This is a genomic window from Rickettsia aeschlimannii (genome assembly GCF_047973405.1).
GTDB classification, from domain to species: Bacteria; Pseudomonadota; Alphaproteobacteria; order Rickettsiales; family Rickettsiaceae; genus Rickettsia; species Rickettsia rickettsii.
Genome location: NZ_JBFQGO010000004.1, coordinates 1 through 115,343, shown reverse-complemented (window position 1 = coordinate 115,343; position 115,343 = coordinate 1). Strand labels below are relative to the sequence as shown.

Genomic DNA, 115,343 nt, shown 5'->3' with positions numbered 1-115,343 from the left:
TATATTTAAATCTCTAAAAATATTTTTAAGTAAAGCGGCTGAAGTAGCACCGTCTACATCATAATCAGCAAAGATACATATTTTTTGGTTATTTAAAATAGCTGTAACGGTTCTATCTACAGCCTTTTCCATATCAAGTAGATGAAAAGGATCAGGTAATAAATTTTTGATTTTCGGTATCAAAAAATTTTCTACTTCCTCTAGATTATTTACTCTTAATGATACTATCCTAGCAAGTAAATCACTAATTTTAAAACTACGACATAACTCGGTGACTATATCTTCGTTAATCAGTTTCTGCTGCCAGATTTTACCGTTTATAGATGCTTGTGGTTTCATTTGTTTATTAGGCTGTATTTTTGCTGTATATCCCCAAAAGTTTTTTAGCTTCATCATCTGCAATTAAAGCTTCAACAAACTCATCTAATTGTCCGTTTTTAACTACTTCATCTATCTTATAAAGTGTTAAGTTTATTCTATGGTCAGATATTCTTCCTTGTGGGAAATTATAAGTACGTATCCGCTCCGAACGATCTCCCGAACCTACCTGCCCTCTTCTGCTATCGGCTCTTTTTTGTTCCTTTTTACATCGTTCTTCTTCATAAATTCTAGCACGTAGAATTTTTAACGCCTTTGCTTTATTTTTATGCTGTGACTTCTCATCTTGCAAGGCTACGGTAATACCGGTAGGGATATGAGTTATACGTACGGCAGAATCGGTAGTATTAACGTGCTGTCCACCAGCCCCTGAAGCTCTATAAGTATCGATTCTTAAGTCTTTATCTTCAATTTGAATATCAACCTCTTCAGCCTCAGGAAGTACTGCAACCGTTGCTGCCGAAGTATGAATACGTCCTTGTGATTCCGTTTCCGGTACTCTCTGTACTCTATGAACGCCTGACTCAAATTTGAGCTTAGAGAATACACCTTTGCCTTTTATTGACGCCGATGCTTCTTTATAACCGCCTATTCCCGTATTGGAAATTGCTAATATCTCAAAACGCCATCCTTTTAACTCAGCATATCTTTGATACATGTTAAAAAGTACGGCAGCAAAAAGTGCAGCTTCTTCTCCGCCGCTTCCTGCTCTAACTTCAATAATAGCACTTTTACTATCCGCATCATCTTTCGGTAATAAAGCAATTTTTAGGGCTCTTTCAAGTTTTGGTAACGAATTTTCAAGAGTGTGTATTTCGTCTTCAATCATTTTTAAAGTGGCATTATCAAGTCCCACTTCTAGCTTTAAATTATTTGCTTCTTCAAGCTCAGATTTAGCCTTATTATATTCTTTAATTTTTGCTACAACATCTTCAAGTTCTGCATATTCTTTAGATGCCTTAACAAACTCGTCTCCCATAATGCCGGAAGATAGTTTGTTGCCTAAATTTTCGTATTTATCTAAAACTTTTGCTAAATTATCTGAAAAACTCATGTTATTTTATTGTAATTTGTTTATGGGTGAGATTTCAACGTTATTATGAGAAGAAACTGAAAGTTTCGACGAAGCAATCTTAGGATATTTGACGAGATTGCCATGCGGCCTATGGCTGCTCGCAATGACGATTTATATCAACATCAAAACCGGACTCTCTATAAACTTTTTAAATGCTGTCAAGAACTCAGCACCGACTGCTCCGTCTACTACTCGGTGATCGGCAGAAAGAGTTATGTCCATAATTGTTGCTATAGTTATTTGATCATTCTTGACTATAGCACGTTTTGCACTAGCTCCGACGCCCATTATACAACTTTGCGGTGGGTTAATTATAGCATTGAAATTCTTAATACCATACATACCGAGGTTAGAAATGGTAAACCCTCCGCCCTGAAATTCTTCAGGGGTTAATTTATTATCTTTTGCTTTCTTTATTAATTCTTTCATTTCACGAGATAGTTCTAGAATGTTTTTTTGATTGGCATTTTTAACTATCGGCGTAACAAGCCCGTTCTCAATCGCTACCGCTACTGAAATATCGACATTATTGTAATATTTAATTGCACCTTCTCCCCAGCTAGCATTGGCATTTGGCACTTCTTGTAAAGCTTTGGCTACTGCTAAAATAATAAAATCATTAACCGATATCCTTGTTGATTTATCTTCAGAAGAAGATTTATTAATGTCTTCTCTTATATCTAACAATTTATCGACATTACATTCTATAGATAAATAAAAATGTGGAACTGTTTGTTTAGATTCAAGCAGACGCTTGGCTATAATCTTGCGGATATTATTATTTGGTACTAAACGATATTCTTCAGGATTTCTGCTAACTATTTTATTATGAGCAGTGCTAGGAGTATATGATAAGATATCCTGTTTGACTATTCTACCGTGTGGACCGCTACCTTGCACGCTCTCAAATCTAATATTTCCCATTTTTGCAAGTCTTTTTGCAAGCGGTGAGGCGAATATTTTACTAGCATCATGTTTTATAACTGTTACCTGTTCTTCTATATTAGCTATGTTTTCATTGGGTTTCGGAAGATTAGCATCTGTTTTCGGTGACGGTGATACACTATTATTTTTTTCAATAAACGCATCAATGTCCGTTTTTTCTTCTCCCTCTTCACTTAACACGGCAATTAAAGAGTTAACAGGTACATTTTGACTATTTTGTGGGATAACTATTTTGGCAAGTATACCTTCGTCTACTGCTTCTACTTCCATCGTTGCTTTATCGGTTTCAATTTCAGCAATTACTTCTCCAGGATTAACTTTGTCCCCTTCTTTTTTTAACCACCTAGCTAGATTTCCTTCCGTCATAGTTGGAGATAAAGCAGGCATTAAAATTTTAATCGGCATAACTTATTTAGATTTGATTTTTTATTGTTGTTATTACACGTCATTGCGAGGAGAGGCAAAGCCTCGACTACAATTCTTGAGATTGCCACACTCTCTACGTTCGCGCGCAATGATGATTTGAGTAGCTATTGCACCTTAATATCAGGGCTAACGATCATTATCATCTGCTTACCTTCCATTTTAGCATGCTGATCGATTTTAACGAGTCCTTCGAGTCCTACTTCTATACGTTTAAATAGTGCTTGACCGACCTCTTTATGAAGAATCTCTCGTCCCTTAAACCATAAAGAAATTTTTACTTTATCTCCGTCTTTTAAAAATTCTTTTATTTTTCTTAGCTTAGTTTCAAAATCACCTATACTAATATTAGGTTTAAATTTCATTTCTTTAAGTACGATGATTTTTTGCTTTTTGCGTGCTTCATGCAAACGTTTTTTGCTTTCGTACTTAAACTTACCAAAATCTAGAATTTTACAGACAGGGGGTACGGCATTTGGTGATATCTCGACTAAGTCAAGATCGGCTCTTTCCGCCATATCTAATGCTTCTCTAATATTTACGACGCCGTGCATTTCGCCGTTTTCGCCTACTAAACGAACTTCTCTAGCTCTGATTTCTCTATTAGCCTTAGGAAAATTATTTTTAGAAATAAAATTTCTCCGTATTGTGTTTATAAATAAATATATATTGCATTTAACTTATTTTATTTAAAATTACAAGTAAATAAAATATTTTATCTTTAATTTTATTTAGAAAGTTTTAAAAAAATTGAAACTATAAGGCAAATTCCAAATATTAATAAACAGATTCGTGTTAATTTAGTGACTCTTGCCTGTATTTTTAAGTTTTTTAGGTCTATAGCATGCTTATGAGCTTGTTCTTTTTGTGCCATATGCATTAATTCCTGTAAAGTACCGGGATAAATACTCTCATACTCACTGATTAAATCAATTGGCGGTAATATATGTTCAAATTTTTTACGGTAAAAATTATTATCAGGTTCGTTTACACTAAAAGTCTTAGCATAACCTTTATTTAATCTATTATTTTTGTTAAAAAAACGTTTAGTCTCTTTCATATTCCTTTTTTATTTTTTGAAATGTATATAATATATTACTTTCAACTATTTTAAAATAATCAATTAATTGCATTTCTTTTTTTTGTTGTTTGGAGCTTTTCATATTTATTATATTCTTTAGCTCTGCATATATTAGTTTTATAAAACTTTGTTTCATTGATTATACTAAATTTATAAAATCTGTTTTTGGTATTAACGGTTCGCCCCTAAAATTTATAGCATTATTAAATTTATTGCAACAGGTTATAAAATTTTTATCACATTCGGCAGTAATTTTTACTTCCTCGGCATCTTTAACATAATCCGGTATAATATCCTCTAATATAATCAAATCACCGAAATTGCTTAGAACTTTACTGTTAAAACGATTTTCGCTGAATATGATTTGACCACCGTTATAATAGTCGTTTTCTTTATCTAAATCTAGTATTCTTAAACTTTCCTTGAGCATTTCTTTAACCTTATATATGCCACTATATAAAGCTTTATCTATTTTACATTGACTATCTCCGAAAACTGCTCTACATGTTTTGCTATATCGATTAATTATAGTCTGATTATATTTTACCGCTTCAGGTTTTAAATGTATTTTAAAGTTTAAATCGTATTTTGTATATAAAGTGCAATAATATGTAACGAAATGCTCAAAAACCTTGTCAGTATATATTATTATTTTAACAATAGCATTATTAAAATCCATTGTCGTCGTAATGCCGTTTTCTTCAAAAATAGCTTCAATGATTATATGGTTTTGTGGGGAATCGTTAAATTCCGCTTCTTTTAAATCTAAACCGGCATTCGGTAAAAAAACTCTCTCTTCACTTTTTATAGCATGATCACTATTTGTTAAGTTTAATTCCTCACCGCTAGGCTAGCTCGCTTAATTTGAAAACAATAAACAAAATTCGTAAGCTTTGTAAAATTACCTCTTCAATCGCAATACTCATATAATCACCTCCACTAACTCTATGTTGGATAACGCTATAGAACCGTCATTACAATAAGAATATTCAAAACTATCTATATATACTAAATCTAACTGCTACGTCAAAAGTAAAATCAGCAGTTAAAATTACATCTTGACCTAAGGGACTTGGTAAGGTCACTATACCATCGTTGTAATCTGCAATGCCCATAGTTCTTACATTATTAATATATAGAATTACACTATTATTAATCGGTTTAGTGATAACTTGTTCGTAAGGAGCAATAGGATTGCTATATATCTTCCTTAGCTGAAATTTATTTAAATTACCGTCCCCTTTAGCAATAACTTCGTTAATTCCTCTATAATCTGCATAATTCCTAAATCTCAAAGCAAAATTACTTCCACGTCTTGCTTTAAAAAAGCTATTAAATTGCTCAAATTCCGTACTGCTTAACCTTGCATTTTTGATTAAATATTTCTGACAGCCATAGTTGTGATCTAAATGTCTTGCTTCTCTACCAGATTTAGTTATAGCGTGAGAAGTAGAAAATTCCGGCTTCCTAACCACAAAACTTTCAATAAATTCCGGCATGCGTATATCGTGAAAATTCATAAGATACCTGAGCTGTTAATTAAAAAGCATAAGATAATTTTTAATTAAAGAGCGAAAATCTTCATTCATATCTATATTCCATCTTTTTATATCTATATGTATTGATATATTAGATTCGTCTAGTGCCTCCCTAATTTCAAGCAAAACTTCATAATTAATATCATCCATAATACAAAGATCAAGATCGGAGAATTTTTTTGCATTACCTTTAATCCTTGAATCGTAGGCATAAAATTTATAAGTATATTTCCCAAGTATAGAACGTAATATTAACAAATCTTGCTTTTCAATCTGAATCACTATATTTCTCCAAATTATTTATAAGCTCATTTAAAGCATCAGAAAAATCATCAAAAATACTAATTACTAGTTCTAAATTTTTTTCATTATAAGTATGAACCGTAATGTTACGAATCTCTATAAATTTAAACCATATTCTAGGGTCAGAAATCAACCAGCTAACCGCTGCTTCCCGAAATACATCCTTTAAAATATAAGGTGTTTTGCCGGATTTTTCACAAAAGCGTTTCATTGTTTTCCAAGCTAGTTCATAACAAAATTCAAAAGATTGGATACTGCCGGCTTTATTCTGCTCAGTTGTTTACGAAACTCTTCGAATTTCTTCCTTGATTTTAATAGACTACTTATATCTAGCCCTGCGATTAAATGCATTTTATACTCCTATTTTTTGCTTTAATAATGCCTGATAATTCATTATCAGTTTTGTACTGACTAAGTCTTTGCTAGTGTGAAACCCTATTTTATCGCTTATTTTACTAGCAAGGCTTAGAGCAAATATTGTGGTTTTTATCATTAGTAAAAATACATATTTCAAATTCCAGCTGCATTATATTTTGTACATTAGTAGATATATTATTAATATTCAATATATTAACAAGTAAGAACGGACATTTTGCATCCTGAACAACAGAAAAATATATTTTATTAATTTTAGTTTTGATTTCATTATCGTTTATAAGTAATTTATACAAACTTAGCTGCAAATTGTAGATAAAATCATGATACATATATTTCCAACGCTATTATATTTAAAAATTTACCCTTTTCTTCAACGTTAATAATTCGTTTAATTTCAAATTCCCGTTCTTTAAATAAAATACGCATTTTAGTAGTGATATTTTTAATAAATCTTATTTTAAATAAAAAATATCCTTCTGTTATTATATGTCCGAAGCTTATATTTTCTAGAGCAAGGAATTTACTATCGCATAGTGGTTTAATTTCGGCATAGCTTGTTAATTTCTCTACCCATCTATCCTCTTCCATTTCTTCTCCTGCAATATTTTTTAAAAATTTAATTTAATGCTGAAAATTTTTCACGACCGTTTTTGTTATTTTATTACCTTTTAAATTAAGTAAGATGTCATCCTAGCCCACTTGTAGTTGTAGGCGTTGCCTGCATGGATTGTTTATGTCATTCCCGCCTTCGCGGGAATGACATATAAGCATATCTAATTAAATACCCCACTCTTAATAGCTTCTTGGTTCACCACATCACCCCCTACTCTCTTTACGGCATAAAACTTTATAAAAGGCTTTTCAGTGTAAGGATCACGTATAATATTAATACCACTTCTATCTACTATTTTATAACCTGCTTTAAAGTCACCTATCGCTATAGCATTTCCCTTTTTATCTATAGGAGGCATAGCGGAGCTACAAACTACCAGTGCTCCAAATATAGTTTGCTTAAAGGAATCGGATAGTGAAGACTGCTAAATAAAACGTCCTTGGTGATCTTTAAGCTTCTGAATTTCTGATAAAGTAATACGATTCATGAGCAAAGTTGCATTCACTAAATATTCTTCTTTAAGGGAGTTTATAAAATCAAGCAGCCCATCGACGGTAATTTTATTACCCATCTTAATCTTCTCGATTTTATTATGGTCAGGTGATAAAATATCTCTAGGTTTTTTTATACCGTTACCATTGATAAACGCATTATTTTCCATTTTAACGAAACTATCACGCAATCTTTCGCCGAACCAATTTTCAACCCTAAGTTGTATCCTCAAGTAATGCCTGGCTAGCTTTAGACTGTGCATATAGTTTATGAACAAAAATACGCTGCTGCTTTAACTTCGCTGCCGGAGCCTCTTCTCGAGCTTCTACTTCCCCAATCCAGCCACTGCTAAATTTGCCGTCCTTGCTTATTATATCAAGTGCATTCGTAGAAATTGTTTCAATCGAAGCTAACTGCCTCATTGGTGATCTAGCATTTATTTCAGTGATGATACTGTTATATAAAGTCTGTAATATTAAAATGCCCACTGTTTCCGTACTACTATTTAGAGATGACTTTTGCATAAGCCCATTATCTTCGCCTTTACGTACGTAATTAATAAACGAGTTTTTTGTTCCTGATTTTCTATATTAATACTATTTGGTATTTCTAAAATATTTTGCATATTATATAGCTTTTCCTCCAACTCATTGATTTTATCTTGATATTCTACATCTTGACTTTTGGTAATATATAAAATTTTAGCATTTTGATTATCTGGAAAAGTAACAATGCTTATCTCTAAAAGCTCTGCTTTAGTAATTACTCTTTGCCTTGCATCATTATAAACCGAGCTTTTTATATAAAAACCTATAGATGATCGGTCTATTGCTCTTTGCTTTATTAGCTCTATCGCCACCATTCCTGCCTTGACCTTATTATTTATCACCGCTTCCATTTTTAAACCTTGATTATTTTCAGCCAAATAAGTAATAATCCCGATAGATTTTTTACTGTCGTGTTGCCAAAGAAATTTTACGTTATGATTAGAAGCATTTGCAAAAGCCCCCTTCACAAGTGTATCATTATGATGATCGATAAGATTATAAACACTCGCATAGCCAATAATTACTACCTCTTTATCAGTTATGGATTTTATTTCCATATTGTCGAAAGTTTGATTGCTGTAGATTATTTTTTTTCATATATTTATTACCTATTTTCTGTTGTCACCTCGTGACTTGATCACAGGACCTATTAAGATAATATAACTGAAAAAATGCTAACACTAAGAGGTGGGTGTTGTATGGATCGAAAAATACGGTGTCATCCCGTGGCTTGACCGGCTTTGTTGCATAGCTCGAAAAACCTACTCAATGTCATTCCCGCTTACGTGGGAATGACATAAACCTATCCACGCAACAAGGCTAACTTGACCACAGGATCCATAAAAAAATTTAAAAAGACTGGATCTATCTCACAAGTTGCTGGATGACAGGAGTAACATTTAAGATCTCAAATATTTATTATCATCAGTAGATTTTGTACCTATCAAAGGTACTTCTTTCAAGTTTTTCGGCTTCTTCTTCCGGCATTTCAAAAGATAATAATGTTGAATAGGAATATTCAAATTTACAAAAATGCCATGCTTTATCAAATTGCTCATTGCAATCTCTAATAATTTTTTTTAACATCATTACTTATGCATTTAAAATTACGATAATAAAATAACATATTAGAAGTATATAGTAATAGCGAGACTATCTAGCTACTTTTCTAAACACTTAGTATTAGTAATCATTCTTAAAGGAATATTTTGGCATGATTTATATCCAAGTTTTTGACCTATTAAAATAATATAATCACCAAAAACTAAATCCGGTAAAATATTGTAAATAGTACCGCTACAATAAAGCTGCGATAGAGGCAATATTGCCTCTTCTTCACCAAGTAGCATAGCACAGGTCAAATTTTCTACTGCCGACTCAAACAATAGATTAACTGCTTTTTTAGTATAAGAAGGCCATTTATCGTGAAAAACAAAAAACATTTCTTGTTGTCTTAAACCTGCCTTAAGCAACTGATTTACCGGTGATAGATAAAAGATTTTATTGGTTTTTATAGAATTAAACATTTTTTAACGAAGCAATTATTATTTTTTTCTGTATCTTCGCCTAACCCAAGAATCTCTATTTGTTGTGCGATATTTAATTCTGTCTGCTGTAAGGGAACAGGTGGTGGAGGTTCTTTATTATCAGCATTATTATATTTTGTCGGTTCATTTACTTTAGAAAGCAGCATTAACATGCTTAAACTGTCATTTTTTTAGGCTTATCTAATGGTCCACTTAATTCTAACGATGTTATCAGGTTATGTTAATAGCTCCGGAGTATTAGATATATTGTGTGACGTGTTATCGATAATACTGAATATGTCTTTTATTTCAGTATCTTTTATAAATTCAATAATAGCAGATTCAGCTTCCTTTTTTATTGCATTGGTTATTTCTAATTGGTTATTTCTGATTTATATTTTGACTTGGAGCTTATAATAACTCTAGTACATTTTACAGCCAAAACTTTAAGCCCTTCAGATAAAGGATCATCATTTTTATAATCCAAAACCATACAATTTTGATCACCGCATTTTTTCCCTATTAAAAGAATAAAATCTCCCTTAATAATATCTTTTTTAACTGATCAGCTGTTATAATAAAATTGAGATAAATAGTAAGCTGTCTCCCCTTGCCCGCAAAAGAATGTTTCTTTTAATTTTTTGATGTAATTCACATATAATGTTTTCGTTCTTTTAGTTTCTGATCTAATAAGTAGCCGGTTGATGTCTGTTATATATTGATCTCGTGCTGCTGTAAACATTGCATCAGAAGTTAATTTTTTATCTTGGTTATTTATCATTATTTTTATCCCTTTATTTTTTTAAGATATGGTGCAGTGTGTTGCGCCTGTTAGCCCGTAATCATCATTCTTAACATACTCTCTATATTCTTCTATTGGTTTTGAAGTTATAGATTGAGATTGGGCGTTAGTAGGCTTTATTATTGTTTCTGTTTCTTGAGGTTTTTGAATTATAGGTTTATGCTTATCTTTATTGCTACCCAATACGGTAAATTCGTTTATTGCTTCTTTACACTCAAAAACACTTTCATCGGTAATTAGATGGTACTCAGTGGGTAAAGTGCTATTAAAATCTGTTACAATTGATTTTAAATTAGAAAGAATTAAGTATTCAGGAACGGGAATTTTACACCATTCTCTCTGTACTGCATTCATATATCCATTTTCTATTATAGCTAGCTCTTTAAGTTCAGAGTAATCAGATATCCCAAAATCTTTTAAACATACAGAATTTGTTAACTTGCTATGATGTAAAAATTTTCCTATATTAATTACAATTTTTATTAAATTACTTAGTTGTTCCTTATTAATTCCAAGGTGATTTCCATTTTTATAAAATTCTGATAAATATGCACAAGCATCATTACTTCCTAAAAACATAGCACCTTGAAAATATAATATGGTATAAATTTTTCTTGTTGCTTAGAAATCTCTTCTTCCAGTAAAGCATCTTGATAAGATTTTTTACCTTTTTCATATAAATATTCAGGAGTTAGTTGTATAAATTTTTGAGCTGAAATAGGAGTTGCTTTCATAATCCATATTCCTATAATATATTACATAAATTATATTCTGAGGTTATTATTTTATTTCATCTTCGTCTATAGTTATTGAGGATACAAGCCCTGAATAGTCTATTGTTACAAATATACGGAGGCTATCAAGAGTGAGATTAAAATTTTCAATAATTTCATCCTCGTTAATTGCGAAAGGATCTTCACTATTTTGCTGTTGACATATTTCAATAGTTTTTACATGAGTAACAACACTTGGTTTGAGAAATTTTTCATTAATATTTACTGGCAATAAGGAGGTATTTATATATTTTTCATGCTTAAGTTCTCTTGACTAAGACCATAATATCTCTAAATTGTGTTATATTTATATTTTGAAGTTCATAATTAGGCATTTTTTTTTATTACTTCGTCATATAATTCTGCTAAACCTTCACATGCGTTATTATTACCCGTAAATAATGTACATTTAAAGCTTTTTCAATTTTATAAAAATCTTGCATTAATGTACGATGTTATTAGAAGAGAGTTTTTTAAATTCGTTTAATTGCTCATCATATGCATTTGTTAAAAACACTTGAGACAGATAACTTGGGTTGTTATTCTCTTGGGGCATATATTTATTACCTTGTTAAATTGGAGCTTAAGTAGAAGTTAACAAAAATTAAATCTAAAATTTAAATTTAGTAATATTTTTGCTAAAAAAAAGTTCAGCAGTGGAAAAAGAGATTATTTTTTTGGAAGGTAGTTGCAATATTATTCTGCCGGTATTATCGATATCTTTAAAAAGACCGTTTACTATATCATTTTGATATTTAATGCTAATATTTTCATATAACTTATAAGCATGTTCTAACCATTTTTTTCTAATAAAAGGAAAACCGTTATTATGCCAAATTTGATAATATTCTTCAAAATTTTCTATTAATATCTCAAGTAAAGCTTGCGGTTCTATGGGTGGTAGATTTTCGCTTATTAAGCTAGTAGTAGGCTGGTCGATATTATCAGGGTGATAGGTAATATTAATGCCGATACCGATAATAAGGTAATAATTATTTTCTACTTTAACAGATTCAAGAAGTATACCGGCAATTTTCCGACCGTTAATTAATACATCATTGGGCCATTTTAGTTGTATAATGTTATTTTCGTTCTCTATGTCATTCCCGCGAAAGCTGGAATGACATAGAGAACTATGGGAGTGACATAAAGAGGTTATACTATCATAAACGCTAAGTGCCATAACAAAAGATAATTGCGGCAATAATTCTAGCTCTTTATCAGGCTTTATTAGTAAACTTACATGTAAGTTACCTGACCTAGACTGCCAGTTTTTGCCGTTTCTACCACGTCCGTTAGTTTGAGATTTGGCAAGTACTGCATAGTTTGAATCAACTTTAGCATTCTGAGCCATTCTCATAGCCTCAGAGTTTGTACTGTCTAGCTTGTCAAAAACAATTAGTTTAAATTTACCGATATTCATTTTTTTAGTAGCCGTCATTGCAGGGAAAGGCAAGCTTTGTTGCATGGCTCGAAAAGCCCGCTCTATGTCATTCCCGCGAAAGCGGGAATGACATAAAAACACCTAACTCACCCTCTACTGACATGACTTGTAGCTACACTATGTTTGCTTTGAATTTTTGGTGCTTCGCTTTTACTCTTAGTTATAAAGCTTTCTAAATCTTGTTTAGTAAATTTAAACTTAGCAATATTTTCATCAAAGGTTTTAGTTTTATCAAATCTTACATCTTTATTTTTATCTATTCCAAGTACCTCAATGAAACTATCTTTTATTTTACTTGAAGCAGCAGTATCGTTTAAGGTATACAACAAAGCGTTCAATGAGTTTGTATCGGCTTTTAGTGTATTATTACGACTAGTTGCAGCAATAATTACATATTCTTTAAGCTTTTCATTTAATTCTTTTTCGTTTAATGCTCCGGTTTTACAAAATGATAATAACATCTTTGCTTTATCATCATGATTTTCAATAACTCCTTCTTGCCATTTAGAAGTATTATTTTCTTTTGACGGAATAAACATTTCTAACAATTTAGTGCCAAATGTTTTATGTAGATTTTTATTATCATAAACTTCATAAACATTTAGTAGAAATTTTTGATGGTCAAATATTTTATCTGCTTCTTTGCCAAGGTCATGATTATTCAAATGTTCTCTAGTTTGACAATATCCTTTAATATGCAAATAATCAGAATATTTTTGTGCATCTTTGAAATCCAAAGTATCTATTCCGGCAGTATCTAAAACAACAGTGTTTAAAGCATTTTCACGTAACTGCTCATTAGTTGCTCTTAGAGTTTCAGTATATTTAAATTTTCCTCCTACTTTTGCAAGCATCTTAAATAATATATCAGCTAAAAACTTTACGATATCACTTGGGCTTTCAAATTTTTTTGCACTATATATAGCAATATTTGCATTAGCTTCCATACCCGTACCAAAAGCCATAGCTAGAGTTCTACCTTGCTTTTTAGCTAAGGTAATCTCCTCCATATTATCAGTTACTGCTTTTGTATCAAATTCCGGTTCATTGCCTTTAAAATATTTTGTCGGTATATTATCTCTATATCCACCGTCGATATATTTTTTACCGTCAATTTCTACCGGCTTAAAAACAAGCGGTATAGAAGCAGAAGCACGGCAAGCTAAAGCAATTTCAACATTTGGCGTATCAAAGCTATTGAAAATAGTTAGTTTACTTGTCTCTTGCTGAGTTGCCGTAATTACTAAATCCTTATACTGCACTGGATCGTATTTTCGCAGTAACGCTATATCCTTAAAATATATTTTACCGTCTTTTTGGTTGTGTCTTTCTCTTAATTCATCAAGAGCTTTATCATCCTTAACATTTACTATATCTGATCTCTGTAAAAAATTTCCTATATTTTCTTTAATAACAAGTTCTAATAGAGCATATAAAGGTTTACCGTCTTTATTTAACTGTACTATACCCACAGAAAATCCTTTTTTTTCCAAGTAAAGTTTGCAGATTTGTATTTTTAGAAATTTCTTCAAATCGCTCAGGCGGTGTCCCAAGAGCTACCACTGTGGCAGTTATAGCACCAGCGGAAGAACCTGCTACTGCCTTGACATTATCTAAAATACCAGCTTTTTTTGCTGCTTCATAAGCTCCGGAATATATTGCTCCCTTAGCTCCTCCTCCACTAAAAGCTATATATTCGAGCTTTCTGTGCTTGCTCTAATTCCTGCAATGTTTTTGTTTGATTGCTAGAAGATTGTTGAGTTTTTTGTAGGTCTTTTAACTCCTCTAATATATCAGATTGCTCATTAACTATAGGAGTTTTTGACTCTTGCTTCAGATTATTAGTAATAGGATGTTTTCTTACCTTTATATCAGCCATAGTTTTATTTTATTAAGTTATCTTCTACAAACTTCCAGTTAATCATATGCTTAATAAATATGTCAATATAATCAGGTCGTTTGTTACGATAATCAATATAATAAGCATGTTCCCATACATCACATGCAAGAAGCGGCTTCATACCGTTTGCTATAGGTGTACCGGCATTAGCGGTTTTTATAATTTGTAACCTATTATCGTGATATACAAGCCATGCCCAGCCGCTACCGAACTGCCCTACTGCCTCTTGCTTAAACTGTTTGCAAAACTCTTCAAAACTACCGAAATCTTTATTAATTTGTTCTAATATTTTACCGTTTGGCTTACCTCCGCCCTGCGGCTTTATTGAATGCCAAAAAAAGGTATGATTCCATATTTGGGCTGCGTTATTAAAAATAGCCGCATTTGAGTTTTGTGATGACCATTCGATTATTTCTTCCAAATCTTTTTTTTGTAATTCTTCTTTATCTTTGAGTAAATTGTTTAGATTTTGTACATAAGCATTATGATGCTTACCATGATGATAATCAAAAGTCTCGAGAGTAAAATGTGGTTTAAAACTTTCTTTCTCATAAGGCAAACCAGGTAAGATAAAAGGATATGAGGTTTGATTAGATTTGTTGCAATAGGTCATGTTATTTTCTCCTATGTTGGTTTTTATATATTTATAGCGAGAATCAATACGTCATTGCAAGGAAAAATTGAAAATTTTGACGAAGTAATCCCAGGAACCCTACTTTATGAGATTGCCACGTTCCTTGCAGTTGCTCGCAATGACGATTTAGTATCCACGCAGAAATGACATCAAAGTAACTTATGAAAATCGGAAGCTAAATAAAGCGATCCGGTTATTATAATATTTGCTTTATTATCGCCGTTTATCTTCTTTATATCACTAATCGCTTCTTCTAGTGAGTCGCTTTTGCTAAAATCAATACCACTCTTTCTGCCTTCCAAATTTATTGTTTCTGCACTATGGCTTAGCGGTTCGGATAAAACTTTAACGCCGTAACCTTTAATTGTTAAACCCTTAAAGTAAGAGCAAAATTCCTCGATATTCCTATTTTTAGTCATACCGAGTATTAAATATATCGATGATTTTAAATTATCACGCATCCAATTTGTTAAAACTTGAGCTCCGCTATTATTGTGAGCTGCGTCTATCCAAATTTGAACATTATCACCTATTAATTTAGAATATTTTTTTGGTTCTATTTTTTCGATTCTAGCAGGCCAAATAGTATTTTGTAATCCTTTAGCAATAACCTCATTATTAATATTAAATTGTTTGTTAATAAGGCTTATTAAGGCAATAACGCTTGCAGCATTTATTAATTGATGATCACCAAGTAGCGAAGGAGTCGGAAACTCATAGGTAAAATTTCGTGATAAATAAATAAATCCGTTGCCCGTCTTTTTAATACTGAAATCATATTCATAACAGAAACTCGGGACTTCTAACTCTTCAGCCTTTGCAAATAATGTTTCATAAACTTCCAAAGCTTGCATACTTATAACGCAAGGAACGCAAGGCTTCATAATACCAGCTTTCTCAACTGCTATTAGGGGTAATGTATTACCCAGCATATGCATATGATCATGTGAAATAGGTGTAATTAAAGTAATTAACGGTCGTTCTACTATATTTGTTGCGTCTAACCGACCGCCTAGTCCCGTCTCTAAAATTAATATATCGGCTTTTGTTTTCTCAAATGCTAGAAACGCTGCTGCCGTAGTACCTTCAAAGAAGCTAGGTTCAATATTAAATTTTTCGCTTGCTACCCTCACCTGCTCACAAACCTGCCATAATTCATTATCCGAGATTTTCTCACCTGCTACTACGATTCGTTCATTAAATTCTAATAAATGAGGAGATGTATAGCAATGTACCTTATAACCGGCAAGCGTAAAGATGCTTTTAAGCATAGCACTGCTTGAACCTTTACCGTTTGTACCTGCTATATGTATGACGGGAGGAAGCCTTAAATGAGAGTTACCTAAGGCTCTTAAAAGTCTTGCTATATTTTCAAGATCATATTTAATGTTATTTTTCCAGGTCGGCACCGGAAAATGCGGCATTAGCATTGTTATTGATTTTTTTCATGAATGATAAAGTTATACCATATTTATTGTTAACTTAAAGGTCGATGCCATTCCTGCAAAGGTGGTGTTTTTGCATGGCTCGAAAAACCTATTCGATGTTATTTCCGCTTACGCGGGAATAACATCGAAACTTTAGATCAACTGTTTTTAGGCAATACTGAAGTTCATCGAGTTTTTGGTTTTACTGCATTGGTAAGTCCAATTAATAATACTGATTTAATTATTCCCGGTATTATAAAAGGTAATACGCCGCCGTAAAATGCACCGCTTGCTCCTAAGAGTGTAGAGAGCCACATCCAGCCTAAACTCATAATAATTATATTACCGATCAAACATAAAGATATCTGATTTAACCATTTATTAGAAGTAAAAATTTTATCTTTTAAGCTAGCCATAACATATACGGCAATTACAAAACCTGCTAAATATCCTCCGGTAGGACCAAATAATATTCGTAAACCGCTTGAAAATTCTCCGAACACAGGGATTCCCATTGCTCCAAGAGTTATGAAAGATAATATTGTTAAAGGTGCGGTAGTCTTATTATATGTAAGTCCGATGAATATCACTGCAACGGTTTGCAATGAAATAAATATAGGCTTTATAGGTATTACTATTTGTGAACAAATAGTAAGTAATGCCACTCCTAAAACTATTTCTATTGCTTGCCTTGTGGTTAACGGTAGTGAGATTGAATTAAGTTGCATAAAATTACCGTATGATTTATTTTTAAGTAATTACACTAAATAGAATTATATAATGTCCTTGTCAAGAATATAAAAATGAAAATAAAAATTTATAATGATCTAGGAGTTTCAAAAGAAAGTATTAAGCATTGCGTGCATACCTTAAGACTTTATGCTCCAAAGTATAACGTAGATTATATTACTGCACAAGAAATTATAGACGAAAAGTGGATTCAAAACACCTTATTATTTATTTTACTCGGTGGAAGAGATTTATACTATGTACAAAAATTGCAAGGCAAAGGAAATGCTAATATAAAGAATTATATTAAAAACGGTGGTAATTTTCTTGGGATATGTGCAGGTAGTTACTACAGCGGTAACTATGTAGAATTCGCTAAAGGAACAAATATAGAGGTTATAAGTAAAAGAGAATTAAAGATTTTCAATGGAACGGTTAGAGGACCATTGCTTGCTCCTTATTATTACAATTCACATAAAGGAGCAAGAGCCGCTTATCTAAAAATAAATCCAACACTTAATTTAAATATTAAGGATTGTTATGCTTTTTATAATGGCGGTGGATATTTTATTGATGTAGAAAATACCAAAGATACTGAAATAATAGCAAGTTATGAGGATTCTCAGGCTGCAATAATAAAATGTGCTTACGGCGACGGGACAGCTATTTTAAGTGGAGTTCATCTTGAATATGAGCCTGCACTTATAAAAAATCAATCTCTTAATAATATTCGTAAAATACTAAAAGCTCATGATACGGAAAGAATCAAATTATTAAATTATATATTAGACTTCTTCGGAAACTCGCGTATAGAGAGGAATTTGTAGGAAACATGCAGTACAGCACCGCAGCGTACATAGAAGTACGTAAAGGATGCGAGCAGCGAATTGACACACAAATTACCTCTAGAAGTAGAGTTTCTGAAGAAGTCTATTCAAAAATCTAAATCTGTATAATAGTTTGGAGGGGTAAAGCCAGGGATTCTATCTTGTAGTAATAACCTAAAAGCCGGTCTTGATTTAATTAGTGAATACCAATGTTTGATAAGCGTCCATTTATCCCAATAAATCTCACCGAAATAATCGAGTACCGATAAGTGACAACTTGCGGCAATATCAGCAATAGTTAGTGAATCCGATACAAGATAACTTCTTTTTTCTAGTAAAGAAGTTATATATTCTAAGTGATAATTTAAATTATTTTTTGCAGCACGTAAAAACTCGGTTCGTGGGCTGCTCATTTTAGCAATTGATCTTATAACTTTTTCATCGATAATAATCTTAGTAACTTCACGATAAAATTTATCGTTAAACCAAAAGAATAATCGTCTAATTTCACAACAAATATCAATATCTTCATCTAAAAAATTAAAATTCGGATATTTGCTATTAAGATATTCAACAAAAGGATAAATACCTACCACAAATAAGCCGTATGATTCTGCTAAAATAGGTAAAGTTCCGGCGGGATTTATTTTTAAGAAATCTTTATTGAATTGCCAATAATCTTCTTTAGTCGTAGTAAACTCTATATCTAATTCTTTTAAGAAGACACGGGCTTGTCTTGAAAGAGGACAAATAGGATTATGATATAACTTTTTCATTAAATTGTGTTACAGTCCTAGTCATCCCGCGACTTGATCGCGGGAGCTTAGAAAACAGCTTAATCAAATATTAAATATTGATAGATCCTGCGATCAAGTCGCGGGATGACAATAAGGTCTATAAGCCGGATTCTGTATGAATATAAATTCATTGCAGTTATTTATCTAGGATAAACGTTACCGTTTACCTCAAGCGATCTACCCGCATTACAAGCCGGCTAGAGATAACCCGGGAACTTGATAAGTTCTGTAACGCCTATTTGATCTTGCTCTTGGTGGGGTTTACCATGCGTAATTTGTTACCAACTTACCGGTACGCTCTTACCGTACCTTTTCACCCTTACCAAAAATACTCGATCAACTTCAAAAATTGGCTGCGTCATTCCACAAGTACTACGGTACTCACGTACTCCGTTCCTCATCTTGTGAACTCCTAGCTCTTTTTGAAGTTGATCTTCGTATTCATACTTGGCGGTGTATTTTCTGTGGTACTGTCCCTAAAGTAATAATACTCTGCCGGAGGTTAACCGGCACCATACCTCTATAGAGTCCGGACTTTCCTCGTGATCTATAACTTTGCTATATCATCACGCAACTGCACGACCATTTAGAATTATGGTCAATTTTCTTAAATTAGTCAATAACATTTAGAATAAGTTCAATTAACTTATTAGGTTCTGTGAAGGTTTCTAATTGATTTGCTATTTTGAGATATTTTTTAGCGAAAATTAATAAGATTTTTTTGAAAATTTGACTTTTGTACACAGAATATAATTAAATTAATAAGTATAATAACAAATTTAAAATTTCAACTATTTTATTAAAGATATTCTTAATTTAACGTTGCTACTATTTTTTTCATACTGTATAAATATGTATTTAATGCTCCTAAACACATAAATTGTTAGCAAATTTTGATATATGATATGAAAAAATTAATTTATTATTTTGGCAGTAATGGTAGTGATGGAAACGCTAGCATGAAAAATATACTTGGTAACAAAGGTGCCGGTCTTGCCGAAATGTCCAACCTAAAACTACCTATTCCTGATGGTTTTACAATAACTACAGAGCTATGTAATTACTTTTATACCCACAATAATAACTTTCCTAAAAACTTTCAAAGCGACTTAAAAAAAGCTATCACCGAACTTGAAATAACTACCGGTAAAATTTTCGGCAGTACAAGCAATCCTTTGTTATTATCGGTGCGTTCGGGCTCTACGATTTCAATGCCTGGAATGATGGATACTATCCTTAATCTTGGAATGAATAACGAAGTGTGTAATGCTCTTGCGGATTCCTGCGGTGATAAACGATTTGCTCTTGATAGCTACAAAAGATTTTTAGAAATGTACGGTTCAACGGTATTATCTATACCTAGTGATCTATTTGAACAAATTTACGAAAAGCACAAGATGCAAGCCGATACTTATAAAGATAGCGATATTACCGTAGAATTATTAGAAAAAATTATTGATGATTTCAAACGGTTGCATATTAAGTATACTAAGCAACTAATTAATGATCCTTATGAACAGTTAGAATCGGCAATTAAAGCGGTGCTACATTCTTGGATGAGTAATAGAGCTGTTATATATAGAAAAATCAATAATATTTCGGAGGATTTCGGTACGGCTATTAATATTCAAGCAATGGTTTTCGGTAATTTAGGTAAAACTTCAGCTACAGGAGTTGCTTTTACTAGGTCACCTTCTACAGGAGAAAAAAAGCTCTTTGGAGAGTTTTTAATAAATGCCCAAGGTGAAGACATAGTATCGGGAACTAGAACACCTATGCCTATTATTGCAAATGATTCAAATTCTATGCAAGCAATGATGCCGGAAGTGTTTAAGGAGTTAGCACAAATTGCGCAAAAGCTTGAAGAACATTACTTAGATATGCAGGATATAGAATTCACTATAGAAAATAATAAGCTATATATTTTGCAAACACGTACTGCAAAAAGAACAGCCATCGCTGCTATTAATATTGCTGTACAAATGGTAGAAGAAAAGCTTATTTCTAAAGAACAAGCCTTAATGCGAATCGATCCGGAATCATTAAATCAATTATTACATACAAGAATTGATTATAGTAAGGGGCTTACTTCTATTGCTGAGGGGCTACCTGCTTCTCCTGGGGCTACAACAGGTATTGCAGTATTCTCACCTTATGATGCCGAAAAATTATCTCATCATCATAAAGTAATTTTAGTACGCCATGATACTAGTCCTGAGGATATTAACGGAATGCATGTTTCTTCAGGTATTTTAACTATTAGAGGGGGAATGACTTCACATGCCGCAGTTGTAGCAAGAGGTATGGGGAAGCCTTGTGTTTGCGGTACAAGTAATTTATCTATAGATGAGAAAAAGCAAATATTAACAGCAGGCGACATAGTTATTAAACAAGGTGATATTATAACGATTGACGGAGGTAGCGGTAAAATCTTCTTAGGTGAAATGCCGTTAATTCAACCTACTTTCAGTGAGGAATCAAAATTAATTTTAGATTGGGCAGACGAGATTAGTAGCTTAAAAGTTCGTGCAAATGCTGAAACAGTTAACGATGCTTTAGTATCTATAAAGTTTGGAGCTCAAGGTATAGGTTTGTGTCGTAGCGAACATATGTTTTTTGATAAAAATAAAATTCCTTTAGTAAGAGAAATGATTATTGCTCCTGATATAGAACGGAGAAAGCTTGCCGTGCAGAAATTATTACCTCTGCAAACTGAGGATTTTAAAGCTTTATTCAGAGTAATGAAAGATAAACCGGTAAATATTAGATTACTTGATCCGCCGTTACATGAGTTTTTACCTACCACCGAAGAAGATAAAAAGAATTTGGCCAATAGCTTAAATCTACCTTTATCCATGATTAATCAACGTCTTCATGCTATGCATGAAGTAAATCCTATGCTCGGTCACCGTGGATGTAGACTTGGTATATGTTCGCCGGAAATTTACCAAATGCAAATTGAAGCAATTTTTACAGCTATTTTTGAGCTACATAAAAAAGAACATATAGAATGTAACTTAGAATTAATGATTCCTTTAATTAGCAATGTAGGTGAAATAAAAAAGCTTAAAATGGATATTTATGCGGTAATAGAAGAATTAGAGCAACGTTATAGATATAAGTTTTCCTTTACGCTCGGTACTATGATAGAACTACCCAGGGCAGCACTCGGCAGTAAGAAAATAGCTAAGGAAGTTGACTATTTTAGTTTTGGTACTAATGATTTAACTCAGACTACATATGGAATTTCTAGAGATGATATTGCCTCTTTTCTTCCATCTTATTTAGAAGAAAAGATTTTTGAATCCGATCCATTTACTACTCTCGATGAAGAAGGAGTAGGAGAATTAATTGAAATTGCTATAAAACGCGGAAAAAGCAGTAATGCTAATTTGAAACTCGGAGCTTGCGGAGAACATGCAGGGAGCCCTGCCTCTATAGAATTTTTTCATAGAATGAATTTAAACTATGTTTCTTGTTCTCCATACCGTATCCCTATAGCAAGAATCGCCGCAGCACAAGCTAAAATTAAACACGGGTGATAAAGGCGTTGTTGTGAGCCGGTATTGATACCTATAGTACCGGACATTTTTCGTTCTATATTTCACCTGTGTCACCCCGTGGTTTGACCACGGGGTCCAAAAAACAATAAAAAATACTAATAATTTTAGTATTTATAAACTGGATCCCGTGATCAAGCCACGGGGTGACACAGGTGGGTTTTACCGGTCCATGCAATGACCAAAAAATTATTTACAAATTAATATGATCATAATACCGATATTAAGCATTTTTGGGTTTTCATCTTTTTTTGCCAAATATTTCAAAACAAAATTGACTTTCTCTATTTCCGTAACAATCAGCATATTAGTAACGATTTTATATTGTTTTGCTATGTTAAAGCTATTACAGGCTGCAACATATATATGTTATTTCATTGGTATATTTTTAGCTTTCATGTCATTCCTGCATTTCATAGGCATTGTTGTAGAGGGTGCCTCCGTTCCTGTCATCCGGCGACTTGATCGCCGGATCCAGTTAAAAATGTTTAGTATTTTTAAGTTATATTTTTGGATGCCGTGGTCAAGCCACGGTATGACACCGCACGCATTTCTTGATCTACGCAATAATACCTCCTTCATGTCATTTCTGTGGAAGCAGGAATCTAGAAAAAATATAATTGAAATCATTGTATTTACTTTATTGATTCTTTTGTTTTTTCTTTATACCAGAGATGCATCGCTGCATGCTTATGATGATTTCTCACATTGGGGAATATTTACTAAAGAATTGTTATATTTCGGTGTTTTTGAAAATCAGTCTTCGTTAACTTCCATTATTACTACTCATGCCCATTATCCAAGAGGAGCTGCCGTTTATCATTATTTTATGCTGCTACTTTCAGGTTATTCGGACGGTAACGTATTATTTGCTCATTTCTTATTACATTTAGCATTTCTAGCTTCTTTAGCCGCAAATAAGAAATTGTGGCAAACCGGAATGTTGTTTTCACTTTTACTTTGCGGTGTAGTATTATATACGACCGGAATTCGTTCAATATATAACGATAGTACTATTGGCTTAATGTTCGGAGCTATTTTTGCAATTTATATCCTTGCGGAAGACAGGAAAAAAGCATTATTGCTTATTTTACCTATTATGATATTACTTGCCTCTTTCCGAGAAATTGGAACATGGCTTGCTAGTTTTGCTTCGATAATTCTTATAGCTCATTATACAATTTTTTATAAAAAGCCTAAAAAATCAAGTGATTATATTACGTATCTGATTTTACTTACTTTACCTATTTTGTGTAATTTTATTTGGATGAGTTATTTTAAAAATACCCATGATTTTTTTGACAGATGCGAACATAGTTTTAGTAATTTAGTATATATTGCTGAAAATTTTAATGAACAGCATAGATCATTATTACTAAATTACGGTAAATTTCTCTTGTTATTCTTATTAAAAGAAGGAAGTTTAGTTGTATATACTATTTGTATAGCTGCATGGTACGGAATTTGTAAATATAAACCGGATTTGCTGAAAGAATATAAATTTTTCCTGATAAGTACGTTTGCGTGTTTTATAATTTTTGCTTTGTGGCGGTTATATTTATATTTCTTTAACTTTAGTTATGAAGAGGCAATTAGAGGAGCATCGTTACTTAGATATCTTGGATGTTATGTTATAGCTATCGGAATGATTGCAGCTTCATATGTTAAAAATAGTATTTTCTTACACAAGCAAAGTAATAAAGAGTTATTTATATTCCTTCTGCTTCTTGCTGTTTCTACGTTTTCCGTAGTAAAAAATATACTAAGAATCAAACACTTAAACTTAGAACAAAAGAATTTTATCCAGCAAACAACAGAAGTTAAAAAGCTATTAGAGCAAGGCAATAAAATTGAATTTAACTTTAGCGGTAAGAAAGATAATTTACAATGTTATATATTAAATTATAATCTAGCACCGTATTTAGGTAGGCAATCCTTACAAGAATGCATAAAAGCTCCTAAAGAAGCGATTATAGAAACAAAGGAAGAAGCGGTATACGCTCCTTTTAAATAGCGTTGAGGATTTGTTGCACAGCTCCTATGTCATTCCTGTGTGGCCTTGTTGTGTAGATATTACCGAATCATTGCGAGTAGTCGTAGTACTTGCATGGCAATCTCATAAAATAATAACAGACTTCTGAGATTGCTTCGTCAATTGCTATGCAATTTCCGTAGTTCAGACGGGAAAGCTGATTCACGCAACAACATCACGCGAGAATAACATAAAACCAATATAGATTTTAACAATTATGGATATAAAATATAATTTAGCTGCTGCTTACCGAATAATGGCGTATTTATCGCTGGATGATCATACTTATACGCATCTATCCGCAAGACCTAAAAATGCCGATTTTTACTATATTTATCCTTTTGGACTAAGATTTGAAGAAGTAACTACAGAGAATCTTTTAAAAGTTAGTTTAGACGGACAAATTTTAGAATGGGAAGAATATCAATATAATAAAACTGGTTACTGTATTCATGGTAGTATTTATAAAACACGCCCTGATATTTCTGCCATTTTTCATTATCATACTCCTGCAGTTATTGCCGTTTCTGCTTTAAAATGCGGGCTTTTAGCGATCAGTCAATGAGCATTACATTTTTACGACAGAATATCATATCATAATTATAATTCTCTAGTACTAGATACCGACAAACAGAATAGTAGACTTGTTACTGACCTTAAACAGAATTATGTGATGTTATTTCGTAATCACGGTGCTATTACCTGCGGCAAAACTATTCATGAAGCTATGTTTTATACTTACCATTTAGAACAAGCTTGTAAAGAGCTTATAATCCCTTCCGTAGAAATATGTAAGCAGACGGTAAAAGACTTATTATCGTTTGAAGAAGATTTAGGCAAACGTGACTGGGCAGCTTGGCTACGACTTGTGAAGATGTGATCACAATACTACGACCCCAGCAGCTTTACTTGCTTGTTTTAAGGATTTATCAAGTGTTGCTATTGGTAACCCACAGCGTAATGCTAGCTTTAAATAACTAGCATCATAAAGTGTTAATCCATATTGTACGGCTAAATCCATTGTCTCAAACCATATATGTTCCAGTGTTATTTGATCAATTTTGATGTAAAGATCCTTTAAAGTATAAATTGTTTGGTGACGTTGATTTGCAGTAAGACGTTTTACACGCTCTGCACATAATGATACATTTCCAATCTCAAGTTTCCAAATAGCAGGGACAATTACTCCTTCTGTTATGGTTTTATCTAGTATATCCAAGCTTGCTACTTCATCAGGCATAAGCCATGATAAAGCGATTGAAGAATCTAAAACGAAAGAGACCATTTTTTACTTCTTACCCTCATTTTTGTAATTTAGCCATACTTCTAAATCCGATGGTTGTAAATTAATTTCTTTTGCAAGTTTTCAAAGTCTAAGAGCTGCAGCAATCTTTGCTATTTCAATATTATTATAAGAATCAATAGGAATAATTTTTGCAGCAGCTTTTCCTCTTTTAGTAATTAAAATTTCTTCACCTTTACTAGCTTGGTCTAATAATTTAGAAAAATGGGTTTTAGCATCAAAGGCTGTAATTGTGTTTTTCATATAATTAACTAGTCAGTTATAACATATTGTCAAAAACTTTAATATACATCTTTCCAAACGCTTATAGAGAGGAATTTAAAGGAGACACGGAAGTACTTGTCACCGCAGCGTACACACTAGTACGTGAGGATACGAGTCTAGGCTCGATGTATAAATTACCTCTAGAAGCGAAGTTTGAGAAAATGTCTAATGCCTACAACCGCTACCGTGAATATGTGGAGGATGGAGTTTTATATGCTTTAGCATCTTTTTAAGTAGTGTATCACGCTTAAGTTTTGATAAATAATCTAAGAAAATTTTGCCGTTTAAATAATCTATTTTATGCTGAATTACAATTGCTAAAAAGCCTTCTGCTGCTAGTTCTTGCTTATTACCGTTATAATCAAGATATTTTACCTTGATTGCTTTTGATCGTGTAATAGATGCTTCAATGCCTGGAAACGATAAAGAACCCTCAATAAAAGTTTGTTTTTCTTCCGAAAAATAAGTTATGTCCGGATTAATAAAAACTATTTAGCACCCAAACCCACTGCCATTTCTATATGTAAATTCTGAAGCATTTTATCGACAATAGTACGAATATTATCATCAACAATGTCTATATATTCTGCTTATTTTTTAAAAATATCGTTTGGTGCATAAACTATTTGACTATTTGATAGTAAGGTTTATCTTGATTCATTAATATACTCCGATAAATGAAGAGTTATTTTTGCATTGCTAAATAAAGATAGATATAGTTATTGCGAGCGAGCATTGTTGCGTAGACCGGTTTTTCCGTCATTGCAAGGAAATTACAAAGTAATTGACGAAGCAACCCAGTAAAAAATTCTAATTTACAGAATTTTTTTAATTATTTTCTAGATTGCCACGCAGCCCATGGCTGCTCACAATGATGACTCAGTGTCCATGCAACAACGCCTCCTTGCAATGGTGTAGCTTTTTCAAACCATCAATATTTATTTAGCAATGCCATTATTTCATTACGATAGCTGATAATATATTCTGATTATAAGATTCTTGCAAATGATATGAGCGTCTTTTACTTGGATATTTTAACGGATTTGTGTAAGTATCTTCAGCAATATTTTTTATATCTTTGACGCCTGCTTCTTTAAGTTTTAACTCTACAAAAGCCGGTAAATCAAACATATAATGATTTTCTTTTATAGAGTTTATAAAAAACTGTTTATTGTTAATATCCTTACTTAAGAAAGCTTTATAATATTCATCATCAACTTCATATGAACTTTGAGCTATAGCAGGACCTATCACTGCTATTAAATTCTTTGCTCCTTTTTCTGTTATTTTAGTAACTATATTACTAATAATGTTATTTATACTTCCTTTCCAACCTGCATGTGCTGCTCCAATTATTTTACCGTCGCCGCTTGCAAGTAATACCGGTACACAATCTGCCGATTGTACCGCTAATACTAAATTTTTCTTAGTTGTAATGCTGCCATCTGCTTTAGGTAGGGCAATTATGGGCTCATCAGCATTAACAATTTGATTGCCATGTGCTTGGTTTAAAATTAAAATATCTTGTGCTTTAAAATAAGTAATAATAGATTTTTTGTTTTCAACTATTTCTGTTTCATTTATAGAGTTATTTTTTTTTATATATCTATGACTAGAATTATTGAATGTTTTATCAAAAATTTTATAATAAACTGATCCGTTTATTAATCCTTCCATGAAAATACCCCATATTAATTATAATAGTTTTATTAATACTTTATCCGGTCGTTTACAAAAAAATAAACAGCTAGAAAAAATAATAGCACAATTTCATCAAGACTATAACCTAATCCCTATTATCGGCGTAGAAATAGAGTTTTATTTAAGTCACAATATTGATATAGCTAAATTTGAAATACTTTCAAGAAAATACTTAGCTAGATTTAAAATTGCTAAAATAAAAAAAGAAAAAGGCAATAACCAATTTGAAATAGATCTTCCCCCTTCTGTAAACTTAATACAATATATAAAAAATATATTAGAGGTTAAAACTATTTTAAAAAAAATGGCACAGCAGTTAAACGGTTATATAGATTTTTCGCCTAAGCCGTTTTTGGATGATTATGGTAATAGTATGCATTTTCATATTAATTTTAATTCCGAGCTCAATGATTATTATATAATTTTAGCAGCACAAGGGCTATGTCACTATATGTTAGACACCCTACTCGCTTTTATGCCTACTACTCTAGATTATTCACGGATAAATAAAAAATTTATGGCTCCTACGCATATATCGTACGGTGGAAATAATAGAAGCGTAGCCGTACGAACCCCAAATGCTTTTCCCAAACGTTTAGAACATCGCTTATCTTCCCCCGAAACCGATCCATATATAGCAATTTTTACTATTTTAAAGTCAATATTGTTGGCTTTAAAATCTCCAAGTTCGCTCCAAACAATAGAAAAAATTTATGGGAATGCTTTCGATCCACAATATAATTTAACTCCATTACCGACATCATCTCAGGAGAGCCTTATGTTATTTAAACCGGATTTTTTTAAATAATTTGTATTTTGTTTACAAAACCTAAAAACTAAACAATAATTGTTTTTTACAACTAAAATAAAGATTGATATAAAATATTAAATATAAAACTGCCGAAATTGTTTCAATTAATTATTTTATTTTTGTAAAACTAAATACTGATTAAGTGCTTTAAGCTGCACTTCACTCTATATTTTCATAATTTTTCATTAGATAATTAAATTCCGCACCATAGATAAATATCATATTTATAATATAGAAGAATATTAATGTAACTATTATACTACCAAGGGAACCATACATTAGATTTAATTGATTATAGTAGACTATATAAGTTGAAAGCAAATAGCCGCTTATTATCCATAATATCACAGTTAATAAAGCCCCTGGAAATACATCAATAAAATTTAGTTTTACATTAGGTAATATATAATACAAAGACGAGGCACCTAAAAATAATAAAATTAAAATTAAAGAATATCTTATAAAATTTAAAATGATCTTATATTTTTCAATGGTCTCTAATATTATCGGAATTTTTGTAAATAATATTGGAATCACCACTAAAAGAAACATAGTAAAGGTAATCAAGGCACTAATTATAAGAAACTGTATAATACTAAGTAATCTTCTTCTTATATAAGGGGGGGGAGATTTTATTTGATATACACGATTTAAAATAGTCCTTAAACATTCTACAAAAGAAGAGGCAGTCCAAATACTGCCTACTATGGCAAGATTCATTAAACTTTGAGGAGGAGCACTTAGTAATTCTCGTATTCTTTTTTCTATTGATTCCGTTGCTTGTTCCGGAAGACTCTCTAGAAAAATTTGTATAAAATTTTGACCAAGTTCTGAAGCTCCTAAAAAGCTTGTTAAAGCTAATAAGAATACTAGGAAAGGGAAAATAGATAAAAGTATCATGAATGACATATATCCCGAATGTTCAACGCCATCATCTTCTATTATTCTAAATAAGGCTACGTAAAGACAATTAAAAATTTTTCTCATTATAAAAGCTAAGTTGTTATTATTAATTTTATATTTAATCTTAAATAAGTTCGCTGTAAATAATTAATTTATAATTAAAATGAAACTATACTTTATCCTTGATTTGAAATATTAATATAGAAATGAAATTCTTCCTTGCATTAATTTTATATTTTTCTATAACACACCAAAATTTTATTTTTTTATAAATTGTAATTTATGCTTCAGTAAATAAGTTTTTAAAACATAAAGTATTCATATTTTAAAGATAATTTTAAAGTTCTTATGATATTTTTATTTGATAAGAAATAATTTTGCACGATTCTTTAATAATTATTTACCAAATGATTACAAAAAACTTAAAAAATGTTATTTTATAGTTGCTTATAATATTAATTTATGGTATCACTTCTACTTATACTTGGATAAGTTTATATGGTATAAAATTATTAATAACCACATGTTTTATAATAATATAGGATAATATAATATCATTTTTGTTCAAAGAAAATTTTTAAATATAGATATAATTAGTAACCAAGGAGAGGATGATGGGTAGAAAAAACGATATTATACAAAAAATTGATAGTTTTATCGGCAAGAAAATTTATTCTTTAAGACTCGCTAAGGGGTTGTCTCGTCAACAACTTGCTGAAGTAATTGATGTTACGCATCAACAATTACAAAAATACGAAAAAGCAATTAATAGAATTTCTGTAGGAAGGCTAGTACTAATCGCAGAAGCTTTAGATAGGAATATTGATTATTTCTTTGAAGGTTTAGAAGAAGCTAATAAACCGCAGCCCGTACATACTCAACATCAACGTATGTGCATTGAAGTTTCAAGAAATTTTATGAAAATTAATAGCACGGAAGAACAACAAGCCGTTAATAATTTAGTAAAATGTTTAGCTGGAAAAGAAAAACTAAAAACTAATGCATAAAGGCAAGCTGCCATCCTGATTATGTTGTGATATCATTTATACAATCCCCGCAGAAGCGGTAACTTTAATACAGAAGTTACATATTTGATAAAACAAACATATAAGAAACTTATTTTTATATGTTTTACTAGATTCCTGCTTTTAGCTAGGAATAACATTGCTTGCCTTGATAATATACAGAATACAAATCTTGATCAGCGTTGTGGAGAGGAAGACTCTCTTTTAATAGGTATTGATTTATTTAAATTTTCCGACTGAATGCTATCTCTTGCATTCATTAATGCTCCCATAATTTTTATATTTTCTTTGATGTTAACTCTATCTCTTCCTACTACCATTTTAGCTTTTTCAATATCCGGCTTATCTTTACTTATAGGTTTTAATTCAGACTTTCCTGATACTACCCTTACATCTTCCGTTTTAACACTAGGGTTTTCAATTGCTTCTGCTTGTTTTTGTACTTGTTCTTGTAATAACTTATCTATAGTTTGTAAACGTACCTCTTTAGATAAAGTTTTATCATCAACTAAATTAGCTTTAATGAAACTTTGCTGTTCTTCAGTAGAAGATTTAGTACCAAATGCCTTTACCAACTCATCTACTTTTTTTATTGATTCCTCTTTTTTTTCTTCAAGAGTTTTAAGGTTACCATTTGAAGAAAGCATAGCACGAAAATTATTGACTTTCTCAACTGCAAGCTTAGAGATATTATTTAATATACTAGAAGTTTCTTGTACAATTCTTTCTTCTGCTGACACTACCGGTTCTTTGGATTTTTCTAATACTTCTATAACAGGATTAACAGCGTTAATTACTTCCTGAGCCTTGTTATATATATCATCGCGAGGCTTGTGTTCTTCTATATTCTGTCCTTTTAACCCTTCAGTTAAATTTTGAGTTTCTATATCTAAAGCTGCCTCACTCGCTGCACCTTTAGCTTTTTTAAGTGCCTCTTTCTCAGAGTCATTAATATTACTATTATCGATTCCACTAGAAACTGCCTTAGTTATTTCAGGACCTCTTTTGCCTTCATAAATACCGTCTACTAACCATTTAGTCATTAGCTCTCTATCAGGTAAATTGGTCTTACTTTCTGCAATACCTTTTTCCGCTGATGCCATAATAAGTGCTTTATTAGGTAAGGATAAAGAGGTATCACTATGAGTAGCTATAGTCTCGCCTACCCCTTTAACAATTTCTGCTTTGTCTTGAGCTTCAAGCGAGCTTCCTGCAACTGTGTTAGTAATTTCTTGAATTATTCCGCCTTTGACTTCTGCTGTAGCCGGACCATCTAAAACATTAGACGTAATGGCTTGTATGTTTGTTGTTTTTAATTCAGTATTACTTAGAGGATCAAACAAAATATCATTTACTTTTTTTATTGTATCTTTTTTAGTTTGTTCCGCCGTAATCTTATCTAAATTCTGCTGCATCAATTGTTGTTGTGCCGGACTGAGAACTTGGGCTTCTACACCTTTCTTTAATACAGAACCTAATAATTTTTGTTTTTCCGCATTGCTTAATTCAGAGACATTAACCTTATCACCTACTGCTATAAGCATTGTTCCTTTATCTTCAGTAGAAAGGTTACTTTTTATTACAGCATCCGTAATATCGTCAATTGCTGCAGCTCTACTTGCATCATCTTTAAGACTTAAACCGACATCTAATGCTTTTTCTAACATCTGCTGTTTTTGCTTCGGCTCAAGATTCTCTGAATTTAAAGTGATAGCTACTGTAGCTTCAAGCATTTTTGATTTTTCTAGGTCTGGGGTATTCTGATCATTTTTTATGGTTTTTAATACTGCATTGACTCCAGCTACTTTTGCGTCCGGTGTGAGGTTTTGATTATTGACCGTATTTTCAGTTAAAGCAATGATATTAGTCTGCTTTTCAGCAATATCACTTTTCTCATTATTAAGAATTGCCGTGGCTGCTTCTTTAATTAAATCAATTTGTTTATTGCTATCAATTTCTTTTGTTAAACCTGCATTTACATAATTTAATAAATCTTGCATGCTGCCTGATAAAGTCGTAGCTGCATTAAGAAGGTTTGGATTCACTTGTTGCGATTGTGACATTTGTGAAGTCTCAGGTTGCAGTGGTTGGTTAGTAGGAGTAATTGGCGGTACTTGTTGTTTATACTGAGGTAGTTCAACCGATGAACTTGCTGTTTGCTGTGGAGTTATTAGCGGTTGTTCCTTACTTTGTCCTTGTCCTATTATAATATCTTCAGCTTGCGATAAATCAACGCTCTGCCCTTGGTTTAGTTCTACCTCTTTCATCATTTCTTTATATTTACCGCGTGTTACCGCAAGTGTATAAATTTCTCCACCCTGCTCTATATAAGCTATTGCGTTATCTCCGGTTCCGGCAAATTTTAAAGGTTTTGGTGAGCTTATTTCTTTAAGTTGAGGTTTACCGTTTGGTCCTTCTTCGTAGTGGGCAGTGAAATATACGGCTTTATCTTTGGAGGGCTTTGTGCCATCAGCTTTTAATGCTACCATCGATAAATGCATTGACCCATCGGCTTTATCAAGTTTTATAGGAAAATCTATTTCCCTATATGAGCTGATCTGAACCTGAGTACCGTCTTGTTTAGCTACAGTAAAAGGCCTAGTTTTAACAGTTGTTTCATTTAAGGTACAGAGTTCATCACCTGCATCATTTTTAACTACTGTTGCTCTAAGATCGCTTGCACTTACTTGATTTTCCCACTGTACCGGTTTAAATCCACCAGGGTATCCACTAGCGACACTAAATGTATTATGAACATTTTTATAGCCGGCTATTTCTATTGATTCTAATTTCTTTTTAAGCTCAGAATTTTCTAAAGCCTTATCAATAAATTCTCTATTAGCCGGATTGCCGAAAAAAGTACTTAATGTTTTATCTTTTTCTTCTTCTATTTCTTTTCTTTTTTGTTCAGCTAAATCACGGTCTGTAAGGGCTGCTAGATCTTTTAATATTTGTTCTATTAAATTATCTTTTTGCGGTTGTATAATTGTTTCTCTTACAGCCTTGGTTATTGGGTCCGATGTCTGACTGTCAGGAGAGATATTGCCCGATAAAGCACTAATTGAAGGGGTAGATTGAGTAGAAGATGCAGAAGTAACGATAAAACCATCGTCAGCTTCTAGTTCTGGGGTTGTAGTTTGAGATAACAATTCTTTTTGCTCTTGTTCTTCTGTATATTCCTTATTTGCTAAAGGATCAAATTCACTTGTATTTAGGTTGCCGTCTTTACTCATAAAACCTCTCATTTAACCAAAAATTAATTAGCACAAACTGTCAGTGATGCGTAGTCAAGCCGATGTTGTTACGTTGATCTTTACCCTCTATGTCATGCCCGCATAGGCGGGCATACAGTCACTAAAAAGTCTAAGCACACTAGATTCTTAAATTAAAGGCTCGATTTATTTCGCTTTTTTCTGGATTCCCGCCTACGCGGGAAAATGATATAACATATCCTTTTTTCACAGTTTGTGTTATACTGTCAGAGATAGTATATAGAAATTTTAGTAATATCAAGAAAAAACTAATATTATTTATTGAGAAAATTTAATAGAATTTTTATATTCTTTATTGAGTGCTTTAGTTGCCCAAAGCCAGGTTAAGCAAGTAATTATAAATATAATCATTAAACAGATGGAAATAGATTGATAACTAGCGGAAGGTAATATTATAAATATCAATGATTGTAAAAATGCACTACCAGATTTACCGAGTTTTGTACCTATCATGTCGGCAGCAGCTTTCCCTTTTATTTTTATTTCCGGATCTAAAGGAACATAGGCCATTTCTTTTGTTGAATCAAATAAGGTATATTTGCTTGATTTACTAAGCACATTTTGAATAGCACCTATTGTTATAGCAATTAAAGCAGGATCGGTTAGAATAAAATTTGCTATTATTAAGCCGGCAAATCTTTCAAAATTATTAACGGCAAAAAATAATATACCGGTAATAAAAACTATTAAAGGAGTAATAACAGCCGCCATAAACCAGCCAAGTCTTCTAACTATATTTGAACCAAGTACGACAAATAAAATAGTAAATACTCCGGTATAGCGCAAATAACTTCCTATAAAAGCTGCATATTCGGTTGGAGTTTTATAAATTTTAGTAGCTGCTGCTTTCCAAGGACCTTCTACTAAATTAATGGCAATGCCATAGCAGATAAGCAAAGTTGCAATTAATCTAATATGTCTTGACGATAGAAGCATCTGAAAACTTTCGGCAATAGTCATAGATTTTTTCTTTGCTTTAAACCTGAGTAACGCCATATGCTCTTTATCTAGTACTTTATGATTAAGCAACCAAAAAGTTTTAATAGCTATTATTCCTAAAATTAATACTATAGTTAGTATAATTTGTATAGAAAGTGTATGAAAAGACGATTGTAATGCAAATTTATTAGTTACGTAATCATTAATATTACTTAGATTTTCTAAAAACTGCCCTGCTAAATAAATACCTGTTTGACTAAGTAAACCGAATAACGGATAAAATCTTTTAGATTCTTCCACTGTAGTAATATTATTAACAAACTGCCAAAAAAGTAATGCGAAAACTACGTTTGGCCATAATTCGGCTATTATATAAAATAACGAAAAACCCCATTTTGATAAAAGCAATATAAACCATTTTAAATTAGGTAAACTTGCCGTTAAATTTTGAACGGTTACAGGGCTTAAATGCAGCATTTCATGATTTGGAAAAATAACGTAAGCAAAAAGAGCAAAGAATGTTAAAAATATTGATATAATAAGATAAAATATATTTTCTGCTTTCATCTTATTAACAAGCTTTACATATATAGCAGTCATTAAAAAAGCTGACGGCATCACTCCCCAAAACTTCAAAAACGAGATAGTCTCGGCACCGATCATAGTAGTAACAATACTATCTTTTAAAGCTCTGATTAGATTTTGGATAAATAAAATACAGAACATTAATAAAGCGATGAATAAAAATTTAGAAACTTCATGGCGTTTTATAGGCCAGATATAATCGGTAAGTTTGGAAAAACAGCTATTGATTTTAGAGGAGGAATTTTCTATATTACTGGGGTTAATCGTCATTATTTGGTCTAACCTATCTTGCTATTGGTTAGAGTTATATATTAAAGATTTTCTAAATTTAAGTCAAGTTAAAATCAAATTAAAATGAGTAATTATTGGTTAAATATTTATAAACCAAGAGGTATAAGTTCTGCTCAACTTGTTAGCATAGTAAAAAAAATACTCGGTAAAACCAAGATAGGACATGCCGGTACTTTAGACGTAGAAGCAGAAGGAATATTACCGCTTGCCGTAGGTGAAGCTACAAAGCTGATACATCTGCTAATTGATGCTAGAAAAACCTATATTTTTACTATAAAATTCGGAACGCAAACCAATAGCGGCGATTATGCCGGTAAAGTAATAGCAACGAAAGATTGTATCCCTTCTCAAGAAGAAGCTTATACCGTATGTTCTAAATTTATCGGTAACGTAACACAAATACCGCCGGCTTTTTCAGCTCTTAAAGTTAACGGTGTAAGAGCTTATAAATTGGCTAGAGAGGGAAAAACAGTAGAATTAAAGCCACGAAATATAACTATTTATGATCTAAAATGTTTAAATTTTGATGAGAAAAATGCTACCGCTACATACTATACGGAATGCTCAAAAGGTACTTATATAAGGACTTTAGCAGAAGATTTGGCATTGTCCTTGCAAAGTTTAGGATTTGTGATAGAATTACGCCGTACTCAGATTGGAATATTTAAAGAAGAAAATGCTATCCGAATTAAATCACCTGACGAAGTTACCCAAAATTCCCTAGAGGAAAAAAGTATAAAGATAGAAGCAATACTGGACGACATCCCGGTTCTTGATGCAACTGACAGCCAAGCACAGCAAATTAAATATGGACAGAAATGTTTATTTAATTATGAAAAAGACTTTAGACATCTTGCCAAATTTGCTTATAGAGAGGAATTTGAAGGAAACACGGAATGCAGCACCACAGCGTACGCTTTAGTACGTGAGGATTCGAGTACCCGATTGACGTACAAATTACCTCTAGAAGTAGAGTTCGGCAAGATGTCTGTTGATCTTTTATGGGTTCGCTATAAAGGCGCTTTGCTTGCAATAGGTAGCTTAAACAAGAGTTGCTTTAATTCTTTACGAGTATTTAATTTAACACAAGACTTCTTTTAAAACTGGAAGTCTATAATATTTAAGGAGAGATTATCGATGTCGATTACTACAGAACGTAAACAACAATTAATTAAAGAATATGCTATAACGGAAAATGATACCGGTTCAAGTGCAGTGCAATGTGCTATCTTAACTGAAAGAATCAATAATTTAACTGAGCATTTTAAATCTAACTATAAAGATCATACTTCAAGACGCGGATTATTAATTTTAGTTGGGCGTCGCCGTAGATTACTTAACTATATTAAAAAGAATAATGTTAGCAAATATTTAGATTTAATAAGTAAGCTAGGAATTAGAAAGATTAAGTAGTTGGATAATCGTCATTGCGAGCAGCCGTAGGCTGCGGTGGCAGCAACCTCGTCAAATATCCTGAGATTACTTCGTAATTTTCCTCGCAATGACGTGGTAGAATACAATAAAATATAAATTATGAAATGAGATAAATAGATGTTTAACGAAATAACTAAGAGTGTTACATGGAACGGGAAAGTTCTTGAGCTTAGTACAGGTAAAATAGCAAGGCAAGCTGATGGGGCAGTTACGGTAAAAATGGGTAATTCCGTTTTATTATGTACGGTAGTAGTAGCTAACAAAGCAAAAGAGGGCATAGTTTTTTTTCCTTTAACAATTAATTATAGAGAAATGGCATATGCTGCCGGTAAGATACCAGGGGGATTTTTTAAACGTGAGGGAAAAGCATCAGATAGAGAAGTTTTAATATCTCGTTTAATAGATAGACCGATTAGACCATTATTTCATCCGGCTTTTGTAAATGAAACGCATGTAACTTGCAGTGTTCTTTCATATGATCCTGAAACTCCGGTAGATATACTTGCAATTATCGGTGCATCGGCTGCACTTAGCCTATCCCCTGCTCCTTATCTAGAAATAGTTGCAGCAAGTAAAGTAGGTTTAATCAATGGTGAATTTGTTTTAAATCCGACACTTGAATTATTAAAAACAAGTCAGCTTGATTTAGTAGTTGCAGGAACATCAGATTCAGTAATGATGGTTGAATCGGAAGCTCATTTACTTTCTGAAGAACAAATGTTAGAAGCAGTAAAATTTGGATTTGAAAGCTTTCAGCCGGTAATAAAGATAATTAAAGAACTAGCAGAAGAAGCTAAAAAACCAAAACTTGAAATGCAAGATTTATATCCTGCTTCATTAAAGAAAGAAATTGAGAAGTTATTTGTAAAAGAAATTGAACAAGCTTTTGCAATTAAATCTAAACAAGAACGTAGCACTAATTTAGATTTAATACCTGAAAAAGTTCTTACACATTTTGTAAGCGACATAGAAAATAAAAAATATAGTAATTATCAAATCGAATCAGCTTTAAAAGCTATTGAATCAGATATATTACGTAACGAGATTTTAGAAAAAAATAGACGTATCGATGGAAGAAGTACCACCGATATAAGACAAATTGCTTGTGAAATAGGTTTACTACCTTCCGCACATGGTTCAGCTTTATTTACTAGAGGTGAAACGCAAAGCTTAGTTAGTACTACATTCGGTACTAGTTTAGATGAGCAGATAGTTGACAGTTTAGAGGGTGAGTATAAAGAGCGTTTTATGCTCAATTATATCTTTCCGCCATACTCTGTAAATGAAGCGATGCCGATGAAAGTACCTAGTCGTCGTGAAGTCGGACATGGTAAACTCGCATGGCGTGCTATTAATCCAATATTACCTAATAAAGTACAATTTCCTTATTCTATTAGAGTAGTTGCCGAAACTACGGAGTCTAACGGTTCTTCTTCAATGGCAACTGTTTGTGGTAGTTCTCTTGCTTTAATGTATGCCGGCGTACCGATAAAAGCACCGGTTGCTGGTATTGCTATGGGACTTGTTAAGGAAGGCAAAAAATTTGCCGTATTATCGGATATTCTCGGCGATGAAGATTATTTCGGTGATATGGACTTTAAGGTTGCAGGAACTAGCGAAGGGATTACTGCATTACAAATGGATATCAAAATATCCGGAGTAGATTTTAAAATAATGAAAGTAGCTTTGGAGCAAGCACGACTCGGTCGTTTGCATATACTGGAGCAAATGAATAAAGTTATCAGTAAACCAAATAACGAACTAAGTAAAAATGCTCCTTCTACTACTACTATAAAAATAGATAAGGATAAAATTAGAGATATTATAGGACCGGGTGGTAAAGTAATAAAGGAAATTTGTGAAACTAGCGGTGCTAAAATAGATATAAGCGATGACGGTACGGTGTTTGTTTATGCTTCAGATAGAGATAAGCTAAAAGTTGCCTTAGATAAAATTAAAGCTATTGCCGTTGAACCTGAAATCGGTGAAATATTTAACGGTACGGTAATGAAAGTCTTAGATTCCGGTGCTTTTATTAATTATTTAGGTAATAAAGACGGCTTTGTTCATATTAGTGAAATTTCAGAAGAAAGAATAGAAACGGTTAGCAGTGTTTTAAAACAAGGCGATATGGTAAAAGTTAAGCTAATAGGCTTTGATAATAAAGGCAAAGCAAAATTAACTATTAAAAATGCCGATAAAGATAAATCTTCAAATAATATAAAGCCAAAAACTAATGTTAATAATGCTAAGGACAATTCAGAACCTGAGCAGCGACGTGATTCTAGTAAAAAACGAGTTTGGAATGAAGATAATAATGCTGAAACTGCTGAAGTAATTACAGAACGTAAGTATTTTAATTGATATGACGTCATTGCGAGGAAATTACGAAGTAATTGACGAAGCAATCTCAAGAGTTTGTTATTATTTCATGAGATTGCCGTGCAGCCCCTATGGCTGCTCGCAATGAAGGTTCGGGTATCCACAAAAATAGCTCATTATACTAATAATTTACTGGATACCGTGGATAAGCTACGGTATGAACAATGAGTAAATAAATGACCGACACAAATAATTACCGAATCATCGCAAATAGGGTTATTTCTAATGAAGCAAGTGCTTTAGAAAAATTATCCGAAAATATCCCTGAAGACTTTAACAGAATTATAGAATTTTTACTATCTTTCAAAGGACGGATAATCCTAACTGGCATAGGTAAAAGCGGTTATATTGCAAGAAAAATAGCTGCTAGCTTTTCTTCAACCGGTATGCCTGCTTTTTATTTACATCCGGCAGAAGCAAGTCACGGCGATTTAGGTATGGTGACAAGAAATGATCTAGTAATTATGTTATCTAATTCCGGTGAAACTAAAGAACTATTTAATATAATTGAATATTGCAAGAACTCTTCCATAAAAATTGCTGCAATGACAATGAATAAAAATTCTACTTTAGCTAAAAGAAGCGATTTTTTATTAATAGTACCTGAATACCCGGAAGCTTCTGTAATTGGAGCTCCTACTGTATCATCTTTAATCATGCTATCACTCGGTGATGCTTTAATGACTGTTATACATGAAAAACGAGGCTTTACTAAAGATGATTTTAAAATTTATCATCCGGGAGGTATAATCGGTGCTAATTTAACAAAAATTAAAAACCTAATGCGTAGCGGTGATGAAATACCTTTAGTATATGAAGATACTTCCTTTGCCGAAACTATAATTATTATGAATAAAAAACGCTTAGGTTGTACGCTTGTAACAGATAAAAACCAAAATTTGGTGGGAATTATAACCGATGGGGATTTACGTCGTCATATTAACAATCAAATCCACTTAAAAACAGCATCAAGCATTATGACCAAAAACCCTATTTATATCTCATCGGAAATATTTGCAAAAGAGGCTTTAAATTTAATGAAAGCCAAGAATATCACTAATATACCAATTGTTGATGATAATATTATTATAGGCATTATTCATATTCATGATTTACTATGCATAGGGGTTAGCTAAAATCTATGCCCTCTTCTTATAAACGGCGAAAAAAAATTTGGAAATCTGTATATCTTTTAATAACAGTTGGAATTTTGTATATAGGATATATATTAATTAAAAGCGGTTATATTAATGAAGAAAACGATATTAACGTTACAAAAAAAAGTTTAAAAGATAATAAGAATTTTGACTTAAAGTATAATATTATATTGAAAGATTCAATTTTTGAAGGAGTAAGTAAAAATTTAAATGCGTATAAGATTAAAACTGAACGAGCTATAAAAGAGTCGGATAATAAATATAAACTAGATATAATAAATGCTGTTTATAACGTAAATCAAGACCAAACTCTTATTATCAATGCGAAAGAAGGCTTTTTAGATGAAGAATCAAGCATATTAGATTTAAAAAACGATGTAAAACTTTTTTTTGATGAGATCATATTTAACGCTAACGATGTAAGGATTGATTTAGTAAATAAGAATATAACCGGTCATTCCCCTGCTAAGTTACTTTACAAAAACTCTTCAATTACTTCGGATAGTTTTAATACGAAAGATGAAAGTAATATTATAATTTTTAAAGGCAATGTCTCTACAATCATCGATTTATCGGATTAGACATCTTTCCAAACCAGCTTATAGAGAGGAAGTTAAAGGAGACATGGAACGCAGCACCACAGCGTACAAAGAAGTACGTGAGGATACGAGTACCGATTCGACGTCTAAATTACCTCTAGAAGCGAAGTTTGGAAAGATGTCTATTATTAAACTTGTTTTACTTCTTATAATTAGTACCATAATATATGCTAATGATAAAAATATTTCAAATTTACATATCACATCTGATAGTTTAATTATTGATAGAACCAAACAAAAAGCAGCATATCTTGGAAATGTTATTGTTTACTTCGATAATGCGATACTTAGAACGAAAGAATTATATATTTTTTATAAAACAATAGATGAAAAGCAAACTATTGATCATATAGTTGTCCCTACTAAATTGACTGTAGAAAGAAAAATAAATAATGAATTATTACTTGCAGATAGTGCTAAATATTTTTTCGATAATAAACAACTTATTCTACTTGGTAATATAATATTACAGCGTGACGATAATGTTTTAAAAACTAATAAACTAATCTATTATGTAGATATTATTAAGAAATAGAGCTATTTACCGTTGGTACGTCATTGCAAGCGATTGCAAGAAGTGTGACAATCCGGAAAATAATTAAAAAAAATGCTAAAGATTAGTATTTTTAACTGGATTGCTTCGTCAATTGCTATGCAATTTCCTCGCAATGACGTTGAAAATTAATCCACGCAACAAAATCTTAACAAATAAAAAAGATGGACAGCTTACACGTTAAAAATATATCAAAATCCTACAAAAAAAGGAATATATTAACTGATATATCTCTGAATATAAAACAAGGAAAAATAGTTGGTTTATTTGGTCCGAATGGAGCCGGTAAAACAACTTGCTTTAACATTATTATCGGTTTAATGAAACCGGACTCAGGGCAATTACTTTTAAATGATATAAATATTACCAACTTGCCTATTTATTTACGAGCAAGGCTTGGAATCGGCTATCTTCTTCAAGAACCTTCTATATTTCGGGGATTGTCGGTTGAAGATAATATTAAGGCTGTAGTTGAGATATCTGAAAATGATAAAGAAGTAATTGAACAAAAAACCTATAATTTGTTAGAGAAGTTTTCGATAGCTCATTTAAAAGATTTATCCGCTGCTAGCTTATCAGGCGGTGAAAGGCGTAGGCTTGAGATTGCACGTGCACTTGCAATAGAGCCTAAATTTATCATGCTTGATGAACCGCTTGCCGGTATTGACCCACTTGCTATTTCCGATATCAAAAATCTAATTACTTATTTACGTGAATTTAATATAGGTATATTAATTACCGACCATAATGTACGTGATACTCTAGATATAGTCGATCGTGCTTATGTTATTTTTGAAGGTAAAGTATTATTAGAAGGAAGTGCTAAGGAAATAGCAAATAGCAAGAAAGTTAAGGAAGTGTATTTAGGTGAGAGCTTTAGTTTCTAGACTATGCAAATTCGTCATTGCAAGCGACTTGCAGGTGTTGTTGTATGGATTGTTTTATGTCATTCACGCGTAGGCGGGAATGACATCGAGTAGGTTTCCCAAGCCATGCAACAAGGCTCTTTTGCAGGAATGACATAAGAGCCATGTAATAATATTCAAAACAGTTTTCTATGCAAATTAACAAAGAAATTTTTAGGGCTTATGATATAAGAGGCAATAGTCTTAAAGATTTAACGAAAGAAGTAGCTTATAAAATCGGCTTTGGTTTTGCTGAGATGACTATAACGAAAGATAACGATAAAATCTGTATCGGTTTAGACGGTCGGCTTAGCTCCCCTACCCTTTGTAAAGCTTTAGAACTAGGATTAACTAATGCAGGGGCTGAAATCATAAATATTGGCGTAGTTCCAACGCCGGTTTTATATTTTGCCGATAAACACTTTACGCCTGCCGGTAGTATTATGGTTACGGGATCACACAATCCTCGTGACGATAACGGCTTTAAAATACTACAAAACGGTAAACCTTTTTTCGGTGATCAAATACAGGAGTTATTGACTAAGATTTTGGATAACTACTCCAATACCACACCAGCATCCCCTTATGTCATTCCTGCGAAAGCAGGAATCCATAATATACAATCTAAATACCTAAAACGTGTTTTAGATGGAATAAACATTAATCCAAAATTAAAAGTAGCTTGGGATTGTGGCAATGGAGCAACCGGCGATATTGTTGAAGAACTTAAAAAGCATCTCTCAAACAAGAATATAATCATACATAGTAAGATTGACGGGAATTTTCCAAGCCATCATCCTGATCCTACAAATCCTGCTAATTTGCAGGAGCTAATAAAAGTGGTTAAAGAACAAAATTGTGACCTTGGTATAGCTTTTGACGGTGACGGTGATAGAATCGGCATTATAAGCTCAAGCGGTAAAATATTATTCGGTGATCAAATTTTATGCATTTTTGCTGAGGATATTTTAAAGGAAAATCCAAACGCAACTATAATAGTTGATGTAAAAGTCAGCCAATTTATAGTTGCTAAAATAAAATCATATGGAGGACATCCTATAATATGGCGAACAGGTCATCCTTTTATTAAAAGCAAAATGCTTGAGACAAAGGCTTTACTCGCTGGCGAAATGAGTGGGCATATATTCTTTGCCGATAAATATTTTGGTTTTGACGATGCAATTTATGCAGCTCTTAGATTTTTAGATTTACTTAGTAGATCAAGTAAAACTCTAGATGAGATAATAGAAGATATACCGAAAGGCTATAGTACACCGGAAATTAAAATTTTTGTTCCTTCAGAGTTAAAATTACAAATTATTAAAGAGATTAAAGAAAAATCATTAGAAGAGAAAATAGAGTTTAATGATATAGACGGTGTACGGGTAAATACTGTACATGGTTGGTGGCTCTTGCGTAGCTCTAATACCGAATCTATTATAGTTGCAAGGGCTGAATCAGATAGTAAGAATGGTTTAGAGGAAATAATCACTATAATTAATAAATATCTTGAAAAATACGGGTTATTAATTAATTATTAAAATATTATTTTATATATTTTTCTTACATTTAATTAATATAAAGAAAAATAATATGTTAAAAATCTTAGATATCAATCACTCATTTGTTGATACTAAATTAGTTACAATAATACCAATAGGTGCAAATAAATACATTAAATATTAACATTGAGGCACCATTAGTAATAAAACATAAAGACCTTGAGCCTACTGATAATCCTCTCATTTTTAAACTTAACAGTGACGTAGCCGCATCTAACCGTTTAAATAGTCTGACCATTGACTACAGTGATGCAGGCTTATTTAGTGGTCCAATTATTAGTTATGACAACAAACTTGGTACAATAACATTTAGTAGATCGACAGATAGTAATGCTAATACTGAGACTTTAGGAAATACTATTAATACTGATGAAACCGTTTAAGGGTATGAGGTCATTCCTGCTAGGTGTTGTTACATGGATAGGTTTTTCCGTTATTGCGAGGAGTTGCGTTAGCAACGACGCGGCAATCTCATAAGATAATATAAAAAAACTCCTGAGATTGCTACGCCAGCATAAATGCTGGCTCGCAATGACGATATAAGTTCGTATTTATTAGTTAAACAAGTGACAAAGAAAGAAATATACTCAAATGATTTGGAGAATGGGAATGTAAAACGAGGAGTGAGTACGCACAGCCTATATTTAATAGGTGATCCGAAGTTTTGCAGAAACAATTCTTCAAAGCAGAAGAGTATAATTATATTATGTGGTCCGACTGCTAGCGGGAAGTCTTATTTAGGTCATGAACTAGCTAAAGCTTATAACGGCGAAATCATTAATATCGACTCAATGCAGGTTTATAAGGAAATTCCTATTATTACCGCCTCTCCTCCGAAAAGCTACAAAACTGAAATCTTGTATCACTTGTATAACTTCTTATCAATGACAGAAGATTTCTCGGTAATAAAATATCTAAAACTTGCGATAGAAAAAATAAAAGAAATAACCGACAGGGGTAAGCTACCTATATTAATAGGTGGAACGGGTTTATATATCAATTCTTTAGTTTTTGGCTATAATAATATTCCTGATATATCAGAAGATTTACGAGAACAGGTAAGAAACTTACATGTTAAAATAGGCAATATAGAATTATGGGGTAAATTAGAGAAGCTTGACCCGCTTGCTGCTTCTAAAATAAACCAAAATGATACTCAGCGTTTAATTCGAGCTTATGAAGTATTCATGCAAACCGGTAAATCTATTTTTTCTTTTCAAACTTTGCCAAAAGAACAAATCTTATCTGATTTTAATTTCAAAATTATTTTCTTAAATCCTGAGCGAAAATTTTTATATAAAATATGTGATGAGCGTTTAGATAAGATATTTAAAGAAGGGGCAATTGACGAAATAGCTTTAATAAAAAAGCAATTTGCTCCTAAAGATTATACGAATTTGAAAGCTGTAGGGATAAAAGAAATTTTAGCTTATTTAAACGGCAATCTCACTTTAGATGAGGCTTTAAATGCAGCTCAAATACGAACCCGTCAGTATGCTAAAAGACAAGTTACTTGGTTTAAAAATCAGATACAAGATAAAATCACATTGGAATATGCTAACCAAGAAGAATTTACTCAAACTTTAAAAAACCCTTTTAAAACTATATAGCTTATCTACGTATTTCTTCTTTCTTTTTATTATTGGAAATAGGAGTAATGGAAAGTGTATTTGTCTTAGGTCCTACAATATTAATCTTACTATTTAAATTTGAGATGATACTTTGTGCTTCTTTTAAATACATCAGCCGGAACTTTATTTTCTAATTCTGGTTTCTTATCAGATTTTTGATTAAAATAACCAACTCCCGCTTTAACAACATTTAGTATTTGTTTAATAATATTCAGTGCTTGCCCTTCTTTCCAAATTAAACTACCTATATTAGTAGCAATATTATAATATATTTTTTATTTTCAATATTTTCTAAGATTTGAATCAGCTTATCCGGTTGATTGAGCGTAGGTGTGAGTATACTATATAATTCTTTCTTATCGAGCTTATTTATACCGGGTACATCTTTTAAAGTTTTATCTAAAATACCTGTAAATATTTCCTTATTATCGTTTAAATATTTTTTGATCTCTGGATTATCTTTAGTTAACATTACCAATTCTTTAGCTATTCCCGTATAATCATATAATCACCTTTAACAAATCCATTACCTTTTTTAATGATTCAGGATTATCAAGTAATATGGGCATTACATTCGTAAGTTTTGTAGTATCTTTTGTTTCTAGTCCATAATTTTCAAGCTGCTGTTTTATAGTTTGGCTATTTTTTTCATCTTGCTCTAAAATGCCTTTAATTAAATTATCGAATAAACCCTCTTTACTTTGCTCTACTAATATATTTTAACTTAAATGAAAGTTCGTTAAAAGCAGTAATTACACGGCTTGTTACGATCATATCATCGCCTTTATTTATATCTGTAATAATAGCATGTGCAATTTCCAGTTTTGACATAACTTCACCTACTATACTAAGCATTTGTTTATCGAAATTATATTCTTTCGTCATGCTTTGTATATTCGGGGTATTTTCAATAATAGCTGAGGCAATATCTGGTAAGACTGTTTTATTATCAGCAAAAAAACTTTTTAATTTATCGTCACCCGCTACCATTTCTAAAGATTTCTCAAGAGCCGCCATTACTCCTTGATTTGCATTCAGAGTATCAAAAATCTCTGTTGTTTCAGGCATTTTATTTAATAAAGTAGGAATAGTATCTACAGTACTCGGATCAACTTTATAGCTTTCAAAATATTCTTTTAAGAAAGGTTTAGCTTGTTCTTTAGTTTCTATTAAGAAACCTTCTATAATTATTTATTTTTCAGGAGATAATTTATTAAACCTTTTTAGAGCATTAGGATTGTTTATATTTTCAGCCAGCTCTTGTTTAAACTCAGGATATTCATTTTTTCATTAAAAAATTTTAAGCAATTTTTATCCGTGGATAACATTTCTAATGTTTTAGAAGTTACTTTATTATAGTCCGGTACTTCTTGCTTTATCTCAAGTGAAATTTCTTGAAGGCTTTTAAGTACAACATCATTTTTAAAACATTCTTTTAATGTTGTAAGACCCTTGTGATCTAGAAAACTACCTTCTTGAAATTCTCTAAAACCTGCTTTTGCTAAGATTTGTCCTATTTTTGGTAAATCATCGGCATGCTTTTTTAGAAAATCCTATATTTCGGATTTTTCAAGAACAGATTTTTGAAACTTTGAATCAAGATATATATCAGAGGAGCTTGCAAGTTTAACAAGATTATAACTATTTACGGGATTAGTTAAGGCAAACTTCGCACCTTTTAATAATGCTCCTATACTAATTGGTAATATTTTTTTCTTTGGAGATGCAAGGTCATAAATAAAGCTTGTCAATGCCTTGTCTGCATCAGGAGAAGATAATGTCCTTTTAACAGTTTTATTAAAATTCTTTAATTTAATATCTTTAATGGAATTTGTCACTGCTATAAAAATAATGAAATATATTTAATTACATAAACATTAAATTATCTTAAAATTGATTCAAAGAAATAAATTAAGCACTACTTAAATATTTTAATTTATATTACATAATATGGTAATTAAATCAATTTGATCTAAGATTTATGGGGTTATCTGTGTATTTTTTTACTTTTTGTAGGTAATGATGCGTAAGTATGTGATTTATCGTGATTATCTACTATATGTACTTTACTATCTAAATTTGAAACTATATTTTTTGCTTCTTTTAAAACATTTAATTTATTAATATTTTCAAACTCATTTTTAAAGTTATCTTTTAACTTTTCATTGAAGATTTCTTTTGGTAAATAAATTCCACCGGTAATAGTGCCTACCACAGTATATTTAGATTTAGAATTTAAAATAGCAGCGATATTACTTGCTAACTTTTCTAGATTTTTTGGCTCTAAAAAATTATTTATATTATCAGGATTTTCTTTAGAATATTCAGAAACGATAGATTTTAGCATCTGATTTATCATGTAAAAATCTTCACCTCTATTATCACCTTTATCAAAAAGTTTTTGTGATATTTTCTCGCTTAAAATATTTGCCAATAAATTACTCTTAATATTTTGTTTATTTGCAATATTTTCATATAAAGGGTTCAATATTTGTAATGGAGAATTTACATGATTTGTAATATGTTTATATTGATTTGTTTTAGGAGTAGCTAGGTTAGTAACCATATTCATAGGTAATGAATTTAGTTTTTCTATAATATAGTCTTTAATCGTTTGATTTTCTTCATATAATCTTTTTACTTGTTGAGCAATTTTTTGTTTACTAAGTACATTTCTTTTTCCTTCAGCTTGTATTTGTAAAAATACTTTATCAATTGCCTTATCAATTAATTTTGCCTGTTGTTCTTTAATTAGTTTAGGTACTAAAGGAGGGATAGTCTTATCAAGATTGTAAGTATCAGTAAGTAGCATTAAATTATCAGGTAATTTAGCCTCTGCTAAATTAATATTTTTAAAATTACAATCTTTTAAAGAAGTTACTTTAGTTAAATCTGCATTTTTTAATGATACGCCTGAAAAGTCGATATTAGATAAATTACCTACTAATATAGCTCCCTCTAAGCTGAATTTTCCATTTTGTATTTTATGTAAATTATTTCTAAGAGTAATTTCATCTATAGTTTTATCTTTAAAATCTTGTGATGGACTAAATACGTCTTTTACTTTTTCAGTAGCATAGCTAAAACCTGCTTTTATAATATTCGGTAATTGCCCTTCCAAATAATTTGTTTTTTGAGCTAGATTATATATAGCACTAGCAGCCCCACGATAATTACTTTTTTCAACCTCTTCTATAACTTTAACTAATTCATTAGGATGGTTTAATATTGATGGAAGTACATTATATAATTCTTGCTTATCAAGGTTATTTATACCTGGTATGTCTACTAAAGTTTTATCTAAAATACTTGCAAATATTTCTCTATTATTGTTTAAATATTTTTTAATTTCAGGATTGTCTTTAGTTAAAGCTATTAACTCTTTTGCCATTCCCGTATAATCACCTTTAATAAAATCTCGAAAAACCTTTTTTAATGATTCAGATTTATCAAGTAATATAGGCATTATGCTAGTTAGCTTTGTAACATCACTCGCTTCCAGACCATAATTTATAAGTTGTTGTTTTATAGTTTGGCTATTTTTTGCATCTTGTTCTAAAACTCCTGCAATTAAATTATCAAATAGACCTTCTTTACTTTGCTCTACTAATATATCTTTTAATTTAAATGAAGGATCATTAAGGGTGGAGATTATATTACCGGTTAAACTCATATAATCGCCTTTATTTAAGTCTGCAATAATCTCATGAGCAATTCCCGGTTTTGACATAACTTCGCCTACAATACTAAGCATTTGTTTATCAAAATTATATTCTTTTGTTATGCTTTGTACGCTAGGAGTATTTTCAATAATACCTAAAGCAATATTTGGTAAGATTGTTTTATTATTCGCAAAAAAACTTTTTAATTTATCATCACCAACTACCATTTCTAAGGATTTCTCAAGAGATATCATTACACCTTGATTTGGAGCATTAAGAGTATCAAAAATCTCTTTTGTCTCAGGCATTTTATTTAATAAAGTAGGAATAATATCTAAAATTTTAAGATCAATTTTGTAGGTTTCAAAATGTTCTTTTAAGAAAGGTTTAGCTTGTTCTTTTGCTTCTTCTAAGAAATTTTCAATAATTATTTGTTTTTCAGGAGATAACTTATTAAATCTTTTTAGAGTATTAGGATTGTTTATATTTTTAGCCAGTTCTTGCTTAAAATCAGGATGTTCATTAAATATTTTTAATAAATTTTTCTTTTCGGGTTTTTGTAATATATCATCAAAAGTTTTTATATAATCGCTTGGAAGTATTTCAGTTGCTCCTGTACGTATGTATTTCGTAATATCTTCACTCTTTTCGTTAAAGAATTTTTGGAAGTTTTTATCGGTAACCAGCATATCTAAAGTTCTAGAAGTCACTTTATTCCAGTCCGGTAGCTCTTGCTTTACTTCAACTGCAATTTCTTGAAGTTTTTTAAGTACTTGTTCATTTTTAAAACATTCTTTTAGTATTTCGAGTCCCTTTTTATCTAAAGCACTCTTATCTTGAAATTCTCTAAAGCCCGCATTTGCCAGGATTTGACCTATTTTAGGCAAATCATCCGAATATTTTTTTAAAAATTCCCATATTGGAGATTTTTCAAGAAGTGATTTTTGAAATTCCGGATCAAGATATATCTTAGAAGAGTTAGCAAGCTTAACAAGATTATAAGTATTTACAGGATTAGTTAAAATAAATCTTGCTCCGAGTAACATCGTTCTTAAGCTTACACTCTTTGAAGATGATAAGTCCTTAATTACACTCTTTAGTACTTTATTAGCTTTAGAAGAAGATAAAACTTTTTCTACAACTTTTTGATAGTTTTTATTATTTATAACAGCCATAAAATTACTCGAAATTTTTAAATATTCTATATTTTAAAAAATTTTTAAAAATAAAGATCAGGTATTTTAAATTTTTTGTTATTGTTGTTGTTAATATGTATACTTTGACACAACATGTTCAGCATCCGAGGAGTTACAAAGACATGGCTGCCAATTTTTCAAGTTCTATCTGAGTATATTATTTAGCCTCCGCTTTTGGCGTCCATCTCAGTGAATACTTCTTCCCATGAACCGGTAGTCGCTGCTTTTGAATATTCAGTCGCTCTATTTTCAAAAAAGTTCGTATGTTCGACTCCGTTTAGCATTTCATCAAGCCAAGGAAGGGGGTTGTGATTTACCAAATATACATCTTTGAGTCCTAACTGCATTAAACGACGGTCGGCAATATAACGAATATATTGTCTTACTTCATATGCCGTTAATCCCTCAATACCGCCAACTTCAAAAGCAAGTTCAATAAAGGCATCTTCAAAATGCACAATAGTCGTACAAGCTTCATAAATACGTTTACGTAAAGTTTCCGTCCAAACTTCAGGGTTTTCTCTTACAAAAGTTTTAAACAGAGTAATAATTGAGTTAGTATGAAGTGTTTCATCACGCACTGACCAAGCAATAATCTGTCCCATACCTTTCATTTTATTAAAACGAGGGAAATTAAGCATGATCGCAAAAGAAGCAAATAGCTGTAATCCTTCAGTAAAAGCTCCAAATACTGCGAGTGTAGTTGCTATATCTTCTTTAGCATCCACTCTGAATTGCTGCATATAATCATACTTGTCTTTCATTTCCTTATATTTAAGAAATGCTGAATATTCTACTTCCGGCATACCTACCGTATCAAGTAAATGTGAATATGCTGCGATATGTACCGTTTCCATATTAGAAAATGCCGATAACATCATTAATATTTCAGTCGGTTTAAATACTCGTGAATAATGCTTCATATAGCAATTATTCACTTCAATATCTGCCTGTGTAAAAAAACGAAATATTTGCGTTAATAGATGTTTTTCCCCTGGAGTTAAGTTATATTTCCAATCTTTAACATCGTCGGCAAGCGGTACTTCTTCCGGTAGCCAATGAATTTTTTGTTGAGTGTGCCAAGCTTCATATGCCCATGGATATGAAAACGGTTTATAAATTGGACTTGCATCAAGTAGTGACATAATTTTTCTATTTCTTCTTTTGAAAGCTTAGTATATTTAATTATTTTCTCTATCGGCTCATTATCCGCTAACATTTCTTTTGCTATTTCTATATTTCTTCTAGTTTCTCCAATTTCAATACCCTCAGCTTTCCCATCATTATATTTACTTTTTTGATTTAACTCTTCCGTTTGAGCAGCAAGCATCGCTTTAATATAATTATCATATTCTGCTTCGCTCCAGTTAAATTATTCAATAGTTTTATAGGCTGATAATACTATTTCATCTTTTGTATGTTGCGGGTGTTCTTTTGCTCTATCGAATTTAGCCATCATATATAATAACCAATCATCTTCTAAGCTTTCTAACCCATCTGCTTCTTTGGTAAATTTGTCTAATTCAACAAATACGTAAAACAAGCATTTAAGTTGATGCTTACCGTTGCGGACATTAATAGTTTAATGATAGCTAATACATTCTTTTCCCTTGGACAATGCCTGAAATCCAGAAGTAATTAATACCATTACTACAGGAGCTAGATCAGCATATTCTTTTCCTCCTTTTAATTGCGAAGAAAATGCTATACAACTGTAAAATTGTACTCTTGCTAAAAAAGCATCGGCATAGCCCATGCCGGAATTATCTCTAACTTTTACGTCTACTATACTCCTTTTATTCTGCCCTAAATCCGGTACTTGTTCGTTTAAAATATATTCAAGGTCGATAATCCAACTCTTCAGGTAACCTCATAATATTATTGAGAAAGCTTAGTAACCTTGTTTTATCCGCAAACAATTTTTTAAATGCTACATCATTTGTTGGGTCTAAGTATCTTTGCATAGTTATATTATACTTACTGACAAGCTAAGCATTCTTCGTAGTTACCGGCTTCTGCTAACTTATCGTTTTGTTCCTCTAAATCTTTAAAATCGGCCTTTAATACGTCATGCGAGACCTTATCGGCTCGCTGTATTGATGTCGATCTACAGTAATATAAACTTTTTACTCCTTTTTTCCAGGCTTTAAAATGAATATTATTTAAATATTTCTTACTAACATTCCCCGGTAAAAAGATGTTTAAAGATTGTGCTTGCGTAATGTAAGGAGTACGACCGCTTGCCAGTTCAATTAGCCAATTCTGATCAATTTCGTAAGCGGTTTTGAAAACCTGTTTTTCTTCTTCTGATAAAAATGTTAAGTGTTGTACTGATCCTTCATGTGTTGCGATCGAAGACCAAACTTGATCATTATTAAATCCTTTCTCCTCTAATAACTTTTCTAAATGTTTGTTACGCACGTTAAAAGAACCGGTCAAAGTCTTTTGTACAAAGCTATTAGCAGCAAACGGCTCTATTCCGGGTGAGGCATTACCTGCTATTACTGAAATTGAGGCGGTAGGTGCTATTGCAGTTTTATTGCTAAATCGCTCATTACTTCCTGCATCTAGAGCATCAGGACATGCTCCTTTTTCTGTACCGATTTCTATTGAGGCTTTATCAGCTTCAGCAGATATATATTCAAATATTTTTTTATTCCAAACTTTTGCCATAACCGATTCTATCGGTACTTTTTTCATTTGCAAAAATGAGTGGAAGCCCATTACGCCAAGTCCAACGCTTCGCTCACGTAAAGCCGAATATTTAGCTCTTGCCATAGTATCCGGTGCTTTATTAATAAAGTCTTCTAAAACATTATCAAGAAACAACATAATAGAATGGATAAATCCTTTATCATCTTTCCACTTTTCATAATACTCTAAATTTAAAGAGGAAAGGCAGCAAACAGCAGTTCTTGACTTTCCTAGATGGTCAATTCCCGTCGGCAATGTAATTTCGCTACAAAGATTAGACATTTTAACTTGAAGCCCTAATTTTTTATGATGCTCAGGGATAGATTTATTAACACTATCGATAAATAACAAGTAAGGCTCACCTGTTTCTATTCTAGTAGTTAATAACTTAACCCATAAATCTCTTGCTCTAACTTTATTTACGACTTTTTTGGTAGCAGGACTAACAAGGTCAAAATCCGTATTGTTTTCAACTGCTTTCATAAATTCATCGGTTATAGCTATACCGTGATGAATATTAAGAGCTTTACGGTTAACATCACCACCTGTCGGACGTCTTATATCGATAAATTCTTCAATTTCAGGGTGATTAATAGGCAAATATACAGCTGATGAACCTCGTCTAATAGAACCTTGCGAAATAGCAAGAGTCATAGAATCCATTACTTTAATAAACGGTATAATACCGGATGAATGACCTTTATCACGAATCCCTTCATTAATAGCACGAACATTACCCCAATAACTGCCAATCCCGCCACCACGTGCAGCAAGCCAAACATTTTCTGTCCATAAATTTACTATATCGTCTAAGCTATCATCGGTCTCATTCAAGAAGCATGAAATAGGAAGTCCCCTATCCGTTCCGCCGTTACTTAAGATTGGTGTTGCTGGCATAAACCACATTTTACTCATATATTCATATAACTTCTGAGCATGCTGTTTATTTTCAGCATAATAACTAGAAACTCTTGCAAATAAATCTTGAAAATCCTCACCTTCCATAAGATATCGATCTTGCAGAATAGCTTTACCGAAAGGAGTAAGTAAATTGTTATGGTTGTTGTTTATAGTTATTTGAAATTTATTTTTTTTAAGCGTGTTCATTATAGGTACTAATGGGGTTGTAGGCGGTATTTATAATGCTTATTTTGAAAAAATGACACCATATTCAGTGCATAGAATCTTCACCTAAGTAGACACGATAATAATAATTTATTCAATATAAATATTTATTTTTTTTTAGATTTTTGACTTGACACAAATCACTCTTGATTACTACGTAGAATAGTTTTTACAAATATTATGCTTTATAATATCCTGGCTCTCTATCTGAAAAAGCTACTTCAATCATTTTAGAAGGAGCTAATGTATGATCACAGTAAAGAAATTTATCAGAAAGTTCACTATAAATTTCTTCTAAATCATCGTGTTTCAGTCTATTTTCAAAGGTAAACTCTGCCTTTGTCATTTGCACTATATAACCGCGAGTTTTATGTGACGCAGTATAATCCCATTCTATTGTAAGTTTTTTCTCACCCTCTAATGGTATAGCACAGTTTATCCAGTTAAACGTTGGATCTTTTAATTCCGCTCTTATTTCTTCATTAGTAGCATTTACCCAATCTGTATCATCTGTACGCCCACCATTAAGAATATGCCCATCTAGTGGTAGGGGTTCCACTGCGACATCATTTCCAAAACGCTCATCACTCCCTTTCCCTGTTTCAAATTCGTTAAGTTCCTACTCTTCATCTATTAGCTTCTTATCTATACAAACTTTTCCTATTATGTAAAGCGGGAATATTATTCAACCATGTTTTGGAGTTGGTTGATTGTATTGTTCTTCATTTTTCATAAATTGTTTTTGATATTATAATAAAAATACAGCTTCATAATACCGGATAGCCTAGGCTGAAGAATTTTGATTTTAAAGATTTTTTATTATATAGCTATGGCTGGGGTTACGGTAATAGAAAGGTGCCGGCATCAGCAAGAGGTTGTGACGGCAGGTGTACATATACGGTATAGTTTTTTGTGACCGGTTCAAGACCTAGTGTATAGCTATCGGTAAATGTTACAGTACTACTAGTACCGTTACCGAGGATTTGAGTAAAACCGGCATCTTTATACAAATTATAATCCAGCTTACGTACCCCATTAATCATATTTCTTGGGTTATAAATATTAGCAGCTCCCGTACTCAAAGTTACGGTATAGCTAACAAGTAGTGATAATAAAGCACTACAAGTAACTGAAGTAGTAACGGCGGTTGTTCTAACGGCACCGACATTAAAACTACCGAAATTTATGGTTGGAACTGACGGATTACATGTTGCAAGTAATGTAATCATGTTGATTAATAATATTATTATTGATTTCTTGACATTGCTTAAAAAGAATTTATCATACTGTGGTCAAGACACGGTATGACAACGGAGTGTTTAGTCCACACAGGAGTAACAATAAAGTCTTCATTTGCATATTGCTTCGCCTAAATCAATTACAGGGTCATTTAAATCTCTATTAACCGGTACGCTAAAATGACAGCATTTATTATTCTCATCACAAATAGAACCGTTCAATACTTCAAGATCTTTAATATCATTAATATATATCTTACCGTCATAACCTACAAATATTTCTTCATCTAAACCTTCAATACTCACTGTACTATCAAATGGAATAAAATGTTTATTACTATCAAATACTGTCATTTTAATGCTTTTAATTATTTTAATATTAAAGTCTAATAATACCGCTGATTTTGTTTTTGGAGCAACTTTCAAAGCAATTTCTTCAAACTCTGTATTAAGAGGTAGATTTTCATCGTCCTAGTCTTATTTCGGAAGGAACATACGGTGTTAAGTTAGGTACAAGCATTTTACCTTTATCATCGGTATCACCTGTTAATAGATTATTATTATAAACTCCGACATTCTTTAATAAACTATTTAATCAAAGCAAGACCTCCGTTAATCGGTCTTGTCGCATAATAGCTTTTATCAATAGAGAAAATTCCTCCTTTGATATTAAACTGTTTTATTATTTCGGCATCATTTTTCTGCAAATAAACTCCAATATCATTATTTTTACCGTTACGGTGGTTAACTTGTACATTGTAATTTGTAGCTTTAGCTTTGATCAGGTTAGCATTATATCCCCATCCCATATTTAAAGTAATCGGCAAGGAAACACCAAGTTGCTTCGTATGATATTTATTTTGATATAAATCGGTCAATGAAATGCTTTTATTGGAATCTAAATTTAAGTTAAATGGTATATAGGCAAAATTATTTTTACGTTTGCTGTTTAAATCTGTACCTATAGTAAAACTTAAGAAACCTTTTTTAGTAATATTTCTTTGATAAGTTGATGATAATATATTTGAGTGTTTACCTTTTTGTATTGTGTTATTTACGACAAAAGACAAAAAATTAACACTTATATTGCCAAAATCGTTATACCGCAGCTAGCTGAAATCTGATAATTTAAACTTGAGAAAATTTTATCGAGATAGTTATATACCTCCTGATAATTACTATTATTCCAATCTAAATTACTATTAATATCAAAATATTCCGATTCATAAGTATAGCTGCAATTAATTCTTTGAGAGCGACCGAAATTTTTGATATTATTTGCAGCTGAAATGCCTATAATGCCAAAATTTCCGATTTTTAAATTATTAGTTACCCCTACTGCTCCATTATTTTTTAAAAATTCAAAATGTCTGCCACTTGTTAAATAATCATTCACACCAAGCATATAATTAGTATTTAGAACTAAATATTTATAAGCATTGCTATATAGTAAAATCTTGTCTTTGAAAACCTGCTTCGTAAGAGAAATTTGAAAGCCCGGGACGTAATAAACTCGGCGATGCGTAATAAGGAATAGTAATTGTCTGAACTTTACCGGTTATATCTTGCGTTTTAACTATTAAATCACCTCTACCGGTGATAACCGGAATATTGGCTATATCAAAATCCCCCATATGAGCTTTAGCATTATATATATGTATACTATTTGAAAATATCTCTATACTGCTTGGAAGTGCTGATTTCCCTTTAAAATCCCGTAACGGATAGGTAATTAAATTTGGTCTAACTGCAAAATTAGTAGCATACTGAAATCTAGTTGAATTAGACCAAGAAGACGCTTTAGTTATGCTATCCCCTACCCGCCAATTGGTCATCTTATCCACATTCTCATATGTCCAATTTGTGTCTAAACGTGTAAATTTATTTTGGTTTTTTGTGGTATTTGTGATTTTAGAAAAATTTGATTTAACGGCTTCAGTTTGAAATAAGAAACTATAACTATATACACCGTTTTCAGTGAAATAATTGAGTCCCTCTATTCCGGCTAAATAATTAATATCATCATTTGGACTAAGAGTCACATCATAGTTTAAATATACCCCACTAATAAGTTTAGTATCGACGTTCTTCATAGGAGCACCCAAAGCATCAAATGATTGAGGTTGCATTTTTTCTGCTGGAAAAGTAAGATTTAAATCTAAATTCTCAAAGTTTAAATCATATTTAGTACCCTCAAGCAAATCTAAATTAATATATGCAGTATCATGATAATTCACTAAACCCTGCTTAAGATAATCTTCTTGAACATCAAAATGTTCTATATCTTCAAGAGGAATTAAATAATGACCTTGAGCGTTTTGCACTATAGTCGACAATATATCGGCTTCGGTATAATTAACTTTTAACGAAACAATCAATTCACTCTCACCCGCAATTTTACTAGCGCTATTCTCAAATTCTACTGCTAGAGGTAATTGGGGTAATAACCCTAACTCTTTATCCTTATGTACGTTTGTATCTGCTGCGATTCAAGGCGAAGTATCACCAAGAGATTCAGAGATAACTCCATCTGCAAAACTCACCGGTATAAAAAAATAATACCTATAAAAACCGATATTATTGTATTTAAAAAGTACATTACTTCAATTTATTTAGTTTTAAAGATTTTTAACCTGATATTGTTATAGGTATACTATGCTGAACAACAAGATCTACGGTAGAGGTAATACTATTCTCTAACTTCACTCTACGAGGTAATTCTTTTATGAAAATTCTATAGTCTTTTGCCTTAGTAGAATAATTCTGTGTGTTTTTTAAAGCTACCCGTATCAATTGTATTTTACCGTCATGTAAGGTAAATGTTACCGGAGTTGCCACTAAATCTGTAGTTTCTTTATATTCTTCTACACCATCTCTATATGTACGCTTTAAAAGAATTAATTGAAACTTTTTAGGTGTATAATCATTATTTTGCACCGTCATAGTTGCTATTTTATTACCTTTGTTTATCTCTATATTGACAGGTACGATAGTGGCACTGGCAAAAGAATTAAAAGTCAAAAATATAGGATAGGATAGGTAGAAATCTTAAAAAATATTTCATAATATCAATATGCCACAGTTACTGTAATTGTATCATTTTATAGGTATCAGAAGGAACATTTGCTCCTTGAGGTATTTTGCCGTATATTGTGAGCGTTTGATCTAGTCCTGTTCCAATTACTCCAGTCACTTGATTGTGATTCCCCCAATTCTGCATTCTTCCTGCATTGGAGTAAAGATTATAAGGTAAATAATTAGTAGTGTTAACAAGACCAGTCATTTTACTGGTACTAGTTGTAGCAGCAGGTGCATGTACCGGCATTTAATGAAACAGTATAATTAGTACCTAAAGTACACTTTATTATAATTGTATTTGTTTGCAGAGCATCGACAGTTGAAACATACGTACCGAAAGCTAAAGGAGTAGCCGTAACTATACAAGACGGGAAACCGTCGCACTAACAAGGAAAAAAGCATTAGCGGAGGATGCAAAACTATTGCCCATACTTATAGTTAAGATAATAAAACCGATAATATTTCGTAGAATCTTAATTTTCATAATTTATAATAAAAATAATTAATTTCTATTATTAATCTTTTGCAAAGTTTAACGATTTTACAAGGCTAGTTTAAGAAATGGTTATATTTAAATATGAATTGATGATATCCCACAGAATTTGTTTTGGTTTTTCTTTAAATTTTGTTTTTTACATTAAAATTAAAATATAATGAATATAACCCCAATTAGCTATAAATAGAAATATAATTGACCACTTTATTTGACTATTATAGTATAATACTTTTATTTTTTGCAGGTTATAAAATGACTATTAAAATAGCAATCAGTCAATTTAAATCTCATTGCCTTGCAATAATAGAAAAATTACAAACAGATAAAGAATCTATTATGATTACCAAAAGAGATAAGGAAGTAGCACAAATATTACCTAATAAATACTAAAAAATCTCATTATTCGGTATGCTAAAAAACAAGGCTGAGATAAAAAGCGGATATATTAACTAGTAGAAGAAAAGTGGAATGCAGCACACCCTTTAAATGCATCTCGTCTAGTATAATATCCGACAATTTTTAAAAATCCCCCTGCGAAAGTGTTGGATTTCTATAAATATACTCACATAACCATTGATTATTTCCTCAATATCCAATAAAATCCTTTTTAAAATTTAAATATAAAAAGTATGTATAATACTGATGTTGTAATAATAGGTGCCGGTCCAGTTGGATTATTTGCAGTTTTTCAAGCAGGAATGCTTGGCATGAAATGTCATGTTATTGATGCACAAGAAGTTATCGGTGGTCAGTGTATTACCCTATATCCTGAAAAACCTATTTACGATATACCAGCATATCCTAAAATTGCAGCAGAAGAGCTAATAAAACAGTTAGAACTTCAAGCAGCTCCTTTTAACCCTATATATCATTTAAATCAGCAAGCTATAGAGCTAAATAAACAAGATGATTTTTTTGAAATTAAAACCTCAAAAAACACTCTTATTAAAAGCAAAGTTATTATTATTGCAGCAGGAGCAGGTTCATTCGGTCCAAACAAACCGCCCCTTGCGAATATTGAAGATTTTGAAAGCAAGTCGGTTTTTTATTTCATCAATGATAAAAGCAAATTTGCGGGTAAAAATATAGTTATAGCAGGCGGTGGGGATTCGGCTGTTGACTGGGCTATTTTTCTTTCAGATATTGCAAATAAAATATATTTAGTACATAGGCGGGATAAATTTACGGCAGCTCCTGAAAGCGTAAGGCAATTAAGGCATATTGCAGAAACCGATAAAATCGAGTTAGTAACCGGTTATCAATTAAATGCTTTAGATGGTAATAATGGTGAACTTCAATCGGTTATAGTTAAAGATTTACAAAATAATACTCGCAAATTGGATGCCAATATATTACTACCTTTTTTTGGTTTAAAACAAGATTTAGGCAGCTTAGCAAATTGGGGTTTAAGTGTTAAGCTTCACCATATTGAAGTAGACTCTTCCTATTATCAAACTAATATAGAAGGTATTTACGCCATTGGCGATATTGCTCATTATGGAGGTAAGCTTAAGCTGATTCTTACGGGTTTTGCTGAAGCGGCAAGCAGTCTTCATCATGCTTATAGTAGAGTATTTGACGGCAAGGCTCTACATTTTGAGTATTCTACTACCAAATACGGGGAAAAGAAGTAAGAGTGTTACTAAATAAAGAGATCGTCATTGCGAGCAACCGTAGAGAGCGTGACAATCTCATGAAACAATAACAAACTCCTGAGATTGCTTCGTCAATTACTTACGTAATTTCCTCGCAATGACGTTAAAACTGAATGGAGACAAAAATAAGAGTGAATAATATAATTGACGGTAAAGCATTAGCCAATGAGATACTAGCAGACTTAAAGCTAGAAATTCAAGAACTTATAAGCCAAACCAACGCTTCACCGAAGCTTGCTATAGTCCTAGTAGGCGATAATCCGGCAAGCATTATTTATGTAAGAAACAAAATAAAAAATGCACATGAAATAGGAATTTATACTTTATTAGTAAATCTATCTACTATTATTCATACTAATGATTTAATATCAAAAATCAATGAGTTAAACCTTGATAACGAGATTTCAGGAATTATAGTTCAGCTTCCTTTGCCAAGCTCCATAGATAAAAATAAAATTTTATCGGCAGTATCACCTTCTAAAGATATCGATGGTTTCCACCCTTTAAATGTCGGTTACTTACATAGCGGGATTAGTCAAGGCTTTATTCCCTGCACTGCTCTTGGTTGTCTTGCAGTTATAAAAAAATATGAACCTAATTTAACTGGTAAAAACGTTGTAATTATTGGACGCTCAAATATAGTAGGAAAACCTTTAAGTGCTTTACTGTTAAAAGAAAATTGCAGCGTTACTATTTGTCATTCTAAGACACACAATTTAAGCTCTATTACTTCTAAAGCCGATATTGTCGTTGCTGCAATAGGCTCACCTTTAAAATTAACTGCAGAATATTTTAATCCTAAATCTATAGTAATTGATGTGGGCATTAATAGAATTAGCGGCAATAAAATTATCGGTGATGTTGATTTTGAAAATGTTCAGTCTAAAGTAAAATATATTACTCCTGTCCCAGGCGGCATCGGACCGATGACTATTGCGTTTTTACTTAAAAATACGGTTAAGGCATTTAAGGATTCCTTATATACTCTTGATAAGTGAAAAGTAGATAAACGAGTATCTTATAAACATTTGCAAGTTCTACATAATTTCTTACATTATCTTGCATATATTCTAAATCTTGATCTGTTAAATATCTAACAAATTTTGCAGGGGATCCCATCCATAATTCTTGAGATTTAATTATCTTCTTTGGCGGGATAAGACTTCCTGCAGCAATAAAAGCATATTCTTCTATTACTGCATAATCCATTATCATAGCACTCATACCGATAAAAGTATTATTATGTATAGTACAGGCATGAATAAGAGAGAAATGACCGATAGTTATATTATCGCCTATTTCTACCGGTCCGTTAAATCTTGAAGTATGAATTACCGTCTTGTACGTTAGTATTATTTCCTATATTAAACCAAATGCCTGAATTACTACCTATTTCAACATCTCCTATTTAAGGAGCTGCTTTCGGCAATATATGCACTTTTATCGATTCTTGGCGTAACTCCTTTGTAAGGGATAATGAGCATTAATTATAATCTACCCAAGAAATATTACCATCTTTACGATAATAAACTATATTGATACGATCATTATTTATATTTTTAAATACTACTGCAGGTAAATCTTCTAAATCCATTTTCATTACCGCTTCTTTTACTGATAATTTTAATATTTCTACAGGCTTTTCAGCGATAATTGCCGGATTATCATTATCTTCGGCGTTAGAGGTTTCACTATCAGATTGCGGATTAATAATATATTTGGTACCTTCGTAAGCAATTTCTGATATTTTTACTTTACCCGCATGATGATTTTTGAATTTTGATTTATATTTTCTAAGCTGTTTTTCTAGTTTTGACATAGCTTTATCAAAAGCTACATATATATCGCTACAACTATCATTACTTTTGACTATATTATGTTTACCTGAACCATATTTTACTATAATATCACATTTAAAGTTAATTCCCTCTTTTGAAAAATGTATATCTATATTTATTATATCGGTAAAATATTTTTTAACGACTTGCGTAGCCCTTTCTTTTGAATATTCTTGTAAATTATTACCGATAGAAATATGTTGACCTGAAACTGAAATAATCATAAATAACCTTTATAATCTGAAATAATTAATATATAGGCGTTACTAAGTAACACACCTATACAATTAATTTATATTTAGAGTAATTTCAAGTTTTATTACAAATTAATTTATTTAAACTTTAGCTGTAGAGTTTAGGACGCTTATCCTTATTTTGTTGCGATTTAATTAGTTTTTTAGCAGTCTTTCTTACATAATTAGGCTCAATGCCAATTTCTAAGCAGGTAGCATTAAAATTTTCATTATTTTCAAAAAGCCATTTTTTAGCGTCATATTCTGCTTTTGTTGCCTCTTTCTTGATAGAAGTATTAGTTGCATCTATTATTGCCTGCATAATAATAGCACTTCTAAGAGCAATATCGGTATAGATTTAACCAATAGGTTTTTCTTTTTTAACAAAGTCCTTAAAAAGGATAATAATTTTCAAGGCTTCAACTAGTAATAACTAATTTGTATTAATAGAGATATCTAGTAATTATAATATTAGGAATAAGCTATAAAATCTAAACGTTAGGTTCTGTATATTTTTTGATAAAATACGATATTTTACTCTTGCAGAAATAGAAGAATTGTTATATACATTGTTATCTTTTATGATACTCATAATGATTTCAAGAATTGAATTTTATTTTGAGAGGTGAGCACCAGCAGCCTATACTTAATAGATGAGGATGCGAATCCTTGATAAAATGAAAGAGCAATTCTTAAAAGCAGAAGAGTATATAAGGGGGTGTAGCTCAGTTGGTTAGAGCATCTGCTTGTCACGCAGAAGGTCGCGGGTTCGAGTCCCGTCACTCTCGCCAAGCCCTTTCAGGGTTTCGGGATTTCCCGTCGTTTTCTAAAAAATCCATATGCTCCTTTTATTCGCCTTTTGTTTTAATTGTTATATTAAACTCTTTTAAATTCTGAATTTTAAATATTATAAAAAACTAACTTTGTATATTCCTTAAAGCAACCTCAACTCATTTATTTACACTTTTAGTTAAATTTCTATTATATTCTTAAAACTTATTATTATCTATAAGCTCATTTTTAACAAAATATCAAGAATTAATAAGAACTATACAGAAAGAAAATACCGCAAAAGCACAAAAATTAATTGCCACAATGGAGATATTACTGAATTAAGTAAAGGATATTTATATTGGCATGGCTATTTGCAGCATCCGTACCTATATTTTGAGTTACATTACCGTCACCTATAAAATTCAATGTACCGCCTACACCGCCGGTGCTAAGTACTGCTCCATTTGCTCCTACGCTACCTGTTACCGTTCCATCACCTGCAAATATTAACTTACCGCTTCCGTCTCCGGCAGTAGTTGTTACTGCTCCGGTTAGCGTAACCCCATCTGCTAAAGCTAAGATAGAGCCATTCTTATTTAAAGCTACGGGAGCAAATACATTAGCTGAGAACGTAATGGGGTTTGCTCCGATATTTACGAGTTTTAAGCTGCTGCCGTTAGCTCCAATCGTACCGTTAACATTACCGCTTTGTATTGTCAGTGTTCCTTGGTTATTTGCTATAGTTAGGTATTTTGTGATTGCTCCTATTCTCACTATTCCATATTCATCATTGCCAGATTTGTTTTAATTATTATATAAGGTAAATTGCCTATCATTTATGTTACTAGTATTCACTAAATCTAATTCTGAATTTGGTCCTTCAAATATTATCTTAGCACCGTTATTTAGCAAATTTACATTCCCATTTGCTGCATCTATTGTATATGTCATATTATCCGCTATTCTAATATCACCTATATCTCCGGCACTTGGGTCATTGATTGTTAAATTAGCATTTATTTGTATTTTTGCTTTTATAGCGTTTAATAATGCAACATTGATTGTATTTAAATTATTTATATTTCCGTTAAGTGTAGCATTCCCTATAAAATTTAATGTATCGTTTACTCCGTTAGCACCGTTTAGTTTATATTACCCGTAACCGTTATATCGTCATCTAAATTAAGTACGGACGTATTACTTTGTAAATTAATATTAGTAGCTTTTAATATTGTAGAATTAAGTGTTGTCGCCCCAAGTAAAACATTTACTGCGGCTAATGAGCCTATATTACCTATATCGCCTGTTATTATGTTACTACTACCAAGATCATGAGCTAGATTTAGTATCCCTTGACCGTCAACGTCGGTAGTATTATTTATATTACACGTTAACGTTGTTATATTACCGTCAAAAAGAGTAAATATAGAGTTATTGTTAGTAAGATTTATATTTGCAGCATTAATTGTAATATTACCTACTCCTGGCATATAAATCTGTACTTCCCCGTTTCCTACATTTATTCCGGAAAGAGAGTGAGTTAGACCTATGTAATTTGATATAGTACCCGTACCTGTAAATGTTATTGTACCGTTATTGCCAGCTACTGTATTATCTATCTGAGTTGTAATATTTAAACCGTTATTAATTTGTAAAGTAGAATTTTTACCGGCAAAATCTATATTACTAAATGTTTGATTACGACTCCGGTAATTATTGACATAACATTATTATTAATAAATTTAAGAGGACTGAAATTAGGAGTAAGACCTACTGTTGCACTAAGAGCGCCTATTGATGCATTTTGACTTACCTCAAACCCACCAAAAGCAGACAGTGCTATTAATGTATTTATCCCGTCAATAACAGTATTTGTTTTATCTTCTGATATTTTAATTCCAAGCCCTCCAACTGCTATTTGAATAATATTGCCGTTATTAAATACTCCTCCTACAAGACCGGCACCGGTACTCAAGCTTACGCCTTTCTGAACGACGCTGTACCAAAAAAATATTGTTACTTGGTAGTGTAGAAATTTAATTATGTATTTAGAATTAAGTTAAAGGAATTTCTCAATGAAAGTTGGAAAGCAGAAAGATAAACTAAGCTGTTTTGTCTTTTATTGTAGGCATGGATTTTACTACCTCGGATAAGCCGCTTTGAGTAGCTGCCCCAGTAGTAGCAGCATTACTGTGTCACCCTATGGGATCCATAAAAACAATAAAAATACTAAAATTATTAGTATTTTTAACTAGATCCTGTGACGACAGAGGTGAAATTGATCCACGCAACAATATAGTCAATTCAGCCCAATTTAGTGACAGGCGTAAGGAAGAAAGCCTATAAATAATAGGCGAGTTCAAGATAGTCAGGAATTAAGCAAGAAAAATCGCATTTTGATTGAAAAGTCAAAAAGAATTACTTTACTATAGCTTGCATTAATTTAATATATGATATTTTGACTATTAACAAATCTCTATTTATTTATCGGTGTTTCTACCAAAGCATGCTTAAGTACTTGATCAATATTTGATACAGATATAATTTCTAGGCTTTCTTTTATATTCGACGGCATATCTTTCAAATCTTTGACATTCTCTTCAGGAATCAACACGGTTTTAATACCTCCCCTACTTGCAGCAAGTAACTTCTCTTTAAGACCACCTATAGGTAAAACATTCCCTCTTAAAGTAATTTCACCGGTCATTGCTACAGTACGATGTACGGGTATTTTAGTCATCAACGAAACAATAGTCGTAAACAAAGCACAACCGGCAGACGGTCCATCTTTTGGAATAGCTCCGGCCGGTACGTGAATGTGAATATCAAAATCTTTATAATTGTCGTACCTTAATCCCAAATTTGTTGCTCTGCTTCTAAAACAACTATAGGCAGCCATTGCCGATTCTTTCATAACATCACCGAGCTTTCCGGTAGTCTTTATTTCACCTTTCCCTGGAAATGCTAAAGCCTCTATAGTTAAAAGCTCTCCGCCTACTTCAGTGTAAGCAAGTCCCGTGGTACTTCCTATTTGATCTTCTTTCTCGGCAAGCCCGAAATTATATTTCTTAACTCCTAAAAATTCTTCAAGATTATTACTATCTATGGTGATATGCTTAACACTTTTATCTGCTAAAATCTGCTTTAATGCTTTTCTAGTTAATGCCCCTATTTCACGCTCTAAAGCTCTTACACCTGATTCCTTGGTATAATATCTAATTAAATCCAAAATTGCCGTCTCGGATATAGTAATTTCATCTTTTTTGATTTTATGCATTTTAAATTGTTTTGGAACTAAATAATTTCTGGCAATTTGGAGCTTTGCTTCCTCTACATAACCGGAAATATATATTTTTTCCATTCTATCACTTAAAGCTCTAGGTACATCATAAGAGTTAGCAGTAGCAATAAATATTACATTTGATAGATCATATTCTACTTCTAGATAATGATCTACAAAGTGACTATTCTGCTCAGGGTCTAATACCTCAAGCAAAGCAGACGCCGGATCACCTCTAAAATCAGAACTCATTTTATCGATTTCATCAAGCAGCATTACAGGATTACTAGTCTTAACTTTCTTAAGTTGACCTAAAATTTTACCGGGCATTGATCCAAGGTAAGTTTTTCTATGCCCTCTGATTTCTGCTTCGTCTCTAACACCACCAAGCGCAAGTTTAGTATATTTTCTGCCCATTCCTTCGGCAATAGATTTTACAAGTGAAGTTTTACCGACCCCTGGCGGACCTATTAAACATAATATAGGTCCTCTAATTTTACTTGAACGCTGTAATACCGCTAAATATTCTATAATTCGTTCTTTAACTTTTTCAAGTCCAAAATGGTCACGATTTAAAATTTTCTCTGCTTGGTTAATATCTATTTTGCTATTATCATACTTACCCCAAGGCATGCTAAGCAATGTCTCAAGATAGTTACGCGTTACTCCCGACTCCGCTGACATCTGGTTCATGGTACGGAGTTTCTTAAGTTCAGCCTCAGCTTTTTCTTTTGCTTCTTTTGATAATTTTAAACTTTTAATTTTTTTCTCAATATCGGCAAGTTCTGATTTATCTTCATCAAGCTCTTTTTGAATAGCTTTCATTTGTTCGTGTAGATAATAATCACGCTGCGTTTTTTCGATTTGCTTTCTTACTCTTTGCTGCAATGCCTGCTCGGTTTCTGAATTTACTATATTGGAAGTAAGCGTACTAATAACCGTAGTGATACGCTTAAACGGACTAGTTTCTTCTAATAAATGCTGCTTTGCCTCAAGTGAAGTTATCAAATGTGAGGCTAATATATTTATAATATTTATGAAATTAGTGTTATTACTTATTGCTTTATTGATAGTTTCAATAATTTCTGCATTAACTTTCTTATCATTAATCGCATATTTACCAAATAGTTGTACTGCATTATCAACGAGTGAACGCATGTTATTAACGTCAAATATTTCTTCATCCGGAATAATTTCGTAATTTGCTTCAAAAGCTTCCTCGCCTTTGATATTGCTTAGCTTTACTCTTGCTACTGCTTCTATTAAGATTTTTGCCGTATTATTAGGCAGCTTCACTACTTGGATAATCTTGGCAAGTATAGCTGTGTTATAAAGTTCGTGTGTACTAGGGTTTTCTTGATCAAATTTTTTCTGTAAAGTTACTAAAATATATTTACTATTATCTTCCTCAGAAATGGTAGTATTAGAGAGTGCTTGCAGCGATTTTTGTCTACCCACAAAAATAGGAGCAATTACTCCCGGGAATACTACCATATCTCTCAGTGCCATTAACGGAAGGGATCTTTTATTCATCAATTAAACCTTTTAAAATTTCTAATTATTAACTATATAATATAGTATCAACCTGATTTCAAGCTACCATTAATTAATTATATTTATGAATTTATTATTACAACCTCCTCAAAATGTAGCAGCCGCACATCATAGAATAAAACAATATCTACATTTAACTCCGATCGTTCACTCTGAAAGCTTAAATGAGATGCTCGGTGGTCATGAGGTTTTTTTTAAGGTTGAATCATTACAAAAAACCGGTGCATTTAAAGTTAGAGGCGTATTAAATCATTTATTAGAATTAAAAGAGCAAGGAAAATTACCTGATAAAATAGTCGGTTATAGTACGGGTAACCACGGAATCGGTATTGCTTATGCGAGTAAATTATTCGGTATTAAAACAAGGATTTATTTACCGTTAAATACTTCAAAAGTAAAACAGCAAGCAGCTCTTTATTACGGCGGTGAAGTTATATATACATATACTCGACAAGAAGCGGAAGAAAAAGCAAAAGAAGATGAAAAGCAAGGATTTTACTATATGCATCCTTCTGATAGTGATTCTACAATAGCAGGAGCAGGCACGTTATGCTATGAAGCATTACAGCAGCTAGGTTTTAGTCCTGATGCTATTTTTGCCTCTTGCGGCGGCGGCGGCTTAATTTCCGGCGCATATCTTGCCAAGGAATTAATATCACCGACAAGCTTGTTAATAGGTTCAGAACCTTTAAATGCCAATGATGCTTATTTATCTGTTAAAGATAATAAAACATATAGATTTAACTATGCTCCGAATACTATTGCAGACGGTCTTAAAACCTTGAGTGTATCAGCTCGTACATTTGAATATCTGAAAAAACTTGATGATTTTTATTTAGCAGAAGAATATGAAATATATTACTGGACGGTGTGGCTTACTCATTTACTTAAAGTAATATGCGAACCGTCAAGTAGTATAAATATGGTTTCAGTGGTAAATTTTTTAAAAACACAATCCAAACCTCAAAAATTACTAGTACTAATCTCAGGCGGTAATATCGATCCTATTCTTTATAATGAATTATGGAAAGAGGAGTATTTAAGCATCTCACCTAAATCTTTATGTTCTGATGTCATTTCTGCGAAAGCAGCAATCTAGTAACCTTTAATGTCATACCGCAACTTGATCGCGGTATCTTAGGACTCAGCTGGTGATACAAGACCCCGTGGTCACGCCACGGGGTGACAATAAAAAATCTAGATTCCCGCTTTCGCGGGAATGACATAGAAGCAATGTAACAAAGCCTCCTCACAATGATGAAGTTATATTAAAATTTAACCATTTCTTCTTACTACTTCTTGATTTTTAGTAGAAGTATTAGGAGTGATTTGCGGAGGTTTTATATTAGAACTTCTTAGTTTTATTGAATCTTCAAATATGGTTTTATCAAATGCTATTGGATTGATTTTTCTGAGTTCCGCTAAATTAAAATTATTAACTTGTTGCGGTTGAACTATAATAGGCTCACCCGTAACAGGAATTAAATTTTTAAATTCAGGATTAGTTGCTACTTTATCTTTATTTTCATTTAAAAATTTTGTTAGACCTGCAGTAATTTCAGGATTTGTTAAAGCGTTTGAAAAGATTCTATCATTAATTGTCTTCACTACATATCCATCACTCAGAGTAATATATTTATCTACAACTTTTCCTAATCTTTCTTCCAAATAGTTTCTACCTGTAAATATCTGCTTAAATTTTTCCCATAAAGAAGTACCTCTATCATTAATATCTTTTAATTCAGTGGCTATTTTAGTACTATTCTCAGTTAGATAAGTAGGATCTAACTTATTTAATTCTCTTATTATTTCAGGATTCTTTATGCCTGATGAGTTAGTAAGTATAATAGTTTGTTCTAATTGCTTACTAATTTTATGATTTTTTTCTAATCTATTACTAATCTTCTGCACCGTATAAGTGGCTGCCTTTTGTAATTCCTTAAATTCCACTTGAGATAATTGATTTACTCTTTGGATAAACTGCTTACTATCTTCATTAAATGTCTGGTTTTTATCTCCTTGAATAATAAATTTTTCATATTTCTCAAGTTTATCTGGCGTGTTTTTAGGATCTTGTCTTAAGATTTCTATAGCGTGATCTTTTACAGCCTGTGCATATTGCTCTTTAGGTATAGACTTTCCGCTTACGGCTATTAATGCTTCTTTAGTTGCTCTTATAGGATTGGCAAAGATTTCTTCTTCATCTTCTATACCCATCAATGATAATTCATCAAAAGGTCCTCCTTTATTTAGAGGAAGTACAAAACCCTTAAGTGCTGCTTCAGCCCTTGCGACATCAAACTTTAGCTTATCTGCTGCACTAGGTATTAGTTTTGTATCTTGTCCTAAATTGATATGCAAGTTATCTACTAATTTTTGTATATCTTTATTTTCTACAACTTCACTAATAATTTTACTGGCAAGTACTTCAAGCGTACTAGTGATATATTCTTCAGATTGTAAATATTGTTGAATAGGATCAGAAGTAACAATATTTTTATTCAAAGTATCTAATCTACTATCTACGTTTTTTATATCAACTATTTTATCTTTTACTACGGCTAATATCTCAGTCACTTCATCGTTTTTTTTAATAGTATCACCTATATTAGTTATAATCTCTGCCATATAATACTCATTATTAAGTTATTTGATATAATGAACCAAAATTATCAAACTTTTTAAAAATTCGCAACTATATTATCATAAATCACTACTTACTATGCCCTGACTGTTGCCCACTCTCTCTACTTTTATTAAGGTTTTCAACATGAGATATAGGGGTTGTGATATAGAAGACTTATAGCCTTGGGTATTGTTTTATTTTGCTTTACAATATTTGGTGCTTGTTTTTCTCTTTGTAGTTCTTCCGACAAATTTTTCGTTTCTATATGTAGACTAACTATTACTTTTTTCAAATTTAGCAAATGCTTTATCTATATTTTTTTGAGCATAATCTGTACCAGTAAAAACTGTTACTATTCTTTGTTATAGCTTAGGTTTGGTTACTCTTTGTAATTCTAATGCTATACTTTCTCCCCATCCGTGTTCCGTTAAATATCCAGGATTTAACTCTGCTAATACTCTTTTTTAGTACCATTAACAAGTGCAGGATTGCTGCTCTCAAGTAATGGGGCAAAATTCTTGATAATTTCTTTACCTTGCGCTATCATTTTTTCAGGCGGTAGTTTACTTATCGCTGGTAATAAAGTTTTAATTATATTAGGCTCATTTACTCCTAACTTATTAATAGACGATAAAGCTTTTGCTTCTTTTTCATTTGTTTGAAAAGTAATTTTAAAAAATTCAGCTATCTTTAATGCTACTTGTGTTAATGCTGCTACTTGTTTTTAATCATTAATTTGCTCTTGTTTATCAAGTTTAGGGGTAGTATTTTTAGTAAGAAATTTTCTGTAGTTACCTAATGTTGTTTCTGAAACATTTTCTTTAAGGTTATCTAATGTTTTATCTATTAATTTCTCTCTATATTGTCCTTTAGATATTTTTTGGTTAGCTAATTCTAACATAGCTTTTTCTAATAGTTTTTAATACCCATCACTTCATCTTCGCTTAAGCCATTACGTTTTTCGTTGTTCATCTGCTCTACTTGAGACTTACTTAAATCTATGGCAAAACCTTTTAAAGCAGCTACATTTTTAGCATTTGCAACACTATATTTTCCTTTTTCCTCTTCCGACGAAATTAATTTAGTTACTTCATCATGAGTGTTATATATAGTGTCAGTTAAAGATTGAACTACATCATTTGGTAAATAATTAGTACTAAAAGGAGCAAACTGCGATTCTATTGCAGTAAAAATATTTTGTCTAGTAGCGGCAACATAGTTAAGAGGAGCAGAAGTATCTTTAAAAAATTTAATTTGAGTATTAAATTTACTATCAATACTACTTAATATTGTCTAAAAATTTATTATATAATTCTTCTGTACTTATGGGGCCTGACGATTTCCTTCAGGTTTATTAGCATCTTTAGCCATATCACTTCCTCTATTAATTATTATTAATTAAATTAAAGAATGCAAACCAATTTAAAATTTATGAATGAAAATTAATTAAAACTTATAAAAAGAATTGTATTTTTTCATAGAAGAGGTCCTGATCGTAATTTCATCAGGAATTTCGGTTATGAACCTTGAAGGGTAAGAACGGACTATTTCATAAAATATTTTTCTGCTTTCAGCATGAGTAATGTAGAGGTCTTTTTTGGCTCTCGTAATGCCGACATAAGCAATGCGGCGCTCTTCTTCTAAGCCTTTTTCGCCATCTTCGTCTAGAGATCTTTGAGACGGAAATACACCCTCTTCCCAGCCCGGTAAAAATACCACGTCAAACTCAAGCCCTTTAGCTGCGTGTAGGGTCATTATAGTAACAGAGCCACCGTAATTGGTCTCAAGCACTTCATTTTCCATAACTAAGCTTGAATGTTCGATAAAATCATGAACATCGTTAAATTCAGCAATAGCTCTAAGCATTTCATTAATATTTTCGATTCTACCGAATGCTTCTTCGGTTTTTTCTTCTTGAAGCATTTCAAGATAACCGGAATCATCAAGTATTGCTTTAACTACGTTTATTGGAACATCTATACTAAATCTTTCGTACCAATTATCGATTTTAGTAACCAAATCTTTTAGAGTTTCATATGATTTTGCTTTAATCTCACCTATTTCTAGCATTTCTTTAATGGCTGCAAAATTAGAAATATTTCGCTCAAGTGCATAGACTCTAATTTTATTTAAGCTAGCTGCACCTATTGCCCTTTTCGGCACATTTATAATACGCTCAAGTGCTAGATTGTCATTTTGATTCAAAGATATACGGATATAAGCAAGCACGTCTCTTATTTCCATACGTTCATAGAACCGCAAACCGCCTATAATTTTATAAGGCATAGCACTATTTATAAACGCTTCCTCAAAACTTCTTGTTTGAAATCCGGCTCGTACTAATATTGCAATATTGCCGGCATTATACTGATCTTCTCGCACTAACTTATCTATTTCACCGGCTATATATCTTGCTTCTTCTTTATCACTCCAACAAGAGATAATTTTTATCTTTTCACCGCTTTCCCTATCCGTCCATAACGTTTTACCGTGACGGTTTTTATTATTATTGATAACATTGGAAGCAGCAGCAAGTATTGGCAAAGTTGATCTATAATTCTGCTCTAATTTAATAATTGTTGCACCTGCAAAATCTTTTTCAAAACGTAATATATTCCCGACTTCTGCTCCTCGCCAACCATAAATAGATTGATCATCATCCCCTACACAGCAAATATTTTTATATAAACTTGCGAGCATTCTTGCCCATAAATACTGGACAACGTTAGTGTCTTGATATTCATCGATTAAAATATATCGATATTTTTCTTGGTAATATCTTAGTATTTGAGGGTTTTTAATAAAAAGCTCATTATTATAAAGTAGCAAATCTCCAAAATCTAAAACATTAGAAATAAGTAAATTTTTCTGATATTCTTCGTATACAAGTTTTGCAACCCTCTGCAGCGGTAAATTAGTATCTGATACTGATAGTTTAGTTGGTAATAATCCTTGATCTTTCCATCTAGAAATTATGATATGTATTAATTTAGGAGCATATTTTTTAGTATCAATATCTTTTAGCTTTACTATATCTTTCACTAGTTTTAATTGATCATCATGACTAATAATAGTAAATCTATTATTTAAACCAAGATTTAAATGCTCAATCTGGTCACGTAATATCCTAGCTGCCATTGAGTGGAAAGTGCCTATATTAAGACCATAGCAATTAATTAGACTATTAACTCTTTCAGCCATTTCTTTAGCAGCTTTATTAGTAAAAGTAACGGCTAGAATATTTTGAGGTGAGGCTAAATTCTGGTGAATAATATTAGCTATTCTTGAGGTAAGTACCTTTGTTTTACCTGTCCCTGCACCTGCAAGCAATAAAAGCGGTCCTTCAGTGTGAAGAACTGCTTTTTGTTGCTCTGGATTTAATGTATGTATGAAATCTTGATTTTGCATTTGTTTTAAGGATGTTGTGCTATGGCTCTACTATGTCATTCCCGCGAAGGCGGGAATCCAGTAAAGCATATAAAAACAAGTTTTTATATGCTTATTTTGTCAATAATATGTATTTTGTATAAATATTAAAGTTATTTTTTCTAGATTCCCGCCTTCGCGGGAATGACATTAAAGCATTAAAATATCACCTTATTCTTCTTAGATTTTTAATAATATACGAAATAGTAATTATCGGACTACAAACAATTATTTTAAATAACCTAAAATAAGAGCTTAAATTTCTATCTTCAATAAACCAATTATATAAATCATTTATAGGTTTAATCTCAGCAGGAATAATATATTGATCTTTAAATAATTCTTTTAAAACTCTTTTTGCCTGTTTTGCTTCTACTTTACGCTCTATTGTTAAGCTTTGATCATGTACTCGGTAGAAATATAAAGATTCCGGTATATGAGCAAATTTCGTAACAAGCCCAAACCTTAGCCAATATTCATAATCATCCACTAACTGCATATTTTCATTATATCCACCTACTTGCCTTGCTAAATCAGCTCTATATAAGAAACATGCACCGACACAATCTCTAATCGGTAAAAACTCAGGAGGTTCTTGATAAAGTCTTATTCCTACTTTACCGTGGTCATCGATCAAAGTATAATCAGTATATACAAGCCCTATCTCAGGTGAATTATCAAGTATCTTAACCATTTTTTCTAAAGCATTTTCATGGAAAAGATTATCATCTGAAGTCCAAGTAAAATACTCCCCCTGGGCCTCTTTAAAAGCAATATTAAGACTTGCCGGTAATCTTTTATTGGTCTCATTTACTATTACCTTAATACGTGAATCCTGCTCTGCATATGTCCTAGCTACTATAACGCTATTATCTTTTGAGCAATCATCAATAATAATAAGCTCAAAGTCTTTAAAGCTTTGATTAAGGCAACTCTCAATAGCAAAAGGTAATAGCTTCTTTCTATTATAAACTGGTAAAACTATTGAGATTTTTGGAAGATTACTATGCATGTCCTCCTAACATATCAAGAGTATTTAAACTATTAATTATATTTTCTATTAGTTCTGATTCTTCAGATTTACATCCATCTTCAAGGATTAATAATATATTGCTTAAAGCATTATTAAGTATTTTGGGTATTATAGTATTTTGCTCTTCAAACCTTTTAATTATAGTTGCATCAAAGGATCAACATATTCAATTGTTAACGATTCTTTATATTGATCTAATAGCTTGGCAAGACAATCAGATACTGCCCATAACAAAAGATCGGCTCATTCATTATCTATTAAATCAAATACTTCATAAATTTTTTCAATTTGTACTTCAATATTATCTACAAGCACTGGCATAATTTTTACTATTTATTACTTAGATTATTATATTTTCTATGTCATTCGCGGGAAAGCGGGAATCCAGAAAAAATAATCTTAATACTGCTACAAAGAATTATATTTTTTATAAAATAAGCATATAAAATAATTTTTTATATTCTCTACTAGATTCTTGCTTTCGCAGGAATGACATAAAAGGAACCATGCAGGCATTCTTAATTCTGTAAATTTATATATTTCGTATTTAAATATTCAAATATCCCTTCAAATGAGCCTTCAACTCCAAAACCTGAAGCTTTACGTCCTGCAAAAGGTGCTTTTGCATTTGCAGGTAACGGGTCGTTAATCGATACCATACCAAAATCAAGCTTAGACGCTATCATTTGTACCACGGATATATTATTTGAATATACATGTCCTTGCAAGCCGTATTCGGTATTATTTGCACGTTCTATTACTTCATCCAAATCTTTAAATTTATAACAAGCAACTACCGGACCGAATATTTCTGTTCTAAGGATATCCATATTATCCAAACAGTCAATAATAATAGTAGGCTCAATAAAATTATCAACAGCTTTACCGCCGCAAATTAATTTAGCTCCTTTACTTTGTGCATCAGCGAGTAACTTTTGTATTTTTTCTATGGCAGCAGAATTAATTAACGGACCTACATCCGATTCCTTATCAAATCCGTCACCGGCTTTAAGCTTAGTAAATTTAGCCTTTAGAATTTTTATAAATTTTTCATATATAGATTCTTCTATAAATATTCTGTTAGGTGAAGTACAAGACTGTCCACTATTTCTAGTTTTAGCGATTACTAAATCACTTACTACTTTCTCTAAATTATTATCTACCGTTATAATGAAAGGAGCATTACCGCCAAGTTCCAAAGATAAACGTTTTAGAGTATTTGCGGCATTTTGATATAGAATTTTACCGACATTTATAGAGCCGGTAAATGATAATTTCCGAAGCCTAAAATCTTCACAAAAAGCCTTGCCTATAATATCTGAACTACCTGTAATTACATTAAATACTCCGGCAGGCAAACCGGCATCGCTTACAAATTTTGCAAGTACTAAAGCTGATAGAGGCGTAAGACTTGACGATTTTAATATAACACTGCAACCCGCAGCGCAGGTACTACCTTGCGAGTAATCATTGCATTTGGAAAATTCCAAGGAGTTATGGCAGCAGACGGTCCTACAGGTTCATATTGCGTAACAATTTTATGAGTTTTACTATTACCGGGTTTGATAGTCGAATGAATATTATGTATAGCATATGTATACCAATCAATAAAAGAGGCTCCATATAAAATTTCTTTTTTTGATTCAGCAAGTACTTTACCCTGCTCTAGGGTTAATATATGACTTAACTCCTCAATATTTTCGATTACTAAATTATACCATCTTCTAAGAATCGCTATTCTCGCTTCAAATGAGCTTTGTGAACATGAAGAAAAACTAGTCACCGTATTATTAATCGCTGAATTAATCTCAGATAATCCCAAATTCGGAACTGTAGCAATTTCTTTTAAAGTCGCAGGATTAATAACGGATATTTGTTTCCCGAACTCTATAAATTCACCGTTTATATAATTCTTTCCCGTAACGTTTTTAAGTAAGTTCATATATTTCTCATTACCTGCGTGGATACTAAAATCGTCATTGCGAGCAAACATTGGCGTTGTTGCATGGCTCATTTTATGTCATTCCTGCTTTCGCAGGAATGACACCGAACACTTTTCTCGAACCATGCAACAAGGCCACAATTCCCGTAACTCAGACGAAAAAAATGATATCTTCAGGAACTATTGCGTTTAATATAAGATTCAATATTTCTTGAGGAAATTTATATCCAATGTCAGATAATATAGCAGAGTTTTCAGTTATATTATAATAAAGTAATACACCTGCCTTGTTTAAGTCTTCTAGAATATTTTCTCACAATAAATTTGATACTTTACCTACCTTTATAGCCTCAGCTTATTTTAACCCATAACTCAGAGGGACTTATTTCTTCTTTGCCAAAAGCTATTAAATTCTTGAATGGCTCTAAATAATTACCTTTAACTCCTTTAATATTTCCCCATGCATACTCAATAACCTCAGATGAAATATCAGAGTAATATTTTTTCTTAGGATTTATTAATTGTAACTCTAAAGAGATCACAGCTGAGAGAAATACTTTTTCTAAGTTATTAAATAACCGCCTTTATTAAGATTTATATTTGCTAACAGCCAACTATCATCTCCATTAAAAATCCAATTCTGATGTAACATTGAGTCAAAAGTAAAATTTTTAAATATTTTAAATATATTAGTAGTTGTAGGCTTATCGGTAGCTAACCTAATATCAGGAGCCTTTATCACTTGATCATATCTAACTCTGGTTATTTCTAGCTCTGTAAATTTTTCATTTTGGCTATTTGGATAAAAATAATTTAAGTAAAATTTTATTGCAGAATATATTAAAAATTTTTGTGAAAATGCAGCTTCTTCTAGCTCTATTTCTAAATTAGCATTTTTCAATACTTCTAAATTTTGTATGTTAAAACTACCTCGTCTAACTAACAATTTCACAAGTAATGGATATATATCAATATTTTGTTTTTGTGGTGGTATATTTTTGTGGTGGTATATTTATTATGTTCCAAATCATTATATCTGTACCTAATTAAATTAATACACAATGACTATAATAAGTGTCTTACTGAATGCAACAATTTTTTATTAATTTTTATTAACTTATATGTTAATTTACAGCTAAAAAATCTAAATTATTTATTTAGAAATTTTTCAGCCTCAAGAGCCGCCATACAGCCTGTTCCTACAGCAGTTACTGCTTGTCTATAAATTTTATCCTGAACGTCACCAGCAGCAAAAACACCTTCTACACTAGTTCTAGTAGTGCCTGACTTCGTGATGATATAATTATCGTCATCCATTACAATTTGTCCGGTAAATAGTCCCGTATTCGGTGCATGTCCAATAGCTATAAATACACCACTACAATTCAATAAACTAATCTCTTTGGTGTGAACATTTTGAATTTTAACTCCGGTAACGGATTTCGGTTTATTGCTACCTACAATCTCATCTACTACATGATCCCAAATTACTGATATTTTAGGATTTTTAAATAATCGATCCTGCAATATTTTCTCAGCTCTAAAACTATCTCTTCTATGCACTATAGTGACTTTGCTAGCATGATTGGTTAAGTATAAAGCTTCTTCTACTGCACTATTTCCTCCCCCTACTACAACTATTTCTTGATTCTTAAAAAAGAAACCATCGCAAGTAGCACATGCCGAAACACCAAAACCACGAAATTTCTGCTCTGAAGCTATACCAAGCCATTTTGCTTCCGCACCGGTACAAATTATTATGCTCTCCGCGTCATATTCATTTCCTGCTCCTGTAAATACTTTAAAAGGTCTTTTTGATAAATCCACCTTTTCTACGTAATCACTAACAATTTCCGTACCAACATTTTTAGCCTGCATAGACATCTGCTCCATAAGCCAAGGTCCTTGCACCGTTTCCGCAAATCCTGGATAGTTCTCAACATCGGTGGTAATTGTAAGCTGCCCGCCTGGCTGCATACCATTTATTAATATTGGTTTTAAAGCAGCTCTAGCTGTATAAATAGCGGCACTTAAGCCCGCAGGTCCTGAACCTATTATTAGTACTTTAGTAGTAATTTTCATAATTATTATTTATTAATTTAAATGATGCCTATATCATTCATGCGAAAGCAGGAATCCAAAAAAACATATAAAAAACAGTTTTTTTATATGTTTATTTTATTAAATATGTAATTTTGTACCAAGATTAAGGTTATTTTTCTAGATTCCCGCTTCCGCATGAATGACATCCTGAATGTTTGTACAACACAAGGTCACACAATCTAAGACTTCTTTTCTAACCAAGATTTGACATAGTTAATTTCTTCAGGATTCATTAGAGAAGGAGCATGACCGGCATATTTTATTTCATAAAGATCAAAAATTTTTGTTTCTTTCATCTTTTTAATAGTAGATTTTGTTAAAATTTGAGATTTCATCCCATGAATTACTAATATTCTACATTTTATTTTATTCCATACAGACCATAGTTTAATATCTTCCTGGTTACTAGCATTTTTCATTCCTTTTGTTATAGCAGGATCATAATTCATTTTATATTTTCCGCCGAATGTAGAAATTACACTATATTTTGTTAAATAATCCCAATCTTCTTCATCTTTAATACCGCTTTGTGCATAAATAAGTTTTAAATGTTCTTTTGCACTAGCCAAATCATCTAAGAGTATCGTTTTTTTAGCATAACCTCCAATTTTAATTAAAGGAGCAGCATCAATAAACGCCCCTATATCATTTAATATTAAGGCTTTAAAAATATTTTTATATTTACTGGCAAGTATCATACCTATAATACCGCCCATTGAAGTACCAAGCCAAATAGGATTTTTGATATTTAGCCTTTTAAAAAAAAATAACGTATCTTTAATATAAGTTGTATAGTTATAATGATTAGCTTTTTTTAAATTTTCGCTATCACTGCGACCGGGATAATTTATTGCAATTACTCTATAATTTTTACTCAACTCTTTAGCTATTTTATCAAAATCATGAGCATTTCTAGTTAAACCGTGAGCACATACTATTACATTTTTATTTTTAGGATCACCGAATTCCACATAAGAAATTTTATGTTTCGGTATATATTGAAGAGGTAATAAATTAATATAGGGACCAATTTTTATTGAATTAATTTTCATATGAACCTATTAATACCAATTTAGAATAAATTTTAAAAAAATCATTGTCATCATGTTATTAATTTAAGTCACTTAAAAATATACTGACCATGGTCGGCATATATATAACTACAAAAAGCAAAGATAAAAACACAGTAGCTGCAACTTTTTCAGGGTAAAATTTCTGTAAATTTGCTATAACTATAGTATTTGCTGCGAGTGGTGCCGTAGAAAGTAGTTTTAGGGCATTATAGTAATCATTGTTATACCATTTTGTTACAAAATGATCAAACATTATAAATAACCCTATTCCCAAAGGATAGAATAGAAATTTAGCAGCAAAAGTAGCAAGAGTAAATTTGATATCGACTTCAAATTTTTGTAGAGACGAAAGAGCAAGACCTACCATCACCATACCGAGTATCGAAAAAGAGCCTTTCATATTATATATAAAATCATCTAAAAAATCCGGTAAAGTAAAACCGCAAAAACTAAATAAACATCCCAAGAAAAAAGCGTTTAAAATCGGTAATTTTACTACTTTTAATATACTATCGGTGGTATTAGCAAAACTCCTCATACAAATATAAAAGCCGACGGAACATTCATAAATATTCACTCCTATAACAGCCATCATGTAAATACTTAATGTATAATCATCAAAAAGTGCTGCAGCTATAGGCAACATAAAATACCCACCATTTGCCGTACCTGCAGACAAAGCTATAATATTACGTGTATGATCCTGCCAAAATTTACCAAAAAAATAATAAGAAAAGAGCGATAAGAGTGTTGCAATTACAAATGTTACGACCGTAACGCTTAATGCCGCAAGTGTTAAGGTTGTACTAGCAGGTATCGTAAAAAATACTATAGGCGATATAAAATAGAATAGTAACGAAGATATACTATCTCTTTCAACATTTGAATATTTACCTGCTAAAAATCCTATTACTACACTTAATAATACCGAAACGGTTTTAAAAAAAACTATACTAAAGATTATCATGTAATGAGCTAAAGATATAATTACTTATAATATATGAGTTTTATTTTTTTTCACTAAATTTTGTAAAGATTTTTACTTCATCAGATCAAAATAAATTTTTAATTGAAACTTTAAAAATCTTATGTTATTTTAGGTATCTAATTTAATATAAAATTTTCATATTATTTATGCAAAATCTATTATCCTTATTCATTATATTTCTTTGTTTAAATATCTATTCTAATCTTATGCCACTTGGTCTTGAATTAAATAAAACTACCAATATAGATCTAACAAAAAAAATACAACATCAATAAAGAACCTAATTATTGGCAAGGATATAATTATTATATAGAACCAAATACAAAAACTATATCTAAAGCTTTAGTGATATGTAATGATTTTAATGTAATAGAAGCCGTTATTTTAACTATAGATCAAAATAAATTTGAAGAGTTTTATAACATTTTAAAAGATAAATATAGTTTAGAAGAAGAAAATGATAAAGTGGTTACTTTCAAGGATGGTGAATGTGTAATCATACTTGAATCTTCTGAATTAAATACCGAAATGGAACTTGTATATATAACAAACGATTTTTATAAAGAATTTTTAAACAAACTAGATAAAGAAGAAAAATTAGAGCAAGAACAGATGAAGAGATTGCTGTAATACTTGATTGGTATTGCTCGCGTGGAGTCGGCATTGTTGCATGGATACCTATGTCATTCCTGCTTTCGCAGGAATGACATAAGGAATAACACACGAAGCTACTTTAGAAATTATAGGCATATGTAAATTATATTTTTTTATCAAATCTAAAACTAATTTTAATGCTTCTCTTCCCTCTACTAGCTCTTTATACTCCTGTAAAAATTTCTTTTTATCGCTACTAATTCCAAGTTCATAACCAAATTTTGTATTACGTGAGCCTAACGAATAACAAGTAAGCACTAAATCGCCTACTACTCCCACTTCTAGTAAAATATCAGAATTTTTTTGCATACCACCTAAAGCTTTCGATAAAATAGCAATTTCTTTTAAGGCAGCTACTATAAGCGTTGCTCTTGCATTTTCGCCCTGTTTTCTTGCTAAATCAATCCCGCTTTTAATAGCAAAAATATTTTTTAAAGCTCCTGCTACCTGTAATGTTACAATATCGCTTGACACATTAGTAGTAAAAATTTTTGAACTTAGGTTATAAGCTATTTTATTTGCTATATCTATATCTAAACTTGCAATACTTGCCGAAGCAGGTAAATTTTTAGCAAGTTCTTTTGCCAGATTCGGACCTGCAAAAAACGCTGTAGGGCTATGCGGTAATAGAGTTTTTAACCTATCTGAAAATAATGCGGTAGGATTACGGGCAAAGCCTTTTGTTGCAATTAGAAGAGTATTGTCTTTAGAAATGCTGTGAGTTTTTAATAACTTTATTGAGTCATCAAAAGCGTAAGACGACACTGCAATAATAATTAGTTCAAAATCCTTAATTATATCTAAGTTTGTAGTAGCCTGTAAATGAGCAGGTAATTTAATATCCCCTAAATATTTTACGTTAGTTTTGTTATGTAAAATTTCCTTTGCTATTGCTTCATCACGTAAAAATAAAGTAACGTTATTACAGTTTTGTGCTGCTAAAGAAGCAAGACTAGTACCGAAACTCCCTCCCCCATAAACCGCAATATTTTTAAATTTGTTCATGTGCTTATTTTTTCTTTGTCACTTGCAGGTTTGTAGGTATCGTTGCTTGGCTTGTTTATGTTATTCTCACGAAGGCGGGAATGTGACATTGAGCAAATTTCTCGAGCCATAAAACAATACCTACTCACAATAACAATTTCACTACTCCATAGCTTTCTCAAGATTTACTATTATAACGGGTGACTTATTAATTTCTTGTTTTAAGGTTTTACGGATTGTTCCTTTTATTGCCTCGATTACTTGTTCATCCGACAATGCTTTTTTAGCCTGTTTATTTTGAATGGTAACAAGTTCTTTAATGTCGTTTTTAATGAGGTTAACTAATGCCATATCCTCTTTCGGATCAAGCAGCCCGGGCATAGACAGCATTGGGTTTGCAGCAAGCAGTCCTTTTTTATCAATGACTACTGATGCTACCACGATACCCGACTCACGCATACGTCTTCTCGCTTTGAAAATCGGAGATTCAACGGGCAGTAAATAATTACCGTCAACAGCTAAATAACCGTTTTCAACCTTTGAAATTACTTTTGCATTATTAGGTTCAAGCAGTACTACACTACCGTTTTCAACCTCTACTGCCTGTTTTATGCCGTTTTCCTTAGCAAGCTTAACATGTTCATGAATATGTACAGGCTCGCCGTGAACAGGTATACAAATATTCGGTCTAATTAGAGAATACATTTTTTGTAGCTCGTCAATCGATGGATGTCCTGAAACATGTACAAAATGGTCTCGCTCGGTAATAACTTCTACACCGGCTTTAACAAATATATTAAATAGCCTGAATATTTTCTTTTCATTACCCGGAATAATTTTTGAAGAAAAAATCATTGTATCCTTAGGAACAAGCTTTATAGACGGGTGAGAATTACTAGCCAGTTTTGCGGTGACAGCCATAGGCTCACCTTGACAACCGGTAGCAATTACTAATAATTCTTCTCTTCTAAACCTGCTAACATCACGTTCACTAATTAGAGGAGCAATATCTTTCAAATAGCCGCTTTCCTGCGCAGCAAGCATCACACGGTGCAAACTTCTACCAGTTAAGACTACTTTTCTACCCACAAGCACTGCAGCATGAATTATTGTATCAAGCCGTGCTAAATTAGAGGCAAAGGTTGAAACTACTACCATTTGAGGACAACCGGCTATAATATCTACTAAACTTTTTCTAACCTCCCCCTCAGAACCTGAGCTTCCTTTATTAAATACGTTAGTTGAATCACAAACAAGTGCAAGAACCCCTTCATCTCCGTAAGATTTTAAAAACTCTTCATCGGCTTTTTTCCCAAGTATCGGATCGTTATCAAATTTCCAATCTCCCGTATGTAAAATATTACCTGCATCCGTACGGATCATAATTGCTTGCATTTCGGGAGCCGAGTGAGTCAGTGGCACCATCTCTAAGGAAAAAGGATCTAGATTTATTTTACTACCGGGTTTTACTTCATGAATTTTTATATTTTTAGCAAAATCATATTCATTTAAACGAATTTTTAAAAAATTTGCTGTAAAAGTAGTAGTATAAATAGGACATTTAAGGCTATTCCATAAATATTGGACTCCACCTAAATGATCCTCGTGAGCATGAGTTAAAATCAGACCTACTATATCTTTTTTATATTTCTCAATAAAGCTGCTATCAGCAATTATCATATCAACACCCGGTAAATAATCATCGGCAAAACCGCTACCACAATCAATCATTAACCATTTACCTTGATAATGGTAAAGATTAAGATTCATACCTATTTCATTAGATCCCCCTAGCGGTACAAATAGCAGATCATTTTTATGATTTTTGATGTTGAATGATGACATAATTTAACTTAATATTTATTTTATTACTTTATTCTTATAACTTATTATTAGTTAAGCGTCTATATATTTAAAAAAGAAATTCATATTAATGAATATAAATAAAATAGCATTGATTTATAACCAAAATTCCAAACATTTAGCTATTATAGAGGAAATAAAAAAACTCTATAATTATTGTAAAATAGAGGAAGCGGAGGTAATTATCGTAATAGGCGGGGATGGAGAATTACTACATAATATTCACTGCTATATGCATCTTAATATACCTTTTTACGGAGTTAATTTAGGAAGCCTCGGCTTTTTAATGAATCCTTTAGATACCAAAAATTTATTACAAAATATACATGAAAGTACAGTTTCTATCCTAAATCCTCTTCTTATGCAAGTCGAAGATACGAGCGGTCAAATATATACGGCACTTGCTATTAACGAAGTATCGATATTTCGCAAAACTAATCAAGCTGCTAAATTTAGAATAGACGTAAACGGGATAGAGAGAATGAGCGAATTAGTAGCAGACGGAGCTTTAGTTGCAACACCTGCCGGAAGTAGTGCTTATAATTTATCTGCCGGTGGTCCTATTTTACCGCTTGAGTCAAACATGTTATGCCTAACCCCTATCTGCTCGTTTAGACCGCGTAGATGGCACGGTGCTTTACTGCTTTCATCTGCTACGATTAAATTTGAAATACTTAATACAAATAAACGACCGGTAAATGCTACTGCCGACTTTCAGGAGTTTAATAATATCGCAAATGTTACCGTTAAATCTACTAAGGATAAGCCTATCAAACTGCTCTTTAATAAAAACCATACGCTGGAAGATAGAATTATTAAAGAGCAATTCAGTTGGTAATTATTAAAAAATATTAATAATTTTTTGACTAAGAATTAAACTAATATATGATGCCTTGTTAAAAATAACTAGGCATCACATATGAAATCAAAAAAGTCTTCTATTAACTTTTCTGAAAATAACCATATTTTATGGTTATCACTTGAAACTCGCAATATTATCTTAAATACAGCTATAGAATTGTACTCAGCAATAGTTAAAGATTTTGATATAAAAAATTTAAGAACTATTGAAGAAATAAAAAATTCAAAATTAGCTTCAGAATTTGCTAATTTAGCAATTAAGAAGATAAAAGAGGTAAAAACCCCAAAAAAGCTATTGGAATGTGTATTGAAAAATTACAGTTACGAAGAACTTAGAAATCATGAGTTATTTAAAGATTATGAGATTAGTGAATATAATGCTTTAATTAATAAAAATTCTAAAGTAGAAATATTTCTTCTAACCCTATCACTAAGATTATCAATAAATTTATCACTAAGGAAAATATTTTTCATTTAGCCGTAGTAGAAAAGAATATTTCATTAATGGAAGAAGTAGCCAAAGATATACTTAAATCAGCACCTATAGTTTTAAATTTACTTAAAACGCAAGGAAAATGGTATCAAAAATATCTAAATTTTATTGCAGAAATTTTATTATTTGTAAAACCTGAATTTCAACCTGATATTATTAAACAATTAGCAAATATAGAAGATTTTGCTATTCTAAGCTCTTTTTCTGAAATATTGCTTGCTACCAAAAAATATGATGAAATAATAATATTACTTGCACCACGACTAGCAAATCTAGTAAACAATGAGCAAAAACAGGAAAGTAAATTCATCTATTTTTGCCTTTATAATCTATCAGTAGCTTATAATATAATATCAGGAAAATTATCATTAGACGAAGAGCAATTATTACGCATTTTAAATGATCTACCAAACGATAGCGATTCAATCTATAGCTTATTTAATATTTATTTACTTAATGAAAAGGCAACAGAAGCAAAAAATTTAATCTAATTAACCAAGACAATTTATCTAAAGATAGTAAAGAACAGTTTCGATGTTTTCAATATATTGCCAAATACAATCAATATTCTGCTGCTGAGAAAATTATGAATGAAGAAGACCTAAAGGATGAGTGAATCGAAATTAGCAACTCTATTGGTGGTGCTATATTACTATCTACAACAGCCTTATATAATACCAAACAATATCAATTAGCTAAACAATTTATACAAAAAATACCTAAAAATATAACTCCATATCTCAGTAATATCTTCCAGGAAATAGAATTTTTATTAAATCCTGAAGAATATATTAATCAAATTCATATCGAAGCTCTTGTTAGCAACCTTAATTTTGCACAAGCACAAACTATAGAAAAAATTAATAAGATTATCACTTGTTTAATTAGAATTAAGAAATACAACTTAGCGTTAAAGAAAGTTGAGGAAATTTTACAATATGATAATAAAAATCAGGAAGCCATTGAGAATGGGCTCACAGCTGCAAGGCTAGCTAATGATCACGAAAAGATACAGAAATATATTGGTTTATTATCACTTAAAGAAGAGCTAGAGCAGTATGAAAATCCTATAGAAATTCATGAATATTATCAATCAATAAAAATGCACATTTACTTCATACTATCGGGCAGGTTATTCCTAGTTACAGCAGTTGGAAAGTTAATCAAGAAGGAGAAATTACAAATAATAACACTACTGCTTTAGGCAAATATCAAGGACTTGAATGTTATGGAAGAATTAGCGAAAAATTACAAGAAAAATTAGATAAGAATCAATGTGACAAATTTATAAATGCCTTAAAGAAAGATATAATATATAGACAACAGGGGGATAACGGCGTTAAATTTATCGGTAAAAAAGCAGTTGAAATTAAAATTGATGGTGACCAGCGTTTATTCACAAATATATTACATTCAAACGAACAAGGTGCATTACTGATAAATTTTGATCATCAAGGAAATCATAATGATGTAATAAAATTCGCCGGCGAACATCATCTAGAATTTCATCAAGGTTCACTATAACTTTAATAAAATTATTAATTTTTACTCAAAAGGTTGGCGTAGGTTAATAGCGGCAGATACGGTACCCTCGTCTAAATAATCAAGTTCACCTCCGATAGGTATACCGCTAGCAAGGCGAGAAATTTTAGCAGGATGTTCTTTTAAATATTCTGTAATAAAATAAGCAGTAGTCTGACCTTCTAAAGTAGAATTAGTAGCAATAATAACTTCTTTAATATTTTCTGTAAAACATCTTTTAAGTAGTTCAGGTAACCGAAGTATGCTAGGGTTTTGTCTACTAGCTACCGATAAATTATGACCGAGTACATGATATAAACCTTTAAAATTACCGCTACGCTCCATTGCCCATAATTCAGCCACAGTTTCGACAATAGCAATAATTGATTTATCTCTATATTCAGAAGAACAAATACGGCAAATATTCTCCGTATCCATATTACCGCAAATCTCGCATTTTACTATTTTCTTATCTATCTCTACAAGATTATTAATCAGGCTTTTTAACCTTACGTCTTTATCTTGCAATAGGTAAAGCGCTATACGCCTTGCCGATCTACTACCAAGACCGGGTAATTTTGAAAAAAGATAAATTAGCTGATCTATATCATTATCATTTGTTTCATTCATAAATATACTCGTTTAATTTGAAAAATGAGCTACGTCGTATTATAAGAACTGCGGTACTCACCTATTAAGTATACGCTCCGCTCCTCGCATTATATACTCCTTGCTCTTGTCCAAATTAAACTTCATCTATTGCTTAGGAATATATTTAAGACTTAATAACGACGGTTCCAGCTATTTTATCATGTAATGCTTGTTTTTTAGAAGAAAAAAGTATGAAAAAAATACCGATAGGAAAAGTCATATACCCTAAAAATCTTTTAATTAACTGCTTTAAAGTCGGACGATTTAATGTTACGGCATCTACGATTTTCATACGTAAAAACATTTTACTAAGCGTTGCGCCTTTATAATACCAAAGCGTTATGAAATATGAACCTATTACTAATATATTAGTAGCAAAAATTGAAATATTAAACAAAATATATTTATTAAAATTTCCTGCTTTAAGATATTCATAAAATTCCTGACTCATAACCGAGTTAAACATTGCATTGGGATTATGAAGATTAATGTTATTGCTAAGAAAATAATCATTAAAGAACAACCATAATAAATTAAAAGAACAAAATTGTGATATTGGAATTGCTATAAAGGCAAATAATGATAAATCAAGTGCCGTAGAAAAAATTCGTGCTATAAAATCAGGATAAATAATTTGCTTTTTCATTGCCAGTTACTTTATTTTGGTGTTAGATAGTAAGGATTGTGGAAATCGTCATTGCGAGCGACCATAGGGAACGTGGCAATCTCACGATTTTGACATGAGATTGCTTCGTCAAAACTTACAGTTTTTCCTCGCAATGACTATTAATGCCCCTAATCAAAATTCAATATATTACATTCATGAATCAATTTGAAGCATATAGTTTATTATTTGTTGATAGTTTTGTCTCAAATCTTGTTATAGGTTTTCAGAATGAATTAATATTTCATTCTATGAAAATGTTCGGAGGCTATAATAGTTTAATAATGCTGTTAGTAGCTATTTGTGCTTCTCTTAGCGGTAATGCAGTCAATTATATTTTTGGAAGAATAGTTTTAAATATCTTTTATGCTTCCAAAAATGCACAAAATATTTTAAGACATAAAAATTTAACAAAACTATATTACAAATATGAGATATTTATAATTTTCTTAATGGCATTTTCTTTTTGGGGAAGCTTTATTTCTTTATCCTCCGGTTTTTTTAAAACAAAATTTCTAAAATTTTTAGGTATTGGTTGTTTGGCAAAAGCATGCTATTATACCTTAGAATTGTATATATTTTAACTCATGAAAAAATTAACCAAAACTAATTCTCATAGACCACAAAAATTAGCAAGCATTATAAATGAAGCATTAATAGAAATTCTAAGGCGTGGCAAAATGCTGGATAGCAGACTTTTTGATTGTCCTCTCACTATTACGAAAGTTATAGTTACTGCTGATCTCAAAATAGCTAATTGTTATTTCTTGCCTTTTAATACTAAACTAACAATAGATGAAATTATGGATGCATTAAATAATTCTAAAAATGCTATCAGAAATTTTATTACTAATAAAATAAATATGAAATTCTCGCCTGATATAAGATTTCATTACGATTACGAATTTGATAATGCTATAAAAGTGGCACACTTATTATAAAAATCTCTGAATATAAGAATCTAATAATTTATTAAAAAATTATTATTAATAAATTGTTTTAATATTTAGGTTATTGTATCATGCCATATTTTAATCAGTAATGTTATAAATTAAATATGCATAACAAAATAGATAACTTAAAAGAAATAAAAGGATTAACAGGTTTACGCGGGTATGCTGCATTATGGGTATTCTTCTTACACACCACATATAATTGGCCAGGTAACTCAATTGGAATGAATATAGCAAGACTTAGCGGTCTTGGGGTCGTAATATTTTTTGTGTTATTCGGCTTTATTTTATGTTATGTATATAATACTAGATTTTATACGCATACCATTAGTTATAAAAGTTTTTTATTTGCACGTATTGCCAGAGTTTATCCCTTACATTTATTTATGCTTTTATGCGTATTAATGTATTAATGCAGAGTCGATTTTTCTAGAAATTCTTTCACCCTCCGATGATTCTTATACTTTTCTTCTTAATGTGTTCCTTATTCAAGCATGGGGGTTCACGGATTTAGTATCTTGGAATTAACCTTCATGTTCAATAAGTACGGAAATGTTTGGATATTAATTATTTCCTTTTTTAATATCATTGATGCAGAAACACTTTGGTGGCCTGCAGTTGGCTCATCCTTAATAATTATTGGAACATCTAATGATTCAGGATTAAGTAAACTTATTTTCGGTAATCCAATAACATATTTTCTAGGTCAAATTTCATATGCTTTATACCTTTCTGCTTTAACTACAGAATTTTTTGTAGCATATTACTGGATTTATCCAACTCCTTTATAGCTTAAATTTGCTACTTCGGTTATAATAGCTACTATTTTGCAATTATGTAATTGAATTACCAGCTTGCTAATTCATTCTTCAATTAAAAGTGAATAGATAGATAGGTGCTAGTGGATAAACTTAAATCATTGAAAACAATAATTACCCGTTATACTAAAAAAGCTTAAAAATTAAGCTTTAGTACAACGCCCCCTAGCATAAATGGACTAAAGGCTATAAATATCTTGCAATGATGGAGTTTAAACATCATTTACAAAACGATAATATCATAATAATTAAAATAATCAAGATATTTTAGTTATTTTTTAAACTTTAAGTATAACTCAAATAAAAATAAATCCTTATTTTTATTAAATAACTTTAAAAGATTATTTTTTTATATTAAGATATAAGAATAATCTTTTAATAAAAATAAATAGAAAATGTCTCCTCAAATAATAGAGTTATTAATTTTTGCCGTTATTGCCTTTTACATTATCAACAAATTAATTACGACTCTCGGTTCTACTTCAGAAGAGGAACAGATAAAACAAAAATCTTATTTTGGCGAACCGGTTATTAAGGACGTAACTTACAGTACAGTTAAATCTAATAAAGAAGAAAAAAATATTCCAACAACCCAAGATATTAAAGTTTTTAAAGATATAATAGTGGAACATAATATAACTGCGGTCGTAGATGGAATGGAACAAGTCCATAAACGCCTTTACTCCTTTGATCCGGTTAAATTCATAAATAATGCTAAAACTGCTTTTCAAATGATTATAGAAGCTGCTTATAAAAAAGATGCTAAAGAATTATCTGAGCTGATAGATAAAAGATACTTGGAAGAATTTGAAAAAATAACGCCGTCCTATGGTAATTTTTTTGACTCATCGGCTTTAAGTGCAAAATATTCAGAAATTTACATGTTCGGTAATAACATATTTATTAAATTACTATTTCAAGGTAAAAATGTAGTTGACAAAATCGAAGATTTAAAAGAAGAATGGACATTTACACGTAATGCTAATACCAAAGAAGTTGATTGGTTTTTAAGCAATATTGAGAGAGTGTAGCAATTATATTTTATGACCTGGATGTCATTTCCGCGGAAGCGGGAATGACATCAAAAGACTACAAAACTAAATAACAAACTATTAGTAATGAGTAAAATTTTCTATATTATAGGCACTATATTAATAATAAGTGTTGGTATTTTTATGTTTCAAACGCAAACGATAACGGATAACAATCAAATAATCCCCAGAAAAGTTTTATTCGGTAACCCTGATAAAGCAAGGGTTTCTCTAACCCACGACGGCAAATATATTCTATATGTTGCACCGAAAGACGGTGTATTAAACATTTGGCTAGCCCCCTCAGATGATATTAGTAAAGCAGAAGCCATAACCCATGACAAAGGACGCGGTATTTGGTCTTATGTTAAAGCTTATAATAATAAAAATATTTTATATACCCAAGATTTTAACGGTGATGAAAATGACCGAATTTATAGCTATAACATAGAGACAAAAGAGACAAAATTACTTACTCCCGCAAAAGGAGTTAAAGCCGAAATAGCCGGAGCAAGTCATAAGAAGCCAAATGAGATATTAATATATTTAAATGAGCGTAATCCTGAATATTTTGATATTTACAAATTAAATCTAGATACTCTAGAAAAAGAACTGATTTATAAAAATGATAGATTTACTGATTATGTAACCGATGAAAATTTAAATTTAAGATTTGGTAGCTTACTAGATAAAGACGGAGCTGTTGAATATTATGAATTAAAAGACGGAGAACCAAAGTTATTCACTAAGATATCAATGGAAGATTCTTTTAACACTTCCATACTTGGTTTTGATGCTAGCGGTGAAACTTTATATATGCTAGAGGGACGTAATCGTAATACCTCTGCACTTAAAGCTATAACACTAGCTACAGGTAGTGAAGAAATATTAGCCGAAGATGCAAAAGCCGATATTGGCTTATTTACAGTTCATCCCACAAAGCAAACTCCGCAAGCAGTATCTATAGATTATGATAGAGTCTCATATAAAATATTAGATAAAGATATTGAAGATGATATTAAATATTTGCAATCTATTGATCGCGGTGATTTAATTATTAATAGTAGGACGCTAGACGATAAAACTTGGATCGTTGCTTATATGGCTGATAATGCACCGGTGAAATATTATAAATATGATAGGGCAAATAAAAAATCTGAGTTTTTATTTACTAATCGCAAAGAACTTGAGGAATATAATCTTGCTAAGATGATACCGATAATTATCACGTCACGTGACGGGCTTGATTTAGTTAGCTATATCACTTTTCCAAATGATGTAAAGCTCGATAAAAATAATATACCCGATAGAAAAGTACCTCTAATTTTAAATGTCCACGGCGGCCCGTGGGCACGTGATAGCTGGGGATACAATCCTGAGCATCAGTGGCTTGCAAATCGTGGTTACGCAGTTTTAAGTATAAATTACCGTGGTTCTACTGGTTTTGGGAAAGATTTCTTAAACGCCGGTAATTTAGAATATGCCGGTAAAATGCACACCGATTTAATTGATGGTGTTAACTGGGCTATTAAGAATAATATAGTTGATTCTGATAAAGTTTGTATTATGGGCGGAAGCTATGGAGGTTATGCAACACTTGTAGGTCTTACCATGACGCCTGACGTATTTGCTTGCGGTGTTGACGTTGTCGGTATGTCTAATTTATTAACTCATGTGCAATCTAAAGCTCCTTATATTACACCATTGTTAAGTATATATAAAACACGTATAGGACCTTGGGATACTGAAGAAGAAAAAGAGTTTTTAAGACAAAGATCACCGATTAATTTTGTTGATAATATCAAAAAGCCTTTATTTATAGCACAAGGTGTTCACGATGTGAGAGTCGTGCAGGCAGAATCAAAACAGATTGTAAACAGCATGCAAGCAAAGCATATACCGGTAGTTTATGCACTTTACAAAGATGAAGGTCATGGATTTGCAAAACCCGGTAATAGAATCTCATATTACGCTCTTGCCGAGCAGTTTTTAGCTAAGATTTTAAAAGGAAGAGCGGAACATATAGGAGATGACTTAAAGAATGCTAATCTCATTCTGAATGATAAAGAAAAAATTAGCGGTACAGAGGCAGAAAAGATTATAGATACGGTAGTTGGGAATTAAGAAGAAACTATCATACCGCGACTCGGTGTCACCCCGTGGGCTTATCCACGGGGTCTAGTTAAAAATACTAATAATTTTAGTATTTTGTTTTTAGATTCCTGCTGTCGCAGGAATGACATCAAAAATGACATTAAGTAAGTTCAGAATAATTTATTGGAGTACTATCATGCTACTTACAAATACTGAAAATTCTTACGGCTTAATTGCAAATTTTTTCACTGGATCATGAGCATTATAGTTACAGTAATGCTCGTTGTCGGTTTCTTAATGAATAATTTCGTAGAACTTCCTTTAAAATGGCAATTATACGGGATACATGAAGCAACCGATATAGTTGTTTTATCTTTAGTAATAATAAGGCTTTTATGGAAATTCTATAATGCTAATGTTTTGCTACCGGAAGATATGCCGAATTGGCAAAAAAAGCCGCTAATATTAATATAAATTTGCTATAGCTTTTAATGTTATTAATGCCGATAAGCGGCTTCTAATGACTGGTTTATCAAACCATCATATTGATTTTTATGGTTTGTTTACCATAAATTCTTTTGCTCCAGATTTACAATTTGCCAAAATCTTTAAAAAAATCCATAAAAAGGCTGCTTATTTACTGCTTTAATTAATTTTGCATATACTAGCTGCATTATATCATCACTTTATTAGGAAAGATAACGTATTAAAGAGGATGTTGAATGAGTAACCTCATTATAAACTTATTGACATATAATAAATTGTGTTTTATATACAAAGTAAGAGCAGATAACTTACTATATTAGTATTATGAGTAAAAGTGCTAGAGTAGTAGTCTCATCGAAAGGACAGGTAGTTATACCTAAATATATAAGAACTCTGAGTTAATAATTAACTACAAAAAAAAATGAAATATTAGAATTGCTTCCTATAAAAAAAGATATCTATAGCTTTTTTGGTAAAGGTAAACATAAAGCTAAAAACGGTCCGGTGGATGTAGATGAAGCTATTAGTATTGCGGTTATCGAAAATGATAGGAATTGACGCTAATATCTTAACTCGTACTGTTCTTGAAGATGATGAAATACAAGGTAAAGCAGCTCAAAATTTCTTAAAAAATAACATCACTAATAAGATTTTTATTGCATCATATGCATGAATTTGTATAGGTGCTAAAAGTAAATAAATTTACTCGCCAGAAAATTTATGAAGCAGTAATTTAATCTTATTGATAATTCCGGCTTTATCATTGGGCATCAAGGCATAATAATATCAGCTGCTGAGAAATATATTAAAGGTAAAGCAGACTTTGCCGATTATATGATTATTGCAGAAGGAGAAGTCAATAGTGCTAATAAATTTATCACTTTTGATAAAGACATAGTAAGAGAAGTTAAAAATGCATCTTATCCATAAAAATTAATAGCAATTTAATAAATTATTTAAAATGAATATTCATGAATATCAAGCAAAAGAGATTTTAAGAAAATACGGTGTACCTACTTCCACCGGGCTGGTTGTTACGAAAACCGAAAAGATTAATGAAACCATAGATAAATTAAATACGGAAGTATATGTGGTTAAAGCACAAATACATGCCGGCGGTAGAGGTAAAGCAGGCGGTGTTAAGGTTGTTAAGAGTAAAGAGGAAGCCAAAAAAGTTGCTCATGACATGTTTGGTATTAATTTAGTAACGCATCAAACAGGACCTCAAGGACAAAAAGTAAACCGTCTTTATATCGAATCAGGCTGTGATATTTTAAAAGAATATTATTTTAGTATAGTATTTGATAGATCGGCTAGCTGTATTACTTTCATAGCTTCTACAGAAGGAGGAGTTGATATTGAAGAAGTAGCAGAAAAAACTCCGGAAAAAATTATTAAATTTTCCGTTGATCCTGCAACCGGTTTACAAGATTTTCATATGCGAGGCATAGCTTATGAGTTAGGCTTTAAGGATAACCAAGCCAAACAGATGAAAGAAATAGTAAAATCAGTCTATAATACTTTTATTGAAACCGATGCAACACAAATTGAAATCAACCCATTAATTGTAAATAGCAACGGGAACTTATTAGCTTTAGATGCAAAAATTACTTTTGACGATAACGGCTTATTTCAGCATCCGAATATTACTGCAATGCGTGATCATGATGAAGAAGATCCTCTAGAAACTAGAGCAGCAAATGCAGGACTTAGTTATGTAAAAATGGACGGTAATATCGGTTGCATGGTTAACGGTGCCGGTCTTGCCATGGCCACTATGGATATTATTAAACTTTACGGTGCTTCGCCTGCTAATTTCTTGGATGTTGGTGGTGGAGCTGATCGTGAGCGTATAAAAGAAGCTTTAAAAATAATTTTATCTGATAAAGAAGTACAAGGGATTCTAGTTAATATTTTCGGCGGTATCATGCGTTGTGATATTATAGCAGAAGGAATTATTGCAGCTGCAAAAGACATAGGTATAAAAGTACCGTTAGTAGTTCGTTTAGCTGGTACAAACGTTGAAAAAGGCGAAGAAATTTTATCAAATTCCGGTTTAGAAATAATACCAGCACATGATTTAGCAGATGCGGCAAATAAAATAGTTGAAGCGATACGGTAGATAACCGTCATGAGCTATGCAGGCATTGACCTTGTTTATTGTATAGCTCGAAAAACCAGTTCAGTGTCATACCGTGGCTTCACAGTATCCATAAAAAAATTAAAAAAGGACTGGATCACGCGATCAAGTCGCGGGATGACATCAAAGTAAAATAAAAACAATAAAAATTATTTAACATGGCAATATTAATAAATAAAAAAACACAAGTTATCTGTCAGGGTTTTACTGGTTCACAAGGAACTTTTCACTCTGAACAAGCGATAGCGTACGGCACTAACATGGTTGGCGGTGTTACACCCGGCAAAGGCGGTCATACTCACCTTGATTTACCTGTATATAATACCGTACATGAAGCAAAAGCAAAAACCGGTGCAAATGCAAGCGTTATATATGTTCCGCCCGGCTTTGCCGCTGATTCGATATTAGAAGCAATCGATGCTAAAATTGAAGTAGTAGTATGTATAACGGAAGGAATTCCGGTGCTTGATATGGTGAAAGTAAAACGTGCTTTAGTCGGTTCTAAAACTAGATTAATCGGTCCTAACTGCCCTGGAGTTATCACACCGGGTGAATGTAAAATCGGTATTATGCCTGGGCATATTCATAAAAGAGGAACGATAGGTATTGTTTCAAGATCAGGTACTTTAACTTATGAAGCAGTAGCGCAGACAACAGCAGTAGGACTTGGACAATCTACGTGTGTCGGTATAGGCGGCGATCCTGTTAACGGCACTAATTTTGTTGATTGTATTGAGATGTTTTTGAAAGATGATGAAACAAAAGCAATTATTATGATCGGTGAAATTGGCGGTAATGCAGAAGAAGATGCAGCTGAGTTTATCAAGCAGTCAAAAATCAAGAAACCTATAGTAAGCTTTATTGCAGGTATTACAGCACCTCCAGGTAAAAGAATGGGACATGCCGGAGCTATTATTGCCGGAGGAACAGGAAGTGCCAAAGATAAGCTTGAAGCTCTACAAAGTGCCGGCGTAACTATCACTAGATCACCTGCCGATATCGGTAAAACTATGTTAGATTTACTAAATAAAGGTTAAAGTTATTCAAGAGCAATTGCTGTCATTCCTACCAGACCTTGTGGCGTGGAGACTGAAGGTCATCATTACAAGGAAATTACGTAAGTAATTGACGAAGTAATTTCAGGATGCTTGACAAGATTGCCACGTCGCTTCGCTCCTCGCAATGACTGATTTGGTATCCATGCAACAATGCTTTCGTGGGAATAACATAAAAAGCATTTACTGGTTTACGCAACAATTCCTTAAGAACTCTTATTATCCCTAATTTCTTTAACTATATTTAGTAATTGTGGGAAATCTATTAACCCAGGTATTAATTTTGAATCAATTATATACGCAGGTACTCCTTGAATTCTAAGACTTCTAGCTATTTTCACATTTTGAGTAATTAAATCTTTAATCTCATTGCTATCGGCAATTTCTTCAATTTCCGTAGCATTTAAGCCATTCTCAGTTAATAATTCTTTTATAGATTCCTTAGAAACATCTCTTATTTTTATTAATTCATCATGAACAGCTTTGAATTTACTTGGATTAACCTTATAAACGGCTAAAACTATTCTTGCAAGATATTCGGAAGCATCTCCAAGGATAGGAAGCGGTCGTAATACAACTTTAACTTTTGGATCGTTTTGCAATAATTCATTTATAGAAACATTGCCTTTTTTACAATAAGAACAATTGTAATCATAAAAAACAATTATTGTTACATCACCGTCTTTATTTCCTATAACAGGAAAGCTTGTGCTATCTTCAATACCTAACTTATTATCTTTTAGATAGTTATTAACTTTAGTCTCATTTTCCTGTACTTTACGTTTTTGCAACCCTTCTATTGATTCTATTATTATTTCCGGAGTTTTAAGCAAATAATCTTTGATTATTTCTTGTACTCTTTCCTCTTCACATTTTCTTGCATCTTCGCTTTGTTTAACCTCAACGGAAACCGGACTTGTAGAATAAGTTTTCATTGTTTTGAAAACAAATAAAACTCCTATCACGACTACAAATATAACCAATATTTTACCTATAATATGCTGCATAAATACCTTTTTTTAAAATTTTATATCTTCCTAAAGTCTAAGTAATTCTATATGTCATTCCCGCTTTCGCGGGAATTACATAAAACGACCTATGTAACAAAGCCGGCTTGTCATCCGGTGTAGCAAAGTCCATTACTTCTTTCTTATTAATCTGCTCTGATCTCTTTTCCAGTCTTTTTCTTTAATTGACTCTCTTTTATCATGTAATTTCTTACCTTTAGCAATACCAAGTTCAACTTTCACTTTATTTTTTTTATTAAAATACATAGAAAGAGCTACTAGCGTATAGCCTTTTATTCTAATTCTACCGATAATTTTCTTTATCTCTTTAGTATGCAACAATAATTTACGCGGTCTACGAGTAGCATGATTAAATCTATTCGCTTTTTCATATTCTGCAATATGGCAGTTATACAAAAATACCTCATGTCCGGTATCTGTCGCATGACTTTCTTCTATAGAAGCTTTGCCTTGACGCAAAGACTGTACTTCACTACCCTTTAATACAATACCCGCTTCTAATCTTTCTTCAATAAAATAATTAAAAAGGGCTTTCTTATTTTGTGCAATAACTTTCTTATATTCGGTCATATTTTTATAGATAGTGATGTTATGATGTTTTCAATTTGTTTTTTGGCACTATCGCTTGCTTCAGTTAATGGGGGTCTAATTTCATTTTCACATAAACCTAAATAATGTGCAGCATATTTTATCGGAATCGGATTAGATTCTACAAATAATGCTGTATATAAAGGTAGTAATTTCTGATGGATTTCTAATGCTCCTTTAGTATCGTTCTTATTCCATTTTTCTAATAGTTCTTTACATATATTAGGAACAATATTAGAGGCTACAGAAGTCCACCCTACCCCACCTTGAGCGTTAAAAGCTAAGACTACTTCATCATTACCGGTTAAAATATTGAAATCCTTTTTAACTGTTGCTCTGATCCGCAATGGACGTTCTAAATCTACACCACAATCTTTTAATGCTAAAATACGCGGTAGCTTGCTAAGTCTCAATATTGTCTCATCAGAAAAATCTACTCCGCTTCTAGTTGGAGCTGAATACAACATAATAGGTAGATTACACGCTTCATGCAATGCTTCAAAATGCTTATAAATCCCATGTTGGGTAGGTTTGACATAAGATGGTGGACTAGCCATAAAACCATCTACACCGATTTTTGTAGATTCCGCTGCAAGTGCTCTTGCATAAGTAGTATTATTTGATGAACACCCACTTATTATAGGAATACACTTATTAACGATTTCTACGCTAGTTTGCAGTAATAATTTATATTCTTCAAAGCTTAAACTACTACTTTCTCCCGTTGAGCCTGCAATTAATACTGCATCGACTTCATGCTTTATTTGATGTTTTATAATTCTCTCTAAAGCATATAAGTCTAACTTATTATCTTTAAAAGGTGTTATAAGTGCGGTAATTAAACCTTTAAATATGTTATGCATGATTTTTTTGATTTTAATTGCTTAGCTTATTAAATCGTCATTGCGAGGAGAATTACAACGTAATTCGACAAAGCAATCTCAGGAGTTTGTTATTATTTGATGAGATTGTCACGCAGTCTACGACTAATCGCAATGACGTTTCTTCTACTCCCTAACAACACGCCCATACTCTTCTTTCAAACGATCTGCAATTTTATGATCATCAAAAATAATCTTTTTATTGCCAAGATCTATAGAACAAATATTTTGTATCTCAATTACCGTGCCTGTAACAAAACATCCAGTAAAATCCTCTATTTGCTCTAATTTTAAACGCTCTTCTTTTACTTCTAGACCTAAATCTTTTGCAATTTCAATAATAGTCTGTCTTGTTATACCGTTTAAAAACCTATCGGCAATTGGAGTATATAATATTTTATCTTTAACAAAGAAAATATTTGTTGTAGTGCATTCAGCAATATACCCTTCATAATCAAGTAATAATGCATCATCATAGCCAAGAGCCTTAGCTTCTTTTTTACTCGTTATTGCCATATTATATTGAGCGGCGGATTTAGATTGTACCGGGGTGCTATCAGGCATTGCTTTACGCCAGCGGCTTACATGTAAATTTATACCTTTCTCAAAAGACCTCGGCATAGATGGAATACCGGCAATCAAAAGATTAGTAGATAAATACTGATTAGTGATATTTAGCGACTCGTCTCCGCACCAAATAAGCGGTCTTATATATGCATCCTTAATATTATTTTGTTTTATTACAAGTTCATGAGCTTTTATTATCTCGTCTATATTATAAGGTACTTTCAAACCTAATGCTTCTGCTGATTTTATTAATCTTGCCGTATGTTCTTTTAGTTTAAAAACTTTGCCGTTATAAGCTCTCTCACCCTCAAATACCGATCCTGAATAATGCAGGCTATGAGTCAAAACATGAATCCTTGCAAATTTATAAGGAACTAAATCACCGTTAATCCAAACATGCCAAAAAATTTGCTCTAGTTTTATCATTGTCATTAACCTATATTTATATTAAAGTATTATCAGTCGTCATGAGCTATACGGCCGTAGCTCTTATGTCATTCCCGCAAAAGCAGGAATCCAGTAGTATTTAACGTTACCCCGCGACTTGATCCCAAGATCTCAGAACACAGCCTACGACATAAGATCCCGTGGTCAAGCCACGGGATGACAATAGCGAAATACAATTTTTTTAAATTAAACGAGTATACATGCATACATACAGAGCACATATTTTAATCGTTGATGATGATAGCAGAATATTAGCACTTTTAAAGCAATTTTTAAATAAAAACGCGTTTTTAGTATCAACGGCAAGCTCAGTCATAGAAGCTAAAAATCTATTAAAAACTTCGAATTATGATTTAATTATTTTAGATGTTATGTTACCTGAAATAACAGGACTTGATTTTGCTACTACTATAAGGGACGCCGGTAATAATATTCCTATAGTTATGCTTACTGCTTTATCGGAAGCCGATGACCGTGTTAAAGGACTTGAAGCCGGTGCCTCTGATTATATAACTAAACCTTTTGAACCGAGAGAATTATTACTTCGGATAAATAACTTAATCAATAATTATAATAACTTTAAAAAAGAAACGAATATAATTAAATTCGGCAATAATTTTTATAATTCCGATACAAAAGAATTTACCAAGAATAATCAAATTATATCTCTTAGCTCTACTGAACAAAAATTACTTGAGATATTAATAAAAAATTCCGGTAAATCTACTAGTCGTTTTGAACTGTCAAAAATAATGGGAGGGCTTAGTATGCGTTCTATCGATGTACAAATTACAAGAATAAGAAACAAAATAGAAGACAACCCAAAAGAGCCGAAATATTTAAAAACCGTGCGTAATGAGGGCTATGCACTTTATATCTAAATTATTAAAGCATATTTCAAAGAGCTTTAGACAAGATGAATTTAAAAGCGAGCCTGCACAGCGTATAAAAATACGTGAGCACAGACGAGTCTTGAAAAATTCGCTTGTATCAAGCTCTTTGAAATATGCTTTACCGAGAACATTATTTGTACGGTTTATGTTTATTATAATCATTCCGACTTTAATAGGACAAATCGTTGCTATATTTTTGTTTTACGATCGTCATTGGTATAATGTTTCATATTATACTAGTACTATTATTATCAATGAAATAGAATCATTGATTAAAGAACATAGAAATAATTCAAGAGAGATAACCCATTTATCGGAAAATTATCTTAATTTATCTTATCAGTTTCAGCTTAATAAAAAGTTATCTATAAAACAGCCTAAATTAGGTGAACCTTTAACTATATTTAAAAATATTTTAGCTACAAAAATCCATGAAAAAAATATAGTTAAACTAAATAAGGAAAATAAAATTGAAGTATTTTTAGAATTAAAAGATGGGGTATTATATATTACTTTTCCTGCAAAGTTACTACTTAATCCTACAGTATATATATTTGTTTTATGGATTATATCTTTAACTGTTATATTACTTTCTGTTTCTATTATTTTCTCCAAAAATCAAATTAAATCAATACTCACTCTTGCGGATAGCATGGATAAATTTGGTCGAGGTGTTTTAAAAGACAAAAATTTCAAACCTTCAGGAGCCTTAGAAATAAGAAAAGCAGGGCTTGCTTTTTTAAAAATGAAAGCTCGTATTGAAAAACAAATTACTAAAAAAACCACTATGCTTGCTATGATTTCTCATGACCTTAGAACTCCTTTAACAAGAATGAAGCTACAACTTGAATTGATGGAAGAAAGCGAAGAAAGCAAAGGGTTAAAACAAGATATATTAACTATGCAGCAAATGATAAATTCTTATTTAGATTTTGCTAAAGGTGAAAGTACAGAAGAATTTGAAGACATTTTATTATTACCTTGGATGGAATGTTTTTTTAACAAATGGTCACATGTAAATATTGAATTTATAAAATCTACTAATTTAGATAAACTAGAAGTACGCATTAAGCCGAATTCTTTTGAAAGAGCCTTGTCTAATTTAATCGGTAACGCTATAAAATATGGAACTAAAATTAAGATATCCTCAAAAGATAATTCATCTACCGTAGCTATAATTATTGAGGATAACGGTCCAGGTATAGATGATACGGAAACACACCTTGTATTTAAACCGTTTTATAGATCGGATAAAGCAAGACAGCTTGATAATGCAAGTAACGTAGGACTTGGGCTTGCTATTACTAAAGAAATAATAAACGATCATAAAGGCTCTATTTATTTAGAAGATAGCAAGGATTTAGGCGGGCTATCGGTAAGAATCGAAATACCTAAAATATGACTACCGATGTCATTCCCGTGTAAGATACCAAATCATCATTGCGAGGAGAAGCAAAGCCGAGGGCGTGACAATCTCAGAAATTTTATATTGTTTCATGAGATTGCCACGCTCCTTGCAGTTGCTTGCAATGACAGAAAAATCGATCCATGCAGTAACATCTAAAATATAAAATAATGACTAACATAAAACATTTAGCAATAATAATGGACGGTAATGCTCGTTGGGCAGATCGGCATAACGTAACAAAATCTGAAGGACATAAAGCAGGAGCCGATAAAATTCGTGAATTACTGCCTGAGTTTATTAACCTTAACATACCTTATATAACTTTATATACTTTCTCTTCTGAAAATTGGCAACGCTCAAGCACGGAAGTAGATTTCTTAATAAAATTATTAAGTATTTATTTAAAAACCGAATTAAATAATTTACATAAAAACGGCATTAAAATAAAAGTAATAGGTAGGCTTAATTTATTAAGTAGCTCATTGCAAAAACAAATAAATAATGCTATAGAATTAACAAAAAATAATAATAAAATAACGCTTTGTATAGCTTTTAGTTATGGAAGTCGTCAAGAAATAGTTGATGCCTGCACAAAAATTATTACAAGCGGTAAAAAAGCAGTAAGTGACAGCGATATACAACACGCTTTATATGATCCTGAAATGCCGGATGTAGATTTATTAATAAGACCGGGCGGGGTTTATCGCATCAGTAATTTCTTGCTTTGGCAAGCAGCTTATGCTGAATTATATTTCTCACCCAAATATTGGCCTGATTTTAATAAAGATGATATACAAGAAGCTATAAATGATTACTCAAAAAGGAAAAGAACATTTGGCAAAAGATAAACAAAAATCAAACATATATTTAAGAATCCTGTCCGGTATAGTTTTAGTTCCGTTATTTGTCGTAGCTATATTATGGTGTAAGCCTTTATTCTATATTCTAATGATATTAGTAGGTACAGGAATGTTAAGTGAATGGTATAATATGACCTACTCTTCTATTCCTTATCTATTAATCGGGCTAATTATTATTCCGATTCCTATAAGCCTATTAATACTTTTAAGTATGGAAGATACCAATAGATGGCTTATTATGCTTTATTTTTGCATAATGTGGTCGGTAGATACTTTCGCTATGATTGGCGGTAAAACTTTTAAAGGAGCAAAACTTGCTCCGAAACTTAGTCCTAAAAAAACCTGGAGCGGTTTAGTGACGGGAGTATTATCAGCAGGTTTAGTTGCGGTATTAGTTAGTTTTATACCAAACTTTCATATTGAAAATTACTATTTTTTAAATAAAATTTATTTGTTTATAATTAGTTGTATATTAGCACTAATAGCTCAATTAAGTGATTTATTTATTTCATATTTTAAGCGAAAATTTAATATTAAAGATAGCGGTCATATAATACCCGGTCATGGAGGAGTGCTAGACAGATTTGATAGTATTATTTTAACCGCTCCGATATTATTTCTTATGAATATATATTTATGATAATACATTTAAATAATTATTCTAAAAAAATAATTTTAAATATCTTTTTAGCTTTACTGCTTGGATATTTTGTTTTTCATTGCATATATGGTAACAAAGGGATTATTGCATATTTAAAAGTAAATAGGCAGCTTGAAAAAGCTTATGATGAACTAAAAGGCTTACAAGCAGAAAGAGTAGAACTTGAGCATAACGTCAAATTACTTCGAACGGAATCTCTAAATAAAGATATGTTAGAAGAGCAAGCAAAGAAAGTTTTAGGAGTAGCTGCTCCAAATGAGCAGGTGTTTAATCACCAATAACAAAACTTTGTTGTCATCCGGCGACTTGATCGCAGGATCCAGTCTTTTTTAATTTTTTTTTGGATACCGTGGTCAAGCCACGGTATGACACAGAACGCGTTTTTCGATCTGCACAACAACATTATTGATTAAAAGAAATTAAAAATCATTTATGACTATAAAAATTTATCAAAACGACCTACCTAATAATTTTGAACTTGAAGGAGATCTAGCTATAGATACCGAGACAATGGGGCTAAATCTACATAGAGATAAACTATGTTTGCTACAATTTAGTAACGGCAATGGTGAAGCTCATCTTGTTCATTTTACAAATCAAGATTATACAGCTCCTAATTTAAAAGCATTATTACTAGATAAAACTAGATGCAAGATATTTCATTTTGCTAGATTTGATCTAGCATCCATAAAAAAATATTTAAGTATAGATTTAGAAAATATCTTTTGTACTAAAATATCTTCAAAACTAGTTAGAACTTATACCGATAGTCATGGGCTTAAGGATTTGTGCCGAGAATTGCTTAATATAAATATTTCAAAACAACAACAATCTTCCTATTGGGGTGCTGATAATTTATCTTCAGAACAAAAAGAATATGCAGCAAAAGATGTGCTTTATTTGCATCAGTTAAAAAATATTTTACAAAAAATGCTACTTAAAGAAAATAGGTATGAACTTGCCCAAGATATTTTCCGTTTTTTACCGACAAGAGCTAATTTAGACCTTATTGGTTGGAATGAAATCGATATTTTCATGTATTAATTTATTAATACCATTTATTGACTTCAGGTATAAAATCAGGCGCACTATTTATAGACTTATTACATAATGTAGCTAATAAGGAAGAATTTGAAGGAAACACTTACCACCCCGCAGCATACATAAAAATACGTGAGGATGTGAGTACCGGATTGACATACAAATTTACCCTTAGACGCAAGTTATACAAAAAGTTTAATTAATTAGTAACTAAAAAGGGGATCTTTATGACTAATAGAAAAAATAGACATGCTAGATTTAGAATCAGATTTAAATCTAAGTCTAGATAGTATAGCAAACCTCTGTTAGTTATAACTTGTGAAATAGAAGAAGACACTTTAAGTATTGATGGCGGTGTTTTTGCCGCATTTTGGTGGGCAGCCAATTATATAGTATTAATTGCTAATAACAGACAATATTTACTATTACCTTAGAGAAGAGGTATTATGAAACTTCATCTTATCAGAGTTATAAGGGTGCTTCAAAAGGTACTTACTATAATAATTGCAGTAATTTTACAAATGAGACGAAGCAGCATTATGACTCTTCATTAGATAAACATAAGGAGGTAGTTTTAGGTAATACTACTACTTTTTTTGGGTTAGTATGGTGGTAATACAATAAAAGTATGCTAGGTATCATACTGCGGCTTGACCACGATATTTAAAAACAACTTAAAGTACTAATAATTTTAGTATTTTAACTAGATCCCGCGATCAAGTCGCGGGATGACAGATTCAAAAAATAATATACTTCTGATAAATGAAAAGTAGATAGACGCAGTTTAATTTGGAAAAGAGCAAGGAGTCTGTAAGCCGAGGAGCGTAGCGTATATTAATACGTAAGCATCCGAGGACTTACCAAGACAACGTAGCCAATTTTCCACAAATTAAACGAGTATATTCACAATTTTACGAGGAACGAGGATAATCTTCTTCGGCTCTTTCCCTTCTAAGAACTTTTGTACCTTTGGCAGACTGACGGTAACTTGCTTTATTTCATCTTCACTTACGAAAGTTTTAAACTCATAGGTATCACGGAGTTTGCCGTTAACCTGCACTGCCATAATATATGTATCTAACTCTAGCATTGATTCATCAAATGCAGGAAAAGACGAATTATATAATCGCTCTTTATTACCAAGCTTCTGCCAAATTTCTTCCGTAATATGCGGGATAAAAGGATTTAGTAGCTGTACTAAAACATTAAAACCATACCTTACGATTTTAACATCAATTTTATCTTTGGATATTTCAGCAGATATAGCATTAGAAAGCTCGCGCATACGTGCTATTGCTCTGTTTAGGGCAAAATACTTTATATCTTCAGCGACGTGCTTTATTGTAAAATGTACTAACCTATTAAGCTCTTTATTAATCTCGCTATTCACATCATCTTTTAAAGAATCTATCGCCTTAAACATATACTCAAGCTTATTAATAAAACGTGAGCAGCCTTCAATACCGCTTGCCGACCATTCTAGATCTTTCTCAGGCGGACTATCGGACAGTACAAAAAGCCTAATAGCATCTGCCCCATATTGCTCTTGCATTGTCTCAAGATCAATGAGATTCTTTTTAGACTTACTCATCTTTTCAATGCGTCCCTGCACTACTCTATTATTGCTTTCTTTATGAAAAAATTCATTACCCTTTTTAACTACTTCTTCAGGATATAACCAATTATTATGTTCATCTTTGTAAGTGGCATGCAGCACCATACCTTGAGTAAATAGCCCTTTAAAAGGCTCTCGAACGCTTACGTAATTCTGTTCATTCATTACTTTTGTGAAAAACCTTGCATATAATAAATGCATTACCGCATGTTCAATGCCGCCTATATATTTATCGACCGGTAGCCAGTAATCACAAGCTTTTTTATCAGTCATCTCTGCAGCATTGCTATTGCAATATCTCGTAAAATACCAAGATGATTCAAAAAATGTATCAAAAGTATCGGTTTCACGCACAGCCGGCTTATTGCATTTCGGACAATTAACATGTTTCCAACTAGAATGATGATCAAGCGGATTACCGTGACCGTCAAAATTTACATCATCAGGTAAAGTAACTGGTAAGTCTTTGTAAGGTACGGGAACTATGCCACAAGTTCCGCAGTGAATCATAGGAATAGGACATCCCCAAAAGCGCTGCCTTGAAATCCCCCAATCTTTTAGACGATAATTTACGCTGCGTTTACCTATGCCTAGTTTCTCAAATTCTCCGATGACTTCTTGTTTTGCTTCGTTACTAGTTAAGCCGTTTAGAAAATCCGAATTAATTAAAATTCCATCTTCCGCATAAGCGGTCTTTTGTACATCCATATCTGCTTTAATTACTTGTTTAATAGATAAATTCATTTTAACAGCTAATTCATGGTCACGTTCGTCATGAGCAGGGCAACCAAATATTGCACCAGTGCCATAATCCATTAGCACAAAATTAGTAATAATAACAGGTAAAACTATATTTGAATCGAAAGGATGAGTAACAAAAAGACCGGTAAATACACCTTCCTTTTCAGCCTTTTCTAGTTCGCTACTTCCTGTAATATGCGAGCATTTAGTTATAAAAGCGAGTATTTCAGGTGTTTTAGAAACTAACCGCTCTATTATCGGATGATTAAAGGCAATTCCTATAAAGCTAGCACCAAAAATGGTTTCAGGTTTGGTTGAGAATACTTCTATAGTAGTCTCTTCATTATCCTTAATTTTGAAATGAAAATTAGCACCTATCGATTTACCTATCCATTTCTCTTGCATAGACCGAACAGCTTCAGGCCACTCTTTTAAATTCTGAATTTCGTTTAATAATTCTTCAGCATAATCGGTGATTTTTAAGAACCATTGCTTTAAATAACGTTTTGCAACTATTGCACCTGAGCGCCAACCACACCCGTTTACAACTTGTTCATTCGCAAGCACGGTATTATCAACCGGATCCCAATTAACAAGCGATTCTTTTTGATAAGCAAGATTTCGTTCATAAAGCTCTAAAAAGAATTTCTGCTCATGTTTATAATACTCAGGATCGCAACTATTTATCTCTCTAGACCAATCATAAGAAAAGCCCATAGATTTTAGCTGCTTTTTCACATTCTCGATATTAGAATATGTCCATTTTTTTGGGTGAGAATTATTTTTTATTGCGGCATTTTCGGCAGGCAGCCCGAAAGCATCCCAGCCCATCGGATGAAGCACATTAAAACCTTGCATATTCATAAACCTTGCAATAACATCACCTATGGAATAGTTGCGTACGTGACCTACATGGATTTTACCGGAAGGATAAGGCAGCATTTCAAGTACGTAATATTTTGGCTTGTTACTCGCGTTTGATACCTCAAAAGCTTTTTCTTCTTGCCAAATGTGCTGCCATTTTTGTTCTATTTGGTTCATATTTTTTTAATTTATGTACTGCATCGTCATTGCGAGCAGTCATAGACTGCACGGCAATCTCATCAAATATCCTGAGATTGCTTCGTCAATTACTCCGTAATTTCCTTGCAATAACGGAAATACTGTTATTACCTCACACTATTAATATATATATCTCTAGCTTTTCTTAAAATTTTATCTTCAAGCGTGATAGCAAGATTTGAGGTGTTTTCATTAAGTACCCATTGTTTATTTTTAAGCATTTCTTCAAATACTTTCACTTCGATTGAATCAGGGCTTATTACATCGTCTTTAATAAATATATTTATTTTAAATCGAAAATTAGGATTAGAACGTGGGCTATACCATTCCGTAATAATCACACCGCCGTTTGAGTCGGCTGATGCAAGAGGAGCAACACTTATAGTCTCTAATGCTGCTTGCCAGAGATATTTATTAACTGAACCTCCTACAGCTTTAGTAGATTCGTTCTTAACCCTACCCGGTCTAAAAACTAATCCTTCTTCACCTGCTATAGAACCTACTTCGTCCCATTTCTGCTCTCGTTCTGTTTTTGGATAATCACTCGCTAAGATACTAGTACTTATTGCACTAAGCATAATTACAAAAAATAATCCGATAATTTTCTTCATAACCAATATTTAATTAGTGTGCTTGAAGGAAATAATAGAGAAGCTTTAGCTATTAGTCAAAAATTATTTTTTCCCACCGTTCTTTGGCATTGTTATATAGCTCAAAAAACCCACTCGATGTCATGCCTGCCTTACGCTACGCGGGAATGACATAGGGCAGATTTAATTATTTCTCAGAAATAAATTCAAAACGTGGAATATTTTTGCCGTGTAATAAAACCTTTTCGTTAAACATTTCAAGCGGCCTTACCCAAAGCTGGGAATTATCATATAATGCTTTATAAACTACTAACTCTTGCAAAGTTTCAGTATGTTTTGCAGTATCTATAACTTGATATAATTTTTCTTGGTAATGCTTATATATTCCGGTTCTCATAAAACTTACACCTTAACAGGCATGACGACAAAAATATCTTTAGGACTCTCAGGAAATTTAATAAGTACCGGTGCTGAAACATCTGAAAAATATAGTTCTACTAAATCCGATTTCACTGCTTTTAAGACATCTTCCAAATATTGCGGGTTAAAGCCTATAGCTAAAGACTCATCACTATTATATTCATAAAAACTTTCCTTATCTTGTGAAGAATTAATAACCTCTTTTGCGTTACCTCTTGCTTCACCGACGGCACTAATCTCTAAGGTTTCACGAGATAACGATAATTTTACTGCTCTAAATTTTTCAACGGTTATTATCGCTATCCTTTCTATACTATCTGCAAATATTTTTCGATTAATTACTAATTTTGAGCTGCTGCTTTCCGGAATAAAAGCACTATAATCAGGGAAAGTACCGTCTATAAGCTTTGATAGCATAATAGTATTTTCGTTACATACAAATTTAATCTTATTGCTACTTAATAAAATTTCTATATCTTCATTTATATTTTTAGGATCTTTAACGATTTTTAAAATTTCCTCTGCACTTTTTTGCGGTAATATAACTCCAAAATTCTTTATTTGTTTTTCTAATGTTACCCACGAAATCGAAAGTCTATGCCCATCGGTACTTGCCGAACAAAACTCTTTGTCTTTTATGTGTAAATAAACACCGTTTAAATTATAACGAGTTTCATCTAAAGAAATCGAAAATTTTGTCGATTCGATTATTTTAGCAAAATCCGTGCAGGAAATTTTAAAACTTGCTTCAGGATTAATACTATCCATTGTAGGAAAAGAACTAACCGGCAAAGTAAATAAATTAAATTTACAATTTTTTCCTTTGATCTCAAGTCCCGTTGTACCGAGATCTGTTAATGTAAGCTCGGAATCCGGAAGTTTTCGGACTATATCATTTAGAGTTTTCGTAGAAACGGTAAATTCACCTTCACTTACTACCTGTACTGCTATTTTTTGACTTAAGTACAAATCCATATTAGTAGAACTAAGCTCTAGATTGCCATCTTTTGCCGATAATTTAATGTTTGCATATTCAGGTATTACATTACGTTTTTCAACAACGGAACTTGCAAACCCTAGGGACTGAACTAACGTTTTTGTTTCAACTATTAATTTTAACATATTGTTATTCTCTTAATATTCCTTGAAATTTTTGCGAGATGGCAGCAACTAAATCTTTACTAAACGAATTTAAATCAGTATCAGATAATGTCCGATCATCTGCTTGTAGCTCTATTTTAACCGCTATAGATTTTTTACCTTCAGGTAATTTATCACCGCTATAAATATCAAATAATATAACTGATTTGACAAGCTTTTTATTAAAATTATTTATATATGATATTATTTCACCGACTCTATGATCTTGATCAACAATAAATGCGTAATCTCTAAAATTAGCTTGGAAATCTGATACTGCAAATTCGTCTCTTTTACCGAATTTAGCTTTTATCAACGGCAAATTCGTAATATTTAGCTCGAATGCAAATATTTCCTGATTAATATTGTAATATTTCAAGATTTTAGGGTGTATCTGCCCAAAATGACCTAATAAATTTTTACCAAGCCCTATATTTACTGCTCTAGTTGGATGATAATATTGTGGCAATGCTGTCCCATTTGTTGCTATACATTTATCTATAGATAGTCCTGCATAATCAGCTACCAACTCTAAATCGCCTTTAAGATCAAAAACATCATAGCCTCGTCCAAGCGAATGAGGATTTTTATTATTATATGAACCGCTTATAATTGCCGTCAAATAAGTTGCTTCCGTATTTAAATCTATAAAACTCGGTCCAACTTCAAAAAAAGCCATATCTTTTATAGAGCGTGCTAGATTTTTACTTACTATACTTAACAAATTCGGCAGTATAGTAGGACGCATATAATTGTCTCCTATGCTAATAGGATTAAGCAAAAATAACTCTTCTTTTAATTCAGCAAACAACTTTGCATCTTCACTACTCATAAAAGAGTTAGTTACTACCTCATCATAGCCTTTGCTTGCTAATATCCTTTTAAAACTAGATATTCTTTTATGCTCTCTTAGCTTATTATTATCTTGGTCTAGTTCGGGTAATTTTATACTCTCTATTTTATCATAGCCGTAAATACGAGCGATTTCTTCAGCTATATCTTCTAAAATAGTTATATCGTGACGCCAAGAAGGAGCTATTACCTTTATAATCTCACCTTTAACATCCGTAATAAATCCTAGTTTATTTAATATGGCTTCTATCGCTTTGATATTTAGTTTAATTCCTGTAATTTTTTCTAAATAATATGCTGAAAAATTTAAAGGTTTTTTTTGTGACTCTTTTTCACCGACTTTCACTACTTCCGATACTTCACCGTTTCCACATATTGACAAAATAAGATTAGTTGCTATGTCCAAAGCCTTTTCCGTAAAATTTCTATCGATATTACGCTCATTACGATATCTAGCATCCGTATCAATTTGGAATCTTCGCCCGCTAGCTGCAACCATTTTAGCATTAAAACAAGCAGCCTCGAGTATTATATTAGTCGTACTATCAGTACAACTACTATCAGCCTCGCCAATGACACCGGCCAGACCTTGAATACCGCTTTCATCTTTTATAACTAAATCATTTTCGGTAAGTAAATATTCTTTGCCGTTTAAGGCGTGGCATTTAGCTACGTCATTGCGAGGCTGCAAAGCAGCCGTGGCAATCTCATTTTGTTGTCCTGAGATTGCTTCGTCGCTACGCTTCTCGCAATGACGTGCTACAGTAATTCCCCCTTTTATCCTATCTGCATCGTAAACATGCATCGGCTGTCCAAAGCTATAGGAAATATAATTTGTTACATCCACTAAGCTTGAAATAGTTTTTACCCCAACATTTTTTAATAATTTCCGTAACCAATCAGGGCTTGGTTTATTTTTTAAATTTCTTATCTCTCTAAAAGTAAATAACGGACAGGCTTCTTTATCTTGCACGTTAAGCTTCATTTTAGAAATAAATGTACTCTTTATTTCCGAAATTTCTAGCTCTTTAAGTATTCCTATTCCTTTAGCTGCTAAATCTCTTGCGATGCCGTACACTCCAAGTGCATCACCACGATTAGGAGTAACGTTAATAACAAATATAGGATCATCTAAACCGTAATATTTAGTAAAATTCTCTCCAACTACGGCATCTTCAGATAGCTCTATAATCCCTTCAGACTCTGAAGCTAGCAATAATTCCTCTTCAGAGCAAAGCATACCACAGCTTTTTTCGCCTCTAATAACAGATTCCTTAATCTTAAATTTACCGTTTGGTATTTCTATTCCGATATTTGCAAGTACTACTTTTATACCTGCTCTTGCATTACGCGCACCACAAACTATTTGCAGCATACCACTTTTAGTCTCAACATTACAAAGCTTTAATTTATCAGCTGACGGGTGAGGTTTAATATTTGTAATATATGCTACTTCAAACTTTTGTAACTCCGCTGCTTTATCTATCACCTCTTCCACTTCAAGGCCAATAGCTGTTAGGGCTTCGGCAATTTCAGTAACTGAAGCCGATGTCTCTAAAAATTGTTTTAACCATGATAACGTAAATTTCATTTCGTAAGCCCTCCTGCTAAATTCGGTATATCAAAGCTCCCAAAATTATAATGTTTAAGCCAACGCATATCTCCTTCAAAAAATTGTCTTAAATCTTTGATATTATATTTTAACATTGCAAAACGCTCTACTCCAAGCCCAAAAGCAAAACCTTGATACTCGCTACTATCGATACCAACATTTCTAAGCACGTTTGGATGAACCATCCCGCAACCGAGTACCTCAAGCCATTTATCGTTTTTATTCATCCGAATATCAACTTCGGCAGAAGGTTCGGTAAATGGGAAAAAGCTGGGTCTAAAACGTAATTCAATATTAGAATTTTCAAAAAAGCTTTTTATAAATGCCGTGATAACATATTTTAAATGTCCCATATTGATATTTTTATCAATAACAAGCCCTTCTATTTGGTGGAACATTGGCGTATGCGTCATATCCGAATCCGATCTATAAGTCCTACCAGGTGCTATAAACCTAAAAGGCGGTTTGCCGTTTTTCATAGCTCTAATCTGCACTGTTGAGGTATGAGTACGTAATAACAGTGGCTTATTATTTTCCTGACTTTTCAAATAAAAAGTATCATGCATTTGCCTTGCGGGATGATCATCTTCAAAATTGAGAGCGGTAAAATTATGAAAATCATTCTCGATATTCGGTCCGTTTTCTATAGTAAAACCAAACTGCGAAAATACTTGTATTAACTCCTCACTACATTGTGTTATTGGATGAATAGAACCTTGTTTACATCTCCGTGCAGGGATTGTTAAATCAATTTCATCGGCAGCAAGTTTAAAATTTAGTTCCTGCTCCTCTAAAATTTCTTCTTTTGCTTTTATTATATTCTGTATTTTATCTTTTAATTTATTGATTTTTAAGCCAAATTCTTTACGTTCCTGTTCATTTAAACTACCTAATTTTTTAAGCTCACCGGTCACTATACCGTTCTTGCCTAAAAATTCTACTTTATATTCTTGCAGAGCTTTTAAGTTTTGTACTAATAAGATTTTGTTCTCAGCAAGCCTTAATATTGTTTCTATATTTTTCATGATTGTTTTTTTATTTTTGATTTTTTATTGTACGGTTTAATGTCATTGCGAGGAGGCATTGTTGCGTGGACCTGTTTATCCGTCATTG

The 115,343-nt window shown here is 31.9% G+C and carries 106 protein-coding genes, 1 tRNA gene, 1 other RNA gene and 22 pseudogenes (1 of these 130 running past the window's edge); 48 read left to right on the top strand and 82 right to left on the bottom strand.

All coding sequences use genetic code 11. The features are described from left to right. From recJ to AB4K15_RS04025, 25 genes and pseudogenes are all read right to left on the bottom strand, one after another. Positions 1 to 339, bottom strand: partial view of a single-stranded-DNA-specific exonuclease RecJ gene (gene recJ / locus AB4K15_RS04145; protein WP_500225714.1) — the start only. It extends 1,425 nt beyond the left edge of the window; 339 of the gene's 1,764 nt are visible here — the first part of the coding sequence; it begins with the start codon at positions 337 to 339; its stop codon lies off the left edge, out of view. Positions 340 to 346: 7 nt separating this feature from the next. After that, positions 347 to 1,432 carry a peptide chain release factor 1 gene (gene prfA, locus AB4K15_RS04140; RefSeq protein WP_500224600.1) on the bottom strand — a complete coding sequence of 362 codons (1,086 nt, stop codon included), beginning with the start codon at positions 1,430 to 1,432 and terminating at the stop codon, positions 347 to 349. A gap of 132 nt (positions 1,433 to 1,564) precedes the next feature. After that, positions 1,565 to 2,803 carry a pyruvate dehydrogenase complex dihydrolipoamide acetyltransferase gene (locus AB4K15_RS04135; protein WP_032074251.1) on the bottom strand — a complete coding sequence of 413 codons (1,239 nt, stop codon included), beginning with the start codon at positions 2,801 to 2,803 and terminating at the stop codon, positions 1,565 to 1,567. Between the two features lie 125 nt (positions 2,804 to 2,928). Beyond that, a complete protein-coding gene (gene infC / locus AB4K15_RS04130) occupies positions 2,929 to 3,417 on the bottom strand; it encodes a translation initiation factor IF-3 (protein WP_500225713.1) in 489 nt (162 codons plus the stop codon). Positions 3,418 to 3,548: 131 nt separating this feature from the next. Next, a complete protein-coding gene (locus AB4K15_RS04125; RefSeq protein WP_032074249.1) occupies positions 3,549 to 3,881 on the bottom strand; it encodes a DUF2335 domain-containing protein in 333 nt (110 codons plus the stop codon). A gap of 160 nt (positions 3,882 to 4,041) precedes the next feature. Then, entirely contained in the window at positions 4,042 to 4,710 is a 669-nt protein-coding gene (locus AB4K15_RS04120; protein ID WP_500225711.1) for a phage/gene transfer agent baseplate hub protein, read from the bottom strand. Positions 4,711 to 4,824: 114 nt separating this feature from the next. Then, positions 4,825 to 5,422: pseudogene (locus AB4K15_RS04115) on the bottom strand (phage distal tail protein, Rcc01695 family). Positions 5,423 to 5,437: 15 nt separating this feature from the next. After that, complete coding sequence (locus AB4K15_RS04110) at positions 5,438 to 5,722, bottom strand: nucleotidyltransferase family protein (RefSeq protein WP_032074248.1); 285 nt, start codon at positions 5,720 to 5,722, stop codon at positions 5,438 to 5,440. Continuing rightward, positions 5,709 to 5,996 carry an HI0074 family nucleotidyltransferase substrate-binding subunit gene (locus AB4K15_RS04105; RefSeq protein ID WP_048751055.1) on the bottom strand — a complete coding sequence of 96 codons (288 nt, stop codon included), beginning with the start codon at positions 5,994 to 5,996 and terminating at the stop codon, positions 5,709 to 5,711. The genes AB4K15_RS04110 and AB4K15_RS04105 overlap by 14 nt, the downstream gene beginning before the upstream one ends. A 202-nt stretch (positions 5,997 to 6,198) precedes the next feature. Continuing rightward, positions 6,199 to 6,414: a hypothetical protein gene (locus tag AB4K15_RS04100; RefSeq protein ID WP_500224603.1), complete on the bottom strand. Its 216-nt coding sequence runs from the start codon at positions 6,412 to 6,414 to the stop codon at positions 6,199 to 6,201. A 25-nt stretch (positions 6,415 to 6,439) separates the two neighbouring features. Next, positions 6,440 to 6,709 (bottom strand): phage head closure protein, encoded by a 270-nt coding sequence (locus tag AB4K15_RS04095; RefSeq protein ID WP_500225703.1) that lies wholly within the window; start codon positions 6,707 to 6,709, stop codon positions 6,440 to 6,442. Between the two features lie 185 nt (positions 6,710 to 6,894). Continuing rightward, a pseudogene (locus tag AB4K15_RS04090) lies at positions 6,895 to 7,488 on the bottom strand (phage major capsid protein). Then, on the bottom strand, positions 7,442 to 7,750 hold the full coding sequence (locus AB4K15_RS04085; RefSeq protein ID WP_500224606.1) for a phage major capsid protein: 309 nt from the start codon (positions 7,748 to 7,750) through the stop codon (positions 7,442 to 7,444). The pseudogene AB4K15_RS04090 and the gene AB4K15_RS04085 overlap by 47 nt, the downstream one beginning before the upstream one ends. Next, entirely contained in the window at positions 7,732 to 8,331 is a 600-nt protein-coding gene (locus tag AB4K15_RS04080) for an HK97 family phage prohead protease (protein ID WP_500224609.1), read from the bottom strand. The genes AB4K15_RS04085 and AB4K15_RS04080 overlap by 19 nt, the downstream gene beginning before the upstream one ends. 367 nt (positions 8,332 to 8,698) lie before the next feature. Continuing rightward, positions 8,699 to 8,863: a hypothetical protein gene (locus AB4K15_RS04075; RefSeq protein WP_500224610.1), complete on the bottom strand. Its 165-nt coding sequence runs from the start codon at positions 8,861 to 8,863 to the stop codon at positions 8,699 to 8,701. Positions 8,864 to 8,934: 71 nt separating this feature from the next. Beyond that, positions 8,935 to 9,300, bottom strand: coding sequence for a hypothetical protein (locus tag AB4K15_RS04070; RefSeq protein ID WP_500224611.1), 366 nt, complete (start codon positions 9,298 to 9,300; stop codon positions 8,935 to 8,937). Then, positions 9,285 to 9,467, bottom strand: coding sequence for a hypothetical protein (locus AB4K15_RS04065; RefSeq protein WP_500224613.1), 183 nt, complete (start codon positions 9,465 to 9,467; stop codon positions 9,285 to 9,287). Before AB4K15_RS04065 ends, AB4K15_RS04070 begins: the two co-directional genes overlap by 16 nt. A gap of 635 nt (positions 9,468 to 10,102) precedes the next feature. Further along, positions 10,103 to 10,681 carry a hypothetical protein gene (locus AB4K15_RS04060; RefSeq protein WP_500224614.1) on the bottom strand — a complete coding sequence of 193 codons (579 nt, stop codon included), beginning with the start codon at positions 10,679 to 10,681 and terminating at the stop codon, positions 10,103 to 10,105. Further along, positions 10,672 to 10,836 carry a hypothetical protein gene (locus tag AB4K15_RS04055; RefSeq protein ID WP_500224616.1) on the bottom strand — a complete coding sequence of 55 codons (165 nt, stop codon included), beginning with the start codon at positions 10,834 to 10,836 and terminating at the stop codon, positions 10,672 to 10,674. The genes AB4K15_RS04060 and AB4K15_RS04055 overlap by 10 nt, the downstream gene beginning before the upstream one ends. A gap of 46 nt (positions 10,837 to 10,882) precedes the next feature. Next, positions 10,883 to 11,107, bottom strand: coding sequence for a hypothetical protein (locus AB4K15_RS04050; RefSeq protein ID WP_500224617.1), 225 nt, complete (start codon positions 11,105 to 11,107; stop codon positions 10,883 to 10,885). Positions 11,108 to 11,485: 378 nt separating this feature from the next. After that, entirely contained in the window at positions 11,486 to 12,298 is an 813-nt protein-coding gene (locus AB4K15_RS04045) for a biotin--[acetyl-CoA-carboxylase] ligase (protein ID WP_032074312.1), read from the bottom strand. A 107-nt stretch (positions 12,299 to 12,405) separates the two neighbouring features. After that, positions 12,406 to 14,198, bottom strand: a pseudogene (locus AB4K15_RS04040) (patatin-like phospholipase family protein). Between the two features lie 4 nt (positions 14,199 to 14,202). Beyond that, complete coding sequence (locus AB4K15_RS04035; protein ID WP_032074244.1) at positions 14,203 to 14,832, bottom strand: superoxide dismutase; 630 nt, start codon at positions 14,830 to 14,832, stop codon at positions 14,203 to 14,205. Positions 14,833 to 15,002: 170 nt separating this feature from the next. Then, positions 15,003 to 16,283, bottom strand: coding sequence for a bifunctional folylpolyglutamate synthase/dihydrofolate synthase (locus AB4K15_RS04030; protein WP_032074242.1), 1,281 nt, complete (start codon positions 16,281 to 16,283; stop codon positions 15,003 to 15,005). A 182-nt stretch (positions 16,284 to 16,465) separates the two neighbouring features. Then, entirely contained in the window at positions 16,466 to 17,008 is a 543-nt protein-coding gene (locus AB4K15_RS04025) for a biotin transporter BioY (RefSeq protein ID WP_032074241.1), read from the bottom strand. Positions 17,009 to 17,083: 75 nt separating this feature from the next. On the opposite strand from AB4K15_RS04025, the gene AB4K15_RS04020 reads away from it, so the two are divergent. Next, positions 17,084 to 17,836 carry a BPL-N domain-containing protein gene (locus AB4K15_RS04020; RefSeq protein WP_500224620.1) on the top strand — a complete coding sequence of 251 codons (753 nt, stop codon included), beginning with the start codon at positions 17,084 to 17,086 and terminating at the stop codon, positions 17,834 to 17,836. Further along, positions 17,791 to 17,956 (top strand): annotated as a pseudogene (locus AB4K15_RS04015) (palindromic element RPE1 domain-containing protein); the annotation flags it as partial. The gene AB4K15_RS04020 and the pseudogene AB4K15_RS04015, both read left to right, overlap by 46 nt. On the opposite strand, the gene AB4K15_RS04010 reads toward AB4K15_RS04015, so the two are convergent. Together AB4K15_RS04010 and rnpB are read right to left on the bottom strand one after the other, a co-directional pair. Next, positions 17,944 to 18,612, bottom strand: coding sequence for a glutathione S-transferase family protein (locus tag AB4K15_RS04010; protein ID WP_500224623.1), 669 nt, complete (start codon positions 18,610 to 18,612; stop codon positions 17,944 to 17,946). The pseudogene AB4K15_RS04015 and the gene AB4K15_RS04010 sit on opposite strands and share 13 nt — an antisense overlap. Positions 18,613 to 18,717: 105 nt before the next feature. Further along, an RNA gene (rnpB, locus tag AB4K15_RS04005) (RNase P RNA component class A) lies at positions 18,718 to 19,223 on the bottom strand. A gap of 315 nt (positions 19,224 to 19,538) precedes the next feature. Here rnpB and ppdK point away from each other — a divergent pair. Beyond that, positions 19,539 to 22,175 carry a pyruvate, phosphate dikinase gene (ppdK, locus tag AB4K15_RS04000; protein WP_032074238.1) on the top strand — a complete coding sequence of 879 codons (2,637 nt, stop codon included), beginning with the start codon at positions 19,539 to 19,541 and terminating at the stop codon, positions 22,173 to 22,175. A gap of 207 nt (positions 22,176 to 22,382) precedes the next feature. On the opposite strand, the gene AB4K15_RS03995 is transcribed toward ppdK, so the two are convergent. Beyond that, positions 22,383 to 22,499, bottom strand: a complete 117-nt coding sequence (locus AB4K15_RS03995; protein WP_500224626.1) for a pyruvate phosphate dikinase — start codon at positions 22,497 to 22,499, stop codon at positions 22,383 to 22,385. Between the two features lie 28 nt (positions 22,500 to 22,527). Here AB4K15_RS03995 and AB4K15_RS03990 point away from each other — a divergent pair, with 28 nt between their 5' ends. Both AB4K15_RS03990 and AB4K15_RS03985 read left to right on the top strand, forming a co-directional pair. Further along, positions 22,528 to 24,207, top strand: coding sequence for a hypothetical protein (locus AB4K15_RS03990; RefSeq protein ID WP_500225701.1), 1,680 nt, complete (start codon positions 22,528 to 22,530; stop codon positions 24,205 to 24,207). A gap of 235 nt (positions 24,208 to 24,442) precedes the next feature. Then, positions 24,443 to 25,105, top strand: a pseudogene (locus tag AB4K15_RS03985) (class II aldolase/adducin family protein). Here the strand turns inward: AB4K15_RS03985 and AB4K15_RS03980 are convergent. Further along, positions 25,106 to 25,510, bottom strand: coding sequence for a type II toxin-antitoxin system VapC family toxin (locus AB4K15_RS03980; protein WP_032074236.1), 405 nt, complete (start codon positions 25,508 to 25,510; stop codon positions 25,106 to 25,108). A gap of 3 nt (positions 25,511 to 25,513) precedes the next feature. After that, positions 25,514 to 25,771 (bottom strand): annotated as a pseudogene (locus tag AB4K15_RS03975) (type II toxin-antitoxin system Phd/YefM family antitoxin). A 26-nt stretch (positions 25,772 to 25,797) separates the two neighbouring features. Between AB4K15_RS03975 and AB4K15_RS03970 the strand changes: the two are divergent. Then, a complete protein-coding gene (locus AB4K15_RS03970; RefSeq protein ID WP_084698822.1) occupies positions 25,798 to 26,025 on the top strand; it encodes a palindromic element RPE1 domain-containing protein in 228 nt (75 codons plus the stop codon). Here the strand turns inward: AB4K15_RS03970 and AB4K15_RS03965 are convergent. Together AB4K15_RS03965 and pgeF are read right to left on the bottom strand one after the other, a co-directional pair. Further along, positions 25,958 to 26,453, bottom strand: a pseudogene (locus tag AB4K15_RS03965) (peptide deformylase). The gene AB4K15_RS03970 and the pseudogene AB4K15_RS03965 sit on opposite strands and share 68 nt — an antisense overlap. Before the next feature lie 293 nt (positions 26,454 to 26,746). Further along, positions 26,747 to 27,469: a peptidoglycan editing factor PgeF gene (pgeF, locus tag AB4K15_RS03960; protein WP_032074235.1), complete on the bottom strand. Its 723-nt coding sequence runs from the start codon at positions 27,467 to 27,469 to the stop codon at positions 26,747 to 26,749. On the opposite strand from pgeF, the gene AB4K15_RS03955 reads away from it, so the two are divergent. Then, positions 27,468 to 28,301 (top strand): glutamine synthetase family protein, encoded by an 834-nt coding sequence (locus AB4K15_RS03955; protein WP_032074234.1) that lies wholly within the window; start codon positions 27,468 to 27,470, stop codon positions 28,299 to 28,301. The two genes, pgeF and AB4K15_RS03955, sit on opposite strands and share 2 nt — an antisense overlap. 162 nt (positions 28,302 to 28,463) lie before the next feature. Here AB4K15_RS03955 and AB4K15_RS03950 read toward each other — a convergent pair whose 3' ends face one another. Next, positions 28,464 to 29,291 carry a YihY/virulence factor BrkB family protein gene (locus AB4K15_RS03950; protein ID WP_032074233.1) on the bottom strand — a complete coding sequence of 276 codons (828 nt, stop codon included), beginning with the start codon at positions 29,289 to 29,291 and terminating at the stop codon, positions 28,464 to 28,466. Positions 29,292 to 29,821: 530 nt separating this feature from the next. On the opposite strand from AB4K15_RS03950, the gene AB4K15_RS03945 reads away from it, so the two are divergent. Then, positions 29,822 to 30,214 (top strand): helix-turn-helix domain-containing protein, encoded by a 393-nt coding sequence (locus AB4K15_RS03945; RefSeq protein WP_011271056.1) that lies wholly within the window; start codon positions 29,822 to 29,824, stop codon positions 30,212 to 30,214. Positions 30,215 to 30,408: 194 nt separating this feature from the next. Here AB4K15_RS03945 and AB4K15_RS03940 read toward each other — a convergent pair whose 3' ends face one another. Then, on the bottom strand, positions 30,409 to 33,465 hold the full coding sequence (locus AB4K15_RS03940) for a Sca4 family spreading effector (protein ID WP_500224633.1): 3,057 nt from the start codon (positions 33,463 to 33,465) through the stop codon (positions 30,409 to 30,411). A gap of 297 nt (positions 33,466 to 33,762) precedes the next feature. Then, on the bottom strand, positions 33,763 to 35,298 hold the full coding sequence (gene tlc4 / locus AB4K15_RS03935; RefSeq protein WP_500224636.1) for an NTP/NDP exchange transporter Tlc4: 1,536 nt from the start codon (positions 35,296 to 35,298) through the stop codon (positions 33,763 to 33,765). An 84-nt stretch (positions 35,299 to 35,382) separates the two neighbouring features. On the opposite strand from tlc4, the gene truB reads away from it, so the two are divergent. From truB to miaA, 10 genes are all read left to right on the top strand, one after another. Beyond that, positions 35,383 to 36,420 (top strand): tRNA pseudouridine(55) synthase TruB, encoded by a 1,038-nt coding sequence (gene truB / locus AB4K15_RS03930; RefSeq protein WP_032074231.1) that lies wholly within the window; start codon positions 35,383 to 35,385, stop codon positions 36,418 to 36,420. 36 nt (positions 36,421 to 36,456) lie between these two features. After that, the gene (rpsO, locus tag AB4K15_RS03925) at positions 36,457 to 36,732 is read left to right on the top strand and encodes a 30S ribosomal protein S15 (RefSeq protein WP_032074230.1); all 276 of its coding nucleotides are present in this window, start codon (positions 36,457 to 36,459) and stop codon (positions 36,730 to 36,732) included. A gap of 138 nt (positions 36,733 to 36,870) precedes the next feature. Next, positions 36,871 to 39,117 carry a polyribonucleotide nucleotidyltransferase gene (gene pnp / locus AB4K15_RS03920; RefSeq protein ID WP_500224638.1) on the top strand — a complete coding sequence of 749 codons (2,247 nt, stop codon included), beginning with the start codon at positions 36,871 to 36,873 and terminating at the stop codon, positions 39,115 to 39,117. A 194-nt stretch (positions 39,118 to 39,311) separates the two neighbouring features. Continuing rightward, positions 39,312 to 40,271, top strand: a complete 960-nt coding sequence (locus tag AB4K15_RS03915; RefSeq protein WP_032074228.1) for a KpsF/GutQ family sugar-phosphate isomerase — start codon at positions 39,312 to 39,314, stop codon at positions 40,269 to 40,271. A 5-nt stretch (positions 40,272 to 40,276) separates the two neighbouring features. Further along, positions 40,277 to 40,873, top strand: coding sequence for an LPS export ABC transporter periplasmic protein LptC (lptC, locus tag AB4K15_RS03910; protein WP_032074227.1), 597 nt, complete (start codon positions 40,277 to 40,279; stop codon positions 40,871 to 40,873). Between the two features lie 136 nt (positions 40,874 to 41,009). Beyond that, on the top strand, positions 41,010 to 41,426 hold the full coding sequence (locus AB4K15_RS03905; protein WP_500224731.1) for an LptA/OstA family protein: 417 nt from the start codon (positions 41,010 to 41,012) through the stop codon (positions 41,424 to 41,426). Positions 41,427 to 41,608: 182 nt separating this feature from the next. Further along, positions 41,609 to 42,331 carry an LPS export ABC transporter ATP-binding protein gene (lptB, locus tag AB4K15_RS03900; RefSeq protein ID WP_032074226.1) on the top strand — a complete coding sequence of 241 codons (723 nt, stop codon included), beginning with the start codon at positions 41,609 to 41,611 and terminating at the stop codon, positions 42,329 to 42,331. A 170-nt stretch (positions 42,332 to 42,501) separates the two neighbouring features. Beyond that, complete coding sequence (locus AB4K15_RS03895) at positions 42,502 to 43,890, top strand: phosphomannomutase/phosphoglucomutase (RefSeq protein ID WP_032074225.1); 1,389 nt, start codon at positions 42,502 to 42,504, stop codon at positions 43,888 to 43,890. 119 nt (positions 43,891 to 44,009) lie between these two features. Further along, complete coding sequence (locus AB4K15_RS03890) at positions 44,010 to 44,294, top strand: hypothetical protein (protein WP_500224642.1); 285 nt, start codon at positions 44,010 to 44,012, stop codon at positions 44,292 to 44,294. Positions 44,295 to 44,429: 135 nt separating this feature from the next. After that, positions 44,430 to 45,521, top strand: a complete 1,092-nt coding sequence (gene miaA / locus AB4K15_RS03885; RefSeq protein ID WP_032074224.1) for a tRNA (adenosine(37)-N6)-dimethylallyltransferase MiaA — start codon at positions 44,430 to 44,432, stop codon at positions 45,519 to 45,521. A gap of 173 nt (positions 45,522 to 45,694) precedes the next feature. Here the strand turns inward: miaA and AB4K15_RS03880 are convergent. From AB4K15_RS03880 to AB4K15_RS03815, 14 genes and pseudogenes are all read right to left on the bottom strand, one after another. Then, positions 45,695 to 47,368 (bottom strand): annotated as a pseudogene (locus AB4K15_RS03880) (pentapeptide repeat-containing protein); the annotation flags it as partial. Between the two features lie 161 nt (positions 47,369 to 47,529). Next, positions 47,530 to 50,379 (bottom strand): pentapeptide repeat-containing protein, encoded by a 2,850-nt coding sequence (locus AB4K15_RS03875; RefSeq protein WP_032074221.1) that lies wholly within the window; start codon positions 50,377 to 50,379, stop codon positions 47,530 to 47,532. Positions 50,380 to 50,561: 182 nt separating this feature from the next. Next, positions 50,562 to 51,545: a ribonucleotide-diphosphate reductase subunit beta gene (locus AB4K15_RS03870; RefSeq protein ID WP_500224645.1), complete on the bottom strand. Its 984-nt coding sequence runs from the start codon at positions 51,543 to 51,545 to the stop codon at positions 50,562 to 50,564. A gap of 227 nt (positions 51,546 to 51,772) precedes the next feature. Next, positions 51,773 to 51,943 carry a hypothetical protein gene (locus tag AB4K15_RS03865; protein ID WP_500224648.1) on the bottom strand — a complete coding sequence of 57 codons (171 nt, stop codon included), beginning with the start codon at positions 51,941 to 51,943 and terminating at the stop codon, positions 51,773 to 51,775. Positions 51,944 to 51,982: 39 nt separating this feature from the next. Further along, entirely contained in the window at positions 51,983 to 52,234 is a 252-nt protein-coding gene (locus tag AB4K15_RS03860) for a hypothetical protein (protein WP_500225709.1), read from the bottom strand. A 143-nt stretch (positions 52,235 to 52,377) separates the two neighbouring features. After that, positions 52,378 to 54,201, bottom strand: coding sequence for a ribonucleoside-diphosphate reductase subunit alpha (locus AB4K15_RS03855; protein WP_032074219.1), 1,824 nt, complete (start codon positions 54,199 to 54,201; stop codon positions 52,378 to 52,380). Between the two features lie 205 nt (positions 54,202 to 54,406). After that, positions 54,407 to 54,778: pseudogene (locus AB4K15_RS03850) on the bottom strand (lytic polysaccharide monooxygenase); the annotation flags it as partial. A gap of 208 nt (positions 54,779 to 54,986) precedes the next feature. Continuing rightward, positions 54,987 to 55,445 (bottom strand): annotated as a pseudogene (locus AB4K15_RS03845) (spore coat protein U domain-containing protein). A 123-nt stretch (positions 55,446 to 55,568) separates the two neighbouring features. Next, positions 55,569 to 55,811, bottom strand: a complete 243-nt coding sequence (locus AB4K15_RS03840) for a hypothetical protein (RefSeq protein ID WP_500225699.1) — start codon at positions 55,809 to 55,811, stop codon at positions 55,569 to 55,571. Positions 55,812 to 56,044: 233 nt separating this feature from the next. Then, a complete protein-coding gene (locus tag AB4K15_RS03835; RefSeq protein WP_500224653.1) occupies positions 56,045 to 56,527 on the bottom strand; it encodes a hypothetical protein in 483 nt (160 codons plus the stop codon). An 11-nt stretch (positions 56,528 to 56,538) separates the two neighbouring features. Continuing rightward, positions 56,539 to 56,862: a hypothetical protein gene (locus AB4K15_RS03830; RefSeq protein WP_500224655.1), complete on the bottom strand. Its 324-nt coding sequence runs from the start codon at positions 56,860 to 56,862 to the stop codon at positions 56,539 to 56,541. Positions 56,863 to 56,899: 37 nt separating this feature from the next. Continuing rightward, positions 56,900 to 57,835 (bottom strand): fimbria/pilus outer membrane usher protein, encoded by a 936-nt coding sequence (locus AB4K15_RS03825; protein ID WP_500224657.1) that lies wholly within the window; start codon positions 57,833 to 57,835, stop codon positions 56,900 to 56,902. Positions 57,836 to 58,085: 250 nt separating this feature from the next. After that, entirely contained in the window at positions 58,086 to 58,400 is a 315-nt protein-coding gene (locus AB4K15_RS03820) for a fimbrial biogenesis chaperone (RefSeq protein ID WP_032074305.1), read from the bottom strand. Positions 58,401 to 58,525: 125 nt separating this feature from the next. After that, a pseudogene (locus AB4K15_RS03815) lies at positions 58,526 to 59,019 on the bottom strand (Csu type fimbrial protein). A gap of 264 nt (positions 59,020 to 59,283) precedes the next feature. On the opposite strand from AB4K15_RS03815, the gene AB4K15_RS03810 reads away from it, so the two are divergent. The 3 genes from AB4K15_RS03810 (at position 59,284) to folD (ending at position 61,684) form a co-directional block, all read left to right on the top strand. Continuing rightward, a complete protein-coding gene (locus tag AB4K15_RS03810; protein ID WP_500224659.1) occupies positions 59,284 to 59,421 on the top strand; it encodes a hypothetical protein in 138 nt (45 codons plus the stop codon). Positions 59,422 to 59,660: 239 nt separating this feature from the next. Next, positions 59,661 to 60,665, top strand: a complete 1,005-nt coding sequence (locus AB4K15_RS03805) for an NAD(P)/FAD-dependent oxidoreductase (protein WP_032074217.1) — start codon at positions 59,661 to 59,663, stop codon at positions 60,663 to 60,665. Between the two features lie 152 nt (positions 60,666 to 60,817). After that, positions 60,818 to 61,684, top strand: a complete 867-nt coding sequence (folD, locus tag AB4K15_RS03800) for a bifunctional methylenetetrahydrofolate dehydrogenase/methenyltetrahydrofolate cyclohydrolase FolD (RefSeq protein ID WP_032074304.1) — start codon at positions 60,818 to 60,820, stop codon at positions 61,682 to 61,684. Here folD and AB4K15_RS03795 read toward each other — a convergent pair. The 3 genes and pseudogenes from AB4K15_RS03795 to AB4K15_RS03785 all read right to left on the bottom strand — a co-directional run. After that, a pseudogene (locus AB4K15_RS03795) lies at positions 61,653 to 62,170 on the bottom strand (gamma carbonic anhydrase family protein). The gene folD and the pseudogene AB4K15_RS03795 overlap by 32 nt on opposite strands. Continuing rightward, positions 62,170 to 62,748 carry a ribosome hibernation-promoting factor, HPF/YfiA family gene (hpf, locus tag AB4K15_RS03790; protein WP_014408613.1) on the bottom strand — a complete coding sequence of 193 codons (579 nt, stop codon included), beginning with the start codon at positions 62,746 to 62,748 and terminating at the stop codon, positions 62,170 to 62,172. Before hpf ends, AB4K15_RS03795 begins: the two are co-directional and overlap by 1 nt. 118 nt (positions 62,749 to 62,866) lie before the next feature. After that, a pseudogene (locus tag AB4K15_RS03785) lies at positions 62,867 to 63,106 on the bottom strand (hypothetical protein); the annotation flags it as partial. 365 nt (positions 63,107 to 63,471) lie between these two features. Here AB4K15_RS03785 and AB4K15_RS03780 point away from each other — a divergent pair. After that, a tRNA-Asp gene (locus tag AB4K15_RS03780) sits at positions 63,472 to 63,548 on the top strand. Positions 63,549 to 63,861: 313 nt separating this feature from the next. On the opposite strand, the gene AB4K15_RS03775 is transcribed toward AB4K15_RS03780, so the two are convergent. The 5 genes from AB4K15_RS03775 to lon form a co-directional block, all read right to left on the bottom strand. Next, positions 63,862 to 64,305 (bottom strand): hypothetical protein, encoded by a 444-nt coding sequence (locus AB4K15_RS03775; RefSeq protein ID WP_500225696.1) that lies wholly within the window; start codon positions 64,303 to 64,305, stop codon positions 63,862 to 63,864. Positions 64,306 to 64,335: 30 nt separating this feature from the next. Continuing rightward, positions 64,336 to 64,482 carry a hypothetical protein gene (locus AB4K15_RS03770; RefSeq protein ID WP_500224667.1) on the bottom strand — a complete coding sequence of 49 codons (147 nt, stop codon included), beginning with the start codon at positions 64,480 to 64,482 and terminating at the stop codon, positions 64,336 to 64,338. A gap of 191 nt (positions 64,483 to 64,673) precedes the next feature. After that, positions 64,674 to 65,021 (bottom strand): hypothetical protein, encoded by a 348-nt coding sequence (locus tag AB4K15_RS03765; protein WP_500224669.1) that lies wholly within the window; start codon positions 65,019 to 65,021, stop codon positions 64,674 to 64,676. Positions 65,022 to 65,209: 188 nt separating this feature from the next. Then, positions 65,210 to 65,506 carry a hypothetical protein gene (locus AB4K15_RS03760; RefSeq protein ID WP_500224671.1) on the bottom strand — a complete coding sequence of 99 codons (297 nt, stop codon included), beginning with the start codon at positions 65,504 to 65,506 and terminating at the stop codon, positions 65,210 to 65,212. Positions 65,507 to 66,007: 501 nt separating this feature from the next. Continuing rightward, complete coding sequence (lon, locus tag AB4K15_RS03755; protein WP_500224673.1) at positions 66,008 to 68,344, bottom strand: endopeptidase La; 2,337 nt, start codon at positions 68,342 to 68,344, stop codon at positions 66,008 to 66,010. A gap of 85 nt (positions 68,345 to 68,429) precedes the next feature. On the opposite strand from lon, the gene AB4K15_RS03750 reads away from it, so the two are divergent. Continuing rightward, positions 68,430 to 69,464, top strand: coding sequence for a serine/threonine dehydratase (locus AB4K15_RS03750; RefSeq protein WP_032074215.1), 1,035 nt, complete (start codon positions 68,430 to 68,432; stop codon positions 69,462 to 69,464). 176 nt (positions 69,465 to 69,640) lie between these two features. Here the strand turns inward: AB4K15_RS03750 and AB4K15_RS03745 are convergent, their stop codons facing one another. Beyond that, positions 69,641 to 70,993 carry a hypothetical protein gene (locus AB4K15_RS03745; protein ID WP_032074214.1) on the bottom strand — a complete coding sequence of 451 codons (1,353 nt, stop codon included), beginning with the start codon at positions 70,991 to 70,993 and terminating at the stop codon, positions 69,641 to 69,643. 516 nt (positions 70,994 to 71,509) lie between these two features. Here AB4K15_RS03745 and AB4K15_RS03740 point away from each other — a divergent pair. Beyond that, a complete protein-coding gene (locus tag AB4K15_RS03740) occupies positions 71,510 to 71,653 on the top strand; it encodes a hypothetical protein (RefSeq protein ID WP_500224677.1) in 144 nt (47 codons plus the stop codon). A gap of 62 nt (positions 71,654 to 71,715) precedes the next feature. Here the strand turns inward: AB4K15_RS03740 and AB4K15_RS03735 are convergent, their stop codons facing one another. The 10 genes and pseudogenes from AB4K15_RS03735 to AB4K15_RS03690 all read right to left on the bottom strand — a co-directional run bounded on the left by AB4K15_RS03735 (position 71,716) and on the right by AB4K15_RS03690 (position 81,535). Next, the gene (locus tag AB4K15_RS03735; RefSeq protein WP_500224679.1) at positions 71,716 to 71,892 is read right to left on the bottom strand and encodes a hypothetical protein; all 177 of its coding nucleotides are present in this window, start codon (positions 71,890 to 71,892) and stop codon (positions 71,716 to 71,718) included. A 545-nt stretch (positions 71,893 to 72,437) separates the two neighbouring features. Then, positions 72,438 to 74,399, bottom strand: coding sequence for a DNA helicase PcrA (gene pcrA, locus AB4K15_RS03730; protein WP_032074213.1), 1,962 nt, complete (start codon positions 74,397 to 74,399; stop codon positions 72,438 to 72,440). A 184-nt stretch (positions 74,400 to 74,583) separates the two neighbouring features. Beyond that, entirely contained in the window at positions 74,584 to 75,429 is an 846-nt protein-coding gene (locus AB4K15_RS03725) for a glycosyltransferase (protein WP_032074212.1), read from the bottom strand. Beyond that, a pseudogene (locus AB4K15_RS03720) lies at positions 75,422 to 75,771 on the bottom strand (hypothetical protein). The gene AB4K15_RS03725 and the pseudogene AB4K15_RS03720 overlap by 8 nt, the downstream one beginning before the upstream one ends. A gap of 197 nt (positions 75,772 to 75,968) precedes the next feature. Continuing rightward, positions 75,969 to 77,392 (bottom strand): annotated as a pseudogene (locus AB4K15_RS03715) (NAD-dependent succinate-semialdehyde dehydrogenase). Positions 77,393 to 77,742: 350 nt separating this feature from the next. Then, positions 77,743 to 77,934 (bottom strand): hypothetical protein, encoded by a 192-nt coding sequence (locus AB4K15_RS03710; protein ID WP_500224683.1) that lies wholly within the window; start codon positions 77,932 to 77,934, stop codon positions 77,743 to 77,745. 61 nt (positions 77,935 to 77,995) lie between these two features. Further along, positions 77,996 to 78,293: pseudogene (locus AB4K15_RS03705) on the bottom strand (hypothetical protein). A gap of 248 nt (positions 78,294 to 78,541) precedes the next feature. Further along, positions 78,542 to 79,474, bottom strand: a complete 933-nt coding sequence (gene trxB / locus AB4K15_RS03700) for a thioredoxin-disulfide reductase (RefSeq protein ID WP_032074210.1) — start codon at positions 79,472 to 79,474, stop codon at positions 78,542 to 78,544. A gap of 200 nt (positions 79,475 to 79,674) precedes the next feature. Then, positions 79,675 to 80,547 carry an alpha/beta fold hydrolase gene (locus AB4K15_RS03695; RefSeq protein ID WP_032074209.1) on the bottom strand — a complete coding sequence of 291 codons (873 nt, stop codon included), beginning with the start codon at positions 80,545 to 80,547 and terminating at the stop codon, positions 79,675 to 79,677. A gap of 58 nt (positions 80,548 to 80,605) precedes the next feature. After that, on the bottom strand, positions 80,606 to 81,535 hold the full coding sequence (locus AB4K15_RS03690) for an AEC family transporter (protein WP_032074208.1): 930 nt from the start codon (positions 81,533 to 81,535) through the stop codon (positions 80,606 to 80,608). Positions 81,536 to 81,901: 366 nt separating this feature from the next. Between AB4K15_RS03690 and AB4K15_RS03685 the strand changes: the two genes are divergently transcribed. Beyond that, a complete protein-coding gene (locus AB4K15_RS03685; RefSeq protein ID WP_500224687.1) occupies positions 81,902 to 82,186 on the top strand; it encodes a hypothetical protein in 285 nt (94 codons plus the stop codon). A gap of 48 nt (positions 82,187 to 82,234) precedes the next feature. Here AB4K15_RS03685 and AB4K15_RS03680 read toward each other — a convergent pair whose 3' ends face one another. Further along, a complete protein-coding gene (locus AB4K15_RS03680) occupies positions 82,235 to 83,215 on the bottom strand; it encodes an NAD(P)H-dependent glycerol-3-phosphate dehydrogenase (protein ID WP_032074207.1) in 981 nt (326 codons plus the stop codon). Positions 83,216 to 83,356: 141 nt separating this feature from the next. Then, a complete protein-coding gene (locus tag AB4K15_RS03675; protein ID WP_032074206.1) occupies positions 83,357 to 85,039 on the bottom strand; it encodes a ribonuclease J in 1,683 nt (560 codons plus the stop codon). A gap of 88 nt (positions 85,040 to 85,127) precedes the next feature. Between AB4K15_RS03675 and AB4K15_RS03670 the strand changes: the two genes are divergently transcribed. From AB4K15_RS03670 to AB4K15_RS03660, 3 genes are all read left to right on the top strand, one after another. After that, positions 85,128 to 85,895 carry an NAD kinase gene (locus AB4K15_RS03670; RefSeq protein ID WP_032074205.1) on the top strand — a complete coding sequence of 256 codons (768 nt, stop codon included), beginning with the start codon at positions 85,128 to 85,130 and terminating at the stop codon, positions 85,893 to 85,895. An 81-nt stretch (positions 85,896 to 85,976) separates the two neighbouring features. Further along, positions 85,977 to 86,396 carry a hypothetical protein gene (locus AB4K15_RS03665; RefSeq protein ID WP_500224691.1) on the top strand — a complete coding sequence of 140 codons (420 nt, stop codon included), beginning with the start codon at positions 85,977 to 85,979 and terminating at the stop codon, positions 86,394 to 86,396. A gap of 26 nt (positions 86,397 to 86,422) precedes the next feature. Continuing rightward, entirely contained in the window at positions 86,423 to 86,902 is a 480-nt protein-coding gene (locus AB4K15_RS03660) for a hypothetical protein (RefSeq protein ID WP_500224693.1), read from the top strand. Positions 86,903 to 87,956: 1,054 nt separating this feature from the next. Here AB4K15_RS03660 and recR read toward each other — a convergent pair. Beyond that, positions 87,957 to 88,562, bottom strand: a complete 606-nt coding sequence (gene recR / locus AB4K15_RS03655; RefSeq protein ID WP_032074204.1) for a recombination mediator RecR — start codon at positions 88,560 to 88,562, stop codon at positions 87,957 to 87,959. Positions 88,563 to 88,707: 145 nt separating this feature from the next. Continuing rightward, positions 88,708 to 89,229 (bottom strand): RDD family protein, encoded by a 522-nt coding sequence (locus tag AB4K15_RS03650; protein ID WP_032074203.1) that lies wholly within the window; start codon positions 89,227 to 89,229, stop codon positions 88,708 to 88,710. 176 nt (positions 89,230 to 89,405) lie between these two features. Between AB4K15_RS03650 and AB4K15_RS03645 the strand changes: the two genes are divergently transcribed. The 12 genes and pseudogenes from AB4K15_RS03645 to sucD all read left to right on the top strand — a co-directional run bounded on the left by AB4K15_RS03645 (position 89,406) and on the right by sucD (position 97,806). Then, positions 89,406 to 89,831: a YqaA family protein gene (locus AB4K15_RS03645; RefSeq protein ID WP_032074202.1), complete on the top strand. Its 426-nt coding sequence runs from the start codon at positions 89,406 to 89,408 to the stop codon at positions 89,829 to 89,831. Between the two features lie 3 nt (positions 89,832 to 89,834). After that, positions 89,835 to 90,188: a 30S ribosome-binding factor RbfA gene (rbfA, locus tag AB4K15_RS03640; protein ID WP_032074201.1), complete on the top strand. Its 354-nt coding sequence runs from the start codon at positions 89,835 to 89,837 to the stop codon at positions 90,186 to 90,188. A 116-nt stretch (positions 90,189 to 90,304) separates the two neighbouring features. Further along, positions 90,305 to 90,613 (top strand): acyltransferase family protein, encoded by a 309-nt coding sequence (locus tag AB4K15_RS03635; RefSeq protein ID WP_084698821.1) that lies wholly within the window; start codon positions 90,305 to 90,307, stop codon positions 90,611 to 90,613. A gap of 165 nt (positions 90,614 to 90,778) precedes the next feature. After that, positions 90,779 to 91,061 (top strand): annotated as a pseudogene (locus AB4K15_RS03630) (hypothetical protein); the annotation flags it as partial. Positions 91,062 to 91,413: 352 nt separating this feature from the next. Continuing rightward, positions 91,414 to 92,049 (top strand): Tim44 domain-containing protein, encoded by a 636-nt coding sequence (locus AB4K15_RS03625; RefSeq protein WP_032074200.1) that lies wholly within the window; start codon positions 91,414 to 91,416, stop codon positions 92,047 to 92,049. A gap of 87 nt (positions 92,050 to 92,136) precedes the next feature. Continuing rightward, the gene (locus AB4K15_RS03620; RefSeq protein WP_500224701.1) at positions 92,137 to 94,173 is read left to right on the top strand and encodes a S9 family peptidase; all 2,037 of its coding nucleotides are present in this window, start codon (positions 92,137 to 92,139) and stop codon (positions 94,171 to 94,173) included. Positions 94,174 to 94,398: 225 nt separating this feature from the next. After that, the gene (locus tag AB4K15_RS03615; RefSeq protein ID WP_500224703.1) at positions 94,399 to 94,617 is read left to right on the top strand and encodes a cytochrome b; all 219 of its coding nucleotides are present in this window, start codon (positions 94,399 to 94,401) and stop codon (positions 94,615 to 94,617) included. Between the two features lie 17 nt (positions 94,618 to 94,634). Next, a pseudogene (locus AB4K15_RS03610) lies at positions 94,635 to 94,792 on the top strand (cytochrome B). Positions 94,793 to 94,953: 161 nt separating this feature from the next. Next, positions 94,954 to 95,187 (top strand): annotated as a pseudogene (locus tag AB4K15_RS03605) (AbrB/MazE/SpoVT family DNA-binding domain-containing protein). After that, positions 95,174 to 95,559, top strand: a pseudogene (locus AB4K15_RS03600) (type II toxin-antitoxin system VapC family toxin). The pseudogenes AB4K15_RS03605 and AB4K15_RS03600 overlap by 14 nt, the downstream one beginning before the upstream one ends. A 31-nt stretch (positions 95,560 to 95,590) precedes the next feature. Next, positions 95,591 to 96,751, top strand: coding sequence for an ADP-forming succinate--CoA ligase subunit beta (sucC, locus tag AB4K15_RS03595; RefSeq protein ID WP_032074197.1), 1,161 nt, complete (start codon positions 95,591 to 95,593; stop codon positions 96,749 to 96,751). A 176-nt stretch (positions 96,752 to 96,927) separates the two neighbouring features. Next, a complete protein-coding gene (sucD, locus tag AB4K15_RS03590; protein ID WP_012152767.1) occupies positions 96,928 to 97,806 on the top strand; it encodes a succinate--CoA ligase subunit alpha in 879 nt (292 codons plus the stop codon). 224 nt (positions 97,807 to 98,030) lie between these two features. Here the strand turns inward: sucD and AB4K15_RS03585 are convergent, their stop codons facing one another. The 4 genes from AB4K15_RS03585 to AB4K15_RS03570 form a co-directional block, all read right to left on the bottom strand. Beyond that, positions 98,031 to 98,831 carry a DsbA family protein gene (locus AB4K15_RS03585; RefSeq protein ID WP_032074196.1) on the bottom strand — a complete coding sequence of 267 codons (801 nt, stop codon included), beginning with the start codon at positions 98,829 to 98,831 and terminating at the stop codon, positions 98,031 to 98,033. Between the two features lie 132 nt (positions 98,832 to 98,963). After that, positions 98,964 to 99,422: an SsrA-binding protein SmpB gene (smpB, locus tag AB4K15_RS03580; RefSeq protein ID WP_032074195.1), complete on the bottom strand. Its 459-nt coding sequence runs from the start codon at positions 99,420 to 99,422 to the stop codon at positions 98,964 to 98,966. After that, positions 99,419 to 100,303 (bottom strand): 4-hydroxy-tetrahydrodipicolinate synthase, encoded by an 885-nt coding sequence (gene dapA, locus AB4K15_RS03575; protein ID WP_032074194.1) that lies wholly within the window; start codon positions 100,301 to 100,303, stop codon positions 99,419 to 99,421. The genes smpB and dapA overlap by 4 nt, the downstream gene beginning before the upstream one ends. Before the next feature lie 144 nt (positions 100,304 to 100,447). Beyond that, positions 100,448 to 101,320, bottom strand: a complete 873-nt coding sequence (locus tag AB4K15_RS03570; RefSeq protein ID WP_032074193.1) for a branched-chain amino acid transaminase — start codon at positions 101,318 to 101,320, stop codon at positions 100,448 to 100,450. A 215-nt stretch (positions 101,321 to 101,535) separates the two neighbouring features. Here AB4K15_RS03570 and AB4K15_RS03565 point away from each other — a divergent pair, with 215 nt between their 5' ends. The 8 genes and pseudogenes from AB4K15_RS03565 to AB4K15_RS03530 all read left to right on the top strand — a co-directional run. After that, positions 101,536 to 102,216: a response regulator transcription factor gene (locus AB4K15_RS03565; protein WP_032074192.1), complete on the top strand. Its 681-nt coding sequence runs from the start codon at positions 101,536 to 101,538 to the stop codon at positions 102,214 to 102,216. Beyond that, the gene (locus tag AB4K15_RS03560) at positions 102,200 to 103,630 is read left to right on the top strand and encodes a palindromic element RPE3 domain-containing protein (RefSeq protein WP_500224711.1); all 1,431 of its coding nucleotides are present in this window, start codon (positions 102,200 to 102,202) and stop codon (positions 103,628 to 103,630) included. The genes AB4K15_RS03565 and AB4K15_RS03560 overlap by 17 nt, the downstream gene beginning before the upstream one ends. Positions 103,631 to 103,803: 173 nt before the next feature. Further along, positions 103,804 to 104,484: a polyprenyl diphosphate synthase gene (gene uppS, locus AB4K15_RS03555; protein ID WP_032074190.1), complete on the top strand. Its 681-nt coding sequence runs from the start codon at positions 103,804 to 103,806 to the stop codon at positions 104,482 to 104,484. Next, on the top strand, positions 104,444 to 105,136 hold the full coding sequence (locus AB4K15_RS03550; RefSeq protein WP_032074189.1) for a phosphatidate cytidylyltransferase: 693 nt from the start codon (positions 104,444 to 104,446) through the stop codon (positions 105,134 to 105,136). Before uppS ends, AB4K15_RS03550 begins: the two co-directional genes overlap by 41 nt. Continuing rightward, positions 105,133 to 105,438: an FtsB family cell division protein gene (locus AB4K15_RS03545; RefSeq protein WP_032074188.1), complete on the top strand. Its 306-nt coding sequence runs from the start codon at positions 105,133 to 105,135 to the stop codon at positions 105,436 to 105,438. Before AB4K15_RS03550 ends, AB4K15_RS03545 begins: the two co-directional genes overlap by 4 nt. A gap of 151 nt (positions 105,439 to 105,589) precedes the next feature. Beyond that, complete coding sequence (locus AB4K15_RS03540) at positions 105,590 to 106,201, top strand: ribonuclease D (RefSeq protein WP_032074187.1); 612 nt, start codon at positions 105,590 to 105,592, stop codon at positions 106,199 to 106,201. Positions 106,202 to 106,251: 50 nt separating this feature from the next. Further along, a pseudogene (locus AB4K15_RS03535) lies at positions 106,252 to 106,393 on the top strand (palindromic element RPE1 domain-containing protein); the annotation flags it as partial. Between the two features lie 594 nt (positions 106,394 to 106,987). Next, positions 106,988 to 107,083: pseudogene (locus AB4K15_RS03530) on the top strand (palindromic element RPE5 domain-containing protein); the annotation flags it as partial. Positions 107,084 to 107,087: 4 nt separating this feature from the next. Here the strand turns inward: AB4K15_RS03530 and leuS are convergent. The 6 genes from leuS to pheS all read right to left on the bottom strand — a co-directional run bounded on the left by leuS (position 107,088) and on the right by pheS (position 115,255). After that, positions 107,088 to 109,595 (bottom strand): leucine--tRNA ligase, encoded by a 2,508-nt coding sequence (leuS, locus tag AB4K15_RS03525; protein ID WP_500224715.1) that lies wholly within the window; start codon positions 109,593 to 109,595, stop codon positions 107,088 to 107,090. A 128-nt stretch (positions 109,596 to 109,723) separates the two neighbouring features. Beyond that, positions 109,724 to 110,227: a DUF3576 domain-containing protein gene (locus tag AB4K15_RS03520; RefSeq protein ID WP_032074185.1), complete on the bottom strand. Its 504-nt coding sequence runs from the start codon at positions 110,225 to 110,227 to the stop codon at positions 109,724 to 109,726. Between the two features lie 166 nt (positions 110,228 to 110,393). Further along, positions 110,394 to 110,603 carry a DUF1653 domain-containing protein gene (locus tag AB4K15_RS03515; protein ID WP_032074184.1) on the bottom strand — a complete coding sequence of 70 codons (210 nt, stop codon included), beginning with the start codon at positions 110,601 to 110,603 and terminating at the stop codon, positions 110,394 to 110,396. Positions 110,604 to 110,608: 5 nt separating this feature from the next. After that, positions 110,609 to 111,748 (bottom strand): DNA polymerase III subunit beta, encoded by a 1,140-nt coding sequence (gene dnaN, locus AB4K15_RS03510; RefSeq protein WP_032074183.1) that lies wholly within the window; start codon positions 111,746 to 111,748, stop codon positions 110,609 to 110,611. Between the two features lie 4 nt (positions 111,749 to 111,752). Continuing rightward, positions 111,753 to 114,209: a phenylalanine--tRNA ligase subunit beta gene (pheT, locus tag AB4K15_RS03505; protein ID WP_032074182.1), complete on the bottom strand. Its 2,457-nt coding sequence runs from the start codon at positions 114,207 to 114,209 to the stop codon at positions 111,753 to 111,755. Beyond that, the gene (pheS, locus tag AB4K15_RS03500; RefSeq protein ID WP_032074181.1) at positions 114,206 to 115,255 is read right to left on the bottom strand and encodes a phenylalanine--tRNA ligase subunit alpha; all 1,050 of its coding nucleotides are present in this window, start codon (positions 115,253 to 115,255) and stop codon (positions 114,206 to 114,208) included. The genes pheT and pheS overlap by 4 nt, the downstream gene beginning before the upstream one ends. Positions 115,256 to 115,343 lie beyond the last annotated feature (88 nt).

Bases quoted from the DNA above. Each gene is read 5' to 3' on its own strand.
- prfA (WP_500224600.1), bottom strand. From the start codon at position 1,432: ATGAGTTTTTCAGATAATTTAGCAAAAGTTTTAGATAAATACGAAAAT.
- AB4K15_RS04135 (WP_032074251.1), bottom strand. From the start codon at position 2,803: ATGCCGATTAAAATTTTAATGCCTGCTTTATCTCCAACTATGACGGAA.
- AB4K15_RS04125 (WP_032074249.1), bottom strand. From the start codon at position 3,881: ATGAAAGAGACTAAACGTTTTTTTAACAAAAATAATAGATTAAATAAA.
- AB4K15_RS04095 (WP_500225703.1), bottom strand. From the start codon at position 6,709: ATGGAAGAGGATAGATGGGTAGAGAAATTAACAAGCTATGCCGAAATT.
- AB4K15_RS04085 (WP_500224606.1), bottom strand. From the start codon at position 7,750: ATGCAAAAGTCATCTCTAAATAGTAGTACGGAAACAGTGGGCATTTTA.
- AB4K15_RS04080 (WP_500224609.1), bottom strand. From the start codon at position 8,331: ATGGAAATAAAATCCATAACTGATAAAGAGGTAGTAATTATTGGCTAT.
- AB4K15_RS04075 (WP_500224610.1), bottom strand. From the start codon at position 8,863: ATGATGTTAAAAAAAATTATTAGAGATTGCAATGAGCAATTTGATAAA.
- AB4K15_RS04070 (WP_500224611.1), bottom strand. From the start codon at position 9,300: ATGTTTAATTCTATAAAAACCAATAAAATCTTTTATCTATCACCGGTA.
- AB4K15_RS04065 (WP_500224613.1), bottom strand. From the start codon at position 9,467: ATGCTGCTTTCTAAAGTAAATGAACCGACAAAATATAATAATGCTGAT.
- AB4K15_RS04060 (WP_500224614.1), bottom strand. From the start codon at position 10,681: ATGTTTTTAGGAAGTAATGATGCTTGTGCATATTTATCAGAATTTTAT.
- AB4K15_RS04055 (WP_500224616.1), bottom strand. From the start codon at position 10,836: ATGAAAGCAACTCCTATTTCAGCTCAAAAATTTATACAACTAACTCCT.
- AB4K15_RS04045 (WP_032074312.1), bottom strand. From the start codon at position 12,298: ATGAATATCGGTAAATTTAAACTAATTGTTTTTGACAAGCTAGACAGT.
- AB4K15_RS04035 (WP_032074244.1), bottom strand. From the start codon at position 14,832: ATGACCTATTGCAACAAATCTAATCAAACCTCATATCCTTTTATCTTA.
- AB4K15_RS04030 (WP_032074242.1), bottom strand. From the start codon at position 16,283: ATGCTAATGCCGCATTTTCCGGTGCCGACCTGGAAAAATAACATTAAA.
- AB4K15_RS04025 (WP_032074241.1), bottom strand. From the start codon at position 17,008: ATGCAACTTAATTCAATCTCACTACCGTTAACCACAAGGCAAGCAATA.
- AB4K15_RS04020 (WP_500224620.1), top strand. From the start codon at position 17,084: ATGAAAATAAAAATTTATAATGATCTAGGAGTTTCAAAAGAAAGTATT.
- AB4K15_RS04010 (WP_500224623.1), bottom strand. From the start codon at position 18,612: ATGAAAAAGTTATATCATAATCCTATTTGTCCTCTTTCAAGACAAGCC.
- ppdK (WP_032074238.1), top strand. From the start codon at position 19,539: ATGAAAAAATTAATTTATTATTTTGGCAGTAATGGTAGTGATGGAAAC.
- AB4K15_RS03995 (WP_500224626.1), bottom strand. From the start codon at position 22,499: ATGCTGATTGTTACGGAAATAGAGAAAGTCAATTTTGTTTTGAAATAT.
- AB4K15_RS03990 (WP_500225701.1), top strand. From the start codon at position 22,528: ATGTTAAAGCTATTACAGGCTGCAACATATATATGTTATTTCATTGGT.
- AB4K15_RS03980 (WP_032074236.1), bottom strand. From the start codon at position 25,510: ATGGTCTCTTTCGTTTTAGATTCTTCAATCGCTTTATCATGGCTTATG.
- AB4K15_RS03955 (WP_032074234.1), top strand. From the start codon at position 27,468: ATGAAAATACCCCATATTAATTATAATAGTTTTATTAATACTTTATCC.
- pgeF (WP_032074235.1), bottom strand. From the start codon at position 27,469: ATGGAAGGATTAATAAACGGATCAGTTTATTATAAAATTTTTGATAAA.
- AB4K15_RS03950 (WP_032074233.1), bottom strand. From the start codon at position 29,291: ATGAGAAAAATTTTTAATTGTCTTTACGTAGCCTTATTTAGAATAATA.
- AB4K15_RS03945 (WP_011271056.1), top strand. From the start codon at position 29,822: ATGGGTAGAAAAAACGATATTATACAAAAAATTGATAGTTTTATCGGC.
- AB4K15_RS03940 (WP_500224633.1), bottom strand. From the start codon at position 33,465: ATGAGTAAAGACGGCAACCTAAATACAAGTGAATTTGATCCTTTAGCA.
- tlc4 (WP_500224636.1), bottom strand. From the start codon at position 35,298: ATGACGATTAACCCCAGTAATATAGAAAATTCCTCCTCTAAAATCAAT.
- truB (WP_032074231.1), top strand. From the start codon at position 35,383: ATGAGTAATTATTGGTTAAATATTTATAAACCAAGAGGTATAAGTTCT.
- rpsO (WP_032074230.1), top strand. From the start codon at position 36,457: ATGTCGATTACTACAGAACGTAAACAACAATTAATTAAAGAATATGCT.
- pnp (WP_500224638.1), top strand. From the start codon at position 36,871: ATGTTTAACGAAATAACTAAGAGTGTTACATGGAACGGGAAAGTTCTT.
- AB4K15_RS03915 (WP_032074228.1), top strand. From the start codon at position 39,312: ATGACCGACACAAATAATTACCGAATCATCGCAAATAGGGTTATTTCT.
- lptC (WP_032074227.1), top strand. From the start codon at position 40,277: ATGCCCTCTTCTTATAAACGGCGAAAAAAAATTTGGAAATCTGTATAT.
- AB4K15_RS03905 (WP_500224731.1), top strand. From the start codon at position 41,010: ATGTCTATTATTAAACTTGTTTTACTTCTTATAATTAGTACCATAATA.
- lptB (WP_032074226.1), top strand. From the start codon at position 41,609: ATGGACAGCTTACACGTTAAAAATATATCAAAATCCTACAAAAAAAGG.
- AB4K15_RS03895 (WP_032074225.1), top strand. From the start codon at position 42,502: ATGCAAATTAACAAAGAAATTTTTAGGGCTTATGATATAAGAGGCAAT.
- miaA (WP_032074224.1), top strand. From the start codon at position 44,430: ATGCTGGCTCGCAATGACGATATAAGTTCGTATTTATTAGTTAAACAA.
- AB4K15_RS03875 (WP_032074221.1), bottom strand. From the start codon at position 50,379: ATGGCTGTTATAAATAATAAAAACTATCAAAAAGTTGTAGAAAAAGTT.
- AB4K15_RS03870 (WP_500224645.1), bottom strand. From the start codon at position 51,545: ATGTCACTACTTGATGCAAGTCCAATTTATAAACCGTTTTCATATCCA.
- AB4K15_RS03855 (WP_032074219.1), bottom strand. From the start codon at position 54,201: ATGAACACGCTTAAAAAAAATAAATTTCAAATAACTATAAACAACAAC.
- AB4K15_RS03840 (WP_500225699.1), bottom strand. From the start codon at position 55,811: ATGACAGTATTTGATAGTAATAAACATTTTATTCCATTTGATAGTACA.
- AB4K15_RS03830 (WP_500224655.1), bottom strand. From the start codon at position 56,862: ATGCTTGGTGTGAATGATTATTTAACAAGTGGCAGACATTTTGAATTT.
- AB4K15_RS03820 (WP_032074305.1), bottom strand. From the start codon at position 58,400: ATGACGGTGCAAAATAATGATTATACACCTAAAAAGTTTCAATTAATT.
- AB4K15_RS03810 (WP_500224659.1), top strand. From the start codon at position 59,284: ATGACTATTAAAATAGCAATCAGTCAATTTAAATCTCATTGCCTTGCA.
- AB4K15_RS03805 (WP_032074217.1), top strand. From the start codon at position 59,661: ATGTATAATACTGATGTTGTAATAATAGGTGCCGGTCCAGTTGGATTA.
- hpf (WP_014408613.1), bottom strand. From the start codon at position 62,748: ATGATTATTTCAGTTTCAGGTCAACATATTTCTATCGGTAATAATTTA.
- AB4K15_RS03770 (WP_500224667.1), bottom strand. From the start codon at position 64,482: ATGACATATACAATAGATGCAGCAAATGGGAATGTAAATTTGCTAAAT.
- AB4K15_RS03765 (WP_500224669.1), bottom strand. From the start codon at position 65,021: ATGCCAGGAGTAGGTAATATTACAATTAATGCTGCAAATATAAATCTT.
- lon (WP_500224673.1), bottom strand. From the start codon at position 68,344: ATGAATAAAAGATCCCTTCCGTTAATGGCACTGAGAGATATGGTAGTA.
- AB4K15_RS03750 (WP_032074215.1), top strand. From the start codon at position 68,430: ATGAATTTATTATTACAACCTCCTCAAAATGTAGCAGCCGCACATCAT.
- AB4K15_RS03745 (WP_032074214.1), bottom strand. From the start codon at position 70,993: ATGGCAGAGATTATAACTAATATAGGTGATACTATTAAAAAAAACGAT.
- AB4K15_RS03735 (WP_500224679.1), bottom strand. From the start codon at position 71,892: ATGTTAGAATTAGCTAACCAAAAAATATCTAAAGGACAATATAGAGAG.
- pcrA (WP_032074213.1), bottom strand. From the start codon at position 74,399: ATGCAAAATCAAGATTTCATACATACATTAAATCCAGAGCAACAAAAA.
- AB4K15_RS03725 (WP_032074212.1), bottom strand. From the start codon at position 75,429: ATGCATAGTAATCTTCCAAAAATCTCAATAGTTTTACCAGTTTATAAT.
- trxB (WP_032074210.1), bottom strand. From the start codon at position 79,474: ATGAAAATTACTACTAAAGTACTAATAATAGGTTCAGGACCTGCGGGC.
- AB4K15_RS03695 (WP_032074209.1), bottom strand. From the start codon at position 80,547: ATGAAAATTAATTCAATAAAAATTGGTCCCTATATTAATTTATTACCT.
- AB4K15_RS03690 (WP_032074208.1), bottom strand. From the start codon at position 81,535: ATGATAATCTTTAGTATAGTTTTTTTTAAAACCGTTTCGGTATTATTA.
- AB4K15_RS03680 (WP_032074207.1), bottom strand. From the start codon at position 83,215: ATGAACAAATTTAAAAATATTGCGGTTTATGGGGGAGGGAGTTTCGGT.
- AB4K15_RS03675 (WP_032074206.1), bottom strand. From the start codon at position 85,039: ATGTCATCATTCAACATCAAAAATCATAAAAATGATCTGCTATTTGTA.
- AB4K15_RS03670 (WP_032074205.1), top strand. From the start codon at position 85,128: ATGAATATAAATAAAATAGCATTGATTTATAACCAAAATTCCAAACAT.
- AB4K15_RS03665 (WP_500224691.1), top strand. From the start codon at position 85,977: ATGAAATCAAAAAAGTCTTCTATTAACTTTTCTGAAAATAACCATATT.
- AB4K15_RS03660 (WP_500224693.1), top strand. From the start codon at position 86,423: ATGGAAGAAGTAGCCAAAGATATACTTAAATCAGCACCTATAGTTTTA.
- recR (WP_032074204.1), bottom strand. From the start codon at position 88,562: ATGAATGAAACAAATGATAATGATATAGATCAGCTAATTTATCTTTTT.
- AB4K15_RS03650 (WP_032074203.1), bottom strand. From the start codon at position 89,229: ATGAAAAAGCAAATTATTTATCCTGATTTTATAGCACGAATTTTTTCT.
- AB4K15_RS03645 (WP_032074202.1), top strand. From the start codon at position 89,406: ATGAATCAATTTGAAGCATATAGTTTATTATTTGTTGATAGTTTTGTC.
- rbfA (WP_032074201.1), top strand. From the start codon at position 89,835: ATGAAAAAATTAACCAAAACTAATTCTCATAGACCACAAAAATTAGCA.
- AB4K15_RS03635 (WP_084698821.1), top strand. From the start codon at position 90,305: ATGCATAACAAAATAGATAACTTAAAAGAAATAAAAGGATTAACAGGT.
- AB4K15_RS03625 (WP_032074200.1), top strand. From the start codon at position 91,414: ATGTCTCCTCAAATAATAGAGTTATTAATTTTTGCCGTTATTGCCTTT.
- AB4K15_RS03620 (WP_500224701.1), top strand. From the start codon at position 92,137: ATGAGTAAAATTTTCTATATTATAGGCACTATATTAATAATAAGTGTT.
- AB4K15_RS03615 (WP_500224703.1), top strand. From the start codon at position 94,399: ATGAGCATTATAGTTACAGTAATGCTCGTTGTCGGTTTCTTAATGAAT.
- sucC (WP_032074197.1), top strand. From the start codon at position 95,591: ATGAATATTCATGAATATCAAGCAAAAGAGATTTTAAGAAAATACGGT.
- sucD (WP_012152767.1), top strand. From the start codon at position 96,928: ATGGCAATATTAATAAATAAAAAAACACAAGTTATCTGTCAGGGTTTT.
- AB4K15_RS03585 (WP_032074196.1), bottom strand. From the start codon at position 98,831: ATGCAGCATATTATAGGTAAAATATTGGTTATATTTGTAGTCGTGATA.
- smpB (WP_032074195.1), bottom strand. From the start codon at position 99,422: ATGACCGAATATAAGAAAGTTATTGCACAAAATAAGAAAGCCCTTTTT.
- dapA (WP_032074194.1), bottom strand. From the start codon at position 100,303: ATGCATAACATATTTAAAGGTTTAATTACCGCACTTATAACACCTTTT.
- AB4K15_RS03570 (WP_032074193.1), bottom strand. From the start codon at position 101,320: ATGACAATGATAAAACTAGAGCAAATTTTTTGGCATGTTTGGATTAAC.
- AB4K15_RS03565 (WP_032074192.1), top strand. From the start codon at position 101,536: ATGCATACATACAGAGCACATATTTTAATCGTTGATGATGATAGCAGA.
- AB4K15_RS03560 (WP_500224711.1), top strand. From the start codon at position 102,200: ATGCACTTTATATCTAAATTATTAAAGCATATTTCAAAGAGCTTTAGA.
- uppS (WP_032074190.1), top strand. From the start codon at position 103,804: ATGACTAACATAAAACATTTAGCAATAATAATGGACGGTAATGCTCGT.
- AB4K15_RS03550 (WP_032074189.1), top strand. From the start codon at position 104,444: ATGATTACTCAAAAAGGAAAAGAACATTTGGCAAAAGATAAACAAAAA.
- AB4K15_RS03545 (WP_032074188.1), top strand. From the start codon at position 105,133: ATGATAATACATTTAAATAATTATTCTAAAAAAATAATTTTAAATATC.
- AB4K15_RS03540 (WP_032074187.1), top strand. From the start codon at position 105,590: ATGACTATAAAAATTTATCAAAACGACCTACCTAATAATTTTGAACTT.
- leuS (WP_500224715.1), bottom strand. From the start codon at position 109,595: ATGAACCAAATAGAACAAAAATGGCAGCACATTTGGCAAGAAGAAAAA.
- AB4K15_RS03520 (WP_032074185.1), bottom strand. From the start codon at position 110,227: ATGAAGAAAATTATCGGATTATTTTTTGTAATTATGCTTAGTGCAATA.
- AB4K15_RS03515 (WP_032074184.1), bottom strand. From the start codon at position 110,603: ATGAGAACCGGAATATATAAGCATTACCAAGAAAAATTATATCAAGTT.
- dnaN (WP_032074183.1), bottom strand. From the start codon at position 111,748: ATGTTAAAATTAATAGTTGAAACAAAAACGTTAGTTCAGTCCCTAGGG.
- pheT (WP_032074182.1), bottom strand. From the start codon at position 114,209: ATGAAATTTACGTTATCATGGTTAAAACAATTTTTAGAGACATCGGCT.
- pheS (WP_032074181.1), bottom strand. From the start codon at position 115,255: ATGAAAAATATAGAAACAATATTAAGGCTTGCTGAGAACAAAATCTTA.